This is a genomic window from Pseudomonas sp. LBUM1655, from assembly GCF_059716085.1.
The window spans coordinates 5098063-5211450 of record NZ_CP166801.1; the positions used below are offsets into that span (position 1 = coordinate 5098063).

Genomic DNA, 113388 nt, shown 5'->3' on the forward strand with positions numbered 1-113388 from the left:
GATGTCTCTGGCTGAGTACAACGCACTCGAAGAGACAGCCTACCTGCTGCGCTCTCCGGCCAACGCCGAGCGGTTGATCAAATCGATTGGTGAAATGCGCGCTGGAAAAGCCAAAGTCAGGCAATTGATCGAAGAATGAAAATCGAGTTCACCCCAACAGGCTGGGAAGACTACTTGTGGTTTCAGCAGAACGATAAGGCCGGGCTCAAACGTATCAATCTGTTGATCAAAGCAATCCAGCGCGAACCGTTCGAGGGAGTAGGTAAACCTGAACCGCTCAAGCACAACCTGAGCGGCTTTTGGTCACGACGAATAACTGCCGAGCATCGTTTGGTATATAGGATCGAAGGCGGAGAAATTTGCGTCATCACCTGCAAATACCACTACTGATCACTCGCTCAGTCTCTATCCAACGCCCGCCCGACACCTCTGACAATCATCCCCACCTCACGCTCATCAATCGTCAGCGGCGGCAGCAGCCGTATGGTCTTGCCGCGTGTGACGTTGATCAGCAGCCCATGATCCCGCGCAGCGATCAATGTGAGATCGCGAATTGGCTGTTTCAACTCGATACCGATCATCAATCCCTGCCCGCGAATCGCCAGCACATTGGGGTTGTCCGCCAGTTCTGTGCGTAACCGAGCCAACAGACGCTCACCCTGCACCCGCGCATTTTCCAGCAAACCCTGCTCTTCGATGATATCCAGCACCGTGCATCCCACCCGACAGGCCAGCGGATTACCGCCGAACGTACTGCCATGGCTGCCCGGCGTGAACAGATCTGCTGCCCTGCCCCGCGCCAGGCAAGCGCCGATGGGTACGCCGTTGCCGAGTCCTTTGGCGAGCGTCATCACGTCCGGGACGATGCCTTCATGCTGAAACGCAAACCACTGGCCGGTGCGACCGATGCCGGTCTGGATCTCGTCGAGCATCAGCAGCCACGCATGCCGATTGCACAGTTCACGCAGGGCTTTGAGGTAATTGGGCGGCGCCAGTTGCACGCCGCTTTCACCTTGAATCGGCTCGACCAGAATCGCCACGATCCGCTCACCGTGCTTGCGCTGAATATTCTCCAGTGCGGCGAGATCACCGAATGGCACTTTGATGAAATCCCCCGGCAGCTCATTGAAGCCCAGGCGTACTGCCGGGCCGTCGCTGGCAGACAACGTACCGAGTGTGCGGCCATGAAACGCGTTGGCCATCACCACCACCAGCGGCTGTTCGATACCTTTGCGCCACCCGTACAGCCGCGCCAGTTTCAGCGCGGTTTCGTTGGCCTCGGCACCGGAGTTATTGAAGAACGCCCGCTCCATCCCCGACAACACAGTCAGCCGCTTTGCCAGTTGTAGTTGCCAGTCGATGCTGTACAGATTGGAGGTATGCAGCAGCAATCCCGCCTGCTCGCTGATCGCCGAAACGATCCGCGGATGCGAGTGGCCAACGTTGGTTACCGCGACCCCGGCAACCGCATCCAGATACTCGCGACCGGCCTGATCCCACAGTCGGGTGCCCAGGCCCTTGGTGAAACTCAGGGCCAGCGGTTGGTAGGCGTTCATCAGGGCGGCGGTCATGACTTCAAACTCCAGTGAAGGTCGGTGTGCTTGCAGTATGGTTAGCCACCAGAACTGGATAAACTCGGCAAAACTTCAATCATTTAAAAGCAGAGCTTGATAATGGATCTGTTTCAGTCGATGAGCGTTTACATCAAAGTTGTCGAAGCGGGGAGCATGACCGCGGCCGCGTTGCAGTGCGATATGTCGACGACGATGGTAGGCAATCACCTGCGAGCCCTGGAGCAACGGCTCGGCGTGCAACTGCTGCAACGCACCACGCGGCGGCAGCGACTGACCGAGTTCGGCAGCGTTTACTACCAGCGTTGTCTGGACGTATTGGGGCTCGTGGCGGACTCCGAACGACTTGCCGAACAGGCCCTTGATGAGCCGCGTGGCATCCTGCGAATTACCGCTCCCCTGACCTTCGGCGTTGAACGCATGGCTCCGGCGCTCAGTGAGTATTCCCTGCAATGGCCGCAGGTCAAACTCGACGTGGTGCTGACCAACAGCCGCCCGGACCTGATGGAAAACGGCCTCGATGTCGCCTTCCGGCTGGGAAACTTCGAGCAGTCCAACCTGATTGCGCGGCCATTGATCGACTACACCCTGACGGTCTGCGCATCGCCGGAATATGTGGCACGACGCGGCATGCCCCTCACACCGCAAGACCTGCAACAGCATGACTGCCTGTCCTTCGCCTACCCTACCGGTGATGATTGGCAATCAGTGGAAAAGCGCTGGCGCCTCAGTGGTCCGGACGGAGAAATCATGGTCGACGTCAGCGGCCCGATGCTGATCAACAGCTCCGCCGGCTTGCATCAGGCCGCACGCACCGGTATGGGCATCGTGATGCTGCCTGACGCGCTGGTGGAACAGGACCTGCGCGACGGCAAACTGGTCACGGTCATTCCCGACTACCAACCGCCCAGTCGCCCATTGCACTTGCTCTACGCCCCGGATCGCTATCGACTGCCGAAGCTGCGGCGCTTTGTCGAATTCGCGATGAAAGCATGGGGCAGATCCTGACGACGGACGCCCGAAGCAGACTCAAACCAACGCTGACAAAGGACTCGACAGCCAATGAACAACGCACTCACCGTACGCGATCTGCAACCCGCCGAAGTGGAATCGGCCAGGCGCTTTCTAGGCCTGCACGGCTGGGGACATCGCACGGGCGCCGCCGAATATTTTGCCCAACTGATCCAGAACTCCCAGCGTACCGCCGTCGCCTTCAAGGACGGGCAAATCATCGGTTTCGCCCGAGGCATCACTGACGGTTTATCCAACGGTTATCTGTCGATGGTGGTGGTTGACGGCCAACATCGGCGCGAAGGCGTTGGCCGCGCACTGGTCGAACATGTGATGGGCGACAACCCCGATATCACTTGGGTGCTGCGTGCCGGTCGTGAAGGTGCTGAGGCGTTTTTTGCCAGTCTGGGTTTTGAAACTTCGGTGATCGCCATGGAGCGCCCACGCTTGAAACAGAGCGAGCACTGAGCAAAGGGCAAAAAACTCGACCGGCAGACTGTTGCTCCGTGACAACGCCACCCCACTCCCCTAAATTAGTCGACCTGAAAAAGCCCCGCGCTTGCTCATCTCCACTCAAGTTAAAAAGTAGTGAAATTTCAATGTCCGATTTCAACACCGCTGAATCCGTAGTCACCGAATCGTCCAAAGCGGAATACGAAAACTCCATCAATCTTTCACAACACCTGCCACAAGCCAAAATCATCAGCGAGATGGTGCTGGACGCTTTTCAGTCGACCCGCGAAAGCGACCAGATCCGCGAACTGCGCACCGCGATCCGTCAGGCACACGACCGCTTCGACGACGACAAGGCTTACGAACTGATGGGTGAACTCAAGGCCCTGAAGGACGCCGAAGCCGCGGACATTGCCGCGCTTGAAGACCTGAGCAGCAAGTTCTCGATCGGCCGAATCCTGTCCAGCTTCAAGGACGATCCGGCGTTCCAGGAAATCGTTTACGGTCTGGCGCTCAAAGTGCTGAACCATACGCATCAGGCGATCAGCAACCCGAGCGGCGGCAAGAGCAAAGCGGCACGGGCGAAGAAAGAAGTCGAAATCTTCACCATCAGCAAGGACGGCAGCAGCGTGACCCTGCCACTGCGCACGCCACGTTCGCGCCTGAGCGTTGATCGTGAAGCGCTGGAATTCCTCGGTTTCACCTTCGTTGGTGAAGGCGAAGAAGCTGAAATCGACGGCGAAACCTTCGTCGACAACGCCGGCACTGAACACGCGGTCAACCGCAAGAACATCATCACCGCCCTGCAACAGCAGACCGCGTTCGATGGCTACAGCATCGCCGCGCAGTAATACGGCAACGCTGACAGAAAAGCCCCGCACTGAGATTCAGGCGGGGCTTTTTGTTTTCCGGCGGGCGGGTTATGCGTCGGCGTGCAATGCCGCAATCATGTCGACTTCGATCGCCGCGTTCTTCGGCAACTGATAGACACCGACCGTGGTGCGAGTGTGGCGTCCGGCATCGCCGAGCACATGACTGAACACGTCCGATGCACCGTTGGCCACTTCGCTCAGGTCAACAAAGTCTGGGGTGGACTTCACGTACACCGTGACCCGCAACAACGCCCGGATCTTGTCCAGCGACCCCACCGCATCGACGATCAACGTCAGACACCGCATCGCACTGATGCTGGCAGCGGCCTGCGCATCCTTGAGGGTCAACTCAAGGCCAACGCGGCCGGGGTACTGAATCTTGCCATGGGTGCGCGGCACCATGCCGCTGATGTACAGCTCATCGTGATGTCGGATCAGCGGCGCGTAATTGCCGCCGGCGGTGTTCTCGCCGTAGATGTCGTAGTTGAGCTCTTGTGCCAGGGCAATGAAGCGTTCGTCGCAGGTCATCCTCTCAGTCATTTCGCCCAGCCTTTTGATTGATGCGTAAGAAACGCAGGTTGAGACCGATGCACGCCGTGAAGTTGACTCGATACCGGTCATCGATTTAGTTGGATCCAAATCTAGGTCTTTTACTAATTGATAGCAACCTGCCTCCACCGAAGCCCTGGATATCTGTCCTCGCGACATTGCCATCTCCTCGACTCCTTGCATTAACTCATCAAACAAATTGCGCGTCATCCCGTCCGCTCCATCAAAAACTAGTCGACGGGATCGTATCGAAAGGAAAATCTTCTAGCGGTAGGAGAACTCCGTGTTGAAAGAGAGCTCTTTCCCAAATGAAAGTGTTCGCCGGTGCATATCCAAATCACACCCAACAAAAAACCCCGCACATCTCTCGATGGCGGGGTTTCTTGTACAACCTGAAACCTTACGGCGCGTACGTCAGCAGCAGCTCGCTCGGCACCTTGAAGTCCAGGGACATCATGACGCTCAACGCGGTGATGGTGAAGATCGAGAACACGAACAGCTTGCGTGCCCAGACCGTGTCATCCACTGCCTTGTAGCCGGTCCAGGCCATGTACAACCAGTACATGCCCATGGCCGCGGCGACGGCGAGGTAGCTCATGCCGGCGTAGCCGCTGAAGGTCAGCATCAAGGTCGCCACGAGGAACGCCAGGATGTAGAGCAGGATGTGTTTCTTGGCCACTTGAATCCCGCGCTTCACTGGCAACACCGGAATCGATGCGGCCAGGTAATCGTTGAAGCGGAAGATCGCGATGGCGTAGGAATGCGGCATCTGCCACAGGCTGAACATCACCAGCAGGACCAGCGCGGCCATGTCGAAGCTATTGGTTACGGCGACGTAACCGATCACTGGCGGCATGGCGCCCGACAGACTGCCCACCAGCGTGCCGTGAACCGACTTGCGCTTGAGGTACAGGCTGTAGAAGCCGACGTAGATCACGAAGCCGATTACCGCGAACAGGGCGGCCAACGGGTTGGCCACCTTGTACAACAATGCAACGCCGAGAACACCAAGGATGGTCGCGTAGACCAGGGCCAGTTTCAGGGAGATCAAGCCCTGGACCAGCACCCGGTTTTTGGTGCGTTCCATCTTCAGGTCGATGTCGCGGTCGATGCAGTTGTTGAACACGCAACCGGAGGCTACAACCAGGGAGGTGCCGATCATGGCTGCCAGAAACACCGCCAGATCGACATGCCCTTTCGAGGCCAGGAAGAACCCGCCTGCCACAGAAAGCACGTTACCGAAAATGATCCCCGGTTTGGTGATTTGGATAAAGTGCTTGAGCGACATCGGGTCTACCTCACTTCGCCATCATGTACGTGTGGATGCTGAACATGATCCACAGCGACAGGCCAACCAGCAGCACGATCACGATGGCCGTGAAGACAAACGCGATCACGTTGTTACGCTGAGCGATGGAACGGTCCAGGTGCAGGAAGTAATAAAGGTGAACAATCACCTGGATCACTGCGAACAGCAGAACGATTGCCAGCGTCGTCGCCTTCGGCAGGCTCGGGTACATCACCAGGCCGAACGGGATAACGGTCAGGATCACCGACAGGATGAAGCCAATGGCGTACGACTTTACGCTGCCGTGGCCAGCATCATGGCTGTCATGGGAGTGTGCATTAGCCATTACAGAGTCCCCATCAGGTAAACAACGGTGAATACGCAGATCCACACCACGTCCAGGAAGTGCCAGAACAGGCTCAGGCAGCTCAGACGGGTCTTGTTGGTCGCCGTCAGGCCGTGCTTGTTGACCTGGTACATCATGATGCCCATCCAGATCAGACCCGCGGATACGTGCAGACCGTGGGTACCGACCAGGGTGAAGAACGCGGACAGGAAGCCCGAGCGGCTAGGACCGAAGCCCTCGGAGATCAGCAGGTGGAACTCGTTGATCTCCATGGCGATAAAGCCGGCGCCGAGCAGGAAGGTCATGAACAGCCAACCCAGAACCTGCTGCTTTTTACCTTTGAACAACGCCAGCATGGCGAAGCCGTAGGTGATCGAACTGAACAACAGCAGAGCGGTTTCGCCCAGCACGTATGGCAGTTCGAAGATTTCGTGGCCCGACGGGCCACCGGCAACGTTGTTTACCAGTACTGCGTACACCGCGAAGATCGACGCAAACAGAATGCAGTCGGTCATCAGGTAGAGCCAGAAACCGTATACGGTCATCTCGCCCGAGTCGTGGTGATGGTCATCGTGCCCATGTTCACCATGGGCGTGTCCGGCATTGGTCACTAAATTCGACATGGTTTAAGCCTGTTCCAACGAGGTTTCAACACGGGTGGCACCGGCCGGGATTTTCCCTGCCGCAACCAGACGCTTGTGCTGCTCGGCTTCGATGCGCTCGATCGTTTCAACCGGAACCATATAGCCCTGGTCGTCACGTGCAGCGTGGATCACGAAGTAGACGACAGTGCCTACCAGGCTCGCGATTGCCAGCCACCAGATGTGCCAGATCATTGCGAAACCGAAGACGGTCAACAGTGCGCCCATCACCACGCCAGTGGCGGTGTTGTTCGGCATGTGGATCGGCTCGTACTTGGCCGGACGCTGGTACGCAGTACCGTTTTCCTTGGCTTCGGTGAACGGGTCGATGCAGTCAGCCTTAGGCAGCACAGCGAAGTTGTAGAACGGAGGTGGCGACGAGGTCGACCATTCCAGGGTGTGTGCATTCCACGGGTCACCGTGATCGCAAACGTTCTCTGGCTTGTTGCGGTCACGCACCGACACGTACAGCTGGATCAGTTGGCAAGCGATACCGACAGCGATCATCACCGCACCGAACATGGCAACGTACAGGTACGGTACCCACTCAGGGTTGGTGGTGGCGTTCAGACGACGGGTCATGCCCATGAAGCCCAGTGCATAGAGCGGCATGAACGCGACGAAGAAGCCCGAGATCCAGAACCAGAACGCTGCTTTACCCCAGCCTTCGTGCAGCTTGAAGCCGAACGCTTTCGGGAAGTAGAACGCGAAACCTGCGATGTAACCGAATACCGCACCGCCGATGATCACGTTATGGAAGTGCGCGATCACGAACAGGCTGTTGTGCAGAACGAAGTCAGCACCCGGGATGGCCAGCAGTACGCCGGTCATGCCGCCGATGGCGAAGGTCACCATGAAGCCCAGCGTCCACAGAACCTGGCTGGTGAAGCGCAGACGGCCCTGGTAGATGGTGAACAGCCAGTTGAATAGCTTCACACCCGTCGGGATGGAAATCAGCATCGTCGCCAGACCGAAGAAGGCGTTGACGCTCGCACCCGAACCCATGGTGAAGAAGTGGTGCAGCCAAACCATGAAGCCCAGTACCGAGATCGCGCCCGAAGCGTAGATCATCGAGTGGTGGCCGAACAGTTTCTTGCCGGTGAACGCCGAGATCACTTCCGAGAAGATGCCGAATGCCGGCAGGATCAGGATGTATACCTCAGGGTGGCCCCAGGCCCAGAACAGGTTGACGTACATCATTGGATTGCCACCAAGTTCATTGGTGAAAATGTGGAAATCCATGTAACGGTCAAGGGTCAGCAGTGCCAGGGTAGCGGTCAGGATCGGGAACGAAGCCACGATCAGGACGTTAGCCCAGGTGCAGGTCCAGGTGAAGATCGGCATGTCCATCAGCTTCATGCCAGGGGTACGCATTTTCAGCACGGTGGCCAGGAAGTTGACCCCCGTCAGCGTCGTACCTAACCCGGATAGCTGTAGCGCCCAGATGTAGTAATCCATCCCCACGCCAGGACTGTATTGCAGGCCCGACAGCGGTGGATAAGCAACCCAACCGGTCTTGGCGAATTCGCCGACGCCCAGGGACAGGTTGATCAGCACAACGCCGGATACCAGCAGCCAGAAGCTCAGGGAGTTCAGGAACGGGAACGCAACGTCACGCGCGCCGATCTGCAGCGGCACTGCAAGGTTCATCAGGCCGGTGAAGAATGGCATCGCCATGAAGATGATCATGATCACACCGTGAGCGGTGAAGATCTGGTCATAGTGTTCAGGCGGCAGGTAGCCAGGCGAACCCTCGGTGGCCATGGCCAACTGGGTACGCATCATGATGGCGTCGGCAAAACCGCGCAGCAGCATGACCATGGCGACGATGATGTACATCACGCCGATTTTCTTGTGGTCGACCGACGTCAGCCACTCGGTCCACAAGTAAGTCCACTTCTTGAAGTAAGTGATTGCAGCGAACAGCGCCAGACCACCGAGGGCGATCATGGCGATGGTCACCATCACGATCGGCTCGTGGAATGGGACTGCTTCCCAACTTAATTTACCAAACATCGTTTACTCCTCTGCCCCGGCAGCTGAATGCGAACTCGAGTCAATTTCCGTGGCCGCCACTTCTTTCTCTTTCTTCTCGTGCTTCAGCGGCTTGCCCGGCTTCATACCTTCGTACTTGTCGACGATGATCTGGAACTGGTTCGGCGTGACCGAGGAGTAGAGCTCGACTGGGTTGTTCTGGCTCGGCTTGGCAAGGGCTGCGTATTCAGCCTGATCAAGCTGTTTAGGTGACTTCTTGACTTCACTTACCCAAGCGTCGAAATCTTCCTGAGTGGTTGAGATGGCTTTGAACTTCATGCCGGTGAAACCCGCGCCGCTGTAGTTGGCGGAGATACCGTCCATTTCAGCGTTGCGGTCAGCGATCAGGTGCAGCTTGGTCTGCATGCCCGCCATCGCGTAGATCTGGCCGCCCAGGCCCGGGATGAAGAACGAGTTCATCACGGCATCGGAGGTGATCTTGAAGTTGATTGGCGTGTGCGCCGGGAACACGATCTTGTTGACCGTGGCAATGCCTTGTTCCGGGTAGATGAACAGCCACTTCCAGTCCAGCGCGACCACTTCGATGGTCACAGGCTTGACGTCGGATTGAATTGGACGATACGGGTCCAGTTCGTGGGTCGAAATGTAAGTGATGTAACCCAGGGCAATGATGATCAGCACCGGGATGGTCCAGACCGCCACTTCGATTTTGGTCGAGTGCGACCATTTCGGGGTGTAGATGGCGTCTTTGTTGGAGGCGCGGTACTTCCAGGCGAACAGGAAGGTCATGACGATGACCGGCACCACAACCAACAGCATCAGCAGGGTCGCGGTGATGATCAGGTTGCGCTGTTCCAGGCCAACCTGGCCCGTTGGATTGAGCAAGGTCATGTTGCAGCCTCCCAGCAACAACGTGCCGAGCAGCGGCACTAGGCCTAGTAATCTGGGGTACCTGTTTTTACTCATCTCACGACCTCTAAAGCAGCTTGCGCAATGCAGTTGGGTTTTGATCGCCAACACTTCACCCTGCCAAGGGTTGGCATTTTCTTTGGATTGAATAAGGGCCGCCCGTCGCGCGTCAGACGCTCGACAAAACCTGGGACAGCGGTCAGTTCTTATTCGAATTCGTGGTCAAAGGCCTTGTTACAGACCAATTCCATTTGGTGCGGAAAGTTGGAAGGCACCGACACCTGGGTGTCTTGAAAGCCTCACGACTTACTCGACACCCGACTTCCTGCTCGCCTCCTTAATAAAGGCTGAACAGTGCCGGGAATTCAGTGCGGGCGATTGTAGATAGGTAGCGCCCTATACACCATGTCTTATCCCGAAATAATTTTTATCCGTTCGAGCAACAATCCATCGTCATTTTTGCAAAAGTGCCGCATGTTATCGAAATCGATTCTCAACAAAAACACCAAATTTTGTAGGTGTACACGCCTCAGTTCAGACAGCTCTGAAGGCATTTCCTGAATGCCGGATCAGCGCAAAGCCCGATACCCCAAGGCTTCTGGCCATTTGCCTGCGCTTGTTAAAACTGCCTGATCTGGCACACGCGTGCAAAAGCCAAAATTCAATGAAACTGACCAATCCTTTTTTGTAACAGCGCACCAATCCGTGTCGCTGCGACGGCCTGCGACACGGTCTGTGTGACAACATGTCGCACATCTGCCGCACCCTCCCTTGCCGTTCGTCACGGTGTTTTCACAAACACCCTGAAATGCAAAACGCCCCGATTTGCTGAACCGCAAATCGGGGCGTTTTCTGTATCGGCCAATCAGCCGAATAGTTGACTCAGCGCAGTGCTTTTCGGTTACGCGAGGTCAGCAGTGGCACTAGAATCACCACCAGCACGAACGCCACCAGCGCCCATTGCGCCAGCGACAGACCGAGGATCGGCGGGTACGGGGTCGAGCAGAAACCGTCGACCTGGAAGCCCAGCGGGAAGATCTTCGCCAGCGGCAGATCATCGACAATCGGCTGCAACACGTCGATACCGCAGCTCACCGCCGGATAGAACTGGGTGTACACGTGATGCCCCGCCACGCCGGCACCGGCAATCGCGCAAATCACCACCAGCGCTTCGAACACGGTGATGCTGCGTTTGGTCCGCATGGCCGCGCCAATGAACGCGAACAGCGCGATCAGCAGCAACGCATAGCGCTGCAAGATGCACAGTGGGCACGGCGCTTCGCCGAGCACGATCTGCATGTACAGCGCGCCACCAATCAGCGCCAGGCAGATGATGCCCAGCAGCACCAGAAAGCGCCGCTCACGTCCCAGTCGAATCGTTTCCTCGCTCATCGCGTTTCCCTTATATGTCCATGGTTCAGCTGGCCGGCGGCTGCGCTTGCAGTTGCGCCATCAGGCTGATGTTGTCTTCGATATGCCAATTGGCCGCAATGCGACCGTTGTCGATCTGATAGATATCGGTTGCCCGGAAGTCTACACGCTGACCCTGCCCTTTGAGAGCCTTGAACGTGCCAGTGAAATGCCCGCGAAAGTGCAAATGCACTACCACGCGATCACCGGCGACGATCATTTGCTCGATCTCGCAACTCAAGTCCGGCACCGCCGTGCGAAAAAACTTCGACGCCAGCAATGGCCCGGTCGGCCCCTGCACCCGGCCTTCGGGTGGGGTCTTGTCGACAAATTGCGGCGACAAGGCGGCGGTGGCCAAGGCCTCTTCACCGCTGTTCCAGAAACTGCCATAACGCCGCGCCGCCAGCTCCATGGCTTGCGCCTGTGCCTTGGGCAGGCTCTGATCGACAATCAGGGTCTGCGGTTTGATCAAGGCCGATTCGGCAGAGGCAAACGGACTGGCCAGCAAAGCGGCCGACAGGCCCAGAGCGGCAAGGCTGAAATGACGGGACAAGGTGAGGTGCGACATGAGGGCGATCCTGATCAGGTAAACGAACGAGCGCCTATCATCAGCATCGGGGAATAAACGATAAACCGGTTAAGAAACGATTAACCTTTAAACACTTTTTACGAATCAGGATCGTGTAACGGCAATCGCGAGCAGGCTCGCTCCCACATTGGATCTGCGTTGAACACAAATCCTGTGGGAGCGAGCCTGCTCGCGAATGAAGGCGACGCGGTTTCAGATCACTCCAAAGCAGCAGCCGGCCCGAAGAACTCATACCGGCTCTGCTTCTCCGGCACACCCAGTGCTTTCAAATGGCGCTTGATCGCCCCCATGAAACCTTTCGGCCCAAGGAAGTAAGCGTCGACATCACGCTGCGCCGGCAGCCACTCGCCAAGCAACTCCTCGCTCAACAGGCCGACCTTGTCCGCCGCCGGGCTCACGCCGTCATCTTCGGCGTAGCAGTAGAAACGCTTGAGCTGTGGATGACGTTCGGCCAACTCATCAATCCAGTCGCGGAACGCGTGGACGCTGCCATTGCGCGCGCAGTGGATAAAATGCACCGGACGCTCAGTCTCCAGCGCCGCCTCCAGCATCGCCAGCGTCGGGGTGATACCGACACCGCCACTGATCAGCACCAAAGGCTTGTCGCTGGCGGTCAGGGTGAACTCACCCGATGGCGGGAACAACTGAATGCTCGCGCCGACATGCAGTTGATCGTGCAAATAATTGGAGGCTCGGCCCCCCGGTTCGCGTTTGACGCTGATGCGGTACTGACCATTGTTCGCCAGTGCCGACAGCGAGTAGTTGCGGCGGATTTCTTCACCGTCGAGGATCAGCTTCATACCGATGTACTGACCCGGCTCGGCTGCGAGGATCGGGCCTTTGTCCGCTGGCTCGAAGTAGAACGAAATGATTTCCGCGCTCTCCTCGACCTTGGCCGCCACAATGAACTCCCGCGCCCCGCGCCAGCCGCCGACGGCTTGCTCTTTCTGGTCGTAGATGGCGGTTTCGGCGCCGATCAGGATATCAGCCAGTTGCCCGTAAGCCGCGCCCCAGGCACTCATCACTTCTGGCGTGGCGATCTCTTCGCCGAGCACTTCGGAGATGGCGCGCAGCAGGCAGGCACCCACAATCGGGTAGTGTTCCGGGAGGATTTGCAGAGCTACGTGCTTGTTGATGATCTTCGCCACCAGATCGCCCAACTGGTCGAGCTGATCGATATGCCGCGCGTACATCAACACGCCGTTGGCCAAGGCACGCGGTTGGTCGCCGCTGGCCTGGTGGGCCTGGTTGAACAACGGGCGGACTTCCGGGTATTCGGCGAGCATCATGCGGTAGAAGTGAGTAATCAACGCTTCACCACCGCTTTCCAACAGAGGCACGGTGGATTTGACGATGGCACGATCCTGGACGCTAAGCATAAGGTTGACTCCTGAGCTTCATTTAAAAGTTACCTAAGGCTTATCAGCTTCCGTGCCAATTAATTTATTCATATAAATCAGTAGCTTAAAAAAATAGTAGTCAAATCGACTCAAAGCTCTTTATAGTCATCCCGACTACATCTTGTCTCTTTGACTACAAGACCATGACTGCCAAATCCCTTCTCACCGCTTTGCTTCCCCTCGTATCCGACCTCTCACGCGAACTGCCCGAGGGTGAACGCTACCGACGCCTGCTCGAAGCCATGCGCGCCCTGCTGCCGTGCGATGCCGCCGCGTTGTTGCGCCTCGACGGTGAATCGCTGGTGCCGCTGGCAGTCGATGGTTTGAGCACCGACACCCTGGGCCGGCGCTTCAAAGTCAGCGAGCATCCACGCTTTGAAGTGTTGTTGGCAGGCAGAGGCCCGACCCGGTTTGCCACCGACAGCGACTTGCCTGATCCCTACGACGGTCTGGTCGACGGCCTCGACGATCACCTCGAAGTTCACGACTGCCTCGGCTGCCCGTTGTTTGTCGATGAAAAACTCTGGGGCCTGATCACCCTCGATGCCCTCGACCCCGAGCGTTTCGAGCCGATCGAACTGGACGCTTTGCAAGCCTTCGCCAGCCTCGCCTCGGCCACGGTCAACGCCGCCGAGCGCATCGAACGGCTGGCAATCCGCGCTGAAGACGAGCACCAGCGCGCCGAGGTCTACCGTCAGGCCAGCGGCCAGCAGAGCCGCGAGATGATTGGCCAGAGCAAGGCGCACAAACATCTGGTGGAAGAAATCAATCTGGTCGGCGGCAGCGATCTGACCGTGTTGATCACGGGTGAAACGGGGGTTGGCAAAGAGCTGGTGGCTCAGGCGATCCATGCAGCCTCCAAGCGTGCCGACAAACCGATCATCAGCCTCAACTGCGCCGCACTGCCCGACACACTGGTGGAGAGCGAACTGTTCGGCCACGTGCGCGGCGCCTTCACCGGCGCCACCAGCGACCGCCGTGGCAAATTCGAACTGGCCAATGGCGGCACGCTGTTTCTCGATGAAGTCGGCGAGCTGTCGCTGACCGTACAGGCCAAGTTGCTACGGGTCCTGCAAAGCGGCCAGTTGCAGCGTTTGGGTTCGGACAAGGAACATCAGGTCGACGTACGCCTGATCGCCGCGACCAACCGCGATCTGGCCGAAGAAGTGCGCAGTGGCCGCTACCGGGCCGACTTTTATCATCGTCTGAGCGTGTACCCGTTGCGGGTGCCGGCTCTGCGTGATCGCGGGCGTGATGTGTTGCTGCTCAGCGGTTTTTTCCTCGAACAGAACCGCTCGCGCATGGGCCTTAATAGCCTGCGGCTGACCAGCGACGCTCAGGATGCCCTGCTCGCCTACACTTGGCCGGGCAACGTACGTGAACTGGAACACTTGATCGGGCGCAGTGCGTTGAAGGCTTTGGGCAACTGCAAGGTGCGGCCGAAAATCCTCAGCCTGAGTGCGGCGGACCTGGATTTGCCGCGCGAGGTTGTGGATAACTCGCCTGAGCCGATTGCCGGGGTTGTCGCGGCGATGCCGTTGATCAGCGGGGATTTGCGCAGCGCGACCGAGGAATATCAGCGGCGGTTGATCAGTGCGGCGCTGGAACGCAATCAGGATAACTGGGCGAGTGCGGCGCGGGAGTTGGGGCTTGATAGAGCCAACCTCGGACGGATGGCCAAGCGGTTGGGGATGAAAAGCTAAGCCCCCCACCCGACAACTGACCTAAAGCCCACCCCATTAACGCCGATAACCCGGCATCAATAGTTTCTGGCGATTTGCACCCTCGCCCACCACCTTTTCCACAGAAGGTTTATATGTCTTCCACCAAAGCCCGCGCAGACTCACTTTCGCTTCTGCTGTTTACCTTGCGCAGCGGCAAGCTGATGGCGATCAACCTGCTGAAAGTCAGTGAAATCATCCCCTGCCCGCCGCTGACCAAAATGCCGGAGTCGCACCCGCACGTTAAAGGCATTGCGACCCTGCGCGGCGCCTCGTTGTCGGTGATCGACCTCAGCCGCGCCATCGGCGAGCGGCCGTTGGAAGACCCGAACGGCGGCTGCCTGATCGTCACCGACGTCAGCCGTTCGAAGCAGGGGCTGCACGTGCAGGCGGTGAGCAAGATCGTCCATTGCCTGACCACCGACATCAAGCCACCGCCGTTCGGTTCCGGCGGCTCGCGGGCCTACATCACCGGCGTGACCTCAGTGGACGGCACACTGGTGCAAGTGCTGGACATCGAAAAAGTCATCCACAGCATCGCCCCGGCGCAGATCGAAATGGCCCCGACCGACCTGTCCATGGAAGACGCCGATGTACTCGGCAACGCGCGGATTCTGGTGGTCGACGACAGCCAGGTAGCGCTGCAGCAATCGGTGCACACCCTGCGCAACCTGGGCCTGCAATGCCACACCGCGCGTAGCGCCAAGGAAGCCATCGACTGCCTGCTCGACCTGCAAGGCACGGCGCAACAGATCAACCTGATCGTCTCCGACATCGAAATGTCCGAGATGGACGGCTACGCCTTCACCCGCACCCTGCGTGAAACCCCGGACTTCGCTCACCTTTACGTGCTGCTGCACACCTCGCTCGACAGCGCGATGAACAGCGAAAAAGCCCGACTGGCCGGGGCCAACGCGGTGCTGACCAAGTTCTCCTCGCCGGAACTGACCCAACGCCTGATCGAAGCGGCCAAGCACGTCGCCGCCAACGGCCACTGAGTGTTGGGCGAGACCTATTGCTTTTTGATGCGGCGCGATCTGCGAGCAGACGTGCCGGAAATGGTCTGGCCGGAGGGTGTTGAGATCAGCACTTACCGGCCGGAGTTGGCTTTGGCTGTGCATCACCTCATGCAACTCGGTCACCGGGAAGGTGGGGGGCGAGTGCCAGATCTCGACACCTGGCAACGGCGCTTTGAAAGCGATCCGGAATATGACCCGGCGCTGTGTTTCATTGCTGTTGATGCCGATGGCGTAGTCGGTGTGGTGCAGTGCTGGACCAGTTCATATATCAAGAATCTGGTGGTGCATCCGCGCGCTCAAGGCCGAGGTTTGGGTCGGGCGCTGCTGTTGAATGCATTCAAAACTTTTCAGCAGCGGCGCGAAGGATTTGTTGATTTGAAGGTGCTGGAAGATAACGTTCGGGCGCAGCGGTTGTATGAAAGTGCCGGGATGTATTTGGTTCGCCGGGAACGTGTTCCCGCCTGATAAACCGCCATCGCCAGCAACTTCCAGCCCTCAGGCATACTCCAACCTTGGTCATTACAAGGATGCCCCAACCATGAAAGCCATTACCGCAAGCCTGCTCTGCCTCACCGCCCTCGCTTCCCAAGCCCACGCATCAAGCCCCGACGCATGGGCCGCCTACGACAAAACCGTGCTCGCCAGTTGCACCAAAGCCAGCGGCCTGAAAAACGCCAAACCCGTCGGCACCCCCGCACAATTCGACGACCGCGTCGGCTACACCGCCGTGTTGCTGCAAGGCCAATACCCGCAAAAACACATGAAAGGCCAGCAAGGCACCGAACTGTGCCTGTTCAACAAAAAGTCGAAAACCGCGTTCGTCACCGAGTGGGACTCGATCCGACCAACCGCCAAAGCCCAGTGAATGGCGCATAACTTGCTTCGATCCGGGTCTGCACGGCGATTTTCTGCCGCCGATTCACACCCTGATTGAAGATTGATCGCTCAATGACTACGACGTTTTCCTGCGTAGGTTGCGGCAAATGCTGCACTGACCATCATGTGCCCCTGACCCTGGCCGAAGCCCGCATGTGGGCGGCGGACGGCGGCCAGGTCATCGTGCTGGCAGAGGCTTTTCTCGGCAACGGTCTGGGCTTGCCGGCGCAGCAACGTGAACACGCCGAGCGGCGTTCGGCGCTGGTACGCAGCGGCGCATCGGACGTGCACGTGGCGATCACCTTTGCCGCGTACAACGTCGGCCCTTGTCGGAATCTTGACGAAGACAAGCTATGTCGCATCTACGAGCGTCGGCCTTTGGTGTGTCGAATTTATCCGGCGGAAATCAATCCGCATATCCCGCTCAACCCTGCAGCCAAGGATTGCCCGCCAGAGTCGTGGGAACAGGGGCCGGCGCTGATCGTCGGTGGCGAATTGGTTGATCAGGAACTGATTGAACTGATTCAGCGCTCAAGGCAGGCGGATCGCGATGACATTCGGCTCAAGGATGCGATTTGTGCCGCATTGGGGATTCGTACCACCGCGCTCAAGGGCGACGGGTTCACGGCGTATCTGCCGAATATGGACGCTTTTGCAGCGGTGATTGATCAGGTGAGTGCGCAGCCACTGAGCGAAGCATCGAGTGAATGGCTGTTTCATTTGTCCGGTGATGATGTCGCCGGGCAAGTGCTCGCGGCCGGGGCGCAGGTGGTGACGGAGCCGGCGCAGACGTATGCGTTTATTTCTCTGCGGGTGGCTTGATCCAGATGCTGCGAATCACCGGTATTTAGCCATCAACCGTCAGTGTCCAGAGACGAGACGGTCGATGGAGAAAGCTTCGATGACTCAGCGTCGAGCCACCGCCAGGCACTCAAGCTCCACTTTTGCGCCCGGCACCACCAGTTGTTTGCCAGCGAATGTAGTGCGCGCCGGTAAGCGGTCAGCCGGGAAATAACTGCGATACACCTCGTTCATGCCGGCAAAATCCTTGACGTCAGTCAGAATCACCGTGCATTTGGCGACGTGATACAGCGATGAACCGCTGCTGTGCAAAGCGCTACGCAGGTTCTCCATCACTTGAGTCATCTGCGGGCGAATGCCCCCTTTAGTCAGCTCGCCTTTGTCATTGAGCCCCAGCACGCCGGATAAGTAGATCGTGTCTCCAATCCTGACCGAATCAGAGAACGGAAACCCTTCGGCATTGGGCTGATAACGAAGTGACTCTTCAACGACGGGCGGAAGGTACCCTTCGGTAATCACTTGATACACACCATTGAGCTTCAGACGTCCAAGGGCGGCGTTCAGGTCATCGCGCAGTTTACTGTCGGTTTTGCGCACAGCCATGGCCACGCCGGTGCCCAGCATCGGATCTTTCAGCGGTGGACCAGCGAATTCAAATGCCGCACCTCGGGAATGCCGCAGCAGCGCCTCAGTGATTTCGATGGAGTCTTGCAGAGTGGCATCTATCTCGCCGGTCAGCAGGCTGGCGATCAGCTGGTCGTTGAACTGAAAACTGCGCACCGTCACGCCAGACGGCGCCCATCGTTCCCTGGCGAACGCTTCACGGCTGGTGCCGGCCAGCACGCCGATACGTTTACCTTCGAGGGACCGGACATCCGGTTGCAGGTTGGAACCCTTGCGCGCGACCAATTGGCTGCTCAGCGGGTAGAGATTGTCAGTGAAGTCAATTCGCTCACGACGCGCCACCGTGGCGGTCATCGGCATGATCACATCGAAGCGATTGTCCTCAAGTGCCGCGATGTTGGTCGCGTAATCCTGATCGACCCAGACGCAGCGCTTTTGCAACTCCGCGCACAACGCATTGCCCAGTTCGATGTTCAGCCCGACCAGCTCACCTTTATCGTTTCGGCTTTCAAATGGAGGAACAAGGGGCTCAACGCCGAAACGAATCGTCGGTTCAACCGCTGAGGACACGCAACCGCTGGTCAGGGCTAACACCGACAAGATGGAAATGATTTTTGCCAGAGACATTGAGATGACCTTCATCAAAGCATTCACGAGGGCATGAATCTTCGACGAGAGGTCATCGGAATTCCCAGAAGACGGATCGCTTATCCGTGTGGGAATAGTCTCTTTCTGAGAGAGAAACTCAGCGCTTGCCCATCGAACGACGGGTACCCGGCGGGGCCATGCCCGGGGTCTTGGTGTGACCGTTCTTGGCGCCGTTCTTGTACCACGGCTGGTTCGAGTCTTTGGCAGCGGCCAATTCGCCCGGTTTGAACGGGAACTTGAACGCCGGGATCTCGGCTTTGGATTCGCTGGCGTCGGCCAGTTCAGCCGGGACATCGCTCACGGCGTCGTCAACCGGCGGTTGGATCGGGGAAGTCATGAAAGCTCCGCAAAACAAAAAGTCGCGCCCGGTAATTGAGCCGCGAAGGCGCGCAGTATACCTGCGCGCCACGGGTCAGCACCTGAAGATTTGCAGCGTACGCCGAACGGTTTACAGGTACGTGATGGTGACGATGCCTTTATCGGGCGAGGTCTTCAGCGGCTCAAAGGTCATGGTCATTGGCAGCGCTTCATGGCTGCACGCGTTGCGGTACGTGTCGACGTCGAGCTTCAGACCGGGCTTGAGTTCGATCTGGCGAGACTCGCTGGAGCTCAACGTGCCGACTCGCCCTACTTCACAGGCGGAATCGACGATCTGCCCGGTAAAACGGATCTCACCAGAGGTGGTTTGAGGGGCAGCGGAGACCGTGAACGGAAGCAGGACAAATACACAGAACATGACGGTTACTAGCTTCATTGCAGGACACTCCCGTAGAGACCCACGCGGTGAACGACTGGGCTATACAACGTGTATCCGCTGGTGGGGGCGGATCTTTAGGAGCGTAGTTGGCGCAGCAAAGAAGGATCCCGATTCGGGAATGACCGGTGGTGAGTTTGCGGGGTGGTTCACAGGTTGAAACTGTCACAGCTGTTCGTCATCGCCAGCAGGCTGCTCCCTCAATTGGAATGCGTATTCCCGTGGGAGCCAGCCTGCTGGCGAAGAACGATAACGCGGACTCAGGTCTGCGGATCAACCCGATCCAGCGCCCGATTCACTGCCAGTTCGGCCAGCATGATGATCTGCTGAATGCCGAGCACCGTGTTGCGCTGCAAACCGCTTAGCTCATTGGCGAAATTACTGGTCGCCGCACTGGCGGACGCCAACGACTCACAGGCGTGGGCGAGCAGACTTTCGGTGTCGATGTTGGGACAGACCATGAACATGGTGCTGGGTCTTCGTGGTTTCGAGGGTTCGGGACAAAGGTAGAAATCGAGGGCGCGTTTTATGGCCTCGTGGTTTTTGATGCGGTCTTCGGCGCGGATGGCGTCGGCGAGGGGGGTGGATGTTTCGTTTGGTGGATCCGGTACTAGTTTGTCCAAAATACAACTCCTGCTGATGCTTGAGCGGAAGCCATCGTTCGCCGGATCTCACGCGGCGAATGGGTGGCAGCTATGTGCAGGGTGAGATCCACCGAAGCAGGCAACCGGCCAGACCGAAGTCTGCCCGCACACAGCCGCCATAACGCAGGCAGCAGATTGAGTTGGCGCCAATTATCGTTGTGTTGGCGTCAGTTGCAAGCTATCCGGGGATCTCACTCCCGATCGCTGAGTTGTCAGCGACAGCCAAAGACTAGAGAGCGCACGTCCGACGGACAACCTGAAAACCTTGTGGGAAGGTTCTGGTGATTTCATACACCTCTAAACACAGCAAAGTAATCGGGTGACTGTGTGGGCCTCATCGCTGGCAAGCCAGCTCCCACAGAAAGCAAAAGCCAGATAAAAAGATCGCAGCCTGCGGCAGCTCCTACAGAGGAGACAGGTACAACCCGCATGCGGCGAATGCCGCCCCACTCAACAATGAGCGTTAGCTCGAGTAAAGCTCTTGATCTTGATCTCAGAGCCCGTCGGCAGGCTGAGCGGAGGGATTGATCCGGGTGTGGGAGCGCAGCGACCGTTCGACGAAGTCGAACACATCGAAAGGAGGTGCAGCGAAGCAAACCGGAAGCGATGCGCCCGGATCAATTCCGGAGCGAAGGAACCCGAGCCACAGCGAGGGCCGAACGTCAGGGCAAAGCCTTTTTGGTTACTTTTTCGGCGTCTGGAAAAAGTGACCCGCCGTAAGGGCGGAACCATAATCAGCAACACCCGCAGCAACGGATATTCACCCAACCCCAAAACCCCCACCAAACTGACAGCGCCGTCAGTTTCCGGTCACCCTCCTGACCCCCAAACAAGTTTATAAATACCCAACCTGCCCAAACTCCATACCCTTGGCGCCCCAAAGCATGCGAATCCAAAAACACAAAGCCCTGCTAGCCACCCTACTGATCGCCTTGGTAGCCGCAGGCCTGTGGTACGCCCTGAAACCGGCCCCGACCAAACTCGCCACCCCAACCGCCATCCCGGTACGAGTCATAACCGTCAGCGAAAAAGACGTCCCCCGCTACACCAGCGGCATCGGCTCAGTCCTTTCATTACACAGCGTGGTCGTACGCCCGCAGATCGACGGCACCCTCACCAAAATCCTCGTCAAAGAAGGCCAACTGGTCAAAACCGGCGACCTGCTCGCCACCATCGACGACCGCTCAATCCGCGCCAGCCTCGACCAGACCCGCGCGCAACTGGGCGAAAGCCAGGCCCAACTGCAAGTCGCCCTGGTCAACCTCAAACGCTACAAACTGCTCAGCGTCGACGACGGCGTCTCCAAACAGACCTACGACCAGCAACAAGCCCTGGTCAACCAGCTCAAAGCCACCGCCCAGGGCAACCAGGCCTCGATCGACGCCGCGCAGGTACAACTTTCCTACACGCAGATTCGCTCCCCGGTCACCGGCCGCGTCGGGATTCGCACAGTCGACGAAGGCAACTTCCTGCGCATGACCGACACCCAGGGACTGTTCACCGTGACCCAGATCGACCCGATCGCCGTGGAATTTGCCCTGCCCCAGCAAATGCTCCCCACCCTGCAAGGCCTGATCAACGATCCGCAGCACGCGCAGGTCAAGGCCTACATCGGTGCCGACACCGATGGCGAAACCGGCAATCTGCTCGGCGAAGGTCATCTGACCCTGATCGACAACCAGATCAACGCCAACACCGGCACCATCCGCGCCAAGGCCGAATTCGACAACGCCAGCCAGAAACTCTGGCCGGGCCTGCTGGTGACGGTAAAAATTCAGACGGCTCTGGAGAAAGATGCGCTGGTCGTCCCGCCCACCGTCGTACAACGCGGCCTCGATCAACACTTCGTCTATCGCGTGAACGGCGACAAGGTCGAAGCCGTACAGGTGCAGATGGTTTATCAGGGCAGCGGTCAGGACATTATCAAAGGCGTGAAGGCCGGTGACGTGCTGGTCACTGACGGCCAGTCGCGGCTCAAATCCGGTTCGACTGTGCAAGTGATGAGTGAGCCGCCGCAGGTGGTGCAAGCAGGGCCTAAACCATGAAGGAACACAAAGGGATTTCGACGTGGTGCATTGATCACCCGGTGGCGACGATTCTGCTGACCATCGCTTTGGTGCTGGTCGGCATTATTGCCTTCCCGCGCTTGCCGATTGCCCCACTGCCGGAAGCGGAATTTCCTACGATTCAGGTGTCCGCGAAATTGCCCGGTGCCAGTCCCGACACCATGGCCTCGTCCGTGGCCACGCCACTGGAGGTGCAATTCAGCGCCATCCCTGGCATGACCCAGATGACCTCAAGTAGTGCCCTGGGCTCAACCCTGCTGACCCTGCAATTCAGCCTCGACAAGAGCATCGACACGGCCGCCCAGGAAGTACAAGCGGCGATCAACACCGCCGCCGGCAAGCTACCCAAGGACATGCCGACGCTGCCGACCTGGAGGAAGGTCAACCCGGCGGACAGCCCGGTGCTGATCCTCAGTGTCAGCTCGACACAGATGCCCGGCACCGAACTCAGTGATCTGGTGGAAACCCTGCTGGCCCGTCAGATCAGTCAGATCGACGGCGTAGGCCAAATCAACATCACCGGTCAGCAACGTCCGGCGATCCGTGTGCAGGCCTCGGCGGATAAACTCGCGGCCATTGGCCTGACCCTCGCCGACATCCGTCTGGCGATCCAACAGACCAGCCTCAATCTGGCAAAAGGAGCGCTTTACGGCGAGTCGAGTATTTCCACGCTGTCGACCAACGATCAGTTGTTCCAGCCCGAGGAATACCGCCAACTCATTGTTTCCTACAAGGATGGCGCCCCGGTTCACCTAAGAGATGTCGCCAACGTCATCAACGGTTCGGAAGATGATTATGTGCAAGCATGGGCGGGTGATCGACCGGGGGTAAACCTGGTCATTTCGCGCCAACCGGGCGCCAACATCGTCGAGACAGTGGATCGAATTCAAGCCGCCCTGCCCGGCCTCGAAGCCATGCTGCCAGCCTCTGTGCAGGTCGACGTTCTGATCGACCGCACCCAGACCATCCGCGCCTCGCTGCATGAGGTCGAGATCACGCTGCTGATCGCGATCCTGCTGGTGGTGGCGGTGATGGCGCTGTTCCTGCGTCAGCTATCGGCGACGTTGATTGTCTCTGCAGTGCTCGGTGTGTCGCTGATCGCCAGTTTCGCGTTGATGTACATCCTCGGCTTCAGCCTCAACAACCTGACGCTGGTGGCGATCGTGGTGGCCGTGGGGTTTGTGGTCGACGATGCGATTGTGGTGGTGGAGAACATCCATCGGCATCTGGAGGCCGGCGACGACATGCGCGAGGCCGCGATAAAAGGCGCCGGCGAGATCGGCTTCACTGTGGTCTCGATCAGTTTCTCGCTGGTGGCGGCGTTTATTCCGTTGCTGTTTATGGGTGGCGTGGTCGGGCGGTTGTTCAAGGAATTCGCCCTGACGGCAACCTCGACCATCATGATTTCCGTGGTGGTTTCGCTGACGCTGGCACCCACGCTGGCGGCGTTGTTCATGCGCAAACCGGTGCACCACGCCAGCGATAAACCGGGGTTCAGCGAACGCTTGCTCGGCTGGTACGAAAAAGGCCTGCGCCGCGCCCTCGCCCATCAGAAATTGATGATCGGCGTGTTTGGCTTGTCCCTCGCTTTGGCCGTCGCCGGTTACATCTTTATCCCCAAGGGGTTCTTCCCGATACAGGACACCGGTTTTGTCCTCGGCACCACCGAAGCCGCTGCGGATATTTCCTACGGCGACATGGTGAAAAAACACTTGGCCATGGCCGAAATCGTCGCCGCCGATCCGGCCGTGCAGGCGTTTTCCCACTCGGTGGGTGTGTCCGGGAGTAACCAGACCATTGCCAACGGTCGCTTCTGGATCGCCCTGAAAAAACGCGGTGACCGCGACGTCAGCGCCAGCCAGTTCATTGACCGAATTCGCCCACAACTGATGAAAGTCCCTGGCATCGTGCTTTATCTGCGCGCCGGCCAGGACATCAACCTCAGCTCCGGCCCGAGTCGTGCGCAGTATCAATACGTGCTCAAGAGCAACGACGGCGCGACCCTCGCCACCTGGACCCAGCGCCTGACGGAAAAACTGCGCAGCATCCCGGCGTTTCGCGATATTTCCAACGATCTGCAATTGGGCGGCAGCATCACTCACATCAGCATCGACCGCAGCGCCGCTGCGCGTTTTGGCCTGACTGCGAGTGACGTCGATGAGGCGCTGTACGACGCCTTCGGCCAACGGCAAGTCAATGAATTCCAGACTCAGGTCAACCAGTACAACGTGATTCTGGAGCTGGACACCAAGCAGCGCGGCAAGGCCGAAAGCCTCAACTATTTCTACCTGCGCTCGCCGCTGAGCGGGGAAATGGTGCCGCTGTCGGCGCTGGCCAGGTTCGACGCGCCGACCATCGGCCCGTTGTCGATTGCCCATGACGGCATGTTCCCGGCCGCCAACCTGTCGTTCAACCTCGCCCCCGGCGTGGCGTTGGGCGATGCGGTGATTCTCCTCAACCAAGCCAAGGCCGAGATCGGCATGCCGACCGCGATCAGCGGCAATTTCCAGGGTGCGGCGCAGGCATTCCAAAGTTCGCTGGCCAGTCAGCCTTGGCTGATTCTGGCGGCGTTGGTGGCGGTGTACATCATTCTCGGTGTGCTCTACGAGAGCTTCGTGCATCCGCTGACGATCATTTCGACGCTGCCGGCGGCGGGCCTGGGAGCGGTGATCATGTTGTGGATCTGCGGCCAGGACTTTTCGATCATGGCGCTGATTGGCCTGGTGTTGCTGATCGGCATCGTCAAGAAGAACGGCATCCTGATGATCGACTTCGCCCTCGAAGCCCAACGCAACCGTGGGCTGACGCCGCAGGAAGCGATTTTCGAGGCGTGCATCACGCGGTTCCGGCCGATCATCATGACCACCCTCGCCGCCCTGCTCGGCGCGCTGCCGCTGATGCTCGGCTACGGCACCGGCGCCGAACTGCGCCAGCCGTTGGGGATCGCCGTGGTGGGCGGTTTGTTGGTGAGCCAGATGCTGACGCTGTTTACCACGCCGGTCATATACTTGTGGCTTGAGCGGCTATTTCATCGGCCCAAACCCATGCCTTTACCGGCACTGGCGACCACAGACTGAGGCGGGTCATGCGCGTTCTGATTATCGAAGACGAGGAAAAAACCGCGGATTATCTGCACCGCGGTCTGACGGAACAGGGTTACACAGTGGATCTGGCCCGCGACGGCGTCGAGGGCCTGCACCTGGCGCTGGAAAGCGACTACGCGGTGATCGTCCTCGACGTCATGCTGCCGGGCCTCGACGGCTTTGGCGTGTTGCGCGCATTGCGTGCGCGCAAGCAGACCCCGGTGATCATGCTCACCGCCCGCGAACGCGTTGAAGACCGCATCAAGGGCCTGCGCGATGGCGCCGACGATTACCTCGGCAAACCGTTTTCCTTCCTTGAACTGGTCGCGCGCCTGCAAGCGCTGACACGACGCAGCGGCGGCCATGAACCGGTGCAAGTGAGCATCGCCGACCTGTGGATAGATTTGATCAGCCGCAAGGCTACCCGTGCCGGCACGCGGCTGGATCTGACGGCCAAAGAGTTTTCCTTGCTTAGCGTTCTGGCCCGGCGTCAGGGCGAGATCCTGTCGAAAACCGCGATTGCCGAGATGGTCTGGGACATCAATTTCGACAGCGACGCCAACGTGGTCGAAGTCGCGATCAAACGCCTGCGGGCCAAGCTCGACGGGCCGTTCGACGAGAAACTGCTGCACACCATCCGTGGCATGGGTTATGTGCTGGAGAGCCGCGGTGTCCAGTAATTCTATTGCCCTGCGCCTGAGCGGGATGTTCACGCTGGTGGCACTGGTGGTGTTTCTGTTGATCGGCGGCGCGCTGTATCAGCAGGTCGACAAGGGTTTGGGCCTGTTGCCGGAAGCCGAACTGGACGCGCGTTACAGCGTGCTGGAGTCGGCCCTCAACCGTTTTGGTACGCCCGAGCATTGGGTGAAGATCAACGCCAAGCTCAAGCTGCTGAGCGAAGAAGACAAACGCATTCGTTTCTGGGTGGTGAGCGGCAATCCGGGTTATGAGTTCGGCGAGCCGAATGCCGAGATCCGCGCCTTCGCCAAGGGCCCGACGGGCATGCATGACTTGAAGTTACCCGGCCAGCCTTACCCGTTGAAAGTGCTGCTGACCGAGCTGCCGGCCAAGGATCAGCGCCCGCCCCTGCGCTTTATGATCGGCATCAATACCGAGACCTTTCATGAGACCCAGCACAACCTGCTGATCGCCTTGATCGGCCTGGCCATTGCCGGTGTGCTGATGGCCTCGGCACTGGGCTATTGGGTGGCGCGGATCGGCCTCAAACCGCTGATCAAACTGTCCCATGAAGCGCAACGCCTGGCACCGCCGCTGCGGGCCGGGCGCTTGCGTCTTTCGCCATTGCCACCAGAACTTGAGCAGTTTGTCGACTCGTTCAACTCGACGCTGGAACGGGTTGAACAGGCTTACTCGCGGCTGGAATCGTTCAACGCCGATGTGGCCCATGAGCTGCGCTCGCCGCTGACCAATCTGATTGGCCAGACGCAGGTAGCACTGACGCGCGGACGTTCGGCCGAGCACTACTTCGAAGTGCTGCAATCCAATCTCGAAGAGTTGGAGCGGCTGCGTTCGATCATCAACGACATGCTGTTTCTGGCCAGTGCCGATCAGGGCAACAAGGCCACCAAACTGACTTCGACGTCGTTGGCCGATGAGGTGGCAACGACTCTTGAATACCTGGATTTCATCCTCGAAGACGCGCAGGTTCAGGTGCAGGTCAGCGGCGATGCACAGGTGCAGATCGAGGTCGCGCATTTGCGACGGGCGTTGATCAATCTGCTGAGTAACGCAGTGCAGCACACTGAAGCGGGTCAGGTGATCGAGGTGCGGATCGAGGTGGAAGCGCATCAGGTCAGCATTGGTGTAGCCAACCCCGGTTCGCCGATTGCCAGCGAGCATTTGCCACGGTTGTTCGAGCGCTTTTATCGGGTCGATGCTTCGCGCAGCAACAGTGGGAACAACCATGGGCTGGGGCTGGCGATCGTGAAAGCGATTGCGCTGATGCATGGTGGGGATGTGTTTGTGAGGAGTGATCGGGGAATGAATACGTTCGGAATTCATTTGCCGGTTTGATCACAAGTAAGCCGCAACCATTGATCCGATTTACTCAAAAAATCTGTTGTACCTGTTATTTCTGACAGTAGACAGCGTTTGGACTCAGGGTTCATATGAGGTTTCTTGCCCAGCAGGAAAATCCTCAATACTGAACAGGAGTTCATCCCAATGTCCGAATCAGAAACGCGTGTGTCCAAAGGCATCCTGACAGCAACGAAAGCCTATGAAGGCGCCTTCAGCACCACCGACGTTACCTACCGAGAAGGATCCAGAGAGGCGGTTACCCTTGACGGATCGACACCCGCTCCAGGCGCAGGCTCTCGGGGAGTCCAGATCGATTTCTACAATGGCGTCGAACTGGGCAAACCTCTACCGATTGGTGGCAGCTTCCCGAAGATCATTGAGCTTGCGTATTTTCATCAGACAGCGGGTGAAAGAACTCGATACGGCGCAACGAGCGGCTCTCTCACATTCACGTCTTTTGATTACGCCACGCGCATCGCAGTAGGATCCTTTCAGTTTTCTGCGGCCGTTGGAGGGCCGAATGAGGAGAACTTCGAAGGAACCTTCGACATCCGCCTGACCGATTGAAAGACCATTACGTCAGTCCATTGCTCTCTCGACTGTTGCCGCCAAGGCAACAGTCCTTATCTTGATTTCCTCTTTTTCCCGCCTGTGATGCGCCTTATCTTTGCCCGCACCAAACAGCACTTGCCAAGCAAGAAGGTTTTCAGAATGTCCAACAGTATGGGTATTGCCAGCGCTTTCGTTTTGTCCTCATTGATCCTGTCGCCCATGGCGATGGCTGAAGAATCCCAAGCGTTCGTCGCGCAAAACAGCGCACGTGCCCAGGCGTACGATCAGCATCAGGCAGAAATGATGGCCAAGGCCAAAGACGCGACGCAGGCGCCTCAAGCTGCTGCCGCCCAGGCTCAAGCGTCCGAGAAAGACAGCTGAGTCGCGCACTGCACCGTTTCCCTCGACGCAGTTGTTTGGCTCTTCCCGTTCAACCGTCGTCATTCCAGGCCGCTGCCTTTCAGCGGCCTTTTTTCGTTGTGGTCTGAAAGCTGTTTGGTGCGTCTTTTACAACAAGAAACATCTAGCGCCTCAAGACATTGAGGTGCCGTTGACCCAAGGAGCTTTACCGCACGTGCGTTACCCAGTCCGTTACACGCCGCTGTTCATTGCAATTGCCGCAACGATTGCCCCCGCCGTTCACGCCGACGAACCCGCGCCAGAAGGCTTTGTCGAAGGCTCGAGCCTCAACCTCAACGCCCGCAACTACTACATGAATCGCAACCGCCTGCAGAAGGCGGACGACAACATCGAGTGGGGCCAGGGCTTTCTCGGCATCTTCCAGTCGGGTTACACCGAAGGCACGGTCGGTTTCGGCATGGATGCCCACGCCATGCTCGGGCTGAAACTGGATGGCGGTGGCGGCACGGACGGCTCCAGCATCCTGCCGATCAGCGATGGCAACGGTAAAGCGCCGGGGTCGTTCTCGACAGCGGGCGGCACCTTGAAAATGCGTGCGTTCGACACTGAACTGAAGGCCGGAGATCTATTCCTTACCAACCCGGTGATTGCCGGCGGTGACAGCCGCATGCTGCCGCAGACGTTTCGTGGCGTCAGCCTGACCAACCACAGCTTCGATGGCTGGTTGATTGAAGGCGGCCAGGCCAGTTTCACCAAGCCTTATAACCAGAGCGGCCACACGCGCATCGGTACTTCGTATGGCACCCTGGCCGATGGTGACGATAGCCGTCACCTGAACTGGGCCGGCGTGTCCTGGAGCGGCGTTGAAGGCCTGACCAGCAGCCTCTATGCCTCGGAGCTGAAGGACATCTGGAACCAGTACTACTACGATCTGGATTACACCTGGCAAGTGAATGATCTGGTCAGCCTCAACCCTGGCCTGCACTTTTATCACACCCAAGACACCGGCGATGCGCTGCTCGGCGACATCGACAACAACACCTACAGCCTGCATTTCACCGTCGGCATCGGCAGCCACAGCGTCACTGCCGCGTATCAGCGGGTCAACGGCAATACGCCGTTCGACTACATCAGCCAGGGCGACAGCGTTTACCTCGACAACTCCCAGCAGTACTCGGACTTCAACGGCCCCAACGAGCGTTCGTGGAAGCTCAAGTACGCCTACGACTTTGCCGGTGTCGGCGTGCCGGGGCTGACGTCGGCGGTGTCCTACTCGCGCGGTACGGTTGACCTGACCAAAGTGGACCCGGACAGCCAGGGCTACTCCAACTGGTACAGCGCCGATGGACGCAACGCCAAGCACTGGGAACGCGACATCGACCTCAAGTACGTGGTGCAAAGTGGCCAGGCCAAAGATCTGGCAGTGCGCCTGCAATGGGCCACTAACCGTGGAGGTAACGGGTACGGCGCGATTGATTCAGACACAGATGAATACCGCGTAATCATCGACTACCCGATCAACGTCTTCTAAGATCGGCGCTACAGTAAAAAGGCCAGCCTGAAGGCTGGCCTTTTTGTGTCTGCAACTACGCTTATATGACTTCCCAACCGATAACCCCATCATGATCGCGAGCCGTACCCCACACGCTTCGGGCAAAACCGGACGCCCCGAACTGCTGCTGATTTGTGGCAGCTTGCTGACCGTGATCGCGATTATCTGCATCGTCACTTTTCTATTGATTCGTGAGCACGCCAACGCTCAGGAGTCGGCCACCCGCAGTGCCAAGACCATCGCTCAGTTGATCGATGCCGACGTGCTGCGCACCGTCGAGTTGTACGACATGACGCTGCAAGGCCTGATCGCCGCCTCGCAGCGTGATGACTTGCGCGACGTCACGCCGCAGATCCGCCATCTGGCGTTGTTCGACCGTTCAACCACCGCCCGCTACAAGGGCGACATTCTGTTGCTCGACAAGCATGGCGATGTGGTTGCCGATTCTTCGCGCGTCGAACCCAAACCCGGCAACTTCGCCGACCGCGATTACTTCCTTGCCCATGCGTTCAACCGCGACACTGGCATGTTTATCAGCCGCCCGTTCAAGACCCGTTGCGACTGCGATGAAGCCAATCAATGGCGCATCAGCTTCAGCCGACGCATTTCCTCTGAAACCGGGGAATTCGTCGGCGTGGCCGTGGCTTCGTTGAAGCTCGATTACTTCGACCAGTTGTTCAACAGCCTCGACATTGGCCACAACAGCACGCTGAACATCATCGACAACGACGGTGTATTGCTGGCGCAGAAGCCGTACCTGCAAAGCGACTCCATCGGCAAAAGCTTCGGCAATCGGCCCAATGTGGTGCGGATCCTGCGCGACCCAACCGGCAATGGCAGTTTCAACAGCGTTTCGAGCATCGATTTCCAACAGCGGCTCTATACCTATTCGCGAGTCGGCAATTTGCCGTTGACGGTGATCGTCGCACTGTCCGGCGATGAAGTGTTCGGCACTTGGCGGCGCACGGCGTTACTGATCAGCGGCGCCACCGGCATACTGTGCCTCGGTCTGCTGTGGCTGACGTGGCTGCTGGCCCGGGAACTGCGCTTGCGCCACAGGGCCGAGCGCGAGCTGGCGCAACTGGCGGCCACCGATGCGCTGACCGGGGTAGCCAACCGGCGGATGCTCGATCAGGCGCTGCGCCACGAGTGGTTCCGCGCCCAACGTTCGGGCAAGCCGCTGTCGGTGATGATGATCGATGCCGACCACTTCAAGGCTTTCAATGACCTCCATGGGCATCAGGCTGGCGATCAGGCGTTGCGCGAGCTGGCCAAGGTAATCACAGCGAGTGTGCGACGACCGGCGGATCTGGTGGCGCGCTATGGCGGCGAAGAGTTTTCGGTGATTCTGGCCGAGACCGACAGCGCGGGCGCGCAGCAGATTGCCGAGCATATTCGTCAGGCGGTGGAGCAATTGCCGTGGCGCAACGGAGCGCAGGTGCCGATGACGGTGAGTATCGGTATTTGTGTCTGGACAGCGGCCAGTGAGATGACGCTGGAGCAGTTGTTGTTTGCGGCGGACAAGGCGTTGTATCAGGCCAAGGAAGGTGGCCGCAATCGGGTGGTAGTTGCTTCCTGAAGGTTCTGCGGCGAAGGCGCCAAGTCAGCAATACAAAAACAACAGGCATAAAAAAAGGCCATCCGAGGATGGCCTTCAAAAAACTAGAGAGGTTTTTTACTTACACGGCCGCAACAGGGCGCATGTAAGAGATTGGTGCGGTGCTGGCGTCTTCGAACGTCACCACTTCCCAAGCGTCTGTCTGCTCAATCAACTTGCGCAGCAGCTGGTTGTTCAGTGCATGACCGGACTTGAAGCCTTTGAACTCACCAATCAGGCTATTGCCCAGCAGGTACAGATCGCCAATGGCATCGAGGATCTTGTGCTTCACGAATTCGTCTTCATAGCGAAGGCCGTCTTCGTTCAGTACACCATCGGCATCGACCACGATTGCGTTTTCAACGCTGCCGCCGAGTGCGAGGTTGTGCTTGCGCAGGTACTCGATGTCACTCATGAAACCGAAAGTACGGGCGCGGCTGACTTCTTTTACGAACGAAGTGCTGGAAAAATCCACGCTTGCACTTTGGGTGCGGTCCCGGAATACCGGGTGATCGAAATCGATCTCGAAGCTCACCTTGAACCCTTCGAAAGGGACGAAAGTGGCGCGCTTGTCGCCGTCTTCCACTGTCACTTCACGCAGGATGCGGATGAATTTCTTGGCGGCGTCCTGTTCTTCCAGGCCAGCCGATTGAATCAGGAATACGAAGGGTCCAGCGCTGCCATCCATGATCGGGACTTCGGACGCGGAGAGCTCGACGTAGGCGTTATCGATGCCCAGGCCAGCCATGGCCGAGAGCAAGTGCTCTACCGTGTCCACTTTGACGTCGCCGTTGATCAGCGTCGTCGACATAGTGGTTTCACCGACGTTTTCCGCGCGGGCAGGAATCTGCACCACAGGGTCGAGGTCAGCGCGACAAAACACAATGCCAGTGTCGACAGGCGCAGGCTTGAGGGTCAGATAGACCTTCTCACCGGAGTGCAGGCCTACACCTGTGGCACGGATAATATTTTTCAGTGTGCGTTGTTTAATCATGGCTTGGGCCGCTTCAGCGCAAATTGCGAACTGGTATCAACAAAGGCTGGCGATAATAGCAGACCGAGCCTTTGCTGAACACCAATCACCTTCATAGCCCTGATACATTCCATCAATCGGCCTGACGACGCAGGAATGCCGGGATGTCCAGGTAGTCCAGATCATCTTGCGGATTCATCTTCGCGGCAGCCGCAGCACCGGCCTGAGCCTGGTTGCGCATGACGGTCGGACGGTCCAGATCACGGTAGTTCACCGCCGGCGCTTCCTGACGGGACGGAGCCGGTTGTTGCACCTGAGAGGCAGCCATCGAAGTGTGAACGGTGTTGTCGATAACCTTCACAGGCTTCTCGATTTTCGCGCCCAGACCGGTGGCAACCACAGTCACGTGCAGTTCGTCGCGCATGTCCGGATCGATAACGGTACCGACCTTGACCATGGCGTGCTCGGAAGCGAAGGCTTCGATGATGCTACCCACGTCGGAGTACTCACCCAGGGACAGGTCAGGACCGGCGGTGATGTTCACCAGGATGCCGCGTGCGCCTTGCAGGTTCACGTCTTCCAGCAGCGGGTTACGAATGGCAGCTTCGGTGGCTTCACGTGCACGGTTCGGACCGCTGGCGCAGCCAGTGCCCATCATCGCCATGCCCATTTCGCTCATCACGGTACGTACGTCGGCGAAGTCGACGTTGATCATGCCCGGACGCTTGATGATGTCGGAGATACCGCGAACGGCACCGGCCAGTACATCGTCAGCCTTGGCGAAAGCCGACAAGAGGCTGGCGTCTTTACCGAGGATGGTCAGCAGCTTCTCGTTAGGAATGGTGATCAACGAGTCGACGCTTTCGGACAGCATGCGGATGCCTTCGTCGGCGATCTGCATACGCTTGCGGCCTTCGAACGGGAACGGACGGGTCACGACCGCAACGGTCAGGATGCCCATTTCCTTGGCCACTTCGGCGATGATCGGTGCAGCACCGGTACCGGTACCGCCGCCCATGCCAGTGGTGATGAACACCATGTTGGTGCCCTGCAGGACTTCGGCAATGCGCTCACGGTCTTCGAGAGCGGCCTGACGACCTACTTCAGGGTTGGCGCCAGCGCCGAGACCTTTGGTCACGCCGGTGCCCAGTTGCAGGATGGTACGCGCGCCGATGTTTTTCAGCGCTTGAGCATCAGTGTTGGCGCAGATGAATTCGACGCCTTCGATGTTGCTCTTGACCATGTGATTGACAGCGTTGCCGCCGCCACCGCCAACACCGATAACTTTGATTACCGGGCTTGCGGGGATGTTGTCTACGAGTTCGAACATTTTCCCTCTCCTTACATTCTCTAGTTTTTTCGCCTACTGCGTTTTGTTGCGGTGTTGCGGTAAAGCTTTAGAAGTTGCCTTGAACCCACTTCTTCAATCGGTCCAGCAGCGGGGCCTGTGGCTCGTCGCTGCTGTAGCTGTCGCGGCTGCCGATGCCGGAGAACGAAACTCCGTCGGACTGCTTTTGCAGGCCGTACATCAACAAGCCAACGCCAGTGGAATAAATCGGGTTGCGCACCACGTCATCCAGGCCTTTCACGCCGTGCGGAACACCGAGGCGTACCGGCATGTGGAAGATTTCTTCGGCGAGTTCTGTGGCGCCTTCCATCTTCGACGTACCGCCGGTCAGGACGATGCCGGCCGGGATCAGGTCTTCGTAACCGCTGCGACGCAGTTCGGCCTGGATCAGGGTGAACAGTTCGTCATAACGCGGCTCGACCACTTCGGCCAGGGCCTGACGCGACAGTTCGCGCGGTGGACGATCGCCAACGCTCGGCACCTTGATGGTTTCGCCGGCACCGGCCAGTTTGGCCAGGGCGCAGGCGTAACGGATCTTGATCTCTTCGGCGTACTGGGTCGGAGTGCGCAACGCCATGGCGATGTCGTTGGTCACTTGATCACCGGCAATCGGGATCACCGCGGTGTGACGGATCGCGCCTTCGGTGAAGATCGCGATGTCGGTGGTGCCGCCGCCGATGTCGACCAGGCACACGCCCAGTTCTTTCTCGTCGTCGGTCAGGACCGAGTAGGCCGAGGCCAGTTGCTCAAGAATGATGTCGTCGATTTCCAGGCCACAGCGACGCACGCATTTTTCAATGTTCTGTGCAGCGTTGACGGCACAGGTGACGACGTGAACCTTGGCTTCCAGACGTACGCCGGACATGCCCAGAGGTTCGCGAACGCCTTCCTGGTTATCGATCACGTAATCCTGCGGCAGGGTGTGCAGCACGCGCTGGTCAGCCGGGATCGCCACTGCCTGGGCAGCGTCGAGAACACGCTCAAGGTCAGCCGAGCTGACTTCGCGATCACGAATCGCGACGATACCGTGGGAGTTCAGGCTGCGGATGTGATTGCCCGCCACGCCGACGAACGCCGAGTGAATGCGGCAGCCCGCCATCAGTTGGGCTTCTTCGATCGCGCGCTGGATCGATTGCACGGTGGACTCGATATTCACCACCACGCCTTTTTTCAGGCCGCGGGACGGATGTGTACCGATACCGACGATTTCCAGCGTGCCGTCGTCCGAGACCTCGCCTACCAGCGCCACCACCTTGGAGGTGCCGATATCCAGACCGACGATCATTTTGCCGCTTTGCACGTTTGCCATGGGTCCTGCCTCTTCTTAATTCTTTGCGACAGCGGGTTGGGCTGTCGTCGGCGCTACTGGTTCCCGCCAGCCAACAGCGAGGCCGTTGGCGTAGCGCAGATCGATGCGCGCAATGTTCGTAATCTGTTCTTTGAGCGTCTTGTCATAGATGGCGATGAAGCGGCGCATCTTTTCCACCAGGTTGCCGCGTCCCAGCAGCAACTCGATGCCGGGGCCGGAACTGCCGGCACCGGTGGTCAGGAACCAGCTCCCGCGTTCACGCAATTCCAGGCGTGCAATCGAGAAGCCCAACGGGCGCAGCATCTGGCTCAGCACCTGGTACTGCTGCATCACTTGCTGCTGGGCCCGTTGGGGGCCGAACAGCTGTGGCAGGTGTTCGTAGTTCGCCAGTTCCCTGGGCGTAAACGCCTGGCCCTGGTTGTTCAGCAAAGACTCGTCACCCCAACGCGCCACCGGCAGTTGCTCTTCGAGGCGAATCACCACTTGATCCGGCCAGACCCGACGCACTTCGGCGTGGGCGATCCAGGGCATTTGCTCAAGTTCCTTGCGCATGCTCGCCAGATCGATGGTGAAGAAGCTCGCCGCCACAAAAGGCGCGATTCGCTGCTGCACCGCTTGCTGACTGATGTAGCTCAGGTCGCCCTGCACGGCGATCTTGGTGATCGGCCGGTCGGCGTAAGGCAGCAAACGCTGCGCGCCTTCGTAAGTACCGAACCCGAGCGCGACCAGCAGCACCGGCCAGAACAGGCTTTTCAGAAAACCGAAGTTGGCTTTCGGCAGGCGCGCGGACATCGGCTCTTTGGCCACCATTCGGCTGGCACCCCGCGGCACCGGCTTGCGGCCGGGTGCGGGTGGCTGATGTCTGAGCTGAGCGCCTTGCATCGTCTTAACCTCTAGCGTCTTCAACACTGGCGGCCAGAATGGCCAGAACCAGTTGCTGGAAATCCAGACCGGCGGCACGGGCCGCCATCGGCACCAGACTGTGATCGGTCATGCCCGGTGCGGTGTTCACTTCCAGGAACCAGAACTGCCCGTCGGCGTCCTGCATCACGTCCGCCCTGCCCCAACCGGCGATACCCAGCGCCTCACAGGCCTTGGCCGTGAGATCCATGAGTTCCTGTTCCTTGGCGGCATCCAGCCCGCACGGAATGCGGTACTGGGTATCGTTGGCGATGTACTTGGCGTCGTAGTCGTAGAACGTGTGCGGTGTACCCAGGGCGATTGGAGGCAACACCTGGTCACGCAGGGTGGCGATGGTGAACTCCGGACCTTGAATCCATTGCTCAACCAAGACTTGCGAATCGTAGGTACTGGCCGCTTTCCATGCGTCGATCAACTCGGACGCAGAACTCACTTTGGCCATCCCGATACTTGAACCTTCATGCGCCGGTTTGACGATCAAAGGGAAGCCCAGTTCCGTCGCTGCCGAAATACAATCGGCTTCGCTGCACAGCACGGCGTGACGCGGCGTCGGAATCCCCAGGCTGTGCCAGACCTGCTTGGTGCGCAGTTTGTCCATTGCCAGTGCCGAAGCGAGGATGCCGCTGCCGGTGTACGGGATGCCCGCGCATTCGAGCAGGCCCTGCATGGAGCCGTCTTCGCCGCCGCGACCGTGGAGAATGATGAAGGCGTGGTCGATTTTCTCGCTGAGCAGACGCTGCAGAAAGTCTGCGCCGACGTCGATGCCGAACGCGTCCACGCCAGCGCTTTGCAGCGCCTCGAGCACGGCGTTACCGGATTTCAACGAAACCTCACGCTCGGCACTCAGGCCACCGAAAAGCACGGCGACACGGCCGAAGTCTTTCGGCGCGATAGTGGAGAACAGATTGGCGTAGGCAGCAGTCATTTCAACTTCCCCTCGACTGGCGCGGCCACGGCGCCAGCGAACAATTCACTTTTCAACAGTTTCGGCGCGAGACCGCCGATATCACCGGCGCCCTGGCACAGCAGGATGTCGCCGGCACGCAGCAGCGGCTTGACCAGCGGCGCCAGATCGACGCCACGCTCGATGTAGATCGGGTCGAGCTGACCGCGCTGACGGATGCTGTTGCACAGCTTGCGGCTGTCGGCGCCCGGGATCGGTTCTTCGCCGGCCGGGTAGACTTCCATCAGCAGCAGCACGTTGGCGTCGGCCAGTACATTGACGAAGTCGTCGTACAGGTCGCGAGTGCGGCTGTAACGGTGCGGCTGGTAAACCATCACCAGACGGCGCTCCGGCCAGCCACCGCGCACGGCTTTGATCACGGCGGCGACTTCGGTCGGGTGGTGACCGTAGTCGTCGACCAGCATCACGTGGCCGCCGTCCACCGGCAGTTCGCCGTAGACCTGGAAGCGTCGACCGACACCCTGGAACCCGGACAGGCCCTGAACGATGGCTTCATCACTGACGCCTTCGTCGGTGGCGATGCAGATGGTCGCCAGAGAGTTGAGCACGTTATGGTTGCCGGGCATGTTCACCGACACTTCCAGCGGCTCGCGATCAGGACGCAGTACAGTGAAGAACGTCTGCATGCCTTGCTGGCGCACGTTGATTGCGCGCACGTCGGCGTCTTCGCTGAAGCCGTAAGTCACGGTCGGACGTTTGACCAGCGGCAGGATTTCGCGCACCACTGGATCGTCCAGGCACATCACGGCCAAACCGTAGAACGGCAGGTTGTGCAGGAACTCGACGAAGGTTTTCTTCAGTTTGTTGAAGTCACCGTCGTAGGTCGCCATGTGGTCGGCGTCGATGTTGGTGACCACGGCCACCAGAGGTTGCAAATGCAGGAAGCTCGCGTCGCTTTCGTCGGCTTCGGCGATCAGGTAACGGCTGGTGCCGAGCTGGGCATTGGTGCCCGCGGCATTCAGACGACCACCGATGACGAACGTCGGATCGAGGCCACCGGCAGCGAACACCGAAGCGATCAGGCTGGTAGTGGTGGTTTTGCCGTGGGTACCGGCGACGGCGATGCCGTGGCGATAACGCATCAGCTCGGCCAGCATTTCGGCACGCGGCACCACCGGGATGCGGCGCTCCAGCGCGGTCGCGACTTCCGGGTTGGACGTGTTGACGGCGCTCGACACCACCAACACATCGGCAGCAGCGGCGTTCTCGGCGCGGTGGCCGATATAGATTTTCGCGCCGAACGATTCCAGACGCTCGGTCACCGGCGATGCTTTCAGGTCGGAACCGGACACTTCATAGCCCAGGTTCAACAACACTTCGGCAATGCCGCACATGCCCACGCCGCCGATGCCGACGAAGTGGATGCGACGGATGCGGCGCATTTCCGGTTGCGGCATGGCTTTCTGATTCTCAACCATGGGCCACCTCCAGACAGGTATCGACCACGCTACGGGTGGCATCGGGTTTCGCCAGACGGCGGGCCGCTTGGGCCATTTCTTCGAGTCGTTGCGGTTGCATCAAGACCTCTGTCAGGCGCGCGGCAAGGTCCGCGGCACCAGTCGTTCTTTGCGGCATCAGGAAGGCAGCGCCTTCACGGGCCAAATAATCGGCGTTGCGGGTCTGGTGATCGTCGATCGCGTGGGGCAAAGGCACCAGCATCGAGGGCAGACCGGCGGCAGCCAGCTCACTGATGGTCAACGCGCCTGCGCGGCACACCACCAGGTCAGCCCAGCCATAGGCCTGGGCCATGTCTTTGATGAACGGCTGCACCTGCGCGTCCACGCCGGCGGCGCGGTAGCGCTCTGCAGTCACTTCATCGTGGTTTTTGCCGGCCTGATGAAACACCTCTGGACGCAAATCGGCAGCGACTTGGGCCAGGGCTTCAGGCAGCAACTTGTTCAACGGTTCTGCGCCCAGGCTTCCGCCAAGGATCAGCAAACGCGCTTTGCGACCGGCCAGAGCAGGTCGCGATGTGTCGAGGAACAGCTCGCTGCGCACCGGGTTTCCGGTGGTACGGCGGCTGTCCGACAGAGTAAAGGTGTCGGGGAATGCTTCACACACCCGGGCGGCGAACGGCACCAGCAACCGATTGGCGGTGCCGGCGACAGCGTTCTGCTCGTGAACAATCACCGGCACACCGGCCAGTTTCGCGGCGAGGCCACCGGGGCCAGTCACATAACCACCGAAGCCAACCACACACACCGGACGCAGCCGACGAATGATCGCACGCGCCTGCCACACCGATTTGAGCAGCATGAACGGCGCCTTGAGCAGCGACAGCTTGCCCTTGCCGCGCAACCCGCTGGCGTTGATGCGATGCAGTTCCAGCCCAGCGGCCGGGACCAGTTCGTTCTCGATCCCGCGTGGCGTGCCGAGCCAGTGCACGGTGTAGCCGCGCGCCTGAAACTCGCGGGCACAGGCCAGCGCCGGGAACACGTGGCCGCCGGTTCCGCCGGCCATGATCAATACGTTAGCGCCCATGATTCGGCTCCTCGGCGAAGTCGCTCTCATGGAATTCCATCTCTTCGCTGCCCAGGTGGGTTCGACTCTCCCACTCGATCCTCAGCAACAAGCCGAGACAGGCACAGCAAATCACCAACGAACTGCCGCCGTAACTGAGGAACGGCAAGGTCAGACCTTTGGTTGGCAGCAGGCCGACGTTCACACCGATGTTGATCAGGAACTGACCGATCCACAGGAACGACAAGCCGTAAGCCACATAAGCGGCAAAAAACTGTTTGGCTTTCTCGGCCCACAAGCCGATGTACATGCCGCGAATACACACGAACACGAACAGCGCCACGGTGCACAGCGAACCGACTGCGCCGAGCTCTTCGGCCAGCACCGAGAACACGAAGTCGGTGTGTGCTTCCGGCAGGTAGAACTGCTTCTGCACGCTGTTGCCCAGACCCACGCCCAGCCACTCACCGCGACCGAACGCGATCAAGGCTTGCGACAACTGGTAACCGGCACCGAACTGGTCGGCCCACGGGTCGGCGAAGTTGGTCAGACGCGCCATCCGGTACGGCTGCATTTGAATCAGCAAGACCACGGCCCCGACCGCCAGCACCACCATCAGCGAGAAGCGGAACAAGCCGACCCCGCCGAGGAACAGCATCGCTGCCGCAGCGCCCATCATGACGACGGTGGCACCGAAGTCCGGCTCCATCAGCAACAGGCCGGCCATCGGCAGCAGCACGATGAATGGCTTGAAGAAGCCCATCCAGCTTTCGCGCACTTCTTTCTGGCGCCGCACCAGGTAACCGGCGAGGTAGATCACCACGAACACTTTGGCGATTTCGGATGGCTGAACGTTGAAGAAGCTGAAACCGATCCAGCGCATCGAACCGTTCACCTCTCGGCCAATGCCCGGGATGATCACCATCACCAGCAAGCCAAAGGCACCCAGCAGCATCAACCAGCCGAGGCGCTGCCAGGTGGCGATCGGAATCATCATGGTGACGATGCACGCGCCCAGCCCCAGCACCACATAAATAAGGTGACGGATCATGTAATACAGCGGACTGCCCGACTGCGCTGCCGCGACTTCGGTCGATGCCGAGGCGATCATGATCAGGCCCAGCCCCAACAACGCCAGGCAACCGGCAAGCATCGGGAAGTCGAGGTCGATCCCGCGCCCGGTGATGATCGGCGACGGATACGGCTTGATGATGTTGAGCAGGCTCATGCCAGTTCCTCCACGGCGCGGACGAACTGGTGACCACGGTCTTCGTAATTCTTGAACATGTCGAAACTGGCGCAGGCCGGCGACAACAGCACCACATCGCCCGATTGCGCGGCGGCGCGACATTGCTCAACGGCTTCAACCAGCGAGGTGGCGCGAATCAGTGGCACGGCATCGCCGATGGCGTCACCGATCTTGTCCGAGTCGCGGCCCATCAGGATCACGGCGCGGCAGTTGGCCGCCACCGGATCACGCAGATCATTGAACTCGGCGCCCTTGCCGTCACCGCCGGCGATCAGAATGACCTTGCCGTCGATGTCCGCACCCAAGCCTTCGATGGCCGCCAGTGCGGCACCAACGTTGGTGGCTTTGGAGTCGTTGTAATAAGCGACGCCGTCCAGATCACGCACCCACTGGCAGCGATGTTCGAGGCCGGCGAATGTGCGCAGGGCCGAAAGCATGGCGTCGAATGGCAGACCGACCGCATGGCCGAGCGCCAGCGCCGCCAAGGCGTTGGACTGGTTGTGGGCGCCACGAATTTTCAATTCGCGCACCGGCATCAGGTTCTGGAATTCGAAAGCCAGATACTTCTCGCCGTCTTCTTCACGAATACCGAATGCCTTGAAATCAGGTTTGCTCAGGCCGAAGGTCCAGCATGGCTGGCCCTCACCCATCAGCGGACGGGTCAGCGCGTCCTGACGGTTGACCACGAACTGCTTCGCGCCACGGAAGATCCGGTGCTTGGCCAAGTGATAAGCCGGCAGCCCGCTGTAGCGATCCATGTGGTCTTCGCTGATGTTCAGCACGGTCGCCACTTCGGCGTTGAGCTGGTCGGTGGTTTCCAGCTGGAAGCTCGACAGTTCCATCACGTACAGCTCGACATCGTCACTGAGCAGATCCAGCGCCGGCGTACCGAGGTTGCCGCCCACCGCCACGCGCTTGCCGGCCGCAGCCGCCATCTCGCCAACCAGCGTGGTGACGGTGCTTTTCGCGTTGGAACCGCTGATGGCCACGATCGGCGCCTGCGCGTTACGCGCGAACAGCTCGATGTCACCGGACAGTTTCACGCCACGGGCCGCGGCGGCTTGCAGGGCCGGGGTCGCCAGCGCCAGACCGGGGCTCACGTAGAGCTCGTCGGCACGGCACAGGAATTCGACGTCCAGCTCGCCACAACGCACTTCCACGTGCGGATAGTCACGCTTGAGCGTGGCCAGTTCCGGTGGATTTTCCCGCGTGTCAGCCACAGCAAACGACGTGCCTCGGTTCGCCAGGAAGCGAACCAGGGACATGCCGCTCTTGCCGAGGCCGACAACGATGCGGAAGTGGTCAGAAGCGATCAGAGACACTCGTTCTACCTCAGCTTCAGGGTGGCAAGGCCAACCAACACGAGAATCACGGTGATGATCCAGAAACGGACAATCACACGCGGCTCGGGCCAGCCCTTGAGTTCAAAGTGGTGGTGAATCGGTGCCATGCGGAACACGCGGCGACCGGTCAACTTAAAGGACGCAACCTGGATGACGACCGACAAGGTTTCCATCACGAACACGCCGCCCATGATGAACAGGACGATTTCCTGACGGACGATCACCGCGATGGTGCCCAGTGCAGCACCCAGCGCCAGTGCGCCGACGTCGCCCATGAATACTTGGGCCGGATAGGTGTTGAACCAGAGGAACCCCAGACCGGCACCGATCAATGCGCCGCAGAACACGATCAGTTCGCCCGCACCCGGCACATAAGGAATCAACAGGTATTCGGCGAATTTCACGTTACCCGACAGGTAGCAGAAAATGCCCAGGCCACCGCCGACCATCACGGTTGGCATGATCGCCAAACCGTCGAGGCCGTCGGTCAGGTTGACCGCATTGCTCGAACCGACGATCACAAAGTAGGTCAGCACGATGAAGCCCAGGCCCAGCGGAATGCTGTAGTCCTTGAGCATCGGCAGGATCAACGTGGTTTCTACCGGCGTGCTGGCGGTCATATAAAGGAAGATCGCCGCGCCGAGGCCAAACACCGACTGCCAGAAATACTTCCAGCGGCTCGGCAGGCCACGGGAGTTCTTCTCGATGACTTTGCGGTAATCGTCAACCCAACCGATGGCGCCGAACAACAAGGTCACCAGCAGTACGGTCCAGACATAACGGTTGCTCAGGTCAGCCCAGAGCAAGGTGCTGACGCCGATGGAAGACAGAATCAGTGCGCCGCCCATGGTCGGAGTACCCGACTTGGACAGGTGCGATTGCGGGCCGTCGTTACGAACGGATTGACCGATCTGACGGTTCTGCAAAGTGCGGATCATCCACGGGCCATAGCACAGCGACAAAACCAGCGCGGTCAGCACACCGAGAATCCCGCGCAGGGTCAGGTACTGAAAGACCGCGAAGCCTTTGTAGAACTGTTGCAGATACTCCGCTAGCAGCAGCAGCATTAATGTTTCTCCAGACTGGACCCGCACAGAGCCGCAACGATGTTTTCCATCGCTGCACTGCGCGAACCCTTGATCAAAATGGTGGTGTTTGTGTCCTGCTCGGCGTCGAGGGCCTGGATCAGTTCGGCTTGCGTGCCGAAGTGATGCGCCTGTTCACCGAAAGCGTTTACGGCGTGAACCATGTTCGGCCCAACGGCATAAAGCGCGGAAACCTTGCCCCGGGCGTATTCGCCCACGTCGCGGTGCCCCTGCTCCGCCCAATCGCCCAACTCGCCGATATCTCCGAGCACCAGGACGGTGCGGCCGGAAAAGCCGGCGAGTATATCAACGGCCGCGCACATTGAGGTGGGGTTTGCGTTGTAAGTGTCATCGATCACGCGCATGCCGTTTTTCGCCAGTTGCGCGACGGTGCGGCCCTTGACCGGTTGCACCGCGCCAAGCCCGGTGGCGATGCCGAACAGCGACACGCCCAACGCATGTGCGGCAGCAGCAGCGGCCATCGAATTGGCGACGTTATGGGTGCCGAGCAGATTCAGTTGAACGCGCTCCGAACCTTCAGGCGTGTGCAGATTGAACGCCGGGCAACCCCGGGCATCGGTGCTCAGGTCGCTGGCGTAGAAGTCAGCTTGCGAATTGCTCAGGGCGAAGGTCAGCACTTTGCGACCGGCAGCGCGGGTCTTCCAGATACCGAAGGCCTTGTCGTCGAGATTCAGCACGGCGATGCCATCAGCCGCCAGACCTTCGATGATTTCACCTTTGGCTTCGACGATTTTTTCCGGGCCGCCGAACTCACCGACGTGAGCGGTGCCGGCATTGTTGAGGATCGCCACATGCGGCTTGGTCAGCCCGACGGTGTAGGCGATTTCACCCAGACGCGAAGCGCCCAGTTCGATCACGGCCGAGGTGTGTTCCGCGGCCAGTTCGATCAGGGTCAGCGGTACGCCGAGGTCATTGTTCAGATTGCCACGGGTCGCCAGCACCGGGCCGCGCGTGCGAAGGATGCTTGCGAGCATTTCCTTGACCGTGGTCTTGCCACTGGAGCCGGTCACGGCAGCCACTGGCTGAGTGAAGGCGGCGCGGTTCAAGGCACCCAATTGGCCCAAGGCCTGACGGGTATCCTTGACCAACAGCTGCGGCAACGTGCTGTCGGCGACTTCACGCTCGACCAGCGCTGCTACGGCGCCTTTGGCGGCGACGTCGTTCAGATAATCGTGACCATCGAAACGCGGGCCGGTCAGGGCAATAAACAGTTGGCCAGGCTTGATCGCGCGGCTGTCGATGCTCACACCGTCGAAACTGGCATCGGCGCTGATCAGGCGTGCGTCGAGCGCGTTGGTCAATTCACTGAGTTTCAGGGCTTTAAGCATGGGCCACCTCCCAAGCGGTCAAGGCGTGATCGGCCTCGACCAGATCAGAGAAGGCATGGCGCTCGCCGTTGATTTCCTGATAGTCCTCGTGACCTTTGCCAGCCAGCACAATCACGTCATCGGCCGAAGCAGCGGCAATCAATTGCGCGATGGCCTGACCACGGCCAGCCACGAACGTGACTTTATCCACAGCAGTAAAACCGGCACGGATGTCATCGAAAATCACTGCCGGGTCTTCGGTGCGCGGATTGTCATCGGTGACCAGCACTTGATCGGCCAGACGCTCGACCACTTCGGCCATCAACGGACGCTTGCCACGATCACGATCACCGCCACAGCCGAACAGGCACAGCAACTGACCTTTGACGTGCGGACGCAATGCCGTGAGAACTTTTTCCAGCGCATCCGGGGTGTGGGCGTAATCAACCACCACCAGCGGCTGAGTGCCGCCGCCAAGACGCTGCATGCGTCCGGCCGGGCCTTCGAGCTTCGGCAACACTTTGAGAATTTCGTCGAGTGCGTAATCCAGGCCGAGCAAAGCACCGACCGCAGCCAGTACGTTGCTCAGGTTGAAACGACCGAGCAAGGTGCTGCGCAGATGATGTTCGCCCTGCGGCGTCACCAGCGTGGCGCGTACGCCGTGGTCGTCGAACTGCGCTTCGCGACAGAACAGATAAGCGCTGCTGTCGAGCAGGCTATAGGTGATCAAGCGCGACTCACGTTTTTCAGCAGTCAGTTGCCGGCCGAAATCGTCGTCGAGGTTGACCACGCGGCACTTCAGATCATTCCAGGCAAACAGCCGGGCCTTGGCCTCGGCGTAAGCCTCCATGGTGCCGTGATAATCGAGGTGATCGCGGGACAGGTTGGTCATCACTGCCACGTCGAACGCCAGCGCAGTCACCCGGCCTTGATCCAGACCATGGGACGAGACTTCCATGGCCACGGCTTTCGCGCCGGCCTTTTTCAGGTCGCCCAAAGTCGCTTGCACGGCAATCGGGTTCGGCGTGGTGTGCAGACCGCTTTCCAATGCGCCATAGAAGCCGGAACCGAGGGTGCCGACAATGCCGCAATGCTGGCCGAGCAGATCCAATGCCTGCGCGACCAGTTGGGTCACGCTGGTTTTACCGTTGGTGCCGGTGACGCCGATCAAGTTCAGATGACGGCTTGGTTCGCCGTAAAAACGCCCGGCGATATCTGACAACTGCGCCGCGAGCCCCTTGACCGGAATCAACGGGACGTCAGTGATAGGCAGGACGGTGGCGCCCTCCACTTCATAGGCCACAGCGGCAGCGCCGCGCGCCAGTGCATCGGCAATGTGCGCACGGCCATCGAATTTGCCGCCCGGCACCGCGAGGAACAAATCACCCGCGCGCACGTTACGGCTGTCCAGCGCCAATTCACGGATCAACAGATCGTGGCCGGCGTGGGGGAATATTTTGTTCAGACTTAATGACATCAGCCGCGCCCTCCATTGGCTTTCAGCGGAATAACCGGGGTGGCGTTGGCCTGTTGCGTGGTCGGCAGGTTGTCCGGAGTCACGTTCATCAGACGCAGGGTGCCGGACATCACACGGCTGAAAACCGGCGCCGATACCAGGCCACCGAAGTAACCGGCCTTGGACGGTTCATCGATCACTACAACAATGGCGTAACGCGGATCGCTCATCGGGCCGAAACCGGCGAACAGCGAACGGTAAGAGTTTTCGGCGTAGCCCTTGGTGCCGACCGAGGTCTTGCGCGCAGTACCCGACTTGCCGGCCACGTGATACGCCGGCACCTGCGCACGGAATACGCCGCGTGGGGCTTCAATCACTTGGGTCAACATGCCCTGCATGGTTTTCGCGACAGCTTCAGGGAGCACCTGAGTGGTCTGCGGCGGCTTGTCGGTTTTGATCAGAGTGAGCGGCGCGAGGCGACCGTTGTTCGCCAGTGCCGAGAACGCGTGAACCAGCTGAATCGCGGTCACGGAAATACCGTAGCCGTAAGACAGCGTCGCGGTTTCAGCCTTGCGCCAATCGCGGTAATTCGGCAGGTTGCCGACACGTTCGCCCGGGAAGCCGAGGCCGGTGTCCTGGCCCAGACCGACTTTCTGCGCGAGACGGTAAATGGTTTCACCGCCAATATCGAACGCGACCTTACTCATGCCGACGTTACTGGAATTGATCAGGATGCCGGTCATGTCCAGCACCGGGCCTTCGCTCTTGGAAACGTCCTTGATCGTGTACTTGCCGATCTGCAGAGTGCCCGGATACACCTCGACGGTGTCGGTCGGTTTCCAGCGGCCGGACTCGATGGCAGCACTCATCGAGATGGCTTTCATGGTCGAACCCGGTTCGAACACGTCGATCATCGCGCGGTTACGCATCATTGCCGGCTGCAGGTTGCGGCGGTTGTTCGGGTTGTAGGTCGGCTGGTTGACCATGGCCAGAATTTCGCCGGTCTTCACGTCCATGATCACCAGGCTGCCGGCCTTGGCGCCGTTCTCGATGATCGCGTTACGCAGTTCGCGGTTGGCCAGATATTGCAGACGCAGGTCAATGGACAACGCCAAGGGCTTTCCGGCCTTGGCGTTTTTGGTGACCTGGACATCCTTGATCAGCCGTCCGCGCCGATCCTTGATGACCTGCCGCTTGCCGGGTACACCGGCGAGCCATTCGTCATAAGCCAGTTCGACACCTTCGCGACCGTGATCATCGATGTCGGTAAAGCCGACCATGTGCGCCGTGACTTCACCGGCCGGATAGAACCGGCGGAACTCTTCGATGCCGTAGACGCCCGGCACTTTAAGGTCGAGCACAGACTGGCCCTGCTCGGGGGTCAACCCGCGCACCAGATAAATGAATTCTTTGTTGGCTTGCGCTTCGAGGCGCTCGGTCAGGGCTTTCGGGTCCTGACCCAACGCGGCGGCCAGTGCCGGCCACTTCTCTTTGGCGGTCTGCATTTCCTTGGCATTGGCCCACAGCGTGGTCACCGGGGTACTCACGGCCAACGGCTCGCCGTTACGGTCGGTGATCAGACCACGGTGAGCAGGAATCGGGATGTGACGAAGACTGCGCGCGTCGCCCTGGCCTTTGAGGAAGTCACGGTCAACCACTTGCAGGTCGATGATGCGCCAGCAGATCGCCGCAACCATCACGCCGAGCAACGCCACCATCAGACGGAAGCGCCAAGGGAAGAGTGCGCCTTCGAGTTTCATCATGGCGCCACCATCTTCACGTCAGCCGCGCCCGGGATGTGCATCTTCAATTGTTCGGTGGCCAGCACTTCGATCCGGCTGTGCGCGGTCCAGGTGCTTTGCTCAAGAATCAGCCGGCCCCACTCGGCCTGCGCCTTGTCGCGCACGCTGAGTTCGTTGTAAAGGTTGTTGAGCAACTGGCGGTTCCAGTGCGCGCTGTAAGACACGCCGATGGCCGACACGAGCACGCCGACAAACAGCAGCAGCATGAAAAAGCTGCCGCCGGGCAGTGGCTTGGCGAAAAGCTTGCTCACCGCAACTTCTCCGCGACGCGCATGACGGCGCTACGGGAACGTGGGTTGGCTTTGAGTTCGGCGTCGGAGGCCGTCTGCGCTTTGCCATGGACTTTGATTTTCGGTTCGAACGCTACGTGGCGAACCGGCAGGTTGCGCGGCAGGTTGTCGGCTTCGCCTTTCACCAGCTTGCGCATGAACAGTTTGACGATGCGGTCTTCCAGCGAGTGGAAGCTGATCACGACCAGGCGGCCGCCGACTTCCAGGGCGTCCAGCGCGGCTTCGAGGCCGGCTTCCAGATCGCCCAGCTCGTTGTTGACGTGAATACGCAAACCCTGGAACGCACGGGTAGCCGGGTTCTTGCCCTTTTCCCACGCCGGGTTGGCAACCTTGAGTACTTCGGCCAGATCGGCGGTGCGCTCGAAGGGCTTGATATCGCGACGCTCGGCGACGGCGCGAGCCATGCGACCGGAGAAACGCTCTTCGCCGTATTCCTTGAACACACGGGCGATTTCCTCAGCCGGCGCGTTGTTAACGAACTCGGCAGCGCTGATGCCACGGGACGGATCCATGCGCATGTCGAGCGGGCCGTCGTTGAGGAAACTGAAGCCGCGTTCAGCGTCGTCGAGCTGCGGCGAAGACACGCCCAGGTCGAGCAGGATGCCGCTGACCTTGCCGGCCAGACCACGTTCGGCGACGACCGAACCGAGCTCGGCAAAGCTGCGCTGCACAACGACAAAGCGGCCGTCTTCGGCCGCTAGCGTTTGCCCGGTGGCAATCGCTTGTGGATCCTTGTCGAATCCGATGAGTCGCCCGTCAGTCCCGAGCTGGCTGAGGATCAACCGACTGTGCCCGCCGCGCCCGAACGTACCGTCCAGATAGCAGCCATCAGGACGTACGGCGAGAGCCTCGACGGCTTCGTCAAGCAGTACGGTGATGTGGTTAAAGCCGCTATCAATAGTCACAGGATCAAATCACGCAGTTCATCAGGCATCGCGCCCGGTTGTTGAATGGCAGCAAGGTCAGCGGCAGATACCGCGTTCCATGCATCCTCGTCCCACAATTGGAACTTGTTCAGTTGGCCCACCAGCATCGCTTTCTTATCAAGCTTGGCGTATTCGCGCAGACGCGGTGGAACCAGAAAACGACCACTGCCATCGAGTTCGAGGTCGACGGCATTACCAATCAGTAAACGTTGCAGGCGACGGTTCTCTTCGCGAAGCGAAGGGAGTGCGCGCAACTTGGTTTCAATAATTTCCCACTCGTCGAGCGGATAGACACACAGACACGGATCAACGGCATCAATGGTGACGATCAATTGGCCGGAACTGCGCGAATCGAGCTCGTCACGGTACCGGCTCGGCATAGCGAGACGGCCCTTTGCATCGAGACTGATAGCGTTAGCTCCGCGAAACACGTCTGCGTTTCTCCAATTTTTATCGTTTTGAGCTCAAAAAACCCACTTCATGCCACTTTCCGCCACTTGCGCACACTATAGGAATGCGCCCACCACACCGTCAAGGCGCGGATTAAAGGAAAACCCTTACAGAACGGAGATTTAGGAGCATAAAAGGAGGCACAACGAGAATCTGGCGGAGACTTTTGACCCATAACTTGATGCAGCACTGAAAGCTGCGCTCGAAAGTTAAAGTAATTTGTTAAGAGTAAGATTTTTTCGGTATTACGAAGGCGCTTCTGCTGTTGATTGAAGCAGGGTGGGAAATGGCTATTACTGCATTTGCCGCTGCCGAACTTTCAGTGCGGGCCTGCTGATAATACACAGCCCCGATAACACTGATTCAAGCAGGGAAAGAAAAAGGTGGAGAGTCGATCTGTAAGCCGGGTTCTGTCTTGAACAGTCATTCGTCTACGATGGCCATCACTGGACATCTTTAGCAACCTACCCGGTCCCAGCGCGGGCCACGCCTTGGGACCCTATTTGGTCTTGCTCCAAGTGGGGTTTACCTAGCCACGAACTGTTGCCAGACGTGCGGTGCGCTCTTACCGCACCTTTTCACCCTTACCGTCGCCGAAGCGCTTAGGCGGTTATTTTCTGTGGCACTTTCCGTAGGCTCACGCCTCCCAGGCATTACCTGGCACTTCGCCCTATGGAGCCCGGACTTTCCTCCCCCCCCTAATTTTCATAGAGGGCAGCGACTGTCCGATCGACTCTCCGCCGCGAAGGTTAACGGCAGAGCGGCCGAAGAACAAGCGCTAAAAGCCCCAAGACCGCTATGGGCGACGGCTTACACGTCTTTCTGTTTGTCCAGCGCGACCTGATACAGCACGTTTTTGCGCTCACCGGTGATCTGCGCTGCCAACGCAGCGGCACGCTTGAGCGGCATCTCTTCGAGCAACAGATTGAGGACGCGCATCGACTCGCTGCTGACGGCGTCTTCAGACTCCGGCGCTGTCCAGCCTGCAACCAACACCACGCACTCGCCGCGCTGCTGATTGCTGTCGGACTCGACGAACGCGCGCAATTCAGCCAGGGGCAGTCCTTTGAGGGTTTCGAAGGTTTTGGTTATCTCACGAGCCAGCAATGCCTGGCGCTCGCCACCGAACACCGCCTCCATATCCTGCAGACATTCAAGAATGCGATGCGGGGCCTCGTAGAAAATCAGCGTGCGCGGCTCTTCCTTAACCGCTTCCAGGCGCGCCTTGCGCCCAACCGACTTGGCCGGCAGAAAACCTTCGAAGATGAATCGGTCGGATGGCAGGCCAGCCGCCGACAATGCCGCGATCAAGGCGCAAGCGCCGGGCACCGGCACCACATTGATTCCCGCAGCACGGGCCTGACGCACCAGGTGATAGCCCGGATCGGAAATCAGCGGCGTGCCGGCATCGGAAATCAGCGCAACGTTGTCGCCCGCCAGCAAACGAGTAATAAAGCGGCTACCTTCATCTCGTTCGTTATGTTCGTGGCAAGCGGCCAACGGCGTGGAGATACCGAAGTGCTGCATCAGTCGCTGCGAGTGACGCGTGTCCTCGGCAGCAATCAATGCCACTTCGCGGAGAATTTTCAGTGCCCGGGCGCTGATGTCGTCCAGGTTGCCGATGGGCGTCGCCACCACATAAAGCGAGCCAGCAGCGGAATTCAAAGGACCTGGAGCAGTCAAAGCGCACACCTCATGATCGGTAAAAGCCGGCATTGTAACGCGTCACGAGGCTTGCGATGCGCTCTGCCCGCACACGGTTTTGCGCGCAGATGTGCGGCTCCGCAACATTTACTCCAGCTAAATTGACTGTTTCACGCCACTAACATCGCGCCCCGGCCAGTGCTTGGGTACAATTCCACGCTAATTTGATCGAGTATCAGGAACACTTACATGATCGCTTGCCTGCGGCTGTTCACTGCCCTCTGCCTCGCTGCCCTTTTGGCGGCCTGCGCCAGCTCCCCTTCCTCCAGCCTTGGCGAACTTCCACGGACTCCGGATGCCAGCATCGAGCAACTGCTCGAACAGGCCACCCAGGCTAAAACCCCGGAAAAAGCCGCCCTGCTGCGCCTGAGCGCAGCGGATCTGGCTTATCGTCAGGGCAATGCCGGACAGTCCGCGCAAATCCTGCAACAAGTGCCCGTTGAACAGCTAAAGCCGGGGCAGCAGATTTTTGCTAACACGTTGGCCGCCGAACTGGCCATGACCCGCAATCAGCCGAAAGCCGCGCTGACCGCACTGAGCCACCCGAGCCTGCAAAAGCTGGGTGAGATGCCGGAAGAGCAGCAGGTGCGCACCGGCACCGTTCATGCCCGCGCCCTCGAAGCCGATGGCCAGACATTGGCCGCCGCCCGCGAGCGCATCTTCATTGCGCCGATGCTGCAAGGCGAAGCCGCGAGCAAGAACCACGAAGCAATCTGGACACTGATTGCTTCGCTGCCGACCGACCAATTGCAACCAAACAACACCGATGACCTCGGTGGCTGGATGGCTCTGGCGCAGGCGGTTAAAACCGCTGGCACCCTGGAGCAGCAGGAGGCCGCTATCGACACCTGGCGCGCACAGAATCCAAAGCACCCAGCAGCGATCAACCTGCCACTGCCGCTGACCAAGCTCAAGGAACTGGCCAGCCAGCCCCTGAGCAAAATCGCCCTGCTGCTGCCGCAAGACGGCCAACTGGCATCGGTCGGCAAAGCATTGCGTGAAGGTTTCATGGCCGCGCACTACCAGGCTCAACAGGCCGGGCAGAAGCCGCCAGCCATCGAGTTCTACGACAGCTCGAAACTGACCTCGATGGACGAGTTCTACCGCAAGGCTCAGGCAGACGGCGTGCAATTGGTCGTTGGCCCGCTGGAAAAACCACTGGTCAAACAACTGAGCACCCGCCCGCAACTACCAATCACCACCCTGGCGCTGAACTACAGCGAAGGCGATCAAGGCCCGGCGCAACTGTTCCAGTTTGGTCTGGCCGCTGAAGACGAAGCCCGCGAAGTCTCCCGTCGCGCCCGCGCCGACGGCCTGCACCGCGCCGCAATCATGGTGCCCAAAGGCGAATGGGGTGACCGCGTGCTGCGTGCGTTCAGCCAGGACTGGCAAGCCAATGGCGGCAGCATCGTTGCCACAGAGCGTGTTGATCAGCCGGTGCAACTCGCCCAGCAGATCGCCGACATGTTCCAGCTGCGCCAGAGCGAAGCCCGCGCCAAGAGCCTGCAGAATGCGGCTGGCACCAACGTCGCCGCACAGCCTTCGCGTCGTCAGGACATTGAGTTCATCTTCCTTGCTGCCACTCCACAGCAAGCGCAGCAGATCAAGCCGACCCTGAACTTCCAGTACGCTGGTGATGTTCCGGTTTACGCGACCTCCCACGTGTACAGCGCCAGCGGCGATGTGAACCAGTACAACGACATGAACGGCATTCGCTTCTGCGAAACCCCATGGCTACTGGAAGCCAACGATCCGCTGCGCCAGCAAGTCACCGCACAGTGGCCACAAGCCGCCGGAAGCCTCGGCCGCCTGTATGCCATGGGCGTCGACGCCTATCGTCTGGCACCGCGTTTGGGCCAACTCAAAGCCCTGCCGGACAGCCGCATCGAAGGGCAGTCGGGCAGCCTCGGCATGACTCAGACTCAGCGTGTTGTGCGTCAGTTGCCTTGGGCGCAGTTTGTCAGCGGTCAGATTCAACGTCTGCCGGACACCGCGCGCTAATGCCCGACAGGTCACGCTCGCAAAGCGGTAAAGATGCCGAGCGCCATGCGCTCGAGCATCTGCAGAAACAGGGGCTGCGACTGTTGGCGCAGAACTGGTTATGCAAACGCGGCGAGCTTGATCTGGTCATGCTTGATGGCGATACAGTAGTATTCGTTGAAGTTCGCTACAGAAAAAACACTCAATGGGGTGGCGCGCTCGCTAGCATCGATGGGCGCAAGCAGCAGAAACTGATTTTCGCTGCGCAGTATTTTCTTCAGCGCGAGACGCGCTGGGCCAATTCCCCCTGCCGCTTCGACGTGGTGGCCATCGACAGCCATCCGAGTCAGCTGAACTGGTTGCAGAATGCTTTCGACAGTTGATCTGCATCCAACCCGGACTTTTTCATCCGACACATTTTGCTCTTTGCTTTGCGGGCTGCACATTTACGTGCCGGACAGCCGCGCTACTTAAGGTCACACAGATGGACATGCAATCCCGAATTCGCCAGCTTTTCCAGGCCAGTATCGACACCAAGCAACAGGCGATGGACGTACTTGCACCGCACATCGAGCAAGCCAGCCAGATCATGGTCAACGCCCTGCTCAACGAAGGCAAAATGCTTTCGTGCGGCAACGGCGGCTCCGCCGGCGATGCGCAGCACTTTTCCTCGGAGTTACTCAACCGCTTCGAGCGCGAGCGCCCGAGCCTGCCAGCCATCGCCCTGACCACCGACACATCGACGATCACCTCGATCGCCAACGACTACAGCTACAACGAAGTGTTCTCCAAACAGATCCGTGCGCTCGGTCAGCCAGGCGATGTCTTGCTGGCTATTTCGACCAGCGGTAACTCGGCGAACATTATTCAAGCGATCCAGGCCGCACATGATCGCGAAATGATTGTCGTAGCTTTGACCGGACGCGATGGCGGCGGCATGGCGTCGCTGCTGTTGCCCGAGGACGTCGAGATTCGCGTACCGGCCAACGTCACTGCACGTATTCAAGAAGTCCACTTGCTGGCGATCCATTGCCTCTGCGATCTGATCGACAGCCAACTGTTCGGGAGTGAAGAATGACCCCTAATCGCCTTGGCCTTCTGGCCTTGACCCTGTGCCTCGGCATCAGCGGCTGCACCTCGGTGGTGAACGCCAGCCGTGAAGCACCGATCGAAGACGACCGCGGCACCCGTACCTTCGGCAGCAAGATCGACGATTCGCTGATCGAAACCAAAGTAGGCGTGAACATCGCCAAGGCCGATCCGGCGCTGGACAACGACTCGCACATCGTCGCCACCAGCTTCAACGGCGTAGTGCTGCTGGCGGGTCAAACGCCGCGCGAAGGCCTCAAGGCCAAGGCCGAACAGGCCGCCGCCAATGTGCAGCGCGTGAAGAAGGTGCACAACGAACTGCAAGTACTGCAGCCCTCCTCCTTGCTGGCTCGCCAGAACGACGCGTGGCTGACCACCAAGATCAAGACACAGATGCTCACCGACGCCAGTATTCCGGGCTCGCGCATCAAGGTTGTGACCGAGAACGGCATCGTCTACCTGCTGGGCCTGCTGACCAAACAGGAAGCCACCCAGGCGACCAATCTGGTCCAGGGTGTTTCCGGCGTGCAGAAGATCGTGAAGCTGTTCGAATACATCGACTGATAGCTGAAACGCGCACACAAAAAAGGCGATCCATCCGGATCGCCTTTTTTATTACTTCACCACTTTCAAACTTGGCCGGCCGCTAGGGCGCGGTGGCTCGCTGTCCGGTGGCGGCAAGTCGTCATCCGGCTCGATGTCGTCTTCGTCATCCATCGGCGACTCGATATCGAACACCATGCCCTGCCCGTTCTCCCGGGCGTAGATGCCCAGGATTGCGCTGATCGGCACGTACAGACTGTGCGGGACACCACCGAAGCGACCTTCGAAGGTCACTACGTCGTTGTCCATGTGCAGATGCCGCACAGCGCTGGGCGAGATGTTCAGGACAATCTGCCCGTCACTGGCGAAACCCTGCGGCACCTGCACCGCTGGGTACTCGGAGTTGACCAGCATGTGCGGGGTGCAATCGTTATCCACAATCCACTCGTAGAGCGCGCGGACCAGATAAGGTCGACTGGAGTTCATAGCGGCTCCTTAAGCCTTAGCGCATATCGCGTTCGACACCAGACAGACTCGCCTGGAAAGCCTCACGCGCAAACTGGCGCTCCATATAATCAAGCAGCGGCTTGGCTGGCCGCGGCAGTTCAATACCCAGAATCGGCAAACGCCAGAGTATTGGCAATAGGCAGCAATCCACCAGACTTTGTTCCTCACTGAGGAAAAACGGCTTGTCGGCAAACAGCGGCGACACGCCAGTCAGGCTTTCTCGCAATTCCTTACGCGCCACGACACGCGCGGCCTCCTTGGACTTGGGATCAAGTATCAGATCCACCAGACCACACCAGTCACGCTGAATACGGTGAATCAGCAGACGACTGTTGGCACGCGCCACCGGATAAACCGGCATCAATGGCGGGTGCGGGTAACGCTCATCCAGATATTCCATCACCACGGTCGACTCCCACAACGCCAGGTCACGATCGACCAGCGTGGGCAGGCTTCCGTAAGGGTTCACCTCAATCAGTTTAGGCGGCTGGCGACCAGCTTCCACATAAATGATCTCGGCGCTGACACCCTTCTCTGCAAGTACGATACGCACCCGGTGGGAATAGTGGTCGGCGGGGTCGGAGTAACAGGCCAACCGATTGGTCACGCCCATGGCGATCCTCCTCGCTTGTTGAAATTATCGGAACCGGAAAAACGCGCGCGCCCAGAGGGCGCCTCCGGCAAAGCCTGGCTGACCAGGCGTTGCGCTATCGGAGACGCCCTTGGGCGCGCGCGATTAACAGCAATGCTTTGAAGCGTATCAGTGCACGTCTTTCCAGTATTCACGCTTGAGCAGATAGGCGAACACAAAGAAGAACGCCAGGTACAGCAAAACGTAAGTACCGATGCGCTGATGTTGCAGCTTAACCGGGTTAGCCGAGTAAGCCAGGAAGGTTACCAGATTCTTGACCTTCTCATCGAACTGCTCTTCGTTCAGAGCACCGGACTTCGGCACGATGGTCAACTGATCGCACGCTTCATGGGTCAAAGGCGTACCGGTCAGCGGATCATATTGCTTCTTGCCGTCCTCGACGATCTGCACCTGCTTGCAACCCACGACCTGACGACCCTGCAGGCCGACCAGCACGTTAGGCATGCCGACGTTCGGGAAGACCTTGTTGTTCACGCCCCAAGGACGTGCAGGATCTTCGTAGAACGACTTCAGGTAACCGTAGAGCCAGTCAGTGCCACGCACGCGAGCCACCAGAGTCAGATCCGGCGGCGCAGCACCGAACCAGGTCTTGGCGTCCGCCGGCTGCATGCCGATGTTCATGTGATCGCCGATCTTGGCACCCGTGAACACCAGCTTCTCCAGCATCAGTTCGTGAGGCACGCCGAGGTCATCAGCCACGCGCTCGTAACGCTGGAACTTGGCACTGTGGCACCCCATGCAATAGTTGGCAAAGGTACGTGCGCCATCCTGCAGGGCAGCCTTGTCGGAAACGTCGATGTCGACTTTTTCCAGTTCCGGACCGCCAGATTCAGCGGCGAAAGACAGGACAGGCAAAGCAGCAAAAAGCAGAGCAAAAAATAACTTTTTCATCAGCCAGTCACCCTTTCCGGAACCGGTTTGGTCTTCTCGAGCCTGGTGTAGAACGGCATCAGAATGAAGTAGGCGAAGTACAAGAAGGTGCAGACCTGCGACAGCAAGGTTCGCCCCGGTGTCGGAGACAGAACGCCCAGAATGCCCAGAATCACGAACGAAATGCAGAACACCAACAGCCAGATTTTGCTCATCCAGCCTTTATAGCGCATCGACTTGACGGGACTGCGATCGAGCCATGGCAGGACAAATAGCACGGCGATGGCCGCGCCCATGGCGATAACACCCATGAGCTTGTCCGGAATTGCCCGCAGGATCGCGTAGAACGGTGTGAAGTACCAGACCGGCGCAATGTGCTCTGGCGTCTTGAACGGGTTAGCCGGTTCGAAGTTTGGCTTTTCGAGGAAGTAGCCGCCCATTTCCGGGAAGAAGAACACGATAAAGCAGAAGATGAACAGGAACACCACTACGCCGACAATATCCTTCACGGTGTAGTAAGGGTGGAAGGCAATGCCGTCCAGCGGGATGCCGTTTTCGTCTTTGTGCTTCTTGATGTCGACGCCGTCAGGGTTGTTCGAACCCACTTCGTGCAGCGCCAGAATGTGCAACACCACCAGACCGAGAATCACGATTGGCAGGGCCACCACGTGCAAGGCGAAGAAGCGGTTCAGGGTGATCCCGGAGATCAGATAGTCACCACGGATCCACTGGGTCAGGTCGTTACCGATGACCGGAATCGCACCGAATAGCGAGATGATCACCTGCGCACCCCAGTAGGACATCTGCCCCCAAGGCAGCAGATAACCCATGAAGGCCTCCGCCATCAGCGCCAGGTAGATCAGCATGCCGAACACCCAGACCAGTTCACGCGGTTTCTGATACGAACCGTAGAGCAGGCCACGGAACATGTGCAGATAGACCACGATGAAAAACGCCGAGGCACCAGTGGAGTGAAGCAGGCGCAGGATCGAGCCGTACTCGACGTCACGCATGATGTATTCGACGGAAGCAAACGCTTCTTCTGCCGACGGCGTGTAACTCATCGTCAGCCAGACACCGGTGACGATCTGGTTGACCAGAACGAGCAGCGCCAGCGAGCCGAAGAAATAGAAGAAGTTGAAGTTTTTTGGAGCGTAATACTTGCTGAGATGGTCTTCCCACATTTTGGTGGCAGGGAAGCGCGCATCAACCCAATCCATGAACTTGCTCATCACGCTTTCTCCGTATCGACGCCAATGACAATGAGGTCATCGGTCTCATAGGAATGCGGGGGAACTGGCAGGTTCAAAGGCGCAGGTTGCGACTTGTAGACGCGGCCAGCCAGATCGTAGTGAGAACCGTGGCAAGGGCAGAAATAACCGCCTACCCAGTCTTTACCCAGATCCGCAGGTGCCACTTCGGGACGGAAGGTCGGTGAGCAACCCAAGTGTGTGCAGATCCCGATCAGCAGCAGAATTTCCGGCTTGATCGATCGCACTTCAGGGTCGACATAGGTGGGTTGCGTGGAGTTTTTGGAGGTTGGATCAGAGAGCTGGCCCTCGATCTTCTTGAGATTCCCCAGGATTTCCTCAGTACGGCGGACAATGAACACCGGCTGGCCGCGCCACTCAGCAATCATCTGCTGTCCTGGCTCGATTTTGCTGACATTCACTTTCACCGGTGCACCTGCGGCTTTTGCCTTGGCACTGGGAAACCATGACCCCACGAACGGGACCGCAGCCCCCACCGCTCCTGCAGCACCCACCACGGATGTGGCTGCTACCAAGAAGCGACGCCGGCCTGCATTCACGCCGTCATTGCTCATTCAGTCCTCTCCCATCAGCTTTGTGGCCTGTTAAATCAGGCATCTACTAAATAAATCAATGTAACTTATAAAAATTTTGCCGAGATGGTAATGAAAAGCCCCAATTCTGACAAGGGAATTACCCGGAGCTCTCACCCTCAAGCCTTGCAGTATAGGGGGTCTACGGAAGTGGCAGGTTGTCGCAGCGCAATTCTTTTGATAAATCGCAGGCATAAAAAAACGCCCGGTTCCGTGAGGAATCGGGCGTTCTTTTTGAACGTGGAAGCGGAATTAACGCTTCGAGTACTGCGGACGCTTACGCGCTTTACGCAGACCAACTTTCTTACGTTCAACTTCACGGGCGTCGCGAGTAACGAAGCCAGCTTTGCGCAGAGCGCCACGCAGGGTTTCGTCGTAGTCCATCAGAGCGCGAGTGATGCCGTGGCGGATTGCGCCAGCTTGACCACTTACACCACCGCCGATCACGGTGACGTAGATGTCGAACTTCTCGACAGTCTCAGTCAGCTCCAGCGGCTGACGAACTACCATGCGGGCAGTTTCGCGGCCGAAGAAGTTTTCCAGCGAACGGTTGTTGATGGAGATATTACCAGTACCCGGACGCAGGAAAACGCGTGCGGTTGCGGTCTTGCGACGGCCAGTGCCGTAATTTTGAGTCGCCGACATAATGTACTATTCCGTTAAAACTTCAGTTCTTGGGGCTGCTGAGCAGTATGTGGGTGTGCAGCGCCCGCATAGACTTTCAGCTTACGGTACATGTCGCGACCCAGTGGGTTTTTAGGCAGCATGCCTTTAACCGCGGTCTCGATCACGCGCTCAGGGGCTTTAGCGATCAGCTTTTCAAAGTTGATCGACTTGATGCCGCCCGGGAAACCGGAGTGGGAGTAGTACATTTTGTCAGTGGTTTTAGCGCCGGTAACACGGATCTGCTCGGCGTTGATTACGACGATGTAGTCGCCGGTGTCAACGTGAGGAGTGTACTCAGGCTTGTGCTTGCCACGCAGACGGCTCGCGATTTCGGTGGCCAGACGACCCAGGGTCTGACCAGCAGCGTCGACGACAAACCAGTCGCGCTTTACTGTTTCCGGTTTAGCAGTAAAAGTTTTCATTCTTTATAGCCTCAGGGGCCGCCCTGTAAATTAGACGGCGGATCTTACTGAATAGTGCGTACTTTGACAAGTCAAAGGCAGCCGGATACAGACGCTTTCGGGGGCTCGGGTCGGCGCGTCCGTTCAACGGCAAGATTCTTCGGCGGCGGCGCATCACTTCCACTGCAGAAAGAGGTCGGCAATTATGCAGATTGCGAAAAATAATTCAACCTGCTTTTATGATTGTTTTGCCCAAGGAGCACCCGATGGACTATCGCCAGCTAGGCCGTACCGACCTGAACGTGAGTGCAATCTGCCTCGGCACCATGACTTGGGGCGAGCAAAACACTGAAGCTGAAGCCTTCGCACAGATTGAACGGGCCAAAGAGGCCGGGATCAATTTCATCGACACCGCCGAGATGTACCCGGTGCCGCCGAAAGCCGAAACCTACGCCACCACCGAGCGCTACATCGGCAATTACTTCAAAAGTCGGGGTGATCGTGCCGACTGGATCCTGGCCAGCAAGATCGCCGGCCCGGGAAACACCATCGACTACATCCGCGACAAAAATCTGCGCCACAACCGCCAGCACATAACTGAAGCGGTGGATGCCAGCCTCAAACGCCTGCAAACCGATTACATCGATCTTTACCAGTTGCACTGGCCTGAGCGCAGCACCAATTTTTTCGGACAACTGGGCTACAAGCACAAGATCGAAGCCAACCTGACCCCGCTCGAAGACACCCTTGAAGCGCTCGACGAGCAGGTGAAGGCCGGCAAGATCCGCCACGTCGGTCTGTCCAACGAAACGCCGTGGGGCACCATGCGTTTCCTCGCTCTGGCCGATGCCCGTGGCTGGCCGCGCGCTGTGTCGATCCAGAACCCTTACAACCTGCTCAACCGCAGCTTCGAAGTCGGCCTGGCCGAAATCGCCATCCGCGAACAGTGCGGCCTGCTCGCCTATTCGCCGTTGGCGTTCGGCTTCCTGTCGGGCAAGTACGAAGGTGGCGCCCGCCCGCCAAAAGGTCGCCTGAGCCTCTACAGCCGCTTCAGCCGCTACTTCAATCCACAATCGGAAGCTGCCTGCAGCCGTTACGTCGCATTGGCCCGTGAACACGGTCTGGATCCGGCGCAAATGGCCCTGGCGTTCGTGACCCAGCAACCGTTCGTCACCAGCAACATCATGGGTGCAACCACTCTTGAGCAACTGGACAGCAACATTGCCAGTTTCGATCTGAAACTTTCCGATGAAGTGCTGGCAGGGATCGAGGCGATTCACAAGGATCATCCAAACCCTGCGCCATAAGTAAAAAAGAGTGATCATTCCCACCCAGCGTGTGGGAATGCATTCCTGACGCTCCGTGTCGCGCTCAAAGCGGAACGCGGAGCGTCCCCGGCGGCATTCCCACGCAGAGCTTGGGAACGCTCATCAAAGCGATCGCGCAATGATCTCCTTCATGATTTCATTCGTGCCGGCATAAATCCGTTGCACTCGCGCATCAGCCCAAGCCCGGGCCACCGGGTATTCCCACATGAAGCCGTAACCGCCATGTAACTGCACGCATTCGTCGAGTACCTTGCACTGCAGGTCCGTACCCCAATACTTGGCCATCGCCGCCGTCGGCACGTCGAGCTTGCCTTGCAGATGCAACTCCAGGCATCGGTCGACGAACACCCGACCGATCTGAATCTCGGTGGCCATCTCCGCCAGTTTGAAGCGGGTATTCTGGAAGTCGGCAATCGCCTTGCCGAACGCCTTGCGATCGCGGGTGTAATCGAGTGTCCATTGCAGCGCAGCTTCCGCCGAGGCCAGACCACCAATCGCCACGGTCAGACGCTCCTGCGGCAGTTCCTGCATCAAATAGGCAAACCCCGCCCCGGCCTGACCCAACAGGTTTTCTTTCGGCACGCGTACGTCCTGAAAGAACAATTCCGACGTGTCCTGGGCCTTCATTCCGACCTTCTCCAGGCGTTTGCCCTTGTCGAAACCCGGCGTGTTTGCTTCCACCAGAAACAGACTGGTGCCCTTCGCTCCAGCCTTCGGATCAGTCTTGGCGACGACGATCACCAAATCAGCCAGAAAGCCGTTGGTGATGAAGGTTTTCGAGCCGTTGATCACGTACTCATCGCCGTCCAGCACAGCAGTAGTCTTGACGCCTTGCAGGTCGGAACCGGCGCCCGGCTCGGTCATGGCAATCGCCGTGACCATCTCGCCCGAGACCAGTTTCGGCAGGTATTTGTGCTTCAGCGCTTCGCTGCCGTAATGCAGGATGTAAGGCGCCACGATGTCCGAATGCAGCGAGAAACCGATACCGGTCAGGCCTAGTCGACCGACCTCCTCGATCACTACGGTGCTGTAAAGAAAGTCCGCCCCCAACCCGCCGTATTCTTCCGGCAGATGCGAACACAGCATCCCTGCCTCCCCTGCCTTGTTCCACAGTTTGCGGTCGATATAGCCTTGTTTCTCCCATTGCGCATGAAACGGCACGGCCTCTTTTTCGAGGAAGGTTCGTACGCTGTCGCGGAACAATTCGTGCTCGGGGCTGAACAAGGTTCTGGGAATCATGCGGCACCTTTCTTTCTTGTTGGAGGGATATGACCTTCAGAGACTATGCCTCCCCTCCGATACAGGACACTGGACACATCCGACAAAAAATAAGACGATCCAGCCGTCTGGTGACCACTTTCCCTTATAAAAACAAAACAAAAGTTGAATTATGTCTAAGCAAGTCTCCACGCCCTTGCGGCGCGTCAGCATCCTGGCGATCGACCGGGTTTTCGCATCCACTCTCATGCAGGCCAAGGATTTTTTCCATCTGGCCAGCCTGCGTTACGGTAAACAACTGGGCCACGGCCTGACTCCGGCGTTCGAAACACGCCTGGTTAGCCCCGACGGCAAACCGGTGAACAGTTTCAGCGACGTGGTCATGCCGGTCGACGGCGGCCTGGAAAATGCCGACGTCATCATCCTTCCGGCGTTCTGGGACGATTTCGATACGCTCTGCAGCCGTTATCCACAGGTCCTGCCGTGGCTGCGCGAGCAACATGCTCGCGGCGCGGTATTGTGCGGCGAAGCCACCGGAGTGTTCTGGCTGGCCGAGGCCGGTCTGCTTAATGGCAAGGAAGCGACCACCTACTGGCGCTTCTTCAATGCGTTTGCCGAGCGTTTCCCACGAGTATTCCTCAATCAGGACAAACACCTGACCGACGCCGACAACCTCTACTGCGCCGGCGGCACCACATCGGCCTGCGACCTCTACATCTACTTGATAGAGCGCTTCTGCGGGGCCAACGTCGCACAGGCCGTGGCCCGCGACATCCTCTACGAAGTGCAGCGCAGTTATTCGCCGGGGCGCATCGGTTTTGGCGGACAGAAGCTGCATCAGGACGTGATCATCCTGCAGATCCAGCACTGGCTCGAAGAGCATTTTGCCGACAAGTTCCGTTTCGAAGACGTCGCCCGCGAACACGGCATGAGCATTCGCAATTTCATGCGCCGCTTCCAGACCGCCACGGGCGACAAACCGCTGCATTACCTGCAACGGCTGCGCATCGAGACGGCCAAGGGCTTGCTGTCGGGCAGTCGCAAGAGCATCAAGACCATCAGCTATGAAGTCGGATACGACGATGCGAGTTTCTTTGCGCGACTGTTCCGCCAGCACACCGAATTGTCACCGAACCAGTATCGGCAGCAGTTTCAGCAAGCGGCATAGATTCTCGTAACGACACAAATCCAATGTGGGAGCGAGCCTGCTCGCGAATTCGGTTTTACATTCAACAATACTGTTGGCTGACACACCGCTTTCGCGAGCAGGCTCGCTCCCACAGGGATCTTCAGCGCACAAAAAAGGGCCTGCAAATGCAGGCCCTTTTTCTTTGCCGAAATTCGTTTAAGGCTTGTGCGCCCGGGACAGGAATTCGTGCGATTGCATCTCCAGCAAACGGCTCAGCGTACGCTGGAACTCGAAGTTCAGACGTCCGCCGGTGTACAGATCCTTCAACTCGACTTCCGCAGAAATGATCAGCTTCACGTTGCGGTCGTAGAACTCGTCGACCATGTTGATGAAGCGACGAGCGATGTCGTCGGTGGTGACGCTCATCTGCTCGACACCGCTGAGCAGCACGGCGTGGAAGATCTTGCCCAGTTCGATGTAGTCGTTCTGGCTACGAGGGCCGTCGCACAGTTCGCGGAAGTCGAACCAGGCCACGTCGTCACAGGTACGCAGCGCGCGAATTTCACGGTTCTCGATGATCAACACATCGTTTTCCACCGCCGCCGTGCATTCCGGTGTCAGTGCCTTGAAGCTCTTGCGCAGGCTTTCGTGAGCGGCTTCGTCGAGCGGATAGTGAAACAACTCCGCCTGTTCGAGGTGACGCAGACGGTAGTCGACGCCGCTGTCGACGTTGACGATCTCGGTGTTCTGCTTGATCAGCGCGATGGCTGGCAGGAAGCGCGCACGTTGCAGGCCGTCCTTGTACAGGCCGTCCGGAACGATGTTCGAAGTCGCGACCAGGGTCACTCCGTTCCTGAACAGCTCTTCCATCAGCGTGCCGAGAATCATGGCGTCGGTGATGTCGGAAACGAAGAACTCATCGAAGCAGATAACCCGCGATTCCGCCGCAAAACGCTTGGCGATGAGGGTCAGCGGGTTTTTCTCGCCGCCGAGGGTTTTCATCTCTTCGTGCACACGCTTCATGAAGCGGTGGAAGTGCGTGCGGGTCTTTTCCTTGAACGGCAGCGCTTCGAAGAAGGTGTCGACCAGGTAAGTCTTGCCGCGACCCACGCCGCCCCAGAAATACAGACCCTTGACCGGCGTCTGATCCTTTTTGCCAAACAGTTTGCTCAACAGGCCGGGCTTGTTCTGATCGGCGGCGATCAGATCCTCGTACAGGCGCTGCAAATGACGCACAGCAGTTTCCTGCGCGGCGTCATGGAAGAAGTCCGGGCGTTTCAGATCAGCTTGGTATCGTTCTAGGGGCGTCATAATTCGTTAGCAAGGCAACAAAAACGGGCCGTCACTGTAGCGACGGCCCGTGGGAATGGCAATCAGCCCTTGGTCGGGCCGCGCCGCTGATTATTCCTGAACCGGTTTCAGCGCGATGCGCAGGGCCTCGATGGCCGCGTCCCGTGCTGCACTGTCGGCGAACGCCGGGCTGTCGCCGACACACTGGCCTTCCAGCCACACGCTGAAGCTCAGGTCTTCGCTGCGCACGTCCAGTGGTTGACCGGATTGCAATTGCTTGGTCACCTGCCCTGCCGCTTTGCCATCAGCGAAGTTGCGCGACAGCAGCAGTTGCTCGCCATCAGCCGCCAGCAGACGGAAGCGGAAACTGCCGTCGTCTTCACGGAAACTGACGAAACGCGCGGCTTTCACGGCTTTCTTCTTGGTGGTCGCAGCCACTTGAACTTGGTTGACGAACGAACGCAGACCAACCGCTTCACGCAACTCGTTGAGGAACGGCGTCGCCACGGCACGGGCCTTTTTGGCGCCGACCTGCAGGATGTCTTCCAGATCCGCCGGACGCTCGATCAATTGGTGATAACGCTCGCGAGACTCGCCGAGTTCGTTGTCGAGCAACTGGAACAGGCGATTCTTCGCCTCGCCCCAACCCAGACCGCCCAGCAGTTCGCTGCGGAATTCGTCCGACTGCGCCGGCGTCGAGAACGCCTGGAACAGGGTGAACAGGTGCGAGTTGTCCGGATCCTTGGCTTCGCCCGGCGCTTTCGAGTCAGTGACGATCCGTGAGATCGCGTCTTTCATCTCTTTGGCGCTGGAGAATAACGGGATGGTGTTGTCGTAGCTCTTCGACATCTTGCGACCGTCCAGGCCCGGCAACGTCGCCACGCTTTCTTCGATCAGCGCTTCGGGCATGGTGAAGAACTCTTTGCCCTGGCCGAACAGGTGGTTGAAGCGCTGGCCGATATCACGGGCCATTTCCACGTGCTGGATCTGATCGCGACCGACCGGCACCTTGTGCGCGTTGAACATCAGGATGTCCGCCGCCATCAGCACCGGGTAGCTATAGAGGCCCATGGTGATGCCGGCATCCGGGTCTTCGCCGGTCTCGACGTTTTTATCCACCGAAGCCTTGTAGGCGTGAGCGCGGTTGAGCAGGCCCTTGGCGGCGACGCAGGTCAGCAGCCAGGTCAGCTCGGGGATTTCCGGAATATCGGACTGGCGGTAGAAGGTCACGCGGTCGACATCCAGACCACCGGCCAGCCAGGTCGCGGCGATTTCCAGACGCGAGCGCTGAATGCGCAGCGGGTCATCGCATTTGATCAGGGCGTGGTAGTCGGCCAGGAAGTAGAACGAATCGGCATTGCTGTCGCGGCTGGCGAGGATCGCCGGGCGGATGGCGCCGGCGTAGTTGCCCAGGTGCGGCGTGCCGGTGGTGGTGATGCCGGTGAGGATGCGGGTACGGTTCGTCATGGGTAATCGCTTGTCAGACTGCAATCAATTCGAGAGACGCGGCAGGATCAGATCCTTGAGATCGGTCAACTTGCCATGAAAAAAGTGTCCGCATTCTGCCACTTTCAGCAGCTCATGGGGGCGCTGGAGTTTTTCAGACCATTGGTAAACCAGTTGCGGATCGATGACTTCATCGGTTTCCGGCTGGATCAGAGTCAACTCGCCGAGTTGCGGCAGTTGATCCTGTTCGCCCAGACGCATCACCGCCGGCGCGACCATGAACAGGTGCTTGAGCTGCACACCCTGGGCTTCAAGACGGCCGCCGAGACTTGCTGCAACAAATCCGCCGAAGGAGAAACCGAACAGGGTCAGCGGCAGATCCGGGTGTTTTTCCCGAAGCCAGGCAGCAACGGCTTGAGCGTCATCGACTTCGCCGGTACCCATGTCGTGTGCCCCTTCGCTGGCGCCGACGCCACGATAGTTAAAACGCAAGGTGATCAGGCCCGCGTCGCGCGCGGTGCGCTGCAGGGTCGAGACGACCTTGTTGAGCATGGTGCCGCCCTGCACCGGGTTCGGATGGCAGATCAGCGCGATGCCGCGCGGCTGCTCGTTGTCCAGGTACAGAGACTCAAGTTGACCCACCGGGCCGTCAATCACTACAGGGGTTTCACGCATCAGCAAGGAAGGAACTCCGTGACCTCGAATCGGGTCGACTCGTCTAGCAAATTGTCTGTGCCAATCTATTGCGAGTGAATCGCGGTATACAGCGCAGGTTCGAGCCGTTAACGTAAAGCAAAGCCGTTTATAGAGGAAGGACTCGTGGAACACTCGCTCTTAGTTTGGTTGTTACCGACTCTTGCCCTGGTTGTGGGTGTCGCCATTGGATTCCTGATCGCGCGCGTTGCGCCGAACGCCGCGCCGAGCCGTACGCAGCGTCAACTGGATGATATCCAGGAGCGTTTCGACAGTTATCAAAACGAGGTGGTCACTCACTTCAACAGCACCGCAATGCTGGTCAAGAAGCTGACCCAGAGCTATCAGGAAGTGCAGGATCATCTCGCCGAGGGCGCCAATCGTCTGGCCCTGGACGAGCAGACCCGCCAGCGCCTGATCGCCGCCCTGCACGCCGACGCGGCGGTGGCACCACGCGAACGCCTGACGCCCCCGCGCGATCAAGAGCCACCGCGCGACTACGCTCCGAAGACGCCGAACTCGCCGGGCATGCTTGATGAGCAATATGGTTTGAAGAAGTAATCAGTCTTCGCTGAAAACAAAAAGCCCCCGGACAATTCGGTTGTCCGGGGGCTTTTTTGTGCCTGCTCATTCGCGGACAACCTGACCTCCTGTAGGAGCTGTCGAGTGAAACGAGGCTGCGATCTTTTGATCCTGTTTTTAAAGATCAAGATCAAAAGATCGCAGCGTCCCGCAACTCCTACAGGGAGACCGCGTACAAAACACAAAAAAATGCCCGATCACCAGGATCGGGCATTTCTTCATTCAGACATTCATTTACGGATACTGCTGAACCGTACCCGGCTGCTGCTGACCACCATACTGCTGACCCGGAATCGCCTTGAGGTTGACCTCGACGCGTCGGTTCTGCGCCCGGCCATTGACGTCACCGTTGCTGGCAAGCGGATTATCCGGGCCGGCACCACGGGCCGACAGGTTGGCGCCACTGACACCTTGCGAGGTCAGGTAAGTCGCCACGCTCTGCGCACGACGTTGAGACAGGTCCATGTTGTGCTGGCGGCTGCCGGTGCTGTCGGTGTAGCCGACGATTTCGATCTGGTTCTGGCTGAATTCTTTCAACGAGCTGGCCAGGTTGTTCAGCGGCTGGTAGAAGCTCGACGCGATATTCGCCGAATCGGTAGCGAAAGTGATATTGCCCGGCATGATCAGCTTGATCTGATCGCCCTGACGCTGCACTTCAACGCCGGTGTTGGCCATGCTGGCGCGCAGTTTTTTCTCCTGCTGGTCGGCGTAGTAACCGTAACCGGCCGCCGAAGCACCGACCACGGCCGCACCGATCAAGGCACCCTTGCCACGGTTATCGTGACCGATAGCAGCGCCGGCCAGTGCACCGGCCAGAGCGCCGAGGCCACCGTATTTGGCAGTTTTGCTCATGCCTTGGGAGCCACCGTCGGCCTGACCCTGATTGTCATATGGGTTCGGCGAGGCGCAGCCAGACAGCACAGCTACGGCAGTAGCGACAATAATCAAACGACGCTTGGTGAACATGAAGAGCTCCTACGTTTCTGCATTCTGTGGTGCAGCGGCCGTTTGGCAATAAACCTCTGCGGGCGTTTGATCGTGACTATGCGCAAAAATTCCACCGGGCACTCGTGACAAAATATTTAGGCCCGTACAAACGGGTTCTCGCGCATTTCATCGCCCAGACGCGTGTCCGGACCATGCCCGGCAATTACCGTCGCGTCTTCATCCAGCGTATATAGCCGCTGCTTGATCGATCGCACGATGGTCGCCTGATCGCCGCCCCACAAATCCGTGCGCCCTACCCCGCGACGAAACAGCGTGTCGCCGGCAATCAACAGCTTAGCCTCGGAAAACCAAAAGCTCATGGAACCTGGCGTATGACCTGGCGTGTGCAGTGCCACGCCGCAGCCGCAAGCGAGTTCTTCATCATCGCTCAACCAGCGATCGGGCGATGGCACCGGCACGTAAGGCACGCCGAACATCTGGCATTGCATCTCGAGGTTGTCCCAGAGGAACTGATCTTCTTTGTGCAGATGCAGCGTTGCGCCGGTTTTTTCTTTCATCTGGCCGGACGCGAGGAAATGATCGAGATGGGCGTGGGTGTGGATGATGCTGACGACCTTGAGGCCCAGCGCGTCGAGGCGCGCCATGATCAGATCGGGGTTGCCGCCCGGGTCGACGACGATGGCCTTTTTTGTGATCGGGTCGCCGATGATGGTGCAGTTGCACTGGAGCGGGCCGACGGGGAAGGTTTCGCGGATGAGCGCAGGGATTGAGGCAGACATGGAAGGATCCTGGACAGACGGCATTGGCATTCGCTTCAGGATTCTACTGCACATGCCGATACAGAACGCCAGGTCAGTTATTTGACGCCACCAATCAGAAAATAGTGGCTCAATGATGTCAAATGTACAAATTCTGGTGCAAAATCACCAACTCTGTAGCGGCCACATTTCAGGAAGGGCCGCAGCCCATTCAGGAATTGAGCAATGCCACGCCCGACCGAATACACCGAAAGCCAGCTTGTTTCACTGACCGGTATCAAGTACCTCGACAGCCTTATATCCGGGACCAAATGGGCGGATGACGGGATGGGCGTCAGCCTGACGTACAGCTTCATCAGATCGAGCGGGTCCTATTTCGCCACCAATTACAGCCCAGCCAATGAATATAACGCGGCGTACACATTAACCTCTGCGCAGCAGACGGCTGCCATCAGTGCCTTGAACGCCTGGAGCGCGGTGGCCGACATCACCTTCCGCCAGTCCAATGACAACATAGTCAATGTCGGCGACATCCGATTTGGTGGCTACTTGCTGCTGGACGCTGATGCCGCAGCCTGGGCCTATACCCCGGCCGACACGCCGAATGCCGGCGACATCTGGATCGGGCCTAACACCAGTGATCCATCGCCGGTCAAAGGCACTTACGATTACATGACGTTTGTCCATGAAATCGGCCATTCGCTGGGGCTGAAACACCCGTTCTCGCCGACCGCCCGGAATGCGACCACGATCGATCCAGTAATGGATGACATCACGCAGACGGTCATGAGTTACAACAACTCATACTCTTATCACCCGACTACACCGATGCTCCTCGATATTCTGGCAATCCAGAATCTCTACGGTGCCAACACCCATTGGATGACGGGTAACAACACCTACTCCTGGTCGGCGGATCAATCGGTGTTTGAAACCATCTGGGATGCCGGCGGTGTCGACTCGATCGACGCCAGCAACCAAGCCACAGCGGTGCGCATCAATCTCAACGAAGGCGCCTACAGCAAGATCGGCAAAGTCTTCACCGACCCCGATGGCGCAGACTTCAACGAAGGGCTAGCGATTGCTTTTGGCGCAAAGATCGAAAACGCAATCGGTTCAAGTTTCGATGACACGCTGATCGGCAACGCACTGGATAACCTGCTCAATGGTATGGCCGGGGCTGACACCATGACCGGCGGCGCCGGCAACGACACCTACATCGTCGACGACGTCGGTGACGTGGTGGTTGAAACCGGTACTTCGCTCTCGGAAGTCGACAGCGTTTTCTCCTACATCAATTACACGCTGGGCGATAACGTCGAGAACCTGACCCTGGCGGGCGTCGCCAACCTGACCGCAACCGGCAACGCGCTGAACAACGTACTCACCGGCAATACCGGCGATAACGTTCTGGACGGTGGCTTGGGCGCCGACACCATGATCGGCGGTGCCGGCAACGATACCTACATAGTCGACAACGTCGGCGACGTTGTCATTGAAACCCGAGCCCTGTACACCGAGATCGACACTGTTCGCGCCTCAATCAGCTACACCCTTGGCGCCAATGTGGAAGACCTCATTCTCACCGGCAACGCCGACATCAGTGCTATAGGCAACTCGCTGAACAATATTCTGATCGGCAACGACGGCAACAACCAACTCAATGGCGGTGCCGGCGTTGACATGATGATCGGCGGCAAGGGCAACGATGCCTATGCACTGGACCAGGGAGCCGAACTTGGCCTGATCCAGGAAAACGCCAACGAGGGTAATGACACGCTGATTACACTCTTCAACGCCAGCGCGCAATACAACACCATCGACCTTAATCTGAGCAACCTGCAAAATATTGAAAACGTCACTGTGATTGGCGCCGGCGCATTCACTGTGGCGGGCAACAGTCTGAACAACGTCCTGATCGGCAACGCCGATGCCAACTTTATCAACGGTGGCCTGGGCGCCGACATCATGAACGGCGGTGGCGGTAACGACACCTACATCGTCGACAATATCGGCGACGTGATTATCGAGACCGGCACCTCGCTGTCGGAAATCGACACCGTTTATTCCTACCTAGACTACACGCTGGGTGCCAACCTCGAGAACTTGAACCTGGCCGGTGCAGCGAATCTGAACGCCACCGGTAACGCGTTGAACAACGCGATCTATGGCAACGCCGGCAACAACCTGATCGACGGCGGTCTGGGTGCCGACTACATGGCAGGTGGCTTCGGGGCCGATACCTATATCGTCGACAACGTCGGTGACGTGATCTTCGAAGACTGGGATCTGGTCGGCGTGGTCGACACCGTTCTTGCTTCGGTCAGCTATACCCTGAGCGCCAACCTGGAGAACATCGTTCTCACGGGTACCGGCAACATCAATGCGATCGGCAACGCACAACGCAACGTACTGACCGGCAACGATGGCGATAACCAGCTCAATGGCGGTGCCGGCATCGATACCATGATTGGCGGCAAGGGCAACGATGGTTATGCCCTGGACGAGTTCGGCGAGTTGGCGTTGATTCAGGAAAATGCCAACGAAGGCAACGACACGCTGATCACGCTGTTCAATGCCACAGACCTGAACAACAGCATCGACTTGAACAGGAACAATCTGCTGAACGTCGAAAACCTGACCGTGGTTGGCGCAGGTGCGTTTACGCTGGCGGGCAACGATCTGAACAACGTTCTGATCGGCAATGCCGACGCCAACTTCATCAACGGCGGTAAAGGCGCAGATCTGATGCAGGGCGGTGGCGGTAATGACACATACATCGTCGACAACGCCTTCGACGTGATCGTTGAAACCGATGCATCGCCATCGCAGATCGACTCGGTCTACTCGTACGTCAGTTACACGCTGAGCGCCAACGTCGAGAACCTCACGCTGGTCGGGACGCAAGACCTGAACGGTATTGGCAACGATTCGAACAACGTCATCTATGGTAACGACGGCAACAACCAGATCAACGGTGGTGCCGGCGTCGACACCATGATCGGCGGCAAAGGCAACGATGGTTACGCCCTCGACCAGTTTGCCGAACTGGCCCTTATCCAGGAAAACGCCAATGAAGGCAACGACACACTCATCACCCTCTTCAACGCCACAGCCGTCAACAGCACCATCGACCTGAACCTGAGTAATCTGCAGAACGTCGAGAACGTCACAGTGATTGGCGCCGGTGCATTCACCCTGGCCGGCAACAGCCTGAACAACATTCTGACCGGCAACGCCGACGCCAACTTCATCAATGGTGGTCTGGGTGCCGACACCATGACCGGCGGCGCTGGCAACGACACTTACATCGTCGACAACGTTGGTGACGTGGTGATCGAGACCGGTACCTCGCTCTCGGAAATCGACACGGTCTACTCCTACATCAGTTACACACTCGGCAACAATGTCGAGAACCTGACCCTGGCGGGCGGCGCCAACCTGAACGCCAACGGTAATGCGCTGAACAACGTGATCTACGGCAATACCGGCGACAACCTAATTGATGGGGGCCTGGGTGCCGACTTCATGGCCGGTGGCACGGGCAACGATACCTACATCGTCGACAACGCCGGCGACGTGATCAGTGAAACCAGCACGCTGGCCAGCGAAATCGACACCGTCCGAGCGTCGGTCAGCTACAGCCTGAGCGCCAACCTGGAAAATCTCGTCCTCACCGGTACCGCTGACATCTATGCCATCGGTAACGATCAGAACAACGTCCTGACCGGTAACGATGGCAACAACCAGCTCAATGGCGGCGCCGGCATCGACACTATGATCGGCGGCAAGGGGGATGATGGCTACGCCCTTGATCAGTTCGCCGAACTGGGACTGATCCAGGAAAACGCCAACGAAGGTAACGACACGCTGATCACGCTCTTCAATGCTACGACACTGAACAACACCATTGACCTCAATCTGAGCAACCTGCAGAACTTCGAAAACGTAACGGTTATGGGTGCAGGTGCGTTCACCCTGGCCGGCAACAGCCTGGACAACGTCCTGACCGGCAACGCCGATGCCAACTTCATCAACGGTGGCAAGGGCGCCGACACCCTGATCGGTGGTGGCGGCAACGACACCTACATCGTCGACAACGTCGGTGACAAAGTGATCGAGACCGGCACCTCGCTGTCGGAAATCGACACGGTCTACTCCTATGTCGACTACACCCTGGGCGCCAACGTTGAAATCCTCAACCTTGTCGGATCAGCGATCAAGGGCACCGGCAACGCTCTGAACAATGCCATCTACGGTAACGCCGGCGACAACATTCTGGATGGTGGCGCGGGTGCGGACACACTGACCGGCGGCGCAGGGGCCGATACCTTCGTCTTCAGTTCGCGCAGTGATATGGGGCTGGGTGCCAACCGTGATGTCATCACTGACTTCAACAGCCTGCAAGGCGACAAGATCGATCTGACGAAATTCGATGCCAACCTGCTGCAAGGCGGCATGGATGGTTTCACTTTCATCGGCGCCAATGACTTCACCGGTGCCGGTCAATTGCGTTTCGTCGATCACGTGCTGTCGGGCAACGTCACTGGCAATGCCGGCGCGGACTTTGAAATCCAACTGGTCGGTGTGAACAGCTTCAGCACCAACGATCTGGTGGCCTGACGCTCAACGCACACGCATGACCCGGTCTGCAGGATGGACCGGGAACCACAAAACAAGCGCCCCGACTGGTTCGGGGCGTTTGTTTTTCGGGCGTGCTGCGGGTTCGTTCAACTCAGTACGCCGAGCTCCTTGGCGCGCGCCACGGCCTGCGTACGCCGCTCAACTCCCAGTTTGCTGTTGATATGGCTGGCGTGGGTTTTCACCGTGTGCAGCGAAATAAACAGTTGCTCGCTGATTTCCTGATTCGAACACCCCTGAGCAATCAACCGCAGGACTGCGAGCTCTCGACTGCTCAACTGCTCTGTTGCTGAACACTCAACGGTGGGGCGTACCTCGGTCACAGGAAAATGCTCCAGCAATTGTTGTCCGACCGGATGTTGCGAGATCAGCATCAGTTGTCCGCGCAACCAGTGAGGATGTTGCTTGAACAAGCCATCAAAAGGTTGCAGCACGCCGCCATGGGCAGCCTCCAGTGCCTGAACCAGCACCTTGCGGGATTCCGGCTCACGCCCACCCACCAGCAGCAACGCCACCTTCTGCGTCAACGCCATCACACTGAGCAACTGCCGCCCCGTTCGCTGACCGTTTTCATGCAACACATTCAACCGCCCTTCGGCAATCATCGGTTGCCCTTGAGTCATGTCGAGCAGCGCCTGTTGCAGCTCAACATGTAACGGCAACTGAGGATGAAATTCCGGTGGCGCCGCTGCACGTTCGCCCGTGTAGGTCTGGCCAAGCCGCGCCAGCCAAGCCTCGGCCAGATCGGTACGACCCTGCGCCAGCCACAGTTCGCATTTGACCAGGGTGATCATCGCCAGATAGTAAATCGGCGGCACGTCCCAGATGTGCATCAGGCGTTCGGCTTCGGCGAGTTCGGCGAAGGCCTTGGCAAACTCGCCGCTAGCACCGTCCAGGCGGGCGATCACGCAATGACCGATCAATACGCTGATATCGCGACAGGCTCGCGCTTCGCCAATCCCCGCCAGCAAGCGCACACGTGCGGCCTGCGGCTGCAAGCGCATCGCCAGTAGAAAACCTTCGTACAGCGTCAGCCGCGCGCGCACCGCATACAACCGTTGCGGCGACAGGCCGCGCAAGCGCTCAAGGCCCTGATGCACTTCATCCAGTGAGCGCAGGATTTCGCCGCGCGCCTGCAAGACGCGGGCACGGTCGTAGTGCGCCAATGCTTCGAACAAGGGATTGCCGACGCGTTGCGCCAGCTCAAGGGATTCGCGGTTCAGCCCGCGAGCGCGCCACAGATCACCGTCGGCAATCGCCAGATTGGACAAGGTCGACAAACACATCAATCGCTGGCCATAACGCTTGGCCGGCAGACTCTCAAGAGCTTCTGAGCAATACCTGAGTGTCAGTTCCCGATGGCCTCGGCCACGGGCAATGATGCCGCTCAGCGCCAGCCATTGCGCCAGCATCGACCTTTGCGCCGTGGCGGACGGCGCCGGCAGGAAACGGCTCAAGTGACTGGACAACTCTTCAGCTGCGTCGAGCTGGCAGGCCAGCCCCAGCGCCCAGCTGTACAAAACGATCAGTCGCGGCGTGCTGATCAGCAGGCTGTCAGGCAAGTCCATTTTCCAGCGCAGCAGCATGCCGACGTTTTGCTCGGCCAGCAGCTGTTCTTCGGAGAGGTTCTGTACCAGATTCGCCGCTACATCAAGGTGACCCGCGCGCAAGGCTTGCTCCACTGCCTCGTCGAGCAAGCCCTGGGCATTGAACCAGCGACAGGCGCGCAAATGCAGGGTGGCGGTCGGCACCATCGCCTGGGCAATCGGCCGGCTGCGCAACAAATCAGAAAACAGATGGTGATAGCGATACCAGTGCCCGTGTTCGTCCAGCGGCACCAGAAACACCTGATGCGCCAAAAGGAAACGCAAAATTTCGGCACTGTCGTGAGCTTCGCGCACGGCGTCGCACAATTCGCTGCAAAAGCGTTCTTGCGGTGCAGTGTCGTAGAGAAACGCCTGCACTTCGGTGGGCAGGCAATCGATGACCTCTTCAAGCAGGTAGTCGCGGATCAGCCCTTCCCCGCCGTTCAGCGCTTGCGGTAATGCCGCGTCGCTGCCGGCCTCGGACACAGCCAGCAGCCAGAAGCGCAGCCCGGCGACCCAGCCTTCGCTGCGCTGAATGAGGTTTTCCAGGGCCTCGCCGCGCAAAGACGTGCTGTGGCGATCGAGTAGCGTCAGGGCTTCATCGTGGGTCAGGCGCAGATCCTGCTCATGCAATTCGAGCAATTGCCGCGAAAGACGTAAACGCGCCAGATGCCAGTCCGGGCGCTGCCGACTGGTGACCATCACCAGCAAGCCATCGGGCAAATGATTGAGAAAAAATTGCAGGCAGCGGTCAAGCACCGGCCCTTGGGCGAGATGGTAATCGTCGAGCACCAGCAGCAACGGGGTTGCCGTATCGAGGTGCAGCGTCAGCTCATCGAGCAGACCGTCGAGCCATTCTTCGAAAGCAAAGGGTTGATGGCGTTGACGCATCTTCAGCAGGCCGAGTGCGCGACTGCCCAGTTGCGGAAAGTAGTCCTGCAGACCTTCAAGCAAGCGCTCGAAAAAGCGTCCGGGGTCGCTGTCGCGCGGGCTCAAACCCAGCCAGAGACTTTGCCAGTGTGCCGGCAGACTCTGGCAGAACTCCACCGCCAGCGAACTCTTGCCGAACCCGGCCGGGGCGCTGACCAGCAACAGTCGTCCACCGAGCCCGGCTTGCAGGCGCTCGCAAAGGCGGGGTCGCAGCACGTATCCGTCGGGTAATGGCGGGCGAAAAAAACGCCCGTCCAGTGCCGCGACGGCAACGCTTGCGGGACCCGGAAGTGGGGACAGATCAGTCATGGCCGGCTCTTGTTCGAATTGCTGTTGGCGGCGTTGCAGATGTCCGCAGACTAGCGTTAATCGAACCGGTTATGAAGGTTGCCGCTACAAATGGCTACAAAAAAGCTACAGACAAAAAAACGCCCCGAACCGGTCGGGGCGTTTTCACGAGGATGCGGCCTCGGATTTACAGCGGATTAGCGAACACCGTCCTGACGCAGAGCGGCCGGGGTGAAGTCGCTGGTGGTGGCGGTGAAGCCGAAGTCATACGCCTGCTTCTCTTCGTTCTTCATGCCCAGTGCCAGATAGCGGCCGGACTGCAGGTCGTAGAGGGTTTCCAGCGCGTACCACGGCACTTGTTTGTCGTAGTAGTTCTCGGCGTGCGCCTCGGCTACGCGCCACAGTTGACCGCGACCGTCGTAGTGGTCGATGACGGCTGCTTGCCAGGTATCTTCATCGATGTAGAAGTCACGCTTGGCGTAGATGTGGCGCTGACCTTCCTTCAGGGTTGCAACCACGTGCCAGACGCGACGCAGCTCGTAACGCGCAAGATCCTGGTTGATGTGGCCGGCCTTGATGATGTCGGAGTACTTCAGTTTCGGATCGTCGAGCTTGTAGCTGTCCGAGGCGATGTACATCTCTTTCTTGCCTTCAAGCTTCCAGTCGTAGCGGTCCGGCGCACCGTTGTACATGTCGAGGTTGTCGGAGGTCCGCAGGCCATCCGCCGCAGTACCCGGGCCGTCATAGGACACTTGTGGCGCACGGCGCACACGGCGCTGACCAGCGTTGTATACCCACGCCGAACGTGGTTCTTTCACCTGGTCGAGGGTCTCGTGCACCAGCAACACACCACCGGCCAGACGTGCCGGCGCGGTCACTTTCTGCTTGAAGTAGAACAGGATGTTGCCCGGGTTTTTCGGGTCGTAGTCCTTCATCTTGTCGCGGAACACGAACTGGTCCTGGAAGTACACCAGACTGTACGAGCCATTCGGCTGTGGCGTCGCCTGGGTCACCAGACGGGTCACACTGCCGCCGCGATAGCGGGTGATGTGGTTCCAGATGACTTCCACACCGGTTTTCGGAATCGGGAACGGCACGGCGGTTTCGAAGTTTTCCAGACCGTTGCCACCGGACACCAGATTGGTGGTCGTGGCGTTTTTCTTGATCGAGGCGAACACCTCATCCGGCACGGTGGCGCCGCGATGGGACGGATACACCGGCATTTTGAAGGTTTCCGGGTAGCGCTTGAACATCGCGTACTGGCCCGGTGCAAGTTTGTCCTTGTACTTGTCGGCATCTTTCGCGGTGATGGTGAACAGCGGCTGTTCACTGGCGTACGGGTTGGACAGGAAACCTTTGCTGTCGACGCTGCCGGCATTCTTCGGCAGCGGCTTCCAGGCCGGAATCGAACCGTCGGCATTACCGGCCATTTCGGCGCCCATCGGGGTCAGGCTCTTGCCCAACTTGTCGGCTTCGGCAGCAGGCACTGCGGCCATGACACTGGTCGCCAGCAGCGACAGGCCCAAAACACCGGCGTGGAACAGACTCTTTGTTATTTTCATAAATTCGTTCGTCCTGAAATGCAGTGCTTAGAAGTTCACGCCGAAGCTGAGCGCAACGAAGTCGCGGTCATCCACGGTGGTGTACTTGCCGTCGAAGAAGTTGGTGTAAGCCAGGCTCGCGGTGTAGGTGTTCTGGTACTCGGCATCGACGCCCAGGCTGACGGCTTTGCGACCTTCCTCGAAGTTGCCGCCAGGGCCTGGCGAGTAGCCGCTGACGTCGTGCGACCAGGCCACGTTAGGCTTGAGGTTCACACCGGCGAATACGTCGTTGTATTCCCAGATGGCACGACCGCGGTAGCCCCACGACATCGATGTGGTGAAGCCGTCGTTGTCGCAATTGCGGCTGCGGTTGTTCTGCGGCGAACCCGGCCCGGCACCATTGATGGTGCTGGCGTTGAGGATGTTGGCGCAGGTGTTGGTGGTACCCGTGGCCGGCAACTCACCCGGGCCATACACCGGATCGCGGCCATAACGCTTGTCGGACCGGCTTTCCAGCCCGCCGACGTAGGTCGCGCCGACTTCACCGACGAGGGTCAGACGGCTGGCGCCCATGACCTGGTCGAAGAAGTGTGTGAAGGTCGTTTGCAGTTGGGTGATTTCCTTACGCTCGTAGCCATGCAGATCCTGGCCAGGAACGCCAGTGAGCAACGAAGCGTTGGTCAGCGCGCCGCCCAGCGGACGTACCCCGGCGAACAGGATATCGGTGGAGTTCAGTTGCACCGGTGCGTTCGGGCGATAGCTGATCTCACCGCTCCACGCCGTACCGGTAGGCAAGGTGGTGGAGAAGCTCAGGCCGTAGAGGCGAATGTCTTCCGGGTATTCAATGAAGTAATTCGAGTTACCCGCCACCAGCAGTGGTGCGAGGGCAGCGAACGGTCCTGGCAAAGACGCTGCGGTGTTGTAGACCGACTGTGGCGCACCGGTGGCACTGAAGATCGGCGCACGGCTGTGGTAGTTCATGAAGTACGCGCCGAACTCGGTATCCAGTGGCTCGAACATGTACTTCAGGGACGCGCCCCACTGACCGCTGTCACGGGCATCACGATCCGGGCCACGACGCACCAGAACACCTTCCTGGTCTACGTTGACACCGTTGGCAGCCAACGGCCCCAAAGCGATGGCCGGGATTTGTGAACGCTTGTTCAGCACCCGCAGGTTGTCGTTGCAACCGTCGGCAACGATGTCCGGCTGCGAGAAGAACGTGCCGCAGTTGTCGACGACTGTCTGGTCCCACTCAAGCTGATAGAACGCTTCGGCCGAGAGGTTCTCGGTCAGGCTCTGGGACACGTAGAACATGTTGACCGGGATCAGGCCTTCCTTGATCTCGGCGCCCGGACGACGGAATGCAGACACGTCGATCGGGTTGATGGAGTTGATGCCGCCGCCGATGAAGGTACTTTCACCCCAGCTCACCACCTGCTTGCCCAGACGCACGGAACCCGGCTGATCGGCGATGGAGTAGTTGTGGTAGACGAAGGCGTCAAGGATCTGCGCGCCGGACGACTTGGCGCCCTCTTTGCGACCCGAATCGCTGATGTCCTTGAACTCGCGGCTTTCGTCCTTGAGTTCAAAGTCGTACCAGTATTTGCCACGGACGAACACGCCGGTGTCGCCGTATTTCAATTCAAGGTCATGGATACCCTTGAAGATCTTCGAAAAGGTTTCGCCACTTTTGAAGTTGGCGTGGCCGTCGTCGGAAGTCTGCGACAGCCCCTGACCGCCGTTGTTGACGCCGATGAGGTTCTTGTTCGGGCTCTGAGTAGACCAACTGGCACCGATCGACAGGGAAGAGTCGAACTGGCCTTCGATTTCACCGACGTTGAAACTGACGCCGAATGCAGGCCCGGCGAGCGAGGAGGCAAGACTGACCGCCAGAGGCAGTTTCGCCCGGCGCCAGAACTGGTTTACTGAGGTCATCGACGCTACTCCATGTGCATTATTGTTATGGCAGTGAGTACTTTTAAAAACGTCTGAAGGACCGGATGCCAACGGCTGTCCGATGTCACTCCAAAAATGCATCGCCCCGTTTTGTGCGTGTGCCCCGTTCTTAAAAATCCTTGAGCGGACTATAGCCAGCAGGTGGTACTGCTTGATCCCTCTAAAGTGTGATTTGCAGCCGCCAACCACTCTGGAACAGTCCTTTCGCCAGTCCGACAGATGTCGGCACGGCAAGGATGGCTGATTTTTTCGATTTCACAAGCCAAGCGCTTGCTTGGTGGGTCTGGCGCGCCGTTTTCGGCGCGCCAGAGACACTTAAAGTGTCGAGAGGAAGGTGCTGTTATTGGCCTGCCATTCGGTGATGTCGAGGCGGATGCGCTTCTTGTCGAGCTTGCCGACGCTGGTCTTGGGAATTTCCGTAACAACAGCGATCTGGCTTGGAATCGCCCACTTGCTCAGGTGCCCCAGTTCGACGAACGGCTTGAGGTGTTCCTTGAGCTCACGTGCCCCGATTTCATGACCTTCGCGGATCACCAGCAGGGCAAACGGGCGCTCGCCCCACTGCGGATCGGCGATGCCCACCACTGCTACTTCGCGTACCGCCACATGACGGCTGATCAGGTCTTCGAGGTCGAGCGAAGAGATCCACTCGCCACCGGTCTTGATCACGTCCTTGATGCGGTCGCGGATGTCGATCACGCCCATGCTGTCGAGCGTCGCAACGTCACCGGTGTGCAGCCAACCGCCGGCCCACAGCTCGGCGCCCTTCTGCGGCTCGTTGAAATAGCCTTCGGTCAACCACGGTGCGCGCAGCACCAGCTCGCCCTGAGTCTCGCCGTCCGCCGGGAGAAAGTTGCCCTCAGCATCGACGATGGCAGCTTCCACCAGCGGCCCCGGCACACCGGCCTTGATCCGATAAGTGGTGCGTTCGTCTTCGGTGCCAGCCATCAACTCATCGTTGAGGTGCGCACATGAGACCAGCGGCCCGGTTTCCGACATGCCGTACGCGGCGGTGAGCTGAATGCCGCGAGCCTTGGCGGTTTCATACAAGGTGCGATTCAGTGCGCTGCCACCAATGACGATTTTCCAGCCGCCAAAATCGTTGCCCTGCGCACCTTTGGCGTTGAGCAGCATTTGCAGGATGGTCGGCACGCAGTGGGAGAACGTGACCTTCTCCTTGCGCCACAGCTCCACCAGAAACTCCGGGTCGTAACGTCCCGGGTAAACCTGCTTGAGCCCAAGCATGGTCGCCACGTAAGGCAGGCCCCAGGCGTGCACGTGAAACATCGGCGTGATCGGCATGTACACGTCGTTGGTGCCGAGCAGGCGCACGCTGTCGATCGAGCCCATGATCGTCGACACGCCCATGGTGTGCAGCACCAGTTGCCGATGGGTGAAGTACACGCCTTTCGGGTTGCCGGTGGTGCCGGTCGTATAGAACGTGGTGGCGACCGAGTTTTCGTCGAAATCCTGGAAATCGTACTGCGGGCTCGCGGCGGCCAGCAGTTGTTCGTACTCGCCGACCAGATTTGGCAGCTCGGCGGTTTTTTCCGGCAGGTCGGTCAGCAGCAGGGTTTTGTCGACCGTGGTCAGGTGCGGCGCGATGGCCTGGTACAGCCCGACGAACTCGCTGTTGACCAGCACAAAGCGGTCCTCGGCGTGGTTCATGGTGTAGAGAATCTGTTCCGGCGAAAGACGCACATTGATGGTGTGGATCACCGCGCCGATCATCGGAATGGCAAACATGCATTCCAGGTAACGATGGCTGTCCCAGTCCATCACCGCCACGGTGTCACCGGCCTTGACTCCGGCAGCCGTCAGCACGTTGGCCAGCCTTGCGACACGCTCGATCAGGGTCGGATAGCTGTAGCGCAACTGGTCACGGTAGATGATCTCGCGGGTTTTCTCGTAACGGGCGCCGGACATCAACAGCCGTTTAATCAGCAATGGATACTGGTAAGCCCCATCGGCCGGGGGAATGACGCGAGTCTGCAACATAAGAATCCCTTTTCTGACTGCACGGTGTTAGGCGAAGAGTTTTGTACTCTAGATCGCTTATACGCCAGTCAAATCAGCCGAAGGAATGATTTGCACAGCCGTACAAATGCTAGCTTTGCGCCAGCATTTGCCGCTTTTCTATCGCTCAATGCATCTCGGTAAACGCGATTTTCACGCCGAGAGCGATCAATACCGCACCCATGGTGCGGTCGAACCAGTGGCCCATGCGGGCGAAACCGGCGCGTACGCGTTGTTGGCTGAACAGCATCGCCACCAGGCAGAACCAGACGGCCGTCGCGACAGCCAGATAAACGCCGTAACCGGCCTGCACCGATAGCGGCGTGTGCGGATTGATCACCACGGTGAACAGCGACAGGAAAAACAGCGTGGCTTTCGGGTTCAGACCATTGGTCACGAAACCCGAGGTGAAGGCACCACGAGCGGTTCGCTCACCGGCCTCCTTGTGCAGATCGTCGGTCACGGTTTTTGCCGGTTGCGCGCGCAAGGCCTTGAAGCCGATATACACGAGGTATGCGGCAGCCGCCCATTTCAAGGCGTTGAACAGGACAATCGACTGCGACACGATCAGGCCGATGCCGAGTAGCGAATAACCCACATGCAGGAAAATCGCCGTGCCGACACCCAGTGCCGTCCATGTGCCCGCGCGGCGACCATGGGTCACGCTCTCGCGCACCACCACGGCAAAGTCCGGGCCGGGGCTGGCGACGGCCAGCAGGTGGATCAATGCAACGGTCAAGAACTCGGTCCAGTACATGGGGGCTCCTTTCGGCCAAGCGTAACGTTTTGTTTCATCTGGTAGGCTCGGCAGATTACGCCTTCCGTACAACGCACAAAAGGTACAGTTGATGACGAACCCGCGCCGCGCCGTATTCCTCGATCACCCTTCGCTGGATCTTGGCGATCTCGACCTCAGCCCGTTGCGCGCCTGCTTCAGCGACCTGCAACTGTTCGCCCAGACCCTGCCGGAACAAGTGGCCGAACGCTTGCAGGGCGCAACAGTTGCGATCACCAACAAGATCAAGATCGACGCCGCCGCCATGGCCGCCAACCCGGATCTGAAACTGATCCTGATCACCGCCACCGGCACCAACAACGTCGATCTCGCAGCCGCCCGCGCCCACGGCATCACCGTATGTAACTGCCAGGGCTACGGCACCCCGTCGGTGGCGCAACACACGATCATGCTGTTGCTCAACCTCGCTACCCGCCTGTCCGATTACCAGAAAGCCGTCGGTGAAGGTCGCTGGCAGCAGGCGAAACAGTTCTGTCTGCTCGACTACCCGATTGTTGAACTGGAAGGCAAAACCCTTGGCCTGCTCGGGCATGGCGAACTCGGCGGCGCCGTCGCACGGTTGGCTGAAGCCTTCGGCATGCGCGTTTTGCTCGGGCAGATTCCGGGGCGCCCTGCCCGGCCGGATCGCCTGCCGCTGGATGAACTGTTGCCACAGATCGACGCCCTCACCCTGCACTGCCCGCTCAACGAGCACACCCGCCACTTCATCGGCGCCCGCGAACTGGCGTCAATGAAGCCCGGCGCGTTCGTAGTCAATACGGCCCGTGGCGGACTGATCGACGAACAGGCCCTGGCCGATGCCTTGCGCGCCGGTCATCTCGGCGGCGCTGCTACTGATGTGCTGAGTGTCGAGCCACCGAGCCAAGGCAATCCATTGCTGGCCGCCGATATCCCGCGCCTGATCGTCACGCCGCACAACGCCTGGGGCAGTCGCGAAGCCCGGCAGCGCATCGTTGGCCAATTGACCGAAAACGCTCAGGCGTTCTTCAGCGGTAAGGCGCTGCGGGTCGTCAGTTGATAAACTGCGGCACTTTTTTTTGAGGAGCAGTTATGGATCCGCGCAGTGAAGTACTGCTTCGTCAGGCCGAGTTATTTCAGGGTTCACTGTTGTTGGCCGGGTTGCCTGCCGACGATTTGCTCGGGCGCCTGCCCAACGCCTTTGGCTGGTGCTGGCACGCCGGCGACCAAGCCGCGCTCGACGCTCGCTTCGAAGGCCGCAGCCATTTTGGCGTAAACATTCCCGAGCGCGAGTTCGATAGCGCCGTGGTGTTTCTGCCCAAATCCAAGGATCTGACCGATTACGTTCTCAACGCCGTGGCGGCGCGCCTGGCCGGTCGTGAAGTGTTTCTGGTCGGGGAAAAACGCAGCGGCATCGAAGGCGCGTCCAAACAGCTCAACCCGTTCGGCAAGCCCCGTAAACTCGACAGCGCACGTCACTGCCAACTGTGGCAAGTGACGGTCGCTAATGCCCCTGAAGCCAAATCGCTGGAAAGTCTGGCGCAAACCTATGAATTGCCGCTGGCCGAAGGCCCGTTGAAAGTCATCAGCCTGCCGGGTGTGTTCAGCCACGGTCGACTGGATCGCGGCAGTGCCTTGCTGCTGGAGCATCTGGACAAACTGCCAAGCGGTCATTTGCTCGACTTCGGTTGTGGCGCAGGTGTATTGGGCGCTGCGGTCAAACGTCGCTATCCGCACAATCAGGTGACATTGCTCGACGTCGACGCGTTTGCCGCCGCCAGCAGCCGTCTGACCTTGGCGGCCAACGGTCTGGAAGCCGACGTGCTGACCGGCGACGGAATCGATGCGGCGCCCATGGGTTTGAGCGCCATTCTGAGCAATCCCCCGTTCCATGTCGGCGTGCATACCGACTATTTCGCTACCGAGAACTTGCTGCGAAAAGCGGCCAAACATCTGAAAAACGGCGGCGAACTGCGCTTGGTCGCGAACAGTTTCCTGAAGTATCAACCACTGATCGAAGAGCATCTTGGGGTCTGTGCGATCAAGGCCGAAGGCAATGGCTTCCGGATTTACCGGGCCAAACGTGGCTGAAGTTTCTTTTCAAAAAGAGGCTTGCTCTATCGGATTTGCCTAGGCAGAATCCGCTCCGTCCTAGGGGAGTAGTCTCCCACGAGCGCCAAGCTCGTCCGGCATACGTCAACATACTTGATCCTCAGATCATGGCGTATGCGACCCAAGCGTCCGCACCAGACGGATCGCAGGGTTTGACAAGACCTATGACACGCACACCTTACCCGGGGCGGGAAGGCTGTACGTGTCATAGCCGTGTCGACCCGCCCCTTAGGAAAATCCTGATGTTGGACTCGTTACTCGTTCCCACCGCAATCGTTGCCTTGGCCGAAATCGGCGACAAGACGCAACTGCTCGCGCTGATTCTCGCCGCTCGCTTCCGCAAAACCTGGCCGATCATTGCCGGGATTGTCGCCGCGACCCTGGCCAACCACGCAGCAGCCGGCGCGGTCGGTGCCTGGTTCGGCAGTTTCTTCTCGGATTCGGTGCTGCACTGGATTCTCGCCGCGAGCTTCGCTGCCACAGCGCTGTGGACACTGGTCCCGGACAAGATGGATGACGATGAAGCGAGCACTGCGCGCAAATTCGGGCCATTCCTGACCACGCTGATCGCGTTTTTCCTGGCGGAAATGGGCGACAAGACTCAAGTGGCTACCGTCATGCTGGCCGCGCAGTATCCTGAGTTGTGGCTAGTGATTATCGGCACCACCCTGGGCATGTTGATTGCCAACGTGCCGGTGGTATTGGCGGGTAACTTTGCCGCAGACAAACTGCCGTTGACCCTGATTCGTCGCCTGGCGGCTTCGGCGTTCCTGATTCTGGCGATCGTTGCGGTGTACAAGGCGATGCAGAGCAGTGGCTGGGTTTAAACCGGCCTCCTGATCTGACACTGACCTGTGGTGAGGGGATTTATCCCCGATGGGCTGCAAAGCAGCCCCAAAACCTTTACATGCGGCATGTCTGACATTCTGAGACAGCGGGTTTTGGGGGCGCTGCGCACCCCATCGGGGATAAATCCCCTCGCCACAATGAAATCCAATCAACCACAGAAACTGCGGCAGTCTCAGGACTTCGGTGCTTTCTCGTACAGCGGCATGACTTTCGGAATCGCCGCCTGCAACGAAGCAATACGGCTGGTCGACGCCGGGTGAGTGCTCATGAACTCCGGTGGCGAACCTTCCGAGGCCTTGCTCATCTTGTTCCACAGGGTGATCGCCGCGTTCGGGTTGTATCCGGCACGGGCGGCCAGTTCCAGCCCGATCAGGTCGGCTTCGTTTTCGTTGGCACGGCTGTTAGGCAAGGTCATGCCGTAGTTGGCCACGGTGTCGGCCAGCGCCAGGCTGTCCTGACCCAAGCCAAACAAAGCACCCGCACCCTGCTTGGCCATCTCCATACCGTATGCCTTGGACATCGCTTCACGACCATGCTCGCGCAAGGCGTGGGCGATTTCATGGCCCATGACTGCGGCGATTTCATCGTCGGTCAGTTTCAGGCTGTCGATCAGCCCGGTGTAGAAAATGATCTTGCCGCCAGGGCCGCAGTTGGCGTTGAGCTCATCGCTCTTGATCAGATTGACTTCCCATTTCCACTGAGCGGCATCCGGACGGAAATTCGGCGCCTGGGCGATCAGGCGGTTGGCAATGGCCTGAACACGCTTGGCTTCAGGGCTAGTCTTGTCCAGCACGCCTTTGCTCGATGCTTCGCCGACGGTCTTCTGATACGACTGGGCATACATCTGGTCGACCTCTTGCGAGGACAGCATGCTGAACATGTACTGCTTGCGCTCCACGCCCACGGCGCCGCCGCTGGTGGTGTTGACCGACTGACAACCGGCCAGCAACAGCGCTGCGCTCAGTGCACTTACAACCAATGTCTTGTTCATTAAAAAGCTCCCTGAAAACCTGTCGCGTATCGTAGGCGGGTAATTGTATCGGCGCCAGATACAACGGACGTGTTGCACCGACTTTCAGAAGTTTCCCAACCGCGCTGTCGTAAAAAATTCACAGCGACCGGCAAGCCCCGGCAACTACGTCGCATACCGATCCATTTGCGACATCGCCGCCTGATCACGCCTTGCACCACTCATGGCTTATTGCCCGCTGCCGATACAACAGCGCAGACGTCCTCTTGCGTGCGGAGCTCCCATGAAGTTCAAGTCGATCCAGTTTTCCGTCGCCGCTCTGGCCGGCGCCATCGTTCTCAGCGTGGTCGCCGCGCTGGTGTTATATGCGCTGTTCTCCGGCGCCCGCACCCAAGAGATGGTGCAGCAGCGCACCCAGGCCCAGTTCGAGCAAGTCATCGAACAGCGCCTGACTTCGCTGGCGCAGACCCAGGTCAGCCAGATCCAGCGCGAACTCGAAGCGCCGTTGTTGATTGCCGGAGGGCTGGTGCGGGTCAATGCCCTGCTCGGCGCGCCGGGTGCCGATGGCCAGCCGCGACTGACCGTCAGCCGTGAGCAACTGATCAGCCTGATCAAGGAAAACGTCGAAAAGAACCCGAAGATTCTGGGTACTTACATCGGCTGGGAAAAAAACGCTCTGGACCACAATGACGCAGCCTACGTCGGCACTAGCGTAGTCGGTATCGATTCGGCCAACGGGCGCTTCCTGCCATGGTGGTTCCGCAATGACGACGGCACCCTGGGCCTGGACAAACTGGTGGACGTCGACGACCAGAAAGTCCTGTCCACCGGCGTGCGTGCCAGCGAGTACTACCTGTGCTCGAAAGAGAGTAAAAAATCCTGCGTGATCGATCCGGCGCCCTACAAGGTCGGCGACAAGATCGTCATGCTCGCCTCGTTTATTGAACCGATCATGCTCAACGGCGCGTTCCAGGGCATCGTTGGCGCCGACCTGTCGGTGAACTTCATTCAGGAAATGCTCCTCGCGGCCAACCAGAAGCTGTACAGCGGCGCCGGGCAAATGGCCCTGGTCGGCAGCAACGGGCGGATCGTTGCCTACACCAAGGACCCGAGCAAATTCGGCGAGAAGGTCAGCGACATTCTCGACGCCGAGCAGATCGCCAACATGGCCAATCTCAAGCGCGGCGAAGTCACCTACTCCGTCGACAAGGACAAGGGCCGGATCGAACTGTACCTGCCGTTCGGTATCGGCCAGACCGACGCACGCTGGACGCTGATGCTGCAACTGCCGCTCGACGCGGTGATGGCCGACTTGCAGAAACTGCAGGCTGACCTCGACGCCCAGCGCAAATCCGATACCTTCGGCATGGCCATGGTCGGCCTGATCATTGCCGGCATCGGCCTGCTGGTGATCTGGCTGGTGGGCCACGGCATCGCCCGACCGCTGAAGCAAATGGTCGCCATGCTGGATGACATCGCTCAGGGCGAAGGTGATCTGACGCGTCGTTTGAGCAGTGATCGCAGCGATGAACTGGGCTCGATCGCCAAGGGCTTCAACACTTTCCTGAGCAAGTTGCAGGCGATGATCACGCAAGTGGTGACGTCGGTGCAGAGCGTCAGTGATTCTTCCGAACACACGGCCGACATCGCGATTCGCACCAACATCGGCATACAGAAACAAATGGCCGAGATCGAGCAGGTCGCCACTGCCGTGCACGAAATGACGGCTACCGCGCAGGACGTCGCGCGCAATGCGACCCAGGCTGCGCAAGCTGCCAGCCATGCCGATCAGGCCGCCAGCCAGGGCATGCAGATCGTCCGTGATACTTCGAATTCGATTGGCGTGCTAGCTGTGGAAATCGGCAAGGCTGTGGATGTAGTGCAAACACTGGCCAAGGACAGCGAAAACATCAACGCGATCCTTACCGCGATTCGCGGGATTGCCGAGCAAACCAACCTGTTGGCGCTTAACGCGGCCATCGAGGCGGCGCGCGCCGGGGAACAGGGTCGTGGCTTTGCCGTGGTCGCGGACGAAGTGCGCAATCTGGCGCAGAAGACCCAGAAAGCCACCGAAGAAATCCAGTCCATGATTCAGCAACTGCAACAAGGCACCCGCGACGTGGTGCGGGTCATGGAAGACAGCCAGAATCGCACCGACGAAAGCGTGCAGCACGCGGCAAAAGCGGCCGAGGCGCTGGAGACGATTACTCAGGCAGTGTCGGTGATCAATGACATGAACACGCAGATTGCCAGTGCGGCAGAGGAGCAGAGTGCGGTGGCCGACGACATCAACCGCAACGTGATCAATATCGGACAAGTGGCCAATGAAGTGGCGGGCGGCGCGGATGAATCGAGTTCGGCGAGCGCCGACCTGACCAAATTGGCGGAGCAGCAGCGACGGTTGATCAACCAGTTCAAGGTCTGAAAAACGAAGAGCCCCTCACCCCGGAGTCAAACACTCCGGTCCATTGAGCTTCGGATCATTCACCAGATTCGCCAACACCCGCTCGCGCAACGCGGCGGGTTCACTGGCCAGCAACGCCTGCAAGGTATGCAACGGCGTCACGGGATCGAGCCAGGCCGCCTGCCCCGCCTCATCCAGAATCAACGGTCGTCGCTGACTGGCCGCTGACTGAGTGATCACCGCCGTGCTCAGCCACACCTGCTCCTGCACCGGATACGCTTCCCAGATCGCTGCAAAAAACAGCGAAGAGCCCTCACCCGGCGTCAGCCAGTACGGGCGCTTGCGCTGGGTCCCGCGCCATTCATAAAAACCGTTGGCCGGCAGCAGGCAACGACGCAGACGCAAGGCTTCACGAAACATCGGCTGCTCGGCCACCGTTTCCGCCCGGGCGTGGGCCGGGGTACGCGACAGATCGGTCAGCCACGGCGGCGTCAGCCCCCAGCGCGCACGGGCCAGAGTGCGTTCGCCATCTTCACCGGCACGCAGCATCAACACCGAATCGTTGGGGGAAATGTTCCACTGCGCCAGTTGATCGGCAGGAAAACCTGGCAGCGCCGCGAAGTCGCGGTTCCAGCGAAACAGGGCATAACGTCCGCACATGGGGCAACACGACTCACAAATAAAACGAACGTCAGCCTAACAGACCAACGTACCGGGGAAGCTCTCCGGTTCATCGCCGGGTAGCGGCAGCGCGGCATTGTACGCGGTGATCAGCTCAAGGGCGTATTCGGCCTTATCATTGTCGACCGACAGCCCCAACAGGCCAAAGATCGGCAACTCGCCCGTGCCGCCGAGCAGATCCCGCCCCATCAGGTGCGCCTCGATGCCTTCGCTGGCAAGCATGCCCTTGAGCATCTCGCCTTCCATCAGGTTTTCCGGCTCGTAGATTCGCTGCATGGGCGCCCCTCATTCGTTTTCGCTAAGTACATCGAGCATCCATTCAATACCGTCAGTTTGCAGCTTGAATATGATCGGTTTACAGCATACCGGGCAGTCCTCGGTGTACTTCTGATCTCCTCCGGACAAATCCAGAACCGCTTCGCACCTTTCCCCACAATATGGACATTCATAATGCTCGGTTTCCAGCATCGCGGTCTCCCAGGTGACTTGTGCGTATAATCGCCGGTCTATTTGCAGGGCTATTTTTGTCTGGCTACTTTTCAGACCGTGCCCCGTTGGTTTTCGATCAAAACCTTTACTTACCCTAGCCGTTTCCAACAAGAGAGCATGATGGGCGAATTCGATGCCATCCGACCTTACGACGACAGCGAAGTACCTGCGGTACTGGCAAGACTGCTCGGCGACAAGGCGTTTCTAGATATCCTCACCCACTTCCGCTTCCCGCGTTTTGCCGGTGCCTTCGGCTGGATGCTCAAACCACTTATAGCCCATCGGCTGCGTCGTGAGTTCGCCGACGTGACGTCGGTGGCGACCTTGCAGGACAAAGTCGAGTTCTACGTCGACCACACCATCGAGCGCGCCACCGATGGCGTGACCTATACCGGTGTCGAGCAATTCAAGTCCGGCAGCGCGTATCTGTTCATCGCCAACCACCGCGACATCGTGATGGACCCGGCCTTCGTCAACTACGCCGTGTATCACGCCGGCCTGCCGACGCCGCGTATCGCGATTGGTGACAACCTGCTGCAAAAGCCCTTTGTCAGCGATCTGATGCGCCTGAACAAAAGCTTCATCGTTCACCGTTCGATCACCGGACGCCGCGAGAAAATGGCGGCGTACCAATTGCTGTCGGCCTACATCAACCACTCGATCCGCAACGACTGCGCCTCGATCTGGATCGCTCAGGCCGAAGGTCGGGCCAAGGACGGTGACGACCGTACCGAGTCGGCGATCCTCAAGATGTTCCACATGAGCCGCAAGGACGAACCGTTCGGTGAAGTCATTCAGTCGCTGAACGTCACCCCGGTGTCGATCAGCTACGAATACGACCCGTGCGACCAGGCCAAGGCCCGCGAGCTGTATATCCGCGCCACCACCGGCACCTACGCCAAGGCGCCGGGCGAAGATGACGTGAGTATCGCCAAGGGCATCACCGGTTACAAAGGCCGGGTGCACGTGAACTTTGCCGCGCCAATCACCGAGCTGTTCGAAGACACCAAGCAATTGGCGGTCGAGATGGACAAGCAGATTCTCGGCGGTTATCGCCTGTTCCCGGTGCATTACCTGGCGTATGCGCAGTGGGCGGATGCTGATCCGCAGTTGAACGTGCCGAAAGCTGCCAAGGTGTTCCCGGCGGATGAACTGGCCAAGGCGCAGGAAGAGTGGCAGCAACGGTTGGACGCCTGCCCTGAAGAGCATCGTCCGTATCTGGTGCTGCAATATGCGACGCCGGTGCGCAATCAGTACCGGGTCAAGGCTGGGTTGGCGCTGTAAGCGTCTTCGGCCAGAGACAAAACGGCGCCTTTGTGGTGAGGGGATTTATCCCCGATGGGGCGCGAAGCGGCCCCAGGTTTCTGCCTGAGAAATCATGGGCCTGCTGCGCAGGCCATCGGGGATAAATCCCCTCACCACAAGGTTTTGCATTCGCTTCAGAAGCGGGTGCTGACCCACGAAATGAGCAGCGCCAGCCCCAGGCAGGCAAAGCCGAAGCGATAGAAAAACCGGTTCATGCGCAACGTTGCCCAATCGAGGATCGGCTCGGCGTTCGGCTGCGCCTGGCGCTGGGCCGCAATACTGGCCATTGCGCGTTGTTCACGGCGGCGAGTCGCGTGCAGCAGCCAACTGCCCGGGAAGGCCAGCAGCAGGGCCAACAGATTGATCAATTTGGCGGGATGGGCGGTAAACAGCGTCATCAAATGCAGCGACATCACAGACCTCAAACTTAATCGGTGTGGCAGGCGCCAGACCGACGACTGCGGCGGGATTCTACCGAAACCGGCCCCCGACGCCTCCCTTTTACGACAAATAACCCATCAATCGACCGATGGCTGTCCTGTGTCACGGCTTCGTCATTTACATCGGCCACCATGCGCGCCTCGAAACACACATGGAATGCGACATGCTTCACGCTGAAAACCAGGATCGTCTCTACCTCATCACCCCATCCGACGAACAGCAGAGCCTCGTCGGCAGCCTTGCCTTCAATGTTCAGGATCGCCATTGGCTGGTGTATTGCGCACTGGGCGGGCATCAGCATGCGGATTTGCCCGAGACGGATTTGCTGACTGGGGTCAGCGTGCTCGATTTCTATTCGCAAGCTGCGTGAGTCAAGAGCCCCTCACCCTAACCCTCTCCCGGAGGGAGAGGGGACTGACCGAGATGAATATTTAAGTTACGTCGACCTGAAATATCGAGCCGTACTCAAGCCTTGAAAAGCCCCCAATCGGCTCCCTTCCCCCTCGCCCCCCTGGGGGAGAGGGCTGGGGTGAGGGGGATGGATCTTCCAGACAACCCGAATCCAGAACCTGCACACATGAAAAAGCCCGGAGCCATCACTGGCACCGGGCTTTTTTACATCAGCCGAAAGACTTACTCAGCGAGAACCTGCCCAACAGTCGGGTCCTTGAACAGACGCGTCAACGCATCGCTCAACACGTCACTCACCAGTTTGGTGTTGGTTTCCTGATTCGGCGCCATGCCGAAACGCTGGTCCAGCGATGCGCCGTAACGACCGCTGTAGCGGCGGTTGGCGTTCTGTACGTCGGAGCGGAAGGTTGCGCCGATGGTGGCTTCGGTCACGTACATGCCTTCTTTAGGCGACTGATATTTCAGTTCCGCCAGGGTCACGGTCAACTGGGGAGCATTCGGCGCGTTGTTGGTCGGGGTGAACCCGAGCAGACGCACGGCGGCTTCAGCCTGAGCCTGCAACTTCGGCAGGATCTGCTCGCGTTGCACGGTGATGGCGCTGGTTTCCGGGTAAAGACCACCACGGGTGCCCAGGGTTGGCGACGGACGACCGTCAACCACACGCACTACCACAGGCTGGCCACGGCCGACGGCTGGCAATTGCGTGGTCAGCTTCGGTTCCGGACTCAGTTGTTGCGGGCTGTGGGCGCAGCCGGCCAGAGTCAAACCGGCCACAGTGATCAAACCGAACAACAGGCGTTGCAACATGCTCTTCTCTCCAGAATCAGGCACAAACAGGCCGGCAGTATAGCGGTGGGCCACTGCGGGTCACCAGCATCGCGAGGTGAATACTGAAATGTCTGACAAACCCTGTCGAAAGCGGTTCCTGTCACACATTCTTCACCGCCCATACACCTTGACGTCACGGGTCGCTGGCAATCTTCAAACCAGTCCTCCAACAAGGTACTCGGCCATGCGTTATCTGATCTCGTTGTTCGCCCCACGCCCGCTGCACCGCAGCTTCGCCCTGCTCGATCGTAACGGCCATTGTCAGGCGTTCAAGCAGTGCAGCCTGCAACCGATGGGCGATGGCTGGGTCGAAATCGAAGAAATCCGCCTGCAGTGGTTGAACCAGCCGCTGCCCGCCAGCGCCCGGCTCGTACCGCGACAAATGCGCGCACGGGCTCAAGTGCAGTTGACCATCTGACCGGACGGCTAATAAAAGTCATTAAACACAACCAACTCCGCGCATTTCTTCGATACAATCTCCCCCCGATTATAAGGACGTCTCCTGATCGGGCCCCGCAACAGCGTCAATGCGCTTGCATCGACATCAAAAATCGCCCACAGAGAGCCGCCCACACAGATCGAGTGAAGTTGGCGCGCTTGCCTGTTCTTCCGGCAAAACCCCGCTTTTCGCGAATCTGCAGAGCTGTCATGACGCTCGGTCACTGAGCTGTTTTGCCTTCACGGGCACGGTGCCAGGCTTCGACAGCCCTTTTTTGAGGTTCACGTCTTCAAAAGAGCGTGAAAAAAACGGGTTTTCACAACTTCACAAGAGTGTGGCGAGCAAATGAATAGTTTTGCGTCTGAACATGCACCATTAGCGTCTGAAACAGCCCAACGACACAGGACCGGGTACACCTCGAATATCGGAGCCTGAAGCCTGTCCGCTACGGATTTGGTTGCACAAAATGGATGTCTCGACCATAAGTCGAATTGCCAGCCGCGCGCTGAGATGAGTTCATGGAACTCTTGAAGCCTGGCCGCATGCATCCATCGAAGTTGCGAAAAATTGCGAAGATTCGGACATGGCGAACTGACCATCGTTACCTGGGGCATCACTGACCTGCCCCTGAACGCCTGGCAGCCATGCCGACAATTTGGTGCTGCAGATTTTGGAGACGCGTTAAATGGCGCATAACGAAGCAGTCGACGTAGTACTGGTTGGGGCCGGCATCATGAGTGCCACCCTTGCCGTGCTGCTCAAAGAGCTCGATCCGGCGATCAAGCTGGAAGTTGTCGAGCTGATGGATTCCGGTGCTGCGGAGAGTTCCAACCCGTGGAACAACGCCGGTACCGGTCACGCTGGCCTGTGCGAGCTGAACTACACGCCGCAGGCTGCCGATGGCAGCGTCGACATCAAGAAAGCCGTGCACATCAACACCCAGTTCGAAGTGTCCAAGCAGTTCTGGTCGTACCTGACCAAGAAAGGCACCTTCGGCTCGTGCAAGTCCTTCATCAGCCCGGTGCCGCACCTGAGTTTTGTCCAGGGTGACAAAGGCGTTTCGTTCCTCAAGGAACGCTTTGACGTGTTGAGCAAGCACCACGCTTTCTCCGACATGGAATACACCGAAGACAAAGCCAAGATGGCCGAGTGGATGCCGCTGATGATGCCGGGCCGCTCGCCGGACGAAGTGCTCGCTGCCACCCGCGTGATGAACGGCACCGACGTCAACTTCGGCGCCCTGACCAATCAGTTGCTCAAGCACCTGACCAGCGCACCCGACGCCCAGGTCAAATACTGCAAGCGCGTGACTGGCCTCAAGCGTAACGGCAACGGCTGGACCGTCAGCATCAAGGACGTCAACAGCGGCAGCAGCCGTGAAGTCGACGCCAAATTCGTCTTCCTCGGCGCCGGTGGCGCGGCACTGCCGTTGCTGCAAGCCTCTGGAATCGAAGAAAGCAAAGGCTTCGGTGGCTTCCCGATCAGCGGCCAGTGGCTGCGTTGCGACAACCCGGACGTGGTCAAACACCACCAGGCCAAAGTCTACAGCCAGGCCGCCGTGGGTTCGCCGCCGATGTCGGTGCCGCACCTGGACACCCGCGTGGTCGATGGCAAGAAATCCCTGCTGTTCGGGCCATACGCCGGTTTCACCACCAAGTTCCTCAAGCACGGCTCCTTCATGGATCTGCCAATGTCGGTTCGCGCCGGCAACATCGGGCCGATGCTGGCGGTGGCGAAAAACAACATGGACCTGACCAAGTACCTGGTCAGCGAAGTGATGCAGTCAATGGAGCAACGTCTTGAGTCCCTGCGCCGTTTCTACCCTGAAGCGAAAGCCGAAGACTGGCGCCTGGAAGTGGCCGGCCAACGGGTGCAGATCATCAAGAAAGACCCGAAAAAGGGCGGCATCCTGCAATTCGGTACCGAACTGGTGGCTGCGAAGGACGGTTCCCTCGCTGCTCTGCTCGGCGCATCCCCAGGTGCCTCGGTAACCGTTTCGATCATGCTGGAACTGATCGAGAAGTGCTTCCCGGGCAAGGCCAAGGCTGAGTGGGCTGGCAAACTGGCCGAAATCTTCCCGGCCCGTGAAAAAGTACTGGAAACCGATGCTGCGCTGTATCGCAAGATCAACACGCAGAACAACATCGCACTGGAACTGGTTGAAGAAAGCAGCGAGACCCCAAGCTACGCTTGATCTAGCGGCATAAAAAACGCCCCGTACTCAGTGAGTGCGGGGCGTTTTTTTATGCCTTGAGAAAACCTTAGCCGCGGCTTTTTTCGATCAGCTCGATGTAGTCCGGGGCGTTTCGCTGATCCTTGATCACCTCAACGAAAGTCTGGCCCTGCTCATCCTTGCCATCGACGTCGTAGCCAGCGGCAACGAAGAACGTCAGAAACCGCTCGAAGTCATCAATGCGCAAGCCACGATAAGCCTTGATCAGTTTGTGCAGCGACGGCGAGGTGGCGTCGACCGGTTCAAAATCGAGGAACAGCTTGATCTGCTCATCGCCGATCTCGTCACCAATCACTTGTTTCTTATCTTTACGCATTGCCGACTCCAGCTCGCAGACATTTCACGGGCGGGCAGTTTACCCCTGCCCCGCCGCCGGGCTCAACGCGCGCGCACGCTGCCGGTGTGCAAATCGGCCCAGATATGGCCGTTGGCGTAACTGAGGAACTGCACATAGACGGTGTCGTTACGCAGCAGATCGATCACCACGCGGTATTGGGCGAGCGGGTAAAACAGGTTCAGGGTTTTGCTTTTTTCGTCGTAAAGCGGTTTTTTCAGGCTTTTGCTTTCGCCATCGAAACTGACCAGCACCTGAGTGATCGTCGCGCCCTTGTTCAGGGACTTGCCCTTGAGGCGGATCAACAGTGACGAGGTGACCGGAATCGGCTGCTGATTGGATTGGCGTTGCGCCCCCACGACCACCGAATAGTCGGTGACTTGCAGCAGTTGCTGCTGTTCCGGCTCGGCATCGCGCAGGGTCAGATCGTCCGGCGGCAGGAATTGGCTGTGCATCGGCGCGGCGGACAGAGGCAGGCTAAGGGTCAGCAACAGGGCGGCAAAGCTGCGGATCAGAAGGCTCATGACGGGCTCCGGGGACGGGCCGAGCACTCTAGCATGGGATTAAAAGCAAAAGATCGCAGCGTTCCGCAGCTCCTACAGGTTTACATCAATCCCATGTAGGAGCTGCCGAAGGCTGCGATCTTTTGATCTTGCTTACATGCCTTTAACGGCGAAGATCCCGTTGGCGTTGCGCCAGTAGCCTTTGTAGTCCATGCCGTAACCGAAGATATAACGGTCAATGCACGGCAGACCGACGAAATCGGCTTTCAGGTCAGGACGTGCCTTGCGGTCGTGATCCTTGTCGATCAGCACGGCAGTGTGCACTTTGCGCGCGCCGGCGTGTTTGCAGAAGTCGATGATCGCGCCCAGGGTGTGACCTTCGTCGAGGATGTCGTCGATGATCAGTACGTCGCGGTCGATGAACGAGACTTCTGGCTTGGCTTTCCAGAACAGGTCGCCGCCGCTGGTTTCATTGCGATAACGGGTGGCGTGCAGGTAGGACGCTTCCAGCGGGAATTGCAGATGGGTCAGCAGTTTGCCGGAGAAGATCAGGCCGCCGTTCATCACGCAGAACACCACCGGGTTGCTGTCAGCCAGTTGCTCGTTGATTTGTGCACCGACGCGGGCGATGGCCGCCTCGACTTCAGACTCGGTGTACAGGCAGTCAGCCTCTCGCATGATTTGACGGATATGCTCGAGATCAGCGGACATGGCGCTCTCCGGGGGGGTTGTGGGTGGGGGGTATGGCTGCGAAAAGCGGGCAAAGGTACGCATCTCGCACGGCCGAATCAAGCCTTTATGGACTAACGTACTCAATGTCCTATAGGACATCACCCTCGGATAGATTAATCTAGGCCGGTTTTTTTGCCCGCCGCCGGAGCCTTTCCCATGCCCATCCTCGAGATCCGCCATCCGCTGATCCGTCATAAACTCGGCCTGATGCGCCGCGCTGACATCAGCACCAAGAATTTCCGCGAGCTCGCTCAGGAAGTCGGCGCACTGTTGACCTATGAAGCTACAAAAGATTTGCCGCTCGAATCCTACGATATTGCAGGTTGGTGCGGCACCGTGTCGGTCGAGAAAATCGCCGGCAAGAAGATCACCGTCGTGCCGATCCTGCGCGCCGGCATCGGCATGCTCGAAGGCGTGCTGAGCCTGATCCCGGGTGCCAAGGTCAGCGCTGTGGGTGTTGCCCGCAACGAAGAAACCCTGCAAGCCCACACTTATCTGGAAAAACTGGTTCCGGAAATCAACGAACGCCTGGCCATGATCATCGACCCGATGCTCGCTACCGGCAGCTCCATGGTTGCGACCATCGACCTGCTGAAGAAGGCTGGCTGCAGAGATATCCGCGCCATGGTGCTGGTTGCCGCGCCGGAAGGCATTGCCGCAGTAGAAAAGGCTCACCCGGACGTGACCATCTACACCGCTTCCATTGATGAACGCTTGAACGAACACGGTTACATCATCCCAGGGCTGGGCGATGCCGGTGACAAGATCTTCGGCACCAAGCAGAAGGACGCGTGACCATGCAGCAAGAGTTCAACGATCCGCTCTGGCGCACGGTGCTGTCCGGCGCCCAGATGCTGTTCGTGGCTTTCGGCGCTCTGGTGCTGATGCCGCTGATCACCGGCCTGGACCCGAACGTGGCACTGTTTACCGCAGGTCTTGGGACGATTCTGTTCCAGATCGTCACCGGCCGTCAGGTCCCGGTGTTCCTCGCGTCGAGCTTCGCTTTCATCACGCCGATCATTCTCGCCAAGGGCCAGTTCGGCCTCGCCGCGACCATGGGCGGCGTGATGGCGGCTGGTTTCGTCTACACCTTCCTGGGCCTTGCGGTGAAGATCAAAGGCACAGGCTTCATCGACCGCCTGCTGCCGCCGGTGGTGATTGGTCCGGTGATCATTTCCATCGGCCTGGCCATGGCGCCGATTGCCGCGAACATGGCAATGGGCAAGGCGGGTGACGGCTCCGAACTGATCCACTACCAGACCGCGATGCTGATCTCGATGCCGGCGCTGCTGACCACGTTGATCGTGGCGGTGTTCGGTAAAGGCATCTTCCGTCTGGTGCCGATCATTTCCGGCGTGCTGGTCGGCTTTGGCATGGCGTTCTATTTCGGCGTGGTCGATACCGCGAAGATTGCCGCAGCGCCATGGTTTGCGATCCCGCACTTCACCGCACCGGAATTCAACTGGCAGGCGATTCTGTTCATCGTCCCGGTAGCATTGGCTCCGGCCATTGAACACATCGGCGGTGTGATTGCGGTGGGTAGCGTTACCGGTCGCGACTATCTGAAGAAGCCGGGCCTGCATCGCACCCTGCTCGGTGACGGCATTGCCACCACCGCTGCCGGCCTGTTCGGCGGCCCGCCAAACACCACTTACGCCGAAGTGACTGGCGCCGTGATGTTGACCAAGAACTACAACCCGAAAATCATGACCTGGGCAGCGATCTTTGCCATCAGCCTGGCGTTCGTCGGCAAGTTCGGTGCGCTGCTGCAAAGCATTCCGGTGCCGGTGATGGGCGGGATTCTGTGCCTGCTGTTCGGCTCGATCGCGGCGGTGGGGATGAACACCCTGATCCGTCACAAGATCGATCTGGGCGAAGCACGCAATCTGGTGATCGTTTCGGTGACGCTGGTGTTCGGGATTGGTGGTGTGCTGGTCGGCACCGGCACTGGCCCGGATGACTTCGGTCTCAAAGGCATCGCGCTGTGCGCGGTGGTGGCGATTGCGCTGAATCTGATTCTGCCGGGCAATGACGGCTGGAAGAACAAGAAGGCGGATGAACCGCTGATCTAAGGCTTCAAGATGTTTATTGCCTGACAGATAGCTTTCGCGAGCAGGCTCGCTCCCACAGGGGTTCTTCAGCGCACCGAAGATCAAATGTGGGAGCGAGCTTGCTCCGGGCGGCGTTCCGACGAAGCTTTTGGCTTTACAGGGCCAACGGCGCTCGCTCGCACAAGGTCGCCAACGCCTTCGCCCATTGCGGGTCATCATTCAGGCACGGCACCAGCACCAACTCCTCTCCCCCCGCCTCGCGGAACTGCTCCTTGCCGCGATCACCGATCTCTTCCAGTGTCTCGATGCAGTCGGCGACAAACGCCGGGCACATCACCAGAATCTTCTTCACGCCGCTTTTCGCCAGCTCATCCAGCCGCGCTTCGGTGTAGGGCTCGATCCACTTCGCCCGGCCCAATCGCGACTGAAAAGAGACAGACCATTTGCCCTCCGGTAACCCCATACGCTCAGCGAACAGGGCCGCCGTGCGCAAACATTGCGCGCGATAACAGGTTGCCAATACCGCAGGCGACGCATTCTTGCAGCAGTCTTCATTTTTGAAGCAGTGATTGCGGGTCGGGTCGAGCTTGGTCAGGTGCCGTTCCGGCAGGCCATGGAAGCTCAGCAGCAAGTGATCGTAATCCTGCTGCAAATGCGGCTTGGCACTGGCCACCAAGGCGTCGAGGTATTCCGGCTGATCGTAGAACGGCTGCAGCACCGAAATCTGCACATTGAGCTTCTTCGCGCGGATCACGCGCTTCGCCTCTTCGATCACCGTGGTGGTGGTGCTGTCGGCGAACTGTGGATAAAGCGGCGCCAGCGTGATGCGCTTGTGTCCCGCTGCTACCAGCCTTGTCAGGCACGTTTCAATCGAAGGCTCGCCGTAGCGCATCGCCAGATCGACCGGGCCGTGTTTCCACTGCGCTTTCATCTGCTCTTGCAGACGACGGCTGAGTACCACCAGCGGCGAACCTTCGTCCCACCAGATAGAGGCATAGGCGTGCGCCGACTGCTCGGGCCGCTTGATCAGAATCAGCGAAACCAGCAAACGCCGCACTGGCCACGGCAGGTCGATCACGTACGGGTCCATCAGAAATTGATTGAGGTAACTGCGCACATCGGCCACCGAGGTGGAGGCCGGGGAGCCCAGGTTGACCAGAAGCAAGGCGTGATCGGTCATGCAACGTCCTATTTCAGAGGCGGCTGGAGAGATCGTCCAGAGCCGCGCGTAAATCCGTGAACTGGAAAGTGAAACCCGCTTCCAGCAAGCGTGCCGGCGTGGCCCGTTGGCCGCCCAGCAACAACAAAGACATCTCGCCGAGCCCCACCTTCAGTGCAAGGGCGGGCATCGGCATGAACGCCGGGCGGTGCAACACGCTGCCCAGCGTCTTGGCAAATTCACGATTGCGCACAGGTTTCGGCGCGCACGCATTATAAGGACCGCTCGCCTGATCGCGGTGCAGAAGAAAATCAATCAGGGCGATTTGATCGTCGATATGAACCCACGGCATCCACTGCCGACCATTGCCCAAAGGCCCGCCCAGCCCGAGCTTGAACGGCAGCAGCAAGCGCGACAAAAAGCCGCCCTCGGCCGACAGCACCAGACCGGTTCGCACCAGCACCACGCGGATGCCCAGCGACTCTGCGCGCAGGGCGGTTTCCTCCCAGGCGATGCACAACTGGCTGGCGAAATCGTCGATCACTGGCGGCGAGTCTTCGGTCAACTCGCGTTCACCACCGTCGCCGTACCAGCCGATGGCCGATCCCGAGATCAACAACGACGGCTGCTGCGCTCGGGTTTCGAGCCACGCCAAAAGGGTTTCCGTGAGCTTGATCCGGCTGCTCCACAGCAACGCCTTGCGGCGATGCGTCCACAGGCGGTCGGCGATCGGCGCGCCCGCAAGATTGACGATGGCGTCTACGGGTTCATTGCCGAGGTCTTCCAGGCGCGCAATGCCACGCACCTGCGCACCACAGATTTTCGCGACTTTTTCGGGGCGTCGACTCCACACCGTCAGGCGATGGCCCTGCTCCGCCCAATGCTGGCAGAGCTGCCGTCCTATCAAACCAGTACCGCCGGTCAGCAATATGTGCATGACATCTTCCTCGCGTGGCGTTTTACCCGGATCCCTAGTCTATTTTTAAAAGCAGGGATCTTTTCGAACGGGCAGGCTCTATTGTTTAACCATAGGCCAAGCTGTCAGAACGAGAACGCTAGAAGTTATACCAAAAAACAAAATTGTACAGGTTTCATCAACGGCGTAGTCTGTACAGAAAGGTAAACGAGGCCCCTATGACTGTACCTATCGCAATCATCGGCACCGGCATCGCCGGACTCTCGGCAGCCCAGGCTCTGACAGAGACCGGGCACACCGTTCAATTGTTCGATAAAAGTCGCGGCAGCGGTGGACGCATGTCGAGCAAACGCAGCGACGCCGGTTCGCTGGACATGGGCGCGCAATATTTCACTGCGCGCGACCGCCGTTTCGTCACCGAGGTTCAGCGCTGGCAAAGTCAGGGCTGGGTCGCCGAGTGGACGCCGCAGCTCTATACCTTCCAGGGTGGACAACTGAATCTGTCGCCGGACGAGCAGACCCGCTGGGTCGGCGCGCCGCGCATGAGCGCGATCACCCGCGGCTTGCTCGACGGCATGGAAGTCCACTTCGCCTGCCGGATCACCGAGGTCTTTCGTGGCGAAGAACACTGGCATCTGCAAGACGCCGAAGGCTTCACCCACGGCCCTTTCAGCCATGTGGTGATTGCCACGCCAGCGCCTCAGGCCACGGCACTGCTCGCCGCTGCGCCGAAACTTGCCGGTGCCGCTGCCGGGGTGAAAATGGAACCGACCTGGGCCGTTGCCCTCGCCTTCGACACACCGCTGGATACGCCCATCGAAGGCTGCTTCGTGCAAGACAGCGCCCTCGACTGGCTGGCGCGCAACCGCAGCAAACCCGGACGCGACAACACCCTCGACACTTGGGTGCTGCATGCCACCAGCGCTTGGAGCCGGCAGCACATCGATCTACCCAAGGAAGCCGTGATCGAGCAACTGCACGGCGCCTTTGCCGAGCTGCTGCACAGCGCCATGCCCGCCCCGACCTTCAGCCTCGCTCACCGCTGGCTCTATGCCCGTCCGGCAACAGGCCACGAATGGGGCACCCTGGCCGATGCCGATCTGGGTTTGTACGCCTGTGGCGACTGGTGCCTGTCCGGGCGCGTCGAAGGCGCTTGGCTAAGTGGCCAGGAAGCCGCGCGCCGTCTGCACGAACACCTGCAATGAATCGCATCAATCCGCAAAAACTGCTGCTGTCGAAATGGACAGCAGCCCACCCGCAAAACCGTGAAAAACATTTTCTGGTCACCGAGCTGATCCGCGATGAGGAAGGCACGGTGCTCGAGGTTGAGTTGCAAGCAGTGCTCACGCAGCGCAGTGAGCGATTCGAGTGGCAAATCCTGAAAAATAATTCCGAGTGGATGCAAGGCTGGAAGTGAAACCCGCTCCCACACGGAATCACCTCCCCTGCAAAAACTTATACAAATGATTTGACTTGTACACCCATGAATCTATGCTGAAAGAAATGTTGTACAGAGATAACTCTCTGTACAGGTATAGATTCGAGGTGCTTATGTCCGAAGCTTCCCAGCTCAAACCCAAGATAGCCATCAGCGCCTGCCTGCTGGGCGCCGAGGTGCGCTACAACGGCGGACACAAGGAATCGCGACTGTGCAGCCGCACACTCGCTGAACACTTCGAGTTCGTCCCGGTATGCCCGGAAGTCGCCATCGGTTTGGGCATTCCCCGCGAGCCGATCCGTCTGGTAGGCAACCCTGAAAGCCCCGAAGCCATCGGCACCGTCAACCCGACGATAAACGTTACCGCGCCACTGGCTGAGTACGGCGAGAAAATGGCCGCCGAACTCGGTGACCTCTGCGGCTATATCTTCATGCAGCAATCGCCGTCCTGCGGGCTGGAACGGGTCAAGGTCTATCACGCCAATGGCGCTCCAGTGAACGGCGGCGGTCGCGGTATCTACGCCCAGGCCTTCTGCGCGCGGCACCCGGACTTGCCGGTGGAAGAAGCCGGACGCTTGAACGACCCGGTGCTACGGGAAAACTTCATCACCCGCGTCCTCGCCTACAGCGCCTGGCAGCAATTACTGACCCAGGGTTTGAGCCGTCGCGCGCTCACCGAATTTCACTCGCGCTACAAATATCTGCTGATGGCCCATAACCCGGTGCAATACAAGACGCTGGGCAACATGCTCGGCAACATGGGCCACAGCGACCCGGCCGAACTCGGCCCTCGCTATTTCAGCGAGCTGATGGCCGCGTTGAAAAAGTGCGCAACCCGGCGCACCCATAGCAACGTCTTGCAGCACATCAGCGGTTACCTCAAGCAGGTCATCACTGCCGAAGACAAACAGGAAATGCAGCACGTGATCGGCCAGTACCGCCACGGCATTGTACCGCTGGTGGTACCGCTGACACTGCTCAAACATCACTTTCGCCAACATCCGGATCCGTACATTGCGCAACAGGTTTACCTGCAACCGCATCCGGAAAATCTCAGCCTGCGAAACGCTATCTAATGAATGAAAAACCCGATTCAAGCGCCCAGGAAGACCTCGGCGCCGACTTCAAGAAAGCCCTCGACGAAGGCTGGCTGCCGATCCGCGAAGTGGCGCGCCAGACCGGCGTCAATGCGATCACGCTGCGTGCGTGGGAGCGTCGTTATGGACTCGTCATCCCGCAACGCACACCGAAGGGCCATCGGCTGTATTCGGCCGAGCACGTACAACGCATCCTGACCATCCTCACCTGGCTCAACCGCGGCGTCGCGGTCAGCCAGGTCAAACCGCTGCTCGACACGCCGCAGGCATTCAGCGAACCGGTGGAAAACGACTGGCAACGGTTGCGCCAGACCCTGCTGGCAGCCGTTACGCAACTCGATGAACGCACCGTCGACGACAGCGTCAATCAAGCGATGGCGCTCTACCCGCCGCGCACATTGTGCGAGCAATTGCTGATGCCGCTGCTGGAAGAACTGGAACAGCGCTGGCAGGGCCAGTTCGGCGCGCAGATGGAACGCGTGTTCTTTTATTCGTGGCTACGCAGCAAATTCGGCGCACGCATCTACCATAACAATCATCAACTGCACGCTGCGCCCCTGTTGCTGATCAACCATTCCGACCTGCCACTGGAACCTCATCTGTGGCTATGCGCTTGGTTGATCAGCAGCGCCAATTGCCCTGTGCAAGTGTTTGACTGGCCGTTACCGGCCGGGGAGCTGGCACTGACGGTCGAACATCTGCAAGCCCGTGGCGTACTGCTGTATTCCAGCAAAGCCATGCAGCTTGCGCAGTTGCCGAAACTGTTGGCTGGCGTGAGTTGCACGAAAATGATTGTCGGACCAACGGTATGCATCCACCACGCCGAGTTGTCCGTAAAAACCTCAGAAACTGCTGATTTGTACCTGGCTGAAGATGCGCTTTCGGCGCACCAGACCCTCGTTCAGCATGGGCTGATTTAATGAGCGCGGCGAATACCGACATGCAATTGATCTGGCTGCGCAGCGACTTGCGCCAACACGACAACACTGCCCTCGCGGCGGCCGCAGCGCGCGGTCCGACGGTCGCGGTGTATCTGTTGAGCCCGCAGCAGTGGCAAGAACATGACGACGCGCCGTGCAAGGTCGACTTCTGGCTGCGCAATCTGAATGAGCTGAGTAAAAGTCTCGGTGCCCTGAACATTCCGTTGTTGATTCGCACGGAGGCGCACTGGGATCAGGCGCCGGCGGAGCTGCTCAAACTCTGTCGGCAATTGGACATCGAAGCGGTGCACGTCAACGAGGAATATGGCATCCACGAAAGCCGCCGTGATGCAGCCGTGGCCGAGGCATTGCAGGCCGAAGGTATCGATTTTCGCAGTTACCTCGATCAATTGCTGTTCAAGCCCGGCACCGTGCTGACCAAGACCGGAACCTACTTTCAGGTATTCAGCCAGTTTCGCAAGGTCTGTTACGAGCGCCTGCATCGCGCGATGCCGGCGCTGGTAACAGTCCCCGGCAAACAGTCGCCTTTGAACATCGACAGTGATCCGATTCCTGCGTCCGTCAAAGGCTTCGCCACACCAAGCGAGTCACTGCGTGACCTGTGGCCTGCCGGCGAACAAGAGGCCCGTCGCCGTCTCGATACCTTCGCCGACGCCCAAATCGATTACTACAAAAGCGAGCGCGACTTCCCGGCCAAGCCCGGCACCAGTCAGCTGTCGGCGTACCTGGCCGCCGGTGTGATCTCGCCCCGCCAATGTCTGCACGCCGCCCTGCAAAGCAATCAGGGCGAGTTCGAAAGCGGCAAAGTCGGCGCCGTCACCTGGATCAACGAGTTGCTGTGGCGCGAGTTCTACAAACACATTCTGGTGGGTTATCCACGGGTCTCGCGCCACCGCGCGTTCCGTCCGGAAACCGAAGCACTGGCCTGGCGCAACGCGCCGGATGACCTCGCCGCATGGCAAGAGGCGCGTACCGGCCTGCCGATCATCGATGCCGCCATGCGCCAATTGCTCGAAACCGGCTGGATGCACAATCGCCTGCGCATGGTGGTGGCAATGTTCCTGACCAAGAACCTGCTGATCGACTGGCGCGAAGGCGAGCGCTTTTTCATGCGGCATTTGATTGATGGAGATCTGGCCGCGAACAACGGCGGCTGGCAATGGAGCTCGTCGACGGGCACCGATTCGGCGCCGTATTTCCGCATTTTCAATCCACTGAGCCAGTCGGAAAAATTCGACAGCGAAGGCTTGTTCATCAAGCACTGGCTGCCGGAACTGGCCGGCCTCGACAAAAAAGCTGTGCATAACCCGGCCAGTGCCGGCGGATTGTTCGGTGTGGCGGATTACCCAACGCCAATCGTCAATCTGAGTGCCTCCCGGGAGCGGGCGCTGACCGCGTTCAAAAATCTGCCCTCGCGCCAACCGGCCGGAGGCGATCATGAGTGAATTCCTGCGCCGCTTCGCCCGCCAGTTTGCCGAATTGAATTCAGACAATCTGCACCGTTTGGGCGAGCTGTACAGCGACGACGTCCAGTTCACCGACCCGCTGCACGAAGTACAGGGGTTGGCGCAATTGCGTGATTACTTCAGTGAGCTGTACGCCAACGTCAGCGAGCTGCGTTTCGACTTCCACGGTTTCGACCAGATCCGCGACGGTGAAGGCTACCTGCGCTGGGTCATGAGTTATCGCCATCCACGCCTGGCCGGGGGCCGGGTGATCCGGGTGAGCGGTTGCTCGCACCTGCTTTGGCGCGACAAGGTTTATCGCCATCGGGATTATTTCGATGCCGGGGCGTTGCTCTATGAACACTTGCCAGTATTGGGCCGGGTGATCGCCTGGCTGAAAAGGAGAATGGGATGAGTCGTACACCTCCACGGCGTTATTGGCTGACCGGTGCCAGCAGTGGCATCGGCGCGGCACTGGCTGAGGACATTCTGAAAAGCGGTGCGCATCTGGCGGTCAGCTCACGCCAGGTCGCCCCACTCAAGGTCTTGTCACAACGCTATCCGGGACAAGTGCTGGTGGTGCCCGGAGACCTGACCAACAGCCAGACGGTCCGGGAAATCGGCGAACAGATTAACGAGGCCTGGGGCTCACTGGACACGGTGATCCTCAATGCCGGCACCTGTGAATATGTCGACGCCCGGCAGTTCGACGCCTCCATTGTCGAGCACGTGGTGCGCACCAATCTGCTCGCCAGCGCTTACTGCATCGAAGCCGCCCTGCCCTTGCTGCGCAAAGGCACCGCGCCGCATCTGGTCGGGGTGGCGAGTTCCGTGACTTACATGCCGCTGCCAAGGGCCGAAGCCTACGGCGCGTCCAAAGCAGGGCTGCGTTATCTGTTCGAATCGTTGCGCATTGATCTGGCGGATGAGGGCATTGAAGTCACCGTGGTCAGTCCGGGTTTCGTCGAAACTCCGCTGACCGCGAAGAACGATTTTCCGATGCCGCTCAGTTGGCCTGTGGATAAAGCCGCGCGGCACATCTTCGCCAAACTCAAGGATCGACCACTGGAGATCGCTTTCCCGGCGCTGTTCATGGCGGCGCTGTGGCCCTTGTCGAAACTGCCTGCCCGCCTGCAACTGGCAATCGGCAAACGCATGGTGCGCAAATCACCGCCGCTGCGTGATCCAGTATGAAGGTCGCTATCGTCGGCAGCGGGATCGCGGGGCTGACCTGCGCCTATCTGCTCAATCGTCGCCATGACGTCACCGTGTTCGAGGCCGGCGACTGGGTCGGCGGTCACACGCACACGGTGCAGGTGACGGTCGACGAACGTCAGTACGCGGTCGACACCGGTTTCATCGTGTTCAACGACTGGACCTACCCCAACTTCATCCGCTTGCTCGATCAGCTCGGGGTGACGTCCAGCCCTACTGAAATGAGCTTTTCGGTGACCGATCCGGATAGCGGTCTGGAATACAACGGCAACAACCTCAACAGCCTGTTCGCCCAGCGGCGCAATCTGTTGTCGCCGGGGTTTTGGGGCATGCTGCGCGACATCCTGCGCTTTAACAAAGAAGCCCAGCGCGACCTTGCCGAACAGCGCATCGCGGCCGACATGACCCTGGATGATTACCTCAAGGCCGGCGGTTATGGCGAGCGCTTCATCCTGCACTACATCGTGCCGATGGGCGCGGCGATCTGGTCGATGCCGATGGCCGAGATGCTCAATTTTCCGCTGCAGTTCTTTGTGCGGTTCTTCAAGAATCATGGCCTGCTGTCAGTCAGTGACCGCCCGCAATGGCGGGTGATCGACGGGGGTTCCAGCGCCTACATCGCGCCGCTGACCGAATCGTTCAAGGACAGGATCCGCCTGAACTGCCCGGTGAGCCGAGTCGATCGCGACGAACACGGCGTGGTTATCCACAGCCCGGCGGGCATCGAGCATTTCGACAAAGTGGTGTTCGCCTGCCACAGCGATCAGGCCTTGCAACTGCTGGCGACCCCGAGCGACGCCGAACGGGCGATTCTCGGCGCCATGCCCTACGCCGACAACGAAGTCGTGCTGCACACCGATACGCGTCTACTGCCGACACGCAAACTCGCTTGGGCCAGCTGGAATTATCGCTTGAGCGGTGCCGGCCATACCCACGCGGCCGTCACTTACGACATGAACATCCTGCAAGGGATTGAGAGCGACACAACGTTCTGCGTCAGCCTCAACCAGAGTGCCGGCATCAGTCCGTTCAAGGTGCTCGCCAAATACACCTATGCCCACCCGCAGTTCAGCCTCACAGCGGTAGCCGCGCAGAACCGCTGGGCCGAACTGGACGGCGTGCAGAACACCCATTACTGCGGTGCCTACTGGGCCAACGGTTTCCATGAGGACGGTGTGGTCAGCGGCTTGCGCGTGGCCGCCGCGTTCGGTGAAACCTTATGAAAAGCGCCCTCTACAGCGGCTGGATCGGCCACCGACGTTTTGCGCCGCGCCGGCATGAGTTTCGTTACCGGATTGGTCTGCTGTATCTCGATCTGGCCGAGCAGGACGCGGTGCTGGGTTTATCGCCACTGGCGGGACGCAGTCGATTTGCGCCGTTCTCCTTCCGCGAGACGGACTACCTGAAAACCTTCACCGGTCGGGGCGTTCGCCTTATCGATGCTGTGCGCCAGCGGGTCGCTGAGGCTATCGGGTATGAGCCACAGGGTTCGATCTGCCTGCTGACCCAGCCTCGCAGTTGGGGCCTTTCGTTCAACCCGGTGAGTTTTTTTTATTGCCATGAACCTGACGGGCAACTTGCGGCCATTCTTTGCGAAGTCACCAACACCCCTTGGCGCGAGCGTTATCACTACGTACTGCCCGCCAGCCCCCGGGTGAACCTGCACGACTTCCATCAACATTTCGCCGTGGCCAAAGCCTTTCACGTTTCGCCTTTTCTGCCGCGCGATCTGGAATACCGCATGAGTTTCAGCCCCGCCGCGCAAAGCCTCGGCGTGCACATGGCGGACTGGCAGGGCGAACACAAATTGTTCGACGCCACCCTCAGCCTGAAACGCGAAACACTCGACCGGCCAAACTTGCATCGCTATTTGCGGCGTTTTCCATGGATGACGGCAAAAACAGCTCTGGCGATTTACTGGCAGGCACTGCGCCTGTTGCTCAAGCGTGCACCGATCTTCACTCACAAGGCTGCTGACGGCAGCTTTCAAACCGCCACCGTGCTTCCCAAGGAGCGCCGCCATGAAATCCTCTAGCGTCTCGGCCAAAGCCAATCTGTTCAGCACCAATGGCGTGACCGGCTCGCTCCTGCGCCGTGGCGTTTTGCGCCTGCTGGGTCAGCTCAAACACGGGCAACTGGTGGTCATCGAGGATGGCGAACGTCTGCTGTTCGGCACCCCTGGCAGCACATTGCTTGGGGAAATTCATGTCCAGGATAAGGCTGTCTGGGGAATGGTCGCCAGCAACGGTTCGATTGGCGCTGGCGAAGCGTTTATCCACGGTTACTGGAGTTCGCCCGACCTGACTGCGGTGGTGCGGGTGTTCGTCAGCAACCTTGAAGTACTCGATGCGATGGAGGGCGGTCTGGCCCGCCTCGGGCGACCGTTGGTGCAGGGCTTGCACTGGCTCAATCGCAATACGCGCAAAGGCTCGCAGAAGAACATCGCCGCCCACTACGATCTGGGCAACGATTTGTTCGAACAGTTTCTCGACCCGACCATGATGTATTCGGCGGCGCAGTTCCTCACTCCCGAAGACAGTCTGGAACAGGCGCAACTGAACAAACTGGAGCGCATCTGCCAGAAGCTTGCGCTCAAGCCCGAGGACCACCTGCTGGAAATCGGCACAGGCTGGGGCAGCATGGCGCTCTACGCGGCGCAGAACTATGGCTGTCGGGTAACCACCACCACGTTGTCGAAAGAGCAGTACGCCTTTACCGCTCAGCGCATCGAAAAGCTGGGCTTGCAGGATCAAGTCACCTTGTTGCTCAAGGACTACCGCGACCTCACCGGCGAGTACGACAAACTGGTATCGATCGAGATGATCGAAGCGGTCGGCCATCGCTTCCTGCCCACCTATTTCAAACAATGCGCGCACCTGCTCAAGAGCAACGGCCTGATGCTGATTCAAGCAATCACCATTCGCGAACAGCGCTACGAGCAGGCCAAACGCGGGGTCGACTTTATCCAGCGCTACATCTTCCCTGGCGGCGCCTTGCCGTCTGTGCAGAAGATGCTCGAGGTAGTCAGTCGCGAAACCGACATGAACCTGCTGCACATGGAGGACTTCGGCCTGCACTACGCCAAAACCCTGCGCCTGTGGCACGAGAACTTTCGCCGCGCCCACAGTCGCTTGAGCGAGTTGGGCTACGACGATTACTTCCTCAGACTGTGGGAGTTTTACCTGTGCTATTGCGAGGGCGGATTCCTCGAACGCACCATCGGCACCGCGCAGTTGTTGCTGGCCAAACCGGCCGCCATGCCTGCGCCGCTGCTCGGCCGCTTCGATGCTTGAGCGGATCGCCAATGCCGTGCTGTTCCAGCTCGGTTGGCTCGTCTGTGTGCTCGGCGGCAACAGCCTGTGGTTGCTGCTGGCATTGGCGGTGCTGGTGATTCATCTGCGCTGGATCAGCAGTTGGGCGGCTGAAGGCCGTTTGATGCTCAGTGTGGTGATCGTCGGCACGGCGGTGGACAGCGTCTTGCGCGCCCTCGGCGTGTTCGAGTTTCAGGATCAGTCGCCGTTGATTCCGCTGTGGCTGATGTTGCTGTGGGCCTTGCTCGCCACGACCTTGCGTCATTGCCTTGAGTGGACTGCCAGGCCATGGTGGCTGGCCAGCGCGCTCGGCGCGGTCGGCGGTGCAATGTCTTACTACGGTGGCGGGCGCCTGGCCGGGGTGCAATTCCCCTACGGCGAGTTACCGACACTGATCGGCATCGGCCTGCTCTGGGCGCTGCTGTTTCCGCTGCTGCACTCCATGGCCCGACGCTTGAGTCACTGAGCGTCCGTCAGAGCTTTCACACACTCGGCAAGCTCTGCCTTACACTGCCGGCCATGAAAACCATTCCTCACCAGCAAATCACCGAACCGGCGGTCACCTGTTCGACTTGCGCAGCCTGCTGCTGCCAGCTCGAAGTGATGCTGATCACCGACACGGGCGTGCCTGATCGTTTTATCGATACCGATGAATGGGGCGGCGAAGTGATGCTGCGTCTGGACGACGGCTGGTGTGCGGCACTGGATCGCGACACGATGATGTGCACGATTTACGAGAAGCGCCCGCTGATTTGTCGCGAGTTCGAGATGGGCTCACCCGAGTGCATCGAAGAGCGCCAAGGTATCGCCACGGTGTACCGCTGATTAAAAGCGAAAAGATCGCAGCCTGCGGCAGCGCCTGCATGGGATTGTGTTTTTCCCTGTAGGAGCTGCCGCAGGCTGCGATCTTTTGATTTTGCTTACAACGGCAACGTGTAATGCAGCGAGTAGCTTTCTACACCGTCGTTGTCACTGGCAAGACCGGCGTTGGAATAGTGCGTCGCGCGGATCCCGACTTCATGCCCGCCATCGAAGCGCAGACCAAACCCGAGACGGTCTTCGAACTGGAAGGAGCCGCCGAGATTGTTCGATTCGTATTGGGTATTGGAGAACGCCGCCACACCGATCCCCGCCTCGATATAGGGCTTGACCGACTGGCCGGCAAACTCGTAAACAAATACCGGCGAGAACGACAGGCTGTTGTTGCTGGAGGTCTTGTCACCTTCCCAGTAGGTGTAAGCACCGCTCCAGTAACCGGTAAGGCGACCAACGTCGCTCTGCAGCCAGCTCTTGTCCCAGTCGAAATTCATCCCCAGGCGATAGGTCATGGTCGAATCGCTGGTAGCACCGACGGCGAATTCAACGCCGGCAGCTTGTGCAGTAATACTTTGCCCCATCAACGCGGCCGCAATCGCGGCCAGGCAGAATAGTCGCTTCACTTTGAAACTTCCTTTTCCGGAACGATCGTTTGGTTTTCTAGATAACTCATCGCTATAGAAGCTAGCGCTCAAACAGAAGTTCAGACGATCTTCCGGTTATTTCACATTTTTTTTACAAACTGAAGTTTTGCACGTCGCCGGCAGTTTGCCCCAACAACGGCAGGATGTTTTTGAAGTGCTGAGGATCACCGCTGGTCCAGAATCTGACCGATCGGTTCGGTCCTTCGGCGAGCAGATCACGCTCGGCCAAAAGACGTTGAAGTTGCCGCGCCACGGCGGCGCCGGTATCGATCAGGCTGATGGTCTCGGGGATCATCGACTTGAGCATCGGCTTGAGGAAGGGATAGTGCGTGCAACCAAGAATAATCGTATCGCAACCGTTGGCCAGCAGCGGATCGACATAGCTTTGCAGCAACTGGCGCAACTCGGCGCTGTGAAGATCGCCGCTTTCAATCAATTCGACCAGGCCCGGGCAAGGCTGAGTAATCACCCGCACATCGGTGGCAAAGCGATCAAGCAACGCAGCGAACTTGGCACTCTGCAAGGTGCCGGTGGTGGCGAGAACACCGACCACGCCGCTGCGCGTTGCCGCGGCCGCCGGTTTCACCGCCGGCTCCATGCCAACGATCGGCCAGTCGGGAAAATCACCGCGCAGATCGGCAGCCGCCGCCACTGTCGCGGTATTGCAGGCGACCACCAAAGCCTTGGCGCCCTGCTCGCGAAAAAACCCGGCCATCACGCTGCAACGCTGGCGGATGAACTCCGGGGTTTTCTCGCCGTACGGAATGTGCCCGCAATCGGCGAAGTACAGCAGCGATTCATTGGGCAACAAGCGCTGGATTTCTGCCAGCACCGACAAACCGCCGACACCGGAATCGAACACGCCGACCGGCGCCTCACGCATGGCGCGCGCCACAGACGCTGCAACCAGGATCACGCTTGACCCGCAACTCGCGGAAACGCGAACCCAAGGCATCGATCAACAGCAAGCGGCCCACCAGCGGCTCA

Annotated in this window: 111 protein-coding genes, 1 other RNA gene and 1 riboswitch (2 of these 113 cut by a window edge); of the genes, 48 read left to right on the forward strand and 64 right to left on the reverse strand. The window is 59.1% G+C overall.

From position 1 onward, the window contains the following. Together ACA074_RS22760 and ACA074_RS22765 are read left to right on the forward strand one after the other, a co-directional pair. Positions 1-139, forward strand: the 3' portion of a protein-coding gene (locus tag ACA074_RS22760) for a type II toxin-antitoxin system prevent-host-death family antitoxin (protein WP_086791676.1). 116 nt of this gene lie to the left of the window's left edge; 139 of the gene's 255 nt are visible here — the last part of the coding sequence; the start codon falls outside the window, past its left edge; it ends in the stop codon at positions 137-139. Continuing rightward, complete coding sequence (locus ACA074_RS22765) at positions 136-390, forward strand: Txe/YoeB family addiction module toxin (RefSeq protein WP_489878763.1); 255 nt, start codon at positions 136-138, stop codon at positions 388-390. The genes ACA074_RS22760 and ACA074_RS22765 overlap by 4 nt, the downstream gene beginning before the upstream one ends. Before the next feature lie 8 nt (positions 391-398). Here ACA074_RS22765 and ACA074_RS22770 read toward each other — a convergent pair whose 3' ends face one another. Further along, positions 399-1571 carry an aspartate aminotransferase family protein gene (locus tag ACA074_RS22770; RefSeq protein ID WP_497677853.1) on the reverse strand — a complete coding sequence of 391 codons (1173 nt, stop codon included), beginning with the start codon at positions 1569-1571 and terminating at the stop codon, positions 399-401. Between the two features lie 102 nt (positions 1572-1673). On the opposite strand from ACA074_RS22770, the gene ACA074_RS22775 reads away from it, so the two are divergent. The 3 genes from ACA074_RS22775 to ACA074_RS22785 all read left to right on the forward strand — a co-directional run bounded on the left by ACA074_RS22775 (position 1674) and on the right by ACA074_RS22785 (position 3886). Beyond that, on the forward strand, positions 1674-2579 hold the full coding sequence (locus tag ACA074_RS22775) for a LysR family transcriptional regulator (RefSeq protein WP_401271877.1): 906 nt from the start codon (positions 1674-1676) through the stop codon (positions 2577-2579). A gap of 54 nt (positions 2580-2633) precedes the next feature. Further along, positions 2634-3050, forward strand: coding sequence for a GNAT family N-acetyltransferase (locus ACA074_RS22780; RefSeq protein ID WP_497677854.1), 417 nt, complete (start codon positions 2634-2636; stop codon positions 3048-3050). 131 nt (positions 3051-3181) lie between these two features. After that, on the forward strand, positions 3182-3886 hold the full coding sequence (locus tag ACA074_RS22785) for a hypothetical protein (protein WP_497677855.1): 705 nt from the start codon (positions 3182-3184) through the stop codon (positions 3884-3886). A gap of 69 nt (positions 3887-3955) precedes the next feature. On the opposite strand, the gene ACA074_RS22790 is transcribed toward ACA074_RS22785, so the two are convergent. From ACA074_RS22790 to hmpA, 9 genes are all read right to left on the reverse strand, one after another. After that, positions 3956-4447 (reverse strand): RidA family protein, encoded by a 492-nt coding sequence (locus ACA074_RS22790; protein ID WP_497677856.1) that lies wholly within the window; start codon positions 4445-4447, stop codon positions 3956-3958. Positions 4448-4856: 409 nt separating this feature from the next. Next, positions 4857-5744, reverse strand: a complete 888-nt coding sequence (cyoE, locus tag ACA074_RS22795) for a heme o synthase (RefSeq protein WP_187677974.1) — start codon at positions 5742-5744, stop codon at positions 4857-4859. A 10-nt stretch (positions 5745-5754) separates the two neighbouring features. Continuing rightward, complete coding sequence (cyoD, locus tag ACA074_RS22800; RefSeq protein ID WP_007916940.1) at positions 5755-6090, reverse strand: cytochrome o ubiquinol oxidase subunit IV; 336 nt, start codon at positions 6088-6090, stop codon at positions 5755-5757. Continuing rightward, complete coding sequence (cyoC, locus tag ACA074_RS22805) at positions 6090-6713, reverse strand: cytochrome o ubiquinol oxidase subunit III (RefSeq protein WP_187677975.1); 624 nt, start codon at positions 6711-6713, stop codon at positions 6090-6092. Before cyoC ends, cyoD begins: the two co-directional genes overlap by 1 nt. Positions 6714-6716: 3 nt before the next feature. After that, positions 6717-8747 (reverse strand): cytochrome o ubiquinol oxidase subunit I, encoded by a 2031-nt coding sequence (cyoB, locus tag ACA074_RS22810; protein WP_042560959.1) that lies wholly within the window; start codon positions 8745-8747, stop codon positions 6717-6719. A gap of 3 nt (positions 8748-8750) precedes the next feature. Further along, positions 8751-9692 carry a ubiquinol oxidase subunit II gene (cyoA, locus tag ACA074_RS22815; RefSeq protein WP_201236894.1) on the reverse strand — a complete coding sequence of 314 codons (942 nt, stop codon included), beginning with the start codon at positions 9690-9692 and terminating at the stop codon, positions 8751-8753. An 825-nt stretch (positions 9693-10517) separates the two neighbouring features. Beyond that, a complete protein-coding gene (locus tag ACA074_RS22820; protein ID WP_187677977.1) occupies positions 10518-11027 on the reverse strand; it encodes a disulfide bond formation protein B in 510 nt (169 codons plus the stop codon). Positions 11028-11052: 25 nt separating this feature from the next. Beyond that, positions 11053-11613 carry an ester cyclase gene (locus ACA074_RS22825; protein ID WP_187677978.1) on the reverse strand — a complete coding sequence of 187 codons (561 nt, stop codon included), beginning with the start codon at positions 11611-11613 and terminating at the stop codon, positions 11053-11055. 218 nt (positions 11614-11831) lie between these two features. Further along, positions 11832-13013: an NO-inducible flavohemoprotein gene (gene hmpA, locus ACA074_RS22830; RefSeq protein ID WP_497677857.1), complete on the reverse strand. Its 1182-nt coding sequence runs from the start codon at positions 13011-13013 to the stop codon at positions 11832-11834. 164 nt (positions 13014-13177) lie between these two features. Between hmpA and norR the strand changes: the two genes are divergently transcribed. The 5 genes from norR (at position 13178) to ACA074_RS22855 (ending at position 17472) form a co-directional block, all read left to right on the forward strand. After that, positions 13178-14737 (forward strand): nitric oxide reductase transcriptional regulator NorR, encoded by a 1560-nt coding sequence (gene norR, locus ACA074_RS22835; RefSeq protein WP_497677858.1) that lies wholly within the window; start codon positions 13178-13180, stop codon positions 14735-14737. Positions 14738-14850: 113 nt separating this feature from the next. Beyond that, on the forward strand, positions 14851-15753 hold the full coding sequence (locus ACA074_RS22840) for a chemotaxis protein CheV (RefSeq protein WP_187677981.1): 903 nt from the start codon (positions 14851-14853) through the stop codon (positions 15751-15753). Between the two features lie 27 nt (positions 15754-15780). Continuing rightward, positions 15781-16239, forward strand: coding sequence for a GNAT family N-acetyltransferase (locus ACA074_RS22845; RefSeq protein ID WP_497679345.1), 459 nt, complete (start codon positions 15781-15783; stop codon positions 16237-16239). Positions 16240-16312: 73 nt separating this feature from the next. Further along, positions 16313-16639, forward strand: coding sequence for a hypothetical protein (locus tag ACA074_RS22850; protein ID WP_489878757.1), 327 nt, complete (start codon positions 16313-16315; stop codon positions 16637-16639). 83 nt (positions 16640-16722) lie between these two features. Continuing rightward, the gene (locus tag ACA074_RS22855; protein WP_497615322.1) at positions 16723-17472 is read left to right on the forward strand and encodes a YkgJ family cysteine cluster protein; all 750 of its coding nucleotides are present in this window, start codon (positions 16723-16725) and stop codon (positions 17470-17472) included. An 84-nt stretch (positions 17473-17556) separates the two neighbouring features. Here the strand turns inward: ACA074_RS22855 and ACA074_RS22860 are convergent, their stop codons facing one another. The 4 genes from ACA074_RS22860 to ACA074_RS22875 form a co-directional block, all read right to left on the reverse strand. Next, on the reverse strand, positions 17557-18702 hold the full coding sequence (locus ACA074_RS22860; protein WP_497615323.1) for a transporter substrate-binding domain-containing protein: 1146 nt from the start codon (positions 18700-18702) through the stop codon (positions 17557-17559). Positions 18703-18820: 118 nt separating this feature from the next. Further along, the gene (locus ACA074_RS22865; RefSeq protein WP_187677985.1) at positions 18821-19060 is read right to left on the reverse strand and encodes a hypothetical protein; all 240 of its coding nucleotides are present in this window, start codon (positions 19058-19060) and stop codon (positions 18821-18823) included. A 111-nt stretch (positions 19061-19171) separates the two neighbouring features. Continuing rightward, the gene (locus ACA074_RS22870; protein ID WP_497677859.1) at positions 19172-19477 is read right to left on the reverse strand and encodes a type 1 fimbrial protein; all 306 of its coding nucleotides are present in this window, start codon (positions 19475-19477) and stop codon (positions 19172-19174) included. A gap of 260 nt (positions 19478-19737) precedes the next feature. Further along, the gene (locus ACA074_RS22875) at positions 19738-20100 is read right to left on the reverse strand and encodes a DUF6124 family protein (protein WP_497677860.1); all 363 of its coding nucleotides are present in this window, start codon (positions 20098-20100) and stop codon (positions 19738-19740) included. A 905-nt stretch (positions 20101-21005) separates the two neighbouring features. On the opposite strand from ACA074_RS22875, the gene ACA074_RS22880 reads away from it, so the two are divergent. From ACA074_RS22880 to ACA074_RS22915, 8 genes are all read left to right on the forward strand, one after another. Further along, positions 21006-22166: an efflux RND transporter periplasmic adaptor subunit gene (locus ACA074_RS22880; protein ID WP_497677861.1), complete on the forward strand. Its 1161-nt coding sequence runs from the start codon at positions 21006-21008 to the stop codon at positions 22164-22166. Continuing rightward, a complete protein-coding gene (locus tag ACA074_RS22885; protein WP_497677862.1) occupies positions 22163-25264 on the forward strand; it encodes a multidrug efflux RND transporter permease subunit in 3102 nt (1033 codons plus the stop codon). Before ACA074_RS22880 ends, ACA074_RS22885 begins: the two co-directional genes overlap by 4 nt. Positions 25265-25272: 8 nt before the next feature. Then, entirely contained in the window at positions 25273-25950 is a 678-nt protein-coding gene (locus ACA074_RS22890; RefSeq protein WP_007916978.1) for a heavy metal response regulator transcription factor, read from the forward strand. Continuing rightward, a complete protein-coding gene (locus ACA074_RS22895) occupies positions 25940-27304 on the forward strand; it encodes a heavy metal sensor histidine kinase (RefSeq protein WP_497677863.1) in 1365 nt (454 codons plus the stop codon). The genes ACA074_RS22890 and ACA074_RS22895 overlap by 11 nt, the downstream gene beginning before the upstream one ends. Before the next feature lie 150 nt (positions 27305-27454). Continuing rightward, the gene (locus ACA074_RS22900) at positions 27455-27877 is read left to right on the forward strand and encodes a hypothetical protein (protein ID WP_497677864.1); all 423 of its coding nucleotides are present in this window, start codon (positions 27455-27457) and stop codon (positions 27875-27877) included. Between the two features lie 144 nt (positions 27878-28021). After that, positions 28022-28243, forward strand: coding sequence for a hypothetical protein (locus tag ACA074_RS22905; RefSeq protein WP_187677991.1), 222 nt, complete (start codon positions 28022-28024; stop codon positions 28241-28243). Between the two features lie 193 nt (positions 28244-28436). Then, positions 28437-29753, forward strand: a complete 1317-nt coding sequence (locus ACA074_RS22910) for an OprD family porin (RefSeq protein WP_401271841.1) — start codon at positions 28437-28439, stop codon at positions 29751-29753. Between the two features lie 91 nt (positions 29754-29844). Continuing rightward, entirely contained in the window at positions 29845-31353 is a 1509-nt protein-coding gene (locus ACA074_RS22915; RefSeq protein WP_497677865.1) for a sensor domain-containing diguanylate cyclase, read from the forward strand. A 100-nt stretch (positions 31354-31453) separates the two neighbouring features. On the opposite strand, the gene lpxC is transcribed toward ACA074_RS22915, so the two are convergent. The 18 genes from lpxC to rsmI all read right to left on the reverse strand — a co-directional run bounded on the left by lpxC (position 31454) and on the right by rsmI (position 50991). Further along, a complete protein-coding gene (gene lpxC, locus ACA074_RS22920; protein ID WP_007916984.1) occupies positions 31454-32365 on the reverse strand; it encodes a UDP-3-O-acyl-N-acetylglucosamine deacetylase in 912 nt (303 codons plus the stop codon). 112 nt (positions 32366-32477) lie between these two features. Further along, positions 32478-33674 (reverse strand): cell division protein FtsZ, encoded by a 1197-nt coding sequence (ftsZ, locus tag ACA074_RS22925; protein WP_187677994.1) that lies wholly within the window; start codon positions 33672-33674, stop codon positions 32478-32480. A gap of 67 nt (positions 33675-33741) precedes the next feature. After that, on the reverse strand, positions 33742-35001 hold the full coding sequence (ftsA, locus tag ACA074_RS22930) for a cell division protein FtsA (RefSeq protein ID WP_187677995.1): 1260 nt from the start codon (positions 34999-35001) through the stop codon (positions 33742-33744). Positions 35002-35016: 15 nt separating this feature from the next. Beyond that, positions 35017-35883: a cell division protein FtsQ/DivIB gene (locus ACA074_RS22935; RefSeq protein WP_187677996.1), complete on the reverse strand. Its 867-nt coding sequence runs from the start codon at positions 35881-35883 to the stop codon at positions 35017-35019. A 4-nt stretch (positions 35884-35887) separates the two neighbouring features. Then, positions 35888-36847, reverse strand: coding sequence for a D-alanine--D-alanine ligase (locus ACA074_RS22940; protein WP_497677866.1), 960 nt, complete (start codon positions 36845-36847; stop codon positions 35888-35890). Further along, on the reverse strand, positions 36844-38304 hold the full coding sequence (gene murC, locus ACA074_RS22945) for a UDP-N-acetylmuramate--L-alanine ligase (protein WP_497677867.1): 1461 nt from the start codon (positions 38302-38304) through the stop codon (positions 36844-36846). Before murC ends, ACA074_RS22940 begins: the two co-directional genes overlap by 4 nt. Continuing rightward, the gene (gene murG / locus ACA074_RS22950) at positions 38297-39367 is read right to left on the reverse strand and encodes an undecaprenyldiphospho-muramoylpentapeptide beta-N-acetylglucosaminyltransferase (RefSeq protein ID WP_187677999.1); all 1071 of its coding nucleotides are present in this window, start codon (positions 39365-39367) and stop codon (positions 38297-38299) included. The genes murC and murG overlap by 8 nt, the downstream gene beginning before the upstream one ends. Next, positions 39357-40574, reverse strand: a complete 1218-nt coding sequence (ftsW, locus tag ACA074_RS22955) for a putative lipid II flippase FtsW (protein ID WP_370872556.1) — start codon at positions 40572-40574, stop codon at positions 39357-39359. The genes murG and ftsW overlap by 11 nt, the downstream gene beginning before the upstream one ends. Then, positions 40571-41917, reverse strand: coding sequence for a UDP-N-acetylmuramoyl-L-alanine--D-glutamate ligase (gene murD / locus ACA074_RS22960; RefSeq protein WP_497677868.1), 1347 nt, complete (start codon positions 41915-41917; stop codon positions 40571-40573). The genes ftsW and murD overlap by 4 nt, the downstream gene beginning before the upstream one ends. A 5-nt stretch (positions 41918-41922) precedes the next feature. Next, positions 41923-43005 (reverse strand): phospho-N-acetylmuramoyl-pentapeptide-transferase, encoded by a 1083-nt coding sequence (mraY, locus tag ACA074_RS22965; RefSeq protein ID WP_008082775.1) that lies wholly within the window; start codon positions 43003-43005, stop codon positions 41923-41925. Continuing rightward, entirely contained in the window at positions 43005-44372 is a 1368-nt protein-coding gene (locus ACA074_RS22970; RefSeq protein WP_497677869.1) for a UDP-N-acetylmuramoyl-tripeptide--D-alanyl-D-alanine ligase, read from the reverse strand. The genes mraY and ACA074_RS22970 overlap by 1 nt, the downstream gene beginning before the upstream one ends. Continuing rightward, the gene (locus tag ACA074_RS22975) at positions 44365-45828 is read right to left on the reverse strand and encodes a UDP-N-acetylmuramoyl-L-alanyl-D-glutamate--2,6-diaminopimelate ligase (protein ID WP_497677870.1); all 1464 of its coding nucleotides are present in this window, start codon (positions 45826-45828) and stop codon (positions 44365-44367) included. Before ACA074_RS22975 ends, ACA074_RS22970 begins: the two co-directional genes overlap by 8 nt. Further along, complete coding sequence (locus ACA074_RS22980) at positions 45828-47567, reverse strand: peptidoglycan D,D-transpeptidase FtsI family protein (RefSeq protein ID WP_187678079.1); 1740 nt, start codon at positions 47565-47567, stop codon at positions 45828-45830. Before ACA074_RS22980 ends, ACA074_RS22975 begins: the two co-directional genes overlap by 1 nt. Beyond that, positions 47567-47860: a cell division protein FtsL gene (gene ftsL, locus ACA074_RS22985; RefSeq protein ID WP_187678004.1), complete on the reverse strand. Its 294-nt coding sequence runs from the start codon at positions 47858-47860 to the stop codon at positions 47567-47569. The genes ACA074_RS22980 and ftsL overlap by 1 nt, the downstream gene beginning before the upstream one ends. Beyond that, positions 47857-48804 carry a 16S rRNA (cytosine(1402)-N(4))-methyltransferase RsmH gene (rsmH, locus tag ACA074_RS22990; protein ID WP_497677871.1) on the reverse strand — a complete coding sequence of 316 codons (948 nt, stop codon included), beginning with the start codon at positions 48802-48804 and terminating at the stop codon, positions 47857-47859. Before rsmH ends, ftsL begins: the two co-directional genes overlap by 4 nt. Further along, a complete protein-coding gene (gene mraZ, locus ACA074_RS22995; RefSeq protein WP_042560992.1) occupies positions 48801-49256 on the reverse strand; it encodes a division/cell wall cluster transcriptional repressor MraZ in 456 nt (151 codons plus the stop codon). The genes rsmH and mraZ overlap by 4 nt, the downstream gene beginning before the upstream one ends. A 402-nt stretch (positions 49257-49658) precedes the next feature. After that, an RNA gene (gene rnpB / locus ACA074_RS23000) (RNase P RNA component class A) lies at positions 49659-50012 on the reverse strand. Between the two features lie 73 nt (positions 50013-50085). Then, positions 50086-50991 carry a 16S rRNA (cytidine(1402)-2'-O)-methyltransferase gene (gene rsmI / locus ACA074_RS23005; RefSeq protein ID WP_401272099.1) on the reverse strand — a complete coding sequence of 302 codons (906 nt, stop codon included), beginning with the start codon at positions 50989-50991 and terminating at the stop codon, positions 50086-50088. A gap of 177 nt (positions 50992-51168) precedes the next feature. Here rsmI and ACA074_RS23010 point away from each other — a divergent pair, with 177 nt between their 5' ends. The 4 genes from ACA074_RS23010 (at position 51169) to ACA074_RS23025 (ending at position 54612) form a co-directional block, all read left to right on the forward strand. Beyond that, positions 51169-52980 (forward strand): penicillin-binding protein activator, encoded by a 1812-nt coding sequence (locus tag ACA074_RS23010; RefSeq protein ID WP_497677872.1) that lies wholly within the window; start codon positions 51169-51171, stop codon positions 52978-52980. Further along, on the forward strand, positions 52980-53342 hold the full coding sequence (locus ACA074_RS23015; protein WP_187678007.1) for a YraN family protein: 363 nt from the start codon (positions 52980-52982) through the stop codon (positions 53340-53342). The genes ACA074_RS23010 and ACA074_RS23015 overlap by 1 nt, the downstream gene beginning before the upstream one ends. A 101-nt stretch (positions 53343-53443) precedes the next feature. Further along, entirely contained in the window at positions 53444-54037 is a 594-nt protein-coding gene (locus tag ACA074_RS23020; protein ID WP_008082788.1) for a phosphoheptose isomerase, read from the forward strand. Then, a complete protein-coding gene (locus ACA074_RS23025; protein WP_497677873.1) occupies positions 54034-54612 on the forward strand; it encodes a BON domain-containing protein in 579 nt (192 codons plus the stop codon). Before ACA074_RS23020 ends, ACA074_RS23025 begins: the two co-directional genes overlap by 4 nt. A gap of 51 nt (positions 54613-54663) precedes the next feature. Here ACA074_RS23025 and ACA074_RS23030 read toward each other — a convergent pair whose 3' ends face one another. From ACA074_RS23030 to rplM, 7 genes are all read right to left on the reverse strand, one after another. Further along, positions 54664-55077 (reverse strand): ClpXP protease specificity-enhancing factor, encoded by a 414-nt coding sequence (locus tag ACA074_RS23030; RefSeq protein ID WP_016985146.1) that lies wholly within the window; start codon positions 55075-55077, stop codon positions 54664-54666. Between the two features lie 16 nt (positions 55078-55093). After that, positions 55094-55711 (reverse strand): glutathione S-transferase N-terminal domain-containing protein, encoded by a 618-nt coding sequence (locus tag ACA074_RS23035; RefSeq protein ID WP_007961620.1) that lies wholly within the window; start codon positions 55709-55711, stop codon positions 55094-55096. A gap of 147 nt (positions 55712-55858) precedes the next feature. Beyond that, positions 55859-56641, reverse strand: coding sequence for a cytochrome c1 (locus ACA074_RS23040; RefSeq protein ID WP_187678009.1), 783 nt, complete (start codon positions 56639-56641; stop codon positions 55859-55861). Continuing rightward, complete coding sequence (locus ACA074_RS23045) at positions 56641-57852, reverse strand: cytochrome b (RefSeq protein WP_187678010.1); 1212 nt, start codon at positions 57850-57852, stop codon at positions 56641-56643. The genes ACA074_RS23040 and ACA074_RS23045 overlap by 1 nt, the downstream gene beginning before the upstream one ends. Then, positions 57852-58445, reverse strand: a complete 594-nt coding sequence (gene petA, locus ACA074_RS23050) for a ubiquinol-cytochrome c reductase iron-sulfur subunit (RefSeq protein WP_007917031.1) — start codon at positions 58443-58445, stop codon at positions 57852-57854. The genes ACA074_RS23045 and petA overlap by 1 nt, the downstream gene beginning before the upstream one ends. A gap of 270 nt (positions 58446-58715) precedes the next feature. Next, positions 58716-59108, reverse strand: coding sequence for a 30S ribosomal protein S9 (gene rpsI / locus ACA074_RS23055; protein ID WP_008080273.1), 393 nt, complete (start codon positions 59106-59108; stop codon positions 58716-58718). A gap of 14 nt (positions 59109-59122) precedes the next feature. Further along, complete coding sequence (gene rplM, locus ACA074_RS23060) at positions 59123-59551, reverse strand: 50S ribosomal protein L13 (RefSeq protein ID WP_007917032.1); 429 nt, start codon at positions 59549-59551, stop codon at positions 59123-59125. Positions 59552-59796: 245 nt separating this feature from the next. Here rplM and ACA074_RS23065 point away from each other — a divergent pair, with 245 nt between their 5' ends. Continuing rightward, the gene (locus ACA074_RS23065; RefSeq protein WP_497677874.1) at positions 59797-60837 is read left to right on the forward strand and encodes an NADP(H)-dependent aldo-keto reductase; all 1041 of its coding nucleotides are present in this window, start codon (positions 59797-59799) and stop codon (positions 60835-60837) included. Between the two features lie 123 nt (positions 60838-60960). Here the strand turns inward: ACA074_RS23065 and ACA074_RS23070 are convergent, their stop codons facing one another. Next, a complete protein-coding gene (locus ACA074_RS23070) occupies positions 60961-62097 on the reverse strand; it encodes an acyl-CoA dehydrogenase family protein (protein ID WP_489878742.1) in 1137 nt (378 codons plus the stop codon). Positions 62098-62347: 250 nt separating this feature from the next. Here ACA074_RS23070 and ACA074_RS23075 point away from each other — a divergent pair, with 250 nt between their 5' ends. Then, a complete protein-coding gene (locus ACA074_RS23075; protein ID WP_401271744.1) occupies positions 62348-63244 on the forward strand; it encodes a GlxA family transcriptional regulator in 897 nt (298 codons plus the stop codon). Positions 63245-63421: 177 nt separating this feature from the next. Here ACA074_RS23075 and zapE read toward each other — a convergent pair whose 3' ends face one another. The 3 genes from zapE to ACA074_RS23090 form a co-directional block, all read right to left on the reverse strand. Beyond that, complete coding sequence (gene zapE, locus ACA074_RS23080; RefSeq protein ID WP_497677875.1) at positions 63422-64516, reverse strand: cell division protein ZapE; 1095 nt, start codon at positions 64514-64516, stop codon at positions 63422-63424. 90 nt (positions 64517-64606) lie between these two features. Beyond that, positions 64607-65962, reverse strand: coding sequence for a tryptophan--tRNA ligase (locus ACA074_RS23085; protein ID WP_497677876.1), 1356 nt, complete (start codon positions 65960-65962; stop codon positions 64607-64609). 24 nt (positions 65963-65986) lie between these two features. Further along, positions 65987-66616: an alpha/beta hydrolase gene (locus tag ACA074_RS23090; protein ID WP_187678082.1), complete on the reverse strand. Its 630-nt coding sequence runs from the start codon at positions 66614-66616 to the stop codon at positions 65987-65989. Between the two features lie 144 nt (positions 66617-66760). On the opposite strand from ACA074_RS23090, the gene ACA074_RS23095 reads away from it, so the two are divergent. Continuing rightward, positions 66761-67195: a Z-ring associated ZapG family protein gene (locus ACA074_RS23095; RefSeq protein ID WP_187678015.1), complete on the forward strand. Its 435-nt coding sequence runs from the start codon at positions 66761-66763 to the stop codon at positions 67193-67195. Between the two features lie 255 nt (positions 67196-67450). Here the strand turns inward: ACA074_RS23095 and ACA074_RS23100 are convergent, their stop codons facing one another. Both ACA074_RS23100 and ACA074_RS23105 read right to left on the reverse strand, forming a co-directional pair. Beyond that, positions 67451-68182 (reverse strand): YiaD family glycine zipper/OmpA-like lipoprotein, encoded by a 732-nt coding sequence (locus ACA074_RS23100; protein WP_497677877.1) that lies wholly within the window; start codon positions 68180-68182, stop codon positions 67451-67453. 116 nt (positions 68183-68298) lie between these two features. Continuing rightward, positions 68299-68943, reverse strand: coding sequence for an MBL fold metallo-hydrolase (locus tag ACA074_RS23105; protein WP_497658080.1), 645 nt, complete (start codon positions 68941-68943; stop codon positions 68299-68301). A gap of 204 nt (positions 68944-69147) precedes the next feature. Between ACA074_RS23105 and ACA074_RS23110 the strand changes: the two genes are divergently transcribed. Then, on the forward strand, positions 69148-73545 hold the full coding sequence (locus tag ACA074_RS23110) for a M10 family metallopeptidase C-terminal domain-containing protein (RefSeq protein ID WP_497677878.1): 4398 nt from the start codon (positions 69148-69150) through the stop codon (positions 73543-73545). 107 nt (positions 73546-73652) lie between these two features. Here the strand turns inward: ACA074_RS23110 and ACA074_RS23115 are convergent, their stop codons facing one another. The 5 genes from ACA074_RS23115 to ACA074_RS23135 all read right to left on the reverse strand — a co-directional run bounded on the left by ACA074_RS23115 (position 73653) and on the right by ACA074_RS23135 (position 82640). Continuing rightward, on the reverse strand, positions 73653-76388 hold the full coding sequence (locus tag ACA074_RS23115; RefSeq protein WP_497677879.1) for a winged helix-turn-helix domain-containing protein: 2736 nt from the start codon (positions 76386-76388) through the stop codon (positions 73653-73655). 176 nt (positions 76389-76564) lie between these two features. Beyond that, positions 76565-77929: a DUF1329 domain-containing protein gene (locus tag ACA074_RS23120; protein WP_187678019.1), complete on the reverse strand. Its 1365-nt coding sequence runs from the start codon at positions 77927-77929 to the stop codon at positions 76565-76567. Positions 77930-77956: 27 nt separating this feature from the next. Beyond that, positions 77957-79846 carry a DUF1302 domain-containing protein gene (locus tag ACA074_RS23125; RefSeq protein WP_187678020.1) on the reverse strand — a complete coding sequence of 630 codons (1890 nt, stop codon included), beginning with the start codon at positions 79844-79846 and terminating at the stop codon, positions 77957-77959. 336 nt (positions 79847-80182) lie between these two features. Further along, positions 80183-81865 carry a fatty acid--CoA ligase gene (locus ACA074_RS23130; protein WP_187678021.1) on the reverse strand — a complete coding sequence of 561 codons (1683 nt, stop codon included), beginning with the start codon at positions 81863-81865 and terminating at the stop codon, positions 80183-80185. Between the two features lie 145 nt (positions 81866-82010). Then, positions 82011-82640 carry a LysE family translocator gene (locus tag ACA074_RS23135; protein ID WP_497677880.1) on the reverse strand — a complete coding sequence of 210 codons (630 nt, stop codon included), beginning with the start codon at positions 82638-82640 and terminating at the stop codon, positions 82011-82013. 91 nt (positions 82641-82731) lie between these two features. On the opposite strand from ACA074_RS23135, the gene ACA074_RS23140 reads away from it, so the two are divergent. From ACA074_RS23140 to ACA074_RS23150, 3 genes are all read left to right on the forward strand, one after another. Continuing rightward, the gene (locus ACA074_RS23140) at positions 82732-83697 is read left to right on the forward strand and encodes a 2-hydroxyacid dehydrogenase (protein ID WP_497677881.1); all 966 of its coding nucleotides are present in this window, start codon (positions 82732-82734) and stop codon (positions 83695-83697) included. Between the two features lie 32 nt (positions 83698-83729). Next, complete coding sequence (locus tag ACA074_RS23145) at positions 83730-84728, forward strand: methyltransferase (protein ID WP_497615338.1); 999 nt, start codon at positions 83730-83732, stop codon at positions 84726-84728. 50 nt (positions 84729-84778) lie between these two features. Further along, a riboswitch (yybP-ykoY riboswitch) is annotated at positions 84779-84903 on the forward strand. Between the two features lie 88 nt (positions 84904-84991). After that, the gene (locus tag ACA074_RS23150; RefSeq protein ID WP_497677882.1) at positions 84992-85576 is read left to right on the forward strand and encodes a TMEM165/GDT1 family protein; all 585 of its coding nucleotides are present in this window, start codon (positions 84992-84994) and stop codon (positions 85574-85576) included. 194 nt (positions 85577-85770) lie between these two features. Here the strand turns inward: ACA074_RS23150 and ACA074_RS23155 are convergent, their stop codons facing one another. Beyond that, on the reverse strand, positions 85771-86589 hold the full coding sequence (locus ACA074_RS23155) for a M48 family metallopeptidase (protein ID WP_187678026.1): 819 nt from the start codon (positions 86587-86589) through the stop codon (positions 85771-85773). 262 nt (positions 86590-86851) lie between these two features. Between ACA074_RS23155 and ACA074_RS23160 the strand changes: the two genes are divergently transcribed. Then, entirely contained in the window at positions 86852-88993 is a 2142-nt protein-coding gene (locus ACA074_RS23160) for a methyl-accepting chemotaxis protein (protein WP_497615339.1), read from the forward strand. A gap of 15 nt (positions 88994-89008) precedes the next feature. Here the strand turns inward: ACA074_RS23160 and ACA074_RS23165 are convergent, their stop codons facing one another. From ACA074_RS23165 to ACA074_RS23175, 3 genes are read right to left on the reverse strand one after another with little or no spacing between them, the layout of a single operon-like run. Next, positions 89009-89632, reverse strand: a complete 624-nt coding sequence (locus ACA074_RS23165) for an SOS response-associated peptidase (RefSeq protein WP_497677883.1) — start codon at positions 89630-89632, stop codon at positions 89009-89011. Between the two features lie 36 nt (positions 89633-89668). Further along, the gene (locus ACA074_RS23170; RefSeq protein WP_187678029.1) at positions 89669-89929 is read right to left on the reverse strand and encodes a putative signal transducing protein; all 261 of its coding nucleotides are present in this window, start codon (positions 89927-89929) and stop codon (positions 89669-89671) included. A gap of 9 nt (positions 89930-89938) precedes the next feature. Continuing rightward, entirely contained in the window at positions 89939-90121 is a 183-nt protein-coding gene (locus ACA074_RS23175; protein ID WP_489881046.1) for a CPXCG motif-containing cysteine-rich protein, read from the reverse strand. 141 nt (positions 90122-90262) lie between these two features. Here ACA074_RS23175 and ACA074_RS23180 point away from each other — a divergent pair, with 141 nt between their 5' ends. Beyond that, positions 90263-91426: a 1-acyl-sn-glycerol-3-phosphate acyltransferase gene (locus ACA074_RS23180; protein WP_489881045.1), complete on the forward strand. Its 1164-nt coding sequence runs from the start codon at positions 90263-90265 to the stop codon at positions 91424-91426. A 155-nt stretch (positions 91427-91581) separates the two neighbouring features. Here the strand turns inward: ACA074_RS23180 and ACA074_RS23185 are convergent, their stop codons facing one another. Further along, a complete protein-coding gene (locus ACA074_RS23185; RefSeq protein WP_095190593.1) occupies positions 91582-91860 on the reverse strand; it encodes a hypothetical protein in 279 nt (92 codons plus the stop codon). A 191-nt stretch (positions 91861-92051) separates the two neighbouring features. Here ACA074_RS23185 and ACA074_RS23190 point away from each other — a divergent pair, with 191 nt between their 5' ends. Next, positions 92052-92258: a hypothetical protein gene (locus ACA074_RS23190; protein ID WP_047296561.1), complete on the forward strand. Its 207-nt coding sequence runs from the start codon at positions 92052-92054 to the stop codon at positions 92256-92258. Positions 92259-92521: 263 nt separating this feature from the next. Here the strand turns inward: ACA074_RS23190 and ACA074_RS23195 are convergent, their stop codons facing one another. Next, complete coding sequence (locus ACA074_RS23195) at positions 92522-93106, reverse strand: YajG family lipoprotein (protein WP_007912832.1); 585 nt, start codon at positions 93104-93106, stop codon at positions 92522-92524. Positions 93107-93311: 205 nt separating this feature from the next. Here ACA074_RS23195 and ACA074_RS23200 point away from each other — a divergent pair, with 205 nt between their 5' ends. Next, complete coding sequence (locus ACA074_RS23200; protein WP_497677884.1) at positions 93312-93545, forward strand: hypothetical protein; 234 nt, start codon at positions 93312-93314, stop codon at positions 93543-93545. A gap of 706 nt (positions 93546-94251) precedes the next feature. Continuing rightward, the gene (gene mqo, locus ACA074_RS23205; RefSeq protein ID WP_187678032.1) at positions 94252-95760 is read left to right on the forward strand and encodes a malate dehydrogenase (quinone); all 1509 of its coding nucleotides are present in this window, start codon (positions 94252-94254) and stop codon (positions 95758-95760) included. Between the two features lie 67 nt (positions 95761-95827). Here the strand turns inward: mqo and ACA074_RS23210 are convergent, their stop codons facing one another. From ACA074_RS23210 to ACA074_RS23220, 3 genes are all read right to left on the reverse strand, one after another. After that, positions 95828-96115, reverse strand: a complete 288-nt coding sequence (locus ACA074_RS23210; protein WP_187678033.1) for a PA4642 family protein — start codon at positions 96113-96115, stop codon at positions 95828-95830. Between the two features lie 62 nt (positions 96116-96177). Continuing rightward, the gene (locus ACA074_RS23215; protein WP_497677885.1) at positions 96178-96657 is read right to left on the reverse strand and encodes a hypothetical protein; all 480 of its coding nucleotides are present in this window, start codon (positions 96655-96657) and stop codon (positions 96178-96180) included. A 132-nt stretch (positions 96658-96789) separates the two neighbouring features. Further along, complete coding sequence (locus ACA074_RS23220) at positions 96790-97347, reverse strand: hypoxanthine-guanine phosphoribosyltransferase (protein WP_016987197.1); 558 nt, start codon at positions 97345-97347, stop codon at positions 96790-96792. 177 nt (positions 97348-97524) lie between these two features. Between ACA074_RS23220 and upp the strand changes: the two genes are divergently transcribed. Both upp and ACA074_RS23230 read left to right on the forward strand, forming a co-directional pair. Further along, positions 97525-98163 carry a uracil phosphoribosyltransferase gene (gene upp / locus ACA074_RS23225; RefSeq protein ID WP_305439755.1) on the forward strand — a complete coding sequence of 213 codons (639 nt, stop codon included), beginning with the start codon at positions 97525-97527 and terminating at the stop codon, positions 98161-98163. A 2-nt stretch (positions 98164-98165) separates the two neighbouring features. Further along, positions 98166-99440: a uracil-xanthine permease family protein gene (locus tag ACA074_RS23230; RefSeq protein ID WP_497261273.1), complete on the forward strand. Its 1275-nt coding sequence runs from the start codon at positions 98166-98168 to the stop codon at positions 99438-99440. Positions 99441-99573: 133 nt separating this feature from the next. Here the strand turns inward: ACA074_RS23230 and hemH are convergent, their stop codons facing one another. Together hemH and ACA074_RS23240 are read right to left on the reverse strand one after the other, a co-directional pair. Next, complete coding sequence (gene hemH / locus ACA074_RS23235) at positions 99574-100599, reverse strand: ferrochelatase (protein ID WP_497677886.1); 1026 nt, start codon at positions 100597-100599, stop codon at positions 99574-99576. 13 nt (positions 100600-100612) lie between these two features. Then, the gene (locus ACA074_RS23240; RefSeq protein WP_497677887.1) at positions 100613-101515 is read right to left on the reverse strand and encodes a TIGR01777 family oxidoreductase; all 903 of its coding nucleotides are present in this window, start codon (positions 101513-101515) and stop codon (positions 100613-100615) included. A 197-nt stretch (positions 101516-101712) separates the two neighbouring features. Here ACA074_RS23240 and ACA074_RS23245 point away from each other — a divergent pair, with 197 nt between their 5' ends. From ACA074_RS23245 to ACA074_RS23300, 12 genes are all read left to right on the forward strand, one after another. After that, on the forward strand, positions 101713-102699 hold the full coding sequence (locus ACA074_RS23245; protein WP_305439758.1) for an NAD(P)/FAD-dependent oxidoreductase: 987 nt from the start codon (positions 101713-101715) through the stop codon (positions 102697-102699). After that, on the forward strand, positions 102696-102911 hold the full coding sequence (locus ACA074_RS23250; protein ID WP_187678039.1) for a TIGR02450 family Trp-rich protein: 216 nt from the start codon (positions 102696-102698) through the stop codon (positions 102909-102911). Before ACA074_RS23245 ends, ACA074_RS23250 begins: the two co-directional genes overlap by 4 nt. Positions 102912-103045: 134 nt before the next feature. Further along, positions 103046-104008: a YbgA family protein gene (locus ACA074_RS23255; protein ID WP_489881042.1), complete on the forward strand. Its 963-nt coding sequence runs from the start codon at positions 103046-103048 to the stop codon at positions 104006-104008. Continuing rightward, complete coding sequence (locus ACA074_RS23260; RefSeq protein ID WP_401271804.1) at positions 104008-104949, forward strand: MerR family transcriptional regulator; 942 nt, start codon at positions 104008-104010, stop codon at positions 104947-104949. The genes ACA074_RS23255 and ACA074_RS23260 overlap by 1 nt, the downstream gene beginning before the upstream one ends. Before the next feature lie 20 nt (positions 104950-104969). Beyond that, positions 104970-106415: a deoxyribodipyrimidine photo-lyase gene (gene phrB / locus ACA074_RS23265; protein ID WP_497679346.1), complete on the forward strand. Its 1446-nt coding sequence runs from the start codon at positions 104970-104972 to the stop codon at positions 106413-106415. After that, complete coding sequence (locus ACA074_RS23270; RefSeq protein WP_401271806.1) at positions 106408-106830, forward strand: nuclear transport factor 2 family protein; 423 nt, start codon at positions 106408-106410, stop codon at positions 106828-106830. Before phrB ends, ACA074_RS23270 begins: the two co-directional genes overlap by 8 nt. Further along, positions 106827-107609 carry an SDR family NAD(P)-dependent oxidoreductase gene (locus ACA074_RS23275; RefSeq protein ID WP_187678043.1) on the forward strand — a complete coding sequence of 261 codons (783 nt, stop codon included), beginning with the start codon at positions 106827-106829 and terminating at the stop codon, positions 107607-107609. The genes ACA074_RS23270 and ACA074_RS23275 overlap by 4 nt, the downstream gene beginning before the upstream one ends. Continuing rightward, complete coding sequence (locus ACA074_RS23280) at positions 107606-108853, forward strand: NAD(P)/FAD-dependent oxidoreductase (protein WP_187678044.1); 1248 nt, start codon at positions 107606-107608, stop codon at positions 108851-108853. Before ACA074_RS23275 ends, ACA074_RS23280 begins: the two co-directional genes overlap by 4 nt. Continuing rightward, positions 108850-109665: a DUF1365 domain-containing protein gene (locus ACA074_RS23285; RefSeq protein WP_497677888.1), complete on the forward strand. Its 816-nt coding sequence runs from the start codon at positions 108850-108852 to the stop codon at positions 109663-109665. The genes ACA074_RS23280 and ACA074_RS23285 overlap by 4 nt, the downstream gene beginning before the upstream one ends. Then, a complete protein-coding gene (locus ACA074_RS23290; protein ID WP_187678046.1) occupies positions 109652-110923 on the forward strand; it encodes an SAM-dependent methyltransferase in 1272 nt (423 codons plus the stop codon). The genes ACA074_RS23285 and ACA074_RS23290 overlap by 14 nt, the downstream gene beginning before the upstream one ends. Continuing rightward, positions 110916-111407, forward strand: coding sequence for a DUF2878 domain-containing protein (locus ACA074_RS23295; RefSeq protein ID WP_497677889.1), 492 nt, complete (start codon positions 110916-110918; stop codon positions 111405-111407). The genes ACA074_RS23290 and ACA074_RS23295 overlap by 8 nt, the downstream gene beginning before the upstream one ends. A 53-nt stretch (positions 111408-111460) precedes the next feature. Continuing rightward, on the forward strand, positions 111461-111766 hold the full coding sequence (locus ACA074_RS23300; RefSeq protein ID WP_095190613.1) for a YkgJ family cysteine cluster protein: 306 nt from the start codon (positions 111461-111463) through the stop codon (positions 111764-111766). Between the two features lie 95 nt (positions 111767-111861). On the opposite strand, the gene ACA074_RS23305 is transcribed toward ACA074_RS23300, so the two are convergent. The 3 genes from ACA074_RS23305 to ACA074_RS23315 all read right to left on the reverse strand — a co-directional run. Next, entirely contained in the window at positions 111862-112380 is a 519-nt protein-coding gene (locus ACA074_RS23305) for an acyloxyacyl hydrolase (protein WP_497677890.1), read from the reverse strand. 112 nt (positions 112381-112492) lie between these two features. After that, entirely contained in the window at positions 112493-113284 is a 792-nt protein-coding gene (gene murI / locus ACA074_RS23310) for a glutamate racemase (protein ID WP_401271811.1), read from the reverse strand. Next, a protein-coding gene (locus ACA074_RS23315) for a molybdopterin-synthase adenylyltransferase MoeB (protein WP_497677891.1) crosses the window boundary here: on the reverse strand, positions 113277-113388 show its 3' end. 644 nt of this gene lie beyond the right edge of the window; the window shows 112 of its 756 coding nt (coding positions 645-756); the start codon falls outside the window, past its right edge; it ends in the stop codon at positions 113277-113279. Before ACA074_RS23315 ends, murI begins: the two co-directional genes overlap by 8 nt.

Excerpts from the sequence above, each read along its gene's own strand:
- ACA074_RS23195 (WP_007912832.1), bottom strand. The coding sequence starts at position 93,106 with ATGTTGCAACGCCTGTTGTTCGGTTTGATCACTGTGGCCGGTTTGACT.
- murG (WP_187677999.1), bottom strand. The coding sequence starts at position 39,367 with ATGGGCGCTAACGTATTGATCATGGCCGGCGGAACCGGCGGCCACGTG.
- norR (WP_497677858.1), top strand. The coding sequence starts at position 13,178 with ATGACTGCCAAATCCCTTCTCACCGCTTTGCTTCCCCTCGTATCCGAC.
- cyoA (WP_201236894.1), bottom strand. The coding sequence starts at position 9,692 with ATGAGTAAAAACAGGTACCCCAGATTACTAGGCCTAGTGCCGCTGCTC.
- ACA074_RS23280 (WP_187678044.1), top strand. The coding sequence starts at position 107,606 with ATGAAGGTCGCTATCGTCGGCAGCGGGATCGCGGGGCTGACCTGCGCC.
- mraY (WP_008082775.1), bottom strand. The coding sequence starts at position 43,005 with ATGCTGCTGCTGCTAGCGGAGTATCTGCAACAGTTCTACAAAGGCTTC.
- ACA074_RS23145 (WP_497615338.1), top strand. The coding sequence starts at position 83,730 with ATGGATCCGCGCAGTGAAGTACTGCTTCGTCAGGCCGAGTTATTTCAG.
- ACA074_RS23250 (WP_187678039.1), top strand. The coding sequence starts at position 102,696 with ATGAATCGCATCAATCCGCAAAAACTGCTGCTGTCGAAATGGACAGCA.
- zapE (WP_497677875.1), bottom strand. The coding sequence starts at position 64,516 with ATGACGCCCCTAGAACGATACCAAGCTGATCTGAAACGCCCGGACTTC.
- ACA074_RS22775 (WP_401271877.1), top strand. The coding sequence starts at position 1,674 with ATGGATCTGTTTCAGTCGATGAGCGTTTACATCAAAGTTGTCGAAGCG.
- ACA074_RS22900 (WP_497677864.1), top strand. The coding sequence starts at position 27,455 with ATGTCCGAATCAGAAACGCGTGTGTCCAAAGGCATCCTGACAGCAACG.
- ACA074_RS22865 (WP_187677985.1), bottom strand. The coding sequence starts at position 19,060 with ATGACTTCCCCGATCCAACCGCCGGTTGACGACGCCGTGAGCGATGTC.
- ACA074_RS22845 (WP_497679345.1), top strand. The coding sequence starts at position 15,781 with ATGCGGCGCGATCTGCGAGCAGACGTGCCGGAAATGGTCTGGCCGGAG.
- ACA074_RS23010 (WP_497677872.1), top strand. The coding sequence starts at position 51,169 with ATGATCGCTTGCCTGCGGCTGTTCACTGCCCTCTGCCTCGCTGCCCTT.
- ftsZ (WP_187677994.1), bottom strand. The coding sequence starts at position 33,674 with ATGTTCGAACTCGTAGACAACATCCCCGCAAGCCCGGTAATCAAAGTT.
- ACA074_RS23020 (WP_008082788.1), top strand. The coding sequence starts at position 53,444 with ATGGACATGCAATCCCGAATTCGCCAGCTTTTCCAGGCCAGTATCGAC.
- cyoC (WP_187677975.1), bottom strand. The coding sequence starts at position 6,713 with ATGTCGAATTTAGTGACCAATGCCGGACACGCCCATGGTGAACATGGG.
- ACA074_RS23045 (WP_187678010.1), bottom strand. The coding sequence starts at position 57,852 with ATGAGCAAGTTCATGGATTGGGTTGATGCGCGCTTCCCTGCCACCAAA.
- ACA074_RS22785 (WP_497677855.1), top strand. The coding sequence starts at position 3,182 with ATGTCCGATTTCAACACCGCTGAATCCGTAGTCACCGAATCGTCCAAA.
- phrB (WP_497679346.1), top strand. The coding sequence starts at position 104,970 with ATGCAATTGATCTGGCTGCGCAGCGACTTGCGCCAACACGACAACACT.
- ACA074_RS22825 (WP_187677978.1), bottom strand. The coding sequence starts at position 11,613 with ATGTCGCACCTCACCTTGTCCCGTCATTTCAGCCTTGCCGCTCTGGGC.
- ACA074_RS22790 (WP_497677856.1), bottom strand. The coding sequence starts at position 4,447 with ATGACTGAGAGGATGACCTGCGACGAACGCTTCATTGCCCTGGCACAA.
- ftsA (WP_187677995.1), bottom strand. The coding sequence starts at position 35,001 with ATGGCAAACGTGCAAAGCGGCAAAATGATCGTCGGTCTGGATATCGGC.
- hmpA (WP_497677857.1), bottom strand. The coding sequence starts at position 13,013 with ATGCTTAGCGTCCAGGATCGTGCCATCGTCAAATCCACCGTGCCTCTG.
- ACA074_RS23275 (WP_187678043.1), top strand. The coding sequence starts at position 106,827 with ATGAGTCGTACACCTCCACGGCGTTATTGGCTGACCGGTGCCAGCAGT.
- ACA074_RS23115 (WP_497677879.1), bottom strand. The coding sequence starts at position 76,388 with ATGACTGATCTGTCCCCACTTCCGGGTCCCGCAAGCGTTGCCGTCGCG.
- ACA074_RS23285 (WP_497677888.1), top strand. The coding sequence starts at position 108,850 with ATGAAAAGCGCCCTCTACAGCGGCTGGATCGGCCACCGACGTTTTGCG.
- lpxC (WP_007916984.1), bottom strand. The coding sequence starts at position 32,365 with ATGATTAAACAACGCACACTGAAAAATATTATCCGTGCCACAGGTGTA.
- cyoE (WP_187677974.1), bottom strand. The coding sequence starts at position 5,744 with ATGTCGCTCAAGCACTTTATCCAAATCACCAAACCGGGGATCATTTTC.
- ACA074_RS23110 (WP_497677878.1), top strand. The coding sequence starts at position 69,148 with ATGCCACGCCCGACCGAATACACCGAAAGCCAGCTTGTTTCACTGACC.
- ACA074_RS23175 (WP_489881046.1), bottom strand. The coding sequence starts at position 90,121 with ATGCTGGAAACCGAGCATTATGAATGTCCATATTGTGGGGAAAGGTGC.
- ACA074_RS23185 (WP_095190593.1), bottom strand. The coding sequence starts at position 91,860 with ATGTCGCTGCATTTGATGACGCTGTTTACCGCCCATCCCGCCAAATTG.
- ACA074_RS22780 (WP_497677854.1), top strand. The coding sequence starts at position 2,634 with ATGAACAACGCACTCACCGTACGCGATCTGCAACCCGCCGAAGTGGAA.
- rsmI (WP_401272099.1), bottom strand. The coding sequence starts at position 50,991 with ATGCCGGCTTTTACCGATCATGAGGTGTGCGCTTTGACTGCTCCAGGT.
- ACA074_RS23210 (WP_187678033.1), bottom strand. The coding sequence starts at position 96,115 with ATGCGTAAAGATAAGAAACAAGTGATTGGTGACGAGATCGGCGATGAG.
- ACA074_RS23035 (WP_007961620.1), bottom strand. The coding sequence starts at position 55,711 with ATGGGCGTGACCAATCGGTTGGCCTGTTACTCCGACCCCGCCGACCAC.
- hemH (WP_497677886.1), bottom strand. The coding sequence starts at position 100,599 with ATGACCGATCACGCCTTGCTTCTGGTCAACCTGGGCTCCCCGGCCTCC.
- ACA074_RS23125 (WP_187678020.1), bottom strand. The coding sequence starts at position 79,846 with ATGACCTCAGTAAACCAGTTCTGGCGCCGGGCGAAACTGCCTCTGGCG.
- ACA074_RS23120 (WP_187678019.1), bottom strand. The coding sequence starts at position 77,929 with ATGAAAATAACAAAGAGTCTGTTCCACGCCGGTGTTTTGGGCCTGTCG.
- ACA074_RS23160 (WP_497615339.1), top strand. The coding sequence starts at position 86,852 with ATGAAGTTCAAGTCGATCCAGTTTTCCGTCGCCGCTCTGGCCGGCGCC.
- ACA074_RS22940 (WP_497677866.1), bottom strand. The coding sequence starts at position 36,847 with ATGACTGCTGCCTACGCCAATCTGTTCTCCACTATCGCGCCGAAAGAC.
- ACA074_RS23135 (WP_497677880.1), bottom strand. The coding sequence starts at position 82,640 with ATGTACTGGACCGAGTTCTTGACCGTTGCATTGATCCACCTGCTGGCC.
- ACA074_RS23260 (WP_401271804.1), top strand. The coding sequence starts at position 104,008 with ATGAATGAAAAACCCGATTCAAGCGCCCAGGAAGACCTCGGCGCCGAC.
- ACA074_RS23130 (WP_187678021.1), bottom strand. The coding sequence starts at position 81,865 with ATGTTGCAGACTCGCGTCATTCCCCCGGCCGATGGGGCTTACCAGTAT.
- ACA074_RS23170 (WP_187678029.1), bottom strand. The coding sequence starts at position 89,929 with ATGCAGCGAATCTACGAGCCGGAAAACCTGATGGAAGGCGAGATGCTC.
- ACA074_RS23150 (WP_497677882.1), top strand. The coding sequence starts at position 84,992 with ATGTTGGACTCGTTACTCGTTCCCACCGCAATCGTTGCCTTGGCCGAA.
- ACA074_RS23300 (WP_095190613.1), top strand. The coding sequence starts at position 111,461 with ATGAAAACCATTCCTCACCAGCAAATCACCGAACCGGCGGTCACCTGT.
- ACA074_RS23070 (WP_489878742.1), bottom strand. The coding sequence starts at position 62,097 with ATGATTCCCAGAACCTTGTTCAGCCCCGAGCACGAATTGTTCCGCGAC.
- ACA074_RS23290 (WP_187678046.1), top strand. The coding sequence starts at position 109,652 with ATGAAATCCTCTAGCGTCTCGGCCAAAGCCAATCTGTTCAGCACCAAT.
- murI (WP_401271811.1), bottom strand. The coding sequence starts at position 113,284 with ATGCGTGAGGCGCCGGTCGGCGTGTTCGATTCCGGTGTCGGCGGTTTG.
- rpsI (WP_008080273.1), bottom strand. The coding sequence starts at position 59,108 with ATGTCGGCGACTCAAAATTACGGCACTGGCCGTCGCAAGACCGCAACC.
- ACA074_RS23025 (WP_497677873.1), top strand. The coding sequence starts at position 54,034 with ATGACCCCTAATCGCCTTGGCCTTCTGGCCTTGACCCTGTGCCTCGGC.
- ACA074_RS23220 (WP_016987197.1), bottom strand. The coding sequence starts at position 97,347 with ATGTCCGCTGATCTCGAGCATATCCGTCAAATCATGCGAGAGGCTGAC.
- ACA074_RS23065 (WP_497677874.1), top strand. The coding sequence starts at position 59,797 with ATGGACTATCGCCAGCTAGGCCGTACCGACCTGAACGTGAGTGCAATC.
- ACA074_RS23255 (WP_489881042.1), top strand. The coding sequence starts at position 103,046 with ATGTCCGAAGCTTCCCAGCTCAAACCCAAGATAGCCATCAGCGCCTGC.
- ACA074_RS22975 (WP_497677870.1), bottom strand. The coding sequence starts at position 45,828 with ATGTCATTAAGTCTGAACAAAATATTCCCCCACGCCGGCCACGATCTG.
- ACA074_RS22855 (WP_497615322.1), top strand. The coding sequence starts at position 16,723 with ATGACTACGACGTTTTCCTGCGTAGGTTGCGGCAAATGCTGCACTGAC.
- petA (WP_007917031.1), bottom strand. The coding sequence starts at position 58,445 with ATGAGCAATGACGGCGTGAATGCAGGCCGGCGTCGCTTCTTGGTAGCA.
- ACA074_RS22765 (WP_489878763.1), top strand. The coding sequence starts at position 136 with ATGAAAATCGAGTTCACCCCAACAGGCTGGGAAGACTACTTGTGGTTT.
- ACA074_RS22840 (WP_187677981.1), top strand. The coding sequence starts at position 14,851 with ATGTCTTCCACCAAAGCCCGCGCAGACTCACTTTCGCTTCTGCTGTTT.
- ACA074_RS23295 (WP_497677889.1), top strand. The coding sequence starts at position 110,916 with ATGCTTGAGCGGATCGCCAATGCCGTGCTGTTCCAGCTCGGTTGGCTC.
- ACA074_RS23190 (WP_047296561.1), top strand. The coding sequence starts at position 92,052 with ATGCTTCACGCTGAAAACCAGGATCGTCTCTACCTCATCACCCCATCC.
- ACA074_RS22820 (WP_187677977.1), bottom strand. The coding sequence starts at position 11,027 with ATGAGCGAGGAAACGATTCGACTGGGACGTGAGCGGCGCTTTCTGGTG.
- ACA074_RS23100 (WP_497677877.1), bottom strand. The coding sequence starts at position 68,182 with ATGTTCACCAAGCGTCGTTTGATTATTGTCGCTACTGCCGTAGCTGTG.
- ACA074_RS23230 (WP_497261273.1), top strand. The coding sequence starts at position 98,166 with ATGCAGCAAGAGTTCAACGATCCGCTCTGGCGCACGGTGCTGTCCGGC.
- ACA074_RS22770 (WP_497677853.1), bottom strand. The coding sequence starts at position 1,571 with ATGACCGCCGCCCTGATGAACGCCTACCAACCGCTGGCCCTGAGTTTC.
- ACA074_RS22880 (WP_497677861.1), top strand. The coding sequence starts at position 21,006 with ATGCGAATCCAAAAACACAAAGCCCTGCTAGCCACCCTACTGATCGCC.
- ACA074_RS22935 (WP_187677996.1), bottom strand. The coding sequence starts at position 35,883 with ATGCAAGGCGCTCAGCTCAGACATCAGCCACCCGCACCCGGCCGCAAG.
- ACA074_RS23180 (WP_489881045.1), top strand. The coding sequence starts at position 90,263 with ATGGGCGAATTCGATGCCATCCGACCTTACGACGACAGCGAAGTACCT.
- ACA074_RS23245 (WP_305439758.1), top strand. The coding sequence starts at position 101,713 with ATGACTGTACCTATCGCAATCATCGGCACCGGCATCGCCGGACTCTCG.
- ACA074_RS23270 (WP_401271806.1), top strand. The coding sequence starts at position 106,408 with ATGAGTGAATTCCTGCGCCGCTTCGCCCGCCAGTTTGCCGAATTGAAT.
- rplM (WP_007917032.1), bottom strand. The coding sequence starts at position 59,551 with ATGAAAACTTTTACTGCTAAACCGGAAACAGTAAAGCGCGACTGGTTT.
- cyoD (WP_007916940.1), bottom strand. The coding sequence starts at position 6,090 with ATGGCTAATGCACACTCCCATGACAGCCATGATGCTGGCCACGGCAGC.
- ACA074_RS22980 (WP_187678079.1), bottom strand. The coding sequence starts at position 47,567 with ATGAAACTCGAAGGCGCACTCTTCCCTTGGCGCTTCCGTCTGATGGTG.
- ACA074_RS23165 (WP_497677883.1), bottom strand. The coding sequence starts at position 89,632 with ATGTGCGGACGTTATGCCCTGTTTCGCTGGAACCGCGACTTCGCGGCG.
- ACA074_RS22870 (WP_497677859.1), bottom strand. The coding sequence starts at position 19,477 with ATGAAGCTAGTAACCGTCATGTTCTGTGTATTTGTCCTGCTTCCGTTC.
- ACA074_RS23200 (WP_497677884.1), top strand. The coding sequence starts at position 93,312 with ATGCGTTATCTGATCTCGTTGTTCGCCCCACGCCCGCTGCACCGCAGC.
- mqo (WP_187678032.1), top strand. The coding sequence starts at position 94,252 with ATGGCGCATAACGAAGCAGTCGACGTAGTACTGGTTGGGGCCGGCATC.
- ACA074_RS22850 (WP_489878757.1), top strand. The coding sequence starts at position 16,313 with ATGAAAGCCATTACCGCAAGCCTGCTCTGCCTCACCGCCCTCGCTTCC.
- ACA074_RS23090 (WP_187678082.1), bottom strand. The coding sequence starts at position 66,616 with ATGCGTGAAACCCCTGTAGTGATTGACGGCCCGGTGGGTCAACTTGAG.
- ACA074_RS23240 (WP_497677887.1), bottom strand. The coding sequence starts at position 101,515 with ATGCACATATTGCTGACCGGCGGTACTGGTTTGATAGGACGGCAGCTC.
- ACA074_RS23030 (WP_016985146.1), bottom strand. The coding sequence starts at position 55,077 with ATGAACTCCAGTCGACCTTATCTGGTCCGCGCGCTCTACGAGTGGATT.
- ACA074_RS22915 (WP_497677865.1), top strand. The coding sequence starts at position 29,845 with ATGATCGCGAGCCGTACCCCACACGCTTCGGGCAAAACCGGACGCCCC.
- ACA074_RS23105 (WP_497658080.1), bottom strand. The coding sequence starts at position 68,943 with ATGTCTGCCTCAATCCCTGCGCTCATCCGCGAAACCTTCCCCGTCGGC.
- ACA074_RS22905 (WP_187677991.1), top strand. The coding sequence starts at position 28,022 with ATGTCCAACAGTATGGGTATTGCCAGCGCTTTCGTTTTGTCCTCATTG.
- ACA074_RS22860 (WP_497615323.1), bottom strand. The coding sequence starts at position 18,702 with ATGTCTCTGGCAAAAATCATTTCCATCTTGTCGGTGTTAGCCCTGACC.
- ACA074_RS23015 (WP_187678007.1), top strand. The coding sequence starts at position 52,980 with ATGCCCGACAGGTCACGCTCGCAAAGCGGTAAAGATGCCGAGCGCCAT.
- ACA074_RS22970 (WP_497677869.1), bottom strand. The coding sequence starts at position 44,372 with ATGCTTAAAGCCCTGAAACTCAGTGAATTGACCAACGCGCTCGACGCA.
- upp (WP_305439755.1), top strand. The coding sequence starts at position 97,525 with ATGCCCATCCTCGAGATCCGCCATCCGCTGATCCGTCATAAACTCGGC.
- ACA074_RS23085 (WP_497677876.1), bottom strand. The coding sequence starts at position 65,962 with ATGACGAACCGTACCCGCATCCTCACCGGCATCACCACCACCGGCACG.
- ftsW (WP_370872556.1), bottom strand. The coding sequence starts at position 40,574 with ATGAGCCTGCTCAACATCATCAAGCCGTATCCGTCGCCGATCATCACC.
- ACA074_RS23040 (WP_187678009.1), bottom strand. The coding sequence starts at position 56,641 with ATGAAAAAGTTATTTTTTGCTCTGCTTTTTGCTGCTTTGCCTGTCCTG.
- ACA074_RS23215 (WP_497677885.1), bottom strand. The coding sequence starts at position 96,657 with ATGAGCCTTCTGATCCGCAGCTTTGCCGCCCTGTTGCTGACCCTTAGC.
- ACA074_RS23140 (WP_497677881.1), top strand. The coding sequence starts at position 82,732 with ATGACGAACCCGCGCCGCGCCGTATTCCTCGATCACCCTTCGCTGGAT.
- ACA074_RS22890 (WP_007916978.1), top strand. The coding sequence starts at position 25,273 with ATGCGCGTTCTGATTATCGAAGACGAGGAAAAAACCGCGGATTATCTG.
- ACA074_RS23155 (WP_187678026.1), bottom strand. The coding sequence starts at position 86,589 with ATGAACAAGACATTGGTTGTAAGTGCACTGAGCGCAGCGCTGTTGCTG.
- ACA074_RS22885 (WP_497677862.1), top strand. The coding sequence starts at position 22,163 with ATGAAGGAACACAAAGGGATTTCGACGTGGTGCATTGATCACCCGGTG.
- cyoB (WP_042560959.1), bottom strand. The coding sequence starts at position 8,747 with ATGTTTGGTAAATTAAGTTGGGAAGCAGTCCCATTCCACGAGCCGATC.
- murC (WP_497677867.1), bottom strand. The coding sequence starts at position 38,304 with ATGGTTGAGAATCAGAAAGCCATGCCGCAACCGGAAATGCGCCGCATC.